Source organism: Curtobacterium sp. ME-Dv--P-122a (assembly GCF_030209645.1).
GTDB classification, from domain to species: Bacteria; Actinomycetota; Actinomycetes; order Actinomycetales; family Microbacteriaceae; genus Curtobacterium; species Curtobacterium flaccumfaciens.
This window is the reverse complement of sequence record NZ_JARVRO010000006.1, coordinates 1-110,083: the sequence shown is the minus strand read 5'-3', so window position 1 is coordinate 110,083 and position 110,083 is coordinate 1. Positions and strand designations below refer to the sequence as shown.

Annotated in this window: 118 protein-coding genes (1 of these 118 cut by a window edge); 80 read left to right on the top strand and 38 right to left on the bottom strand. The window is 71.7% G+C overall.

The window, feature by feature from the left end; translation table 11 throughout:
* A protein-coding gene (locus QRN49_RS05305; protein ID WP_284754236.1) for an LCP family protein crosses the window boundary here: on the bottom strand, positions 1-948 show its 5' portion. 93 nt of this gene lie to the left of the window's left edge; the window shows 948 of its 1,041 coding nt (coding positions 1-948); it begins with the start codon at positions 946-948; its stop codon lies beyond the left edge, outside the window.
* Between the two features lie 74 nt (positions 949-1,022).
* Positions 1,023-1,430, bottom strand: coding sequence for a MarR family winged helix-turn-helix transcriptional regulator (locus QRN49_RS05300; protein WP_111024581.1), 408 nt, complete (start codon positions 1,428-1,430; stop codon positions 1,023-1,025).
* A gap of 77 nt (positions 1,431-1,507) precedes the next feature.
* Between QRN49_RS05300 and QRN49_RS05295 the strand changes: the two genes are divergently transcribed.
* The 4 genes from QRN49_RS05295 (at position 1,508) to QRN49_RS05280 (ending at position 6,755) form a co-directional block, all read left to right on the top strand.
* Positions 1,508-3,622, top strand: coding sequence for an MMPL family transporter (locus QRN49_RS05295; RefSeq protein ID WP_284754234.1), 2,115 nt, complete (start codon positions 1,508-1,510; stop codon positions 3,620-3,622).
* Between the two features lie 12 nt (positions 3,623-3,634).
* Positions 3,635-4,285, top strand: coding sequence for a GntR family transcriptional regulator (locus QRN49_RS05290; protein WP_163343138.1), 651 nt, complete (start codon positions 3,635-3,637; stop codon positions 4,283-4,285).
* A 146-nt stretch (positions 4,286-4,431) separates the two neighbouring features.
* Positions 4,432-5,934 carry an LCP family protein gene (locus QRN49_RS05285; protein ID WP_284754226.1) on the top strand — a complete coding sequence of 501 codons (1,503 nt, stop codon included), beginning with the start codon at positions 4,432-4,434 and terminating at the stop codon, positions 5,932-5,934.
* A gap of 38 nt (positions 5,935-5,972) precedes the next feature.
* Positions 5,973-6,755, top strand: a complete 783-nt coding sequence (locus QRN49_RS05280) for an endonuclease/exonuclease/phosphatase family protein (RefSeq protein WP_262131523.1) — start codon at positions 5,973-5,975, stop codon at positions 6,753-6,755.
* 75 nt (positions 6,756-6,830) lie between these two features.
* On the opposite strand, the gene QRN49_RS05275 is transcribed toward QRN49_RS05280, so the two are convergent.
* Complete coding sequence (locus QRN49_RS05275; protein WP_284754223.1) at positions 6,831-7,577, bottom strand: hypothetical protein; 747 nt, start codon at positions 7,575-7,577, stop codon at positions 6,831-6,833.
* Positions 7,578-7,775: 198 nt separating this feature from the next.
* On the opposite strand from QRN49_RS05275, the gene QRN49_RS05270 reads away from it, so the two are divergent.
* The gene (locus QRN49_RS05270; protein WP_111032664.1) at positions 7,776-8,702 is read left to right on the top strand and encodes an SDR family oxidoreductase; all 927 of its coding nucleotides are present in this window, start codon (positions 7,776-7,778) and stop codon (positions 8,700-8,702) included.
* Positions 8,703-8,800: 98 nt separating this feature from the next.
* Here QRN49_RS05270 and QRN49_RS05265 read toward each other — a convergent pair whose 3' ends face one another.
* Positions 8,801-9,118: a hypothetical protein gene (locus tag QRN49_RS05265; RefSeq protein WP_284754219.1), complete on the bottom strand. Its 318-nt coding sequence runs from the start codon at positions 9,116-9,118 to the stop codon at positions 8,801-8,803.
* A gap of 169 nt (positions 9,119-9,287) precedes the next feature.
* Here QRN49_RS05265 and QRN49_RS05260 point away from each other — a divergent pair, with 169 nt between their 5' ends.
* Positions 9,288-9,971 carry a TetR/AcrR family transcriptional regulator gene (locus QRN49_RS05260; protein WP_284754217.1) on the top strand — a complete coding sequence of 228 codons (684 nt, stop codon included), beginning with the start codon at positions 9,288-9,290 and terminating at the stop codon, positions 9,969-9,971.
* A gap of 90 nt (positions 9,972-10,061) precedes the next feature.
* Complete coding sequence (locus QRN49_RS05255; protein ID WP_027467172.1) at positions 10,062-10,256, top strand: DUF2795 domain-containing protein; 195 nt, start codon at positions 10,062-10,064, stop codon at positions 10,254-10,256.
* A 65-nt stretch (positions 10,257-10,321) separates the two neighbouring features.
* On the opposite strand, the gene QRN49_RS05250 is transcribed toward QRN49_RS05255, so the two are convergent.
* From QRN49_RS05250 to QRN49_RS05240, 3 genes are all read right to left on the bottom strand, one after another.
* Positions 10,322-11,839: a threonine/serine exporter family protein gene (locus QRN49_RS05250; RefSeq protein ID WP_284754213.1), complete on the bottom strand. Its 1,518-nt coding sequence runs from the start codon at positions 11,837-11,839 to the stop codon at positions 10,322-10,324.
* Positions 11,840-11,897: 58 nt separating this feature from the next.
* Positions 11,898-12,152, bottom strand: coding sequence for a hypothetical protein (locus QRN49_RS05245; RefSeq protein WP_084740799.1), 255 nt, complete (start codon positions 12,150-12,152; stop codon positions 11,898-11,900).
* A gap of 112 nt (positions 12,153-12,264) precedes the next feature.
* Positions 12,265-12,705 carry an OsmC family peroxiredoxin gene (locus QRN49_RS05240; RefSeq protein ID WP_027467170.1) on the bottom strand — a complete coding sequence of 147 codons (441 nt, stop codon included), beginning with the start codon at positions 12,703-12,705 and terminating at the stop codon, positions 12,265-12,267.
* Between the two features lie 123 nt (positions 12,706-12,828).
* Between QRN49_RS05240 and QRN49_RS05235 the strand changes: the two genes are divergently transcribed.
* Positions 12,829-13,443: a DUF805 domain-containing protein gene (locus QRN49_RS05235; RefSeq protein ID WP_284754209.1), complete on the top strand. Its 615-nt coding sequence runs from the start codon at positions 12,829-12,831 to the stop codon at positions 13,441-13,443.
* A gap of 22 nt (positions 13,444-13,465) precedes the next feature.
* Positions 13,466-14,509 (top strand): NAD(P)-dependent alcohol dehydrogenase, encoded by a 1,044-nt coding sequence (locus tag QRN49_RS05230; RefSeq protein ID WP_284754207.1) that lies wholly within the window; start codon positions 13,466-13,468, stop codon positions 14,507-14,509.
* Here the strand turns inward: QRN49_RS05230 and QRN49_RS05225 are convergent.
* On the bottom strand, positions 14,506-16,386 hold the full coding sequence (locus QRN49_RS05225) for a gamma-glutamyltransferase family protein (protein WP_502868975.1): 1,881 nt from the start codon (positions 16,384-16,386) through the stop codon (positions 14,506-14,508). The genes QRN49_RS05230 and QRN49_RS05225 overlap by 4 nt on opposite strands.
* A gap of 160 nt (positions 16,387-16,546) precedes the next feature.
* On the opposite strand from QRN49_RS05225, the gene QRN49_RS05220 reads away from it, so the two are divergent.
* The 15 genes from QRN49_RS05220 to QRN49_RS05150 all read left to right on the top strand — a co-directional run bounded on the left by QRN49_RS05220 (position 16,547) and on the right by QRN49_RS05150 (position 28,123).
* Positions 16,547-17,743, top strand: a complete 1,197-nt coding sequence (locus QRN49_RS05220; protein WP_110865535.1) for a peptidoglycan DD-metalloendopeptidase family protein — start codon at positions 16,547-16,549, stop codon at positions 17,741-17,743.
* Positions 17,744-17,950: 207 nt separating this feature from the next.
* Positions 17,951-18,160, top strand: coding sequence for a ribonuclease PH (locus QRN49_RS05215; RefSeq protein ID WP_217499911.1), 210 nt, complete (start codon positions 17,951-17,953; stop codon positions 18,158-18,160).
* Positions 18,157-18,558 carry a hypothetical protein gene (locus tag QRN49_RS05210; RefSeq protein WP_284754201.1) on the top strand — a complete coding sequence of 134 codons (402 nt, stop codon included), beginning with the start codon at positions 18,157-18,159 and terminating at the stop codon, positions 18,556-18,558. Before QRN49_RS05215 ends, QRN49_RS05210 begins: the two co-directional genes overlap by 4 nt.
* 26 nt (positions 18,559-18,584) lie before the next feature.
* Positions 18,585-19,388, top strand: a complete 804-nt coding sequence (locus tag QRN49_RS05205) for a sulfite exporter TauE/SafE family protein (RefSeq protein WP_259572824.1) — start codon at positions 18,585-18,587, stop codon at positions 19,386-19,388.
* Positions 19,385-20,020 (top strand): DNA alkylation repair protein, encoded by a 636-nt coding sequence (locus tag QRN49_RS05200; protein WP_181438059.1) that lies wholly within the window; start codon positions 19,385-19,387, stop codon positions 20,018-20,020. The genes QRN49_RS05205 and QRN49_RS05200 overlap by 4 nt, the downstream gene beginning before the upstream one ends.
* Positions 20,021-20,097: 77 nt before the next feature.
* A complete protein-coding gene (locus tag QRN49_RS05195; RefSeq protein WP_111040079.1) occupies positions 20,098-21,618 on the top strand; it encodes an MFS transporter in 1,521 nt (506 codons plus the stop codon).
* Positions 21,608-22,195 (top strand): TetR/AcrR family transcriptional regulator, encoded by a 588-nt coding sequence (locus tag QRN49_RS05190; RefSeq protein WP_051597141.1) that lies wholly within the window; start codon positions 21,608-21,610, stop codon positions 22,193-22,195. The genes QRN49_RS05195 and QRN49_RS05190 overlap by 11 nt, the downstream gene beginning before the upstream one ends.
* Positions 22,196-22,293: 98 nt before the next feature.
* Positions 22,294-23,193, top strand: coding sequence for an aminoglycoside phosphotransferase family protein (locus QRN49_RS05185; protein ID WP_259572827.1), 900 nt, complete (start codon positions 22,294-22,296; stop codon positions 23,191-23,193).
* A 145-nt stretch (positions 23,194-23,338) separates the two neighbouring features.
* A complete protein-coding gene (locus QRN49_RS05180; RefSeq protein WP_284754188.1) occupies positions 23,339-24,532 on the top strand; it encodes a zinc-dependent alcohol dehydrogenase in 1,194 nt (397 codons plus the stop codon).
* A complete protein-coding gene (locus QRN49_RS05175; protein ID WP_284754186.1) occupies positions 24,532-25,632 on the top strand; it encodes an NAD-dependent epimerase/dehydratase family protein in 1,101 nt (366 codons plus the stop codon). The genes QRN49_RS05180 and QRN49_RS05175 overlap by 1 nt, the downstream gene beginning before the upstream one ends.
* 225 nt (positions 25,633-25,857) lie before the next feature.
* On the top strand, positions 25,858-26,214 hold the full coding sequence (locus QRN49_RS05170) for an SHOCT domain-containing protein (protein ID WP_284754184.1): 357 nt from the start codon (positions 25,858-25,860) through the stop codon (positions 26,212-26,214).
* The gene (locus tag QRN49_RS05165; RefSeq protein WP_284754182.1) at positions 26,214-26,465 is read left to right on the top strand and encodes a hypothetical protein; all 252 of its coding nucleotides are present in this window, start codon (positions 26,214-26,216) and stop codon (positions 26,463-26,465) included. The genes QRN49_RS05170 and QRN49_RS05165 overlap by 1 nt, the downstream gene beginning before the upstream one ends.
* Entirely contained in the window at positions 26,462-26,992 is a 531-nt protein-coding gene (locus QRN49_RS05160; protein ID WP_209082480.1) for a hypothetical protein, read from the top strand. The genes QRN49_RS05165 and QRN49_RS05160 overlap by 4 nt, the downstream gene beginning before the upstream one ends.
* A 20-nt stretch (positions 26,993-27,012) precedes the next feature.
* Entirely contained in the window at positions 27,013-27,423 is a 411-nt protein-coding gene (locus QRN49_RS05155) for a DUF6314 family protein (protein ID WP_282819200.1), read from the top strand.
* Between the two features lie 34 nt (positions 27,424-27,457).
* Positions 27,458-28,123 (top strand): pentapeptide repeat-containing protein, encoded by a 666-nt coding sequence (locus tag QRN49_RS05150; RefSeq protein WP_071404847.1) that lies wholly within the window; start codon positions 27,458-27,460, stop codon positions 28,121-28,123.
* Positions 28,124-28,183: 60 nt separating this feature from the next.
* Here QRN49_RS05150 and QRN49_RS05145 read toward each other — a convergent pair whose 3' ends face one another.
* Positions 28,184-29,167 carry an NAD(P)/FAD-dependent oxidoreductase gene (locus tag QRN49_RS05145; protein ID WP_284754175.1) on the bottom strand — a complete coding sequence of 328 codons (984 nt, stop codon included), beginning with the start codon at positions 29,165-29,167 and terminating at the stop codon, positions 28,184-28,186.
* A 58-nt stretch (positions 29,168-29,225) separates the two neighbouring features.
* On the opposite strand from QRN49_RS05145, the gene QRN49_RS05140 reads away from it, so the two are divergent.
* The gene (locus tag QRN49_RS05140; protein ID WP_284754173.1) at positions 29,226-29,843 is read left to right on the top strand and encodes a helix-turn-helix domain-containing protein; all 618 of its coding nucleotides are present in this window, start codon (positions 29,226-29,228) and stop codon (positions 29,841-29,843) included.
* 9 nt (positions 29,844-29,852) lie between these two features.
* Here the strand turns inward: QRN49_RS05140 and QRN49_RS05135 are convergent, their stop codons facing one another.
* Together QRN49_RS05135 and QRN49_RS05130 are read right to left on the bottom strand one after the other, a co-directional pair.
* Positions 29,853-30,497, bottom strand: a complete 645-nt coding sequence (locus QRN49_RS05135) for a hypothetical protein (RefSeq protein ID WP_284754171.1) — start codon at positions 30,495-30,497, stop codon at positions 29,853-29,855.
* Positions 30,498-30,608: 111 nt separating this feature from the next.
* Complete coding sequence (locus QRN49_RS05130; RefSeq protein ID WP_244993350.1) at positions 30,609-31,364, bottom strand: glycosyltransferase family 2 protein; 756 nt, start codon at positions 31,362-31,364, stop codon at positions 30,609-30,611.
* A gap of 146 nt (positions 31,365-31,510) precedes the next feature.
* On the opposite strand from QRN49_RS05130, the gene QRN49_RS05125 reads away from it, so the two are divergent.
* The 9 genes from QRN49_RS05125 (at position 31,511) to QRN49_RS05085 (ending at position 38,221) form a co-directional block, all read left to right on the top strand.
* Positions 31,511-32,341 carry a hypothetical protein gene (locus tag QRN49_RS05125; protein WP_284754168.1) on the top strand — a complete coding sequence of 277 codons (831 nt, stop codon included), beginning with the start codon at positions 31,511-31,513 and terminating at the stop codon, positions 32,339-32,341.
* The gene (locus QRN49_RS05120) at positions 32,338-32,781 is read left to right on the top strand and encodes a phage holin family protein (RefSeq protein WP_051597109.1); all 444 of its coding nucleotides are present in this window, start codon (positions 32,338-32,340) and stop codon (positions 32,779-32,781) included. Before QRN49_RS05125 ends, QRN49_RS05120 begins: the two co-directional genes overlap by 4 nt.
* On the top strand, positions 32,778-33,350 hold the full coding sequence (locus QRN49_RS05115) for a DUF3618 domain-containing protein (RefSeq protein WP_284754163.1): 573 nt from the start codon (positions 32,778-32,780) through the stop codon (positions 33,348-33,350). Before QRN49_RS05120 ends, QRN49_RS05115 begins: the two co-directional genes overlap by 4 nt.
* Positions 33,351-33,429: 79 nt before the next feature.
* The gene (locus QRN49_RS05110) at positions 33,430-33,855 is read left to right on the top strand and encodes a MarR family winged helix-turn-helix transcriptional regulator (protein WP_284754161.1); all 426 of its coding nucleotides are present in this window, start codon (positions 33,430-33,432) and stop codon (positions 33,853-33,855) included.
* 58 nt (positions 33,856-33,913) lie between these two features.
* Positions 33,914-34,555 carry an MBL fold metallo-hydrolase gene (locus QRN49_RS05105; protein WP_284754159.1) on the top strand — a complete coding sequence of 214 codons (642 nt, stop codon included), beginning with the start codon at positions 33,914-33,916 and terminating at the stop codon, positions 34,553-34,555.
* A 54-nt stretch (positions 34,556-34,609) separates the two neighbouring features.
* Positions 34,610-35,299 carry an HAD family hydrolase gene (locus tag QRN49_RS05100; protein ID WP_284754157.1) on the top strand — a complete coding sequence of 230 codons (690 nt, stop codon included), beginning with the start codon at positions 34,610-34,612 and terminating at the stop codon, positions 35,297-35,299.
* Between the two features lie 97 nt (positions 35,300-35,396).
* A complete protein-coding gene (locus QRN49_RS05095; RefSeq protein WP_246566111.1) occupies positions 35,397-35,879 on the top strand; it encodes a GNAT family N-acetyltransferase in 483 nt (160 codons plus the stop codon).
* Between the two features lie 51 nt (positions 35,880-35,930).
* A complete protein-coding gene (locus QRN49_RS05090; RefSeq protein ID WP_260688197.1) occupies positions 35,931-36,551 on the top strand; it encodes a TetR/AcrR family transcriptional regulator in 621 nt (206 codons plus the stop codon).
* Positions 36,548-38,221, top strand: a complete 1,674-nt coding sequence (locus QRN49_RS05085) for an MDR family MFS transporter (RefSeq protein ID WP_284754149.1) — start codon at positions 36,548-36,550, stop codon at positions 38,219-38,221. Before QRN49_RS05090 ends, QRN49_RS05085 begins: the two co-directional genes overlap by 4 nt.
* Before the next feature lie 324 nt (positions 38,222-38,545).
* On the opposite strand, the gene QRN49_RS05080 is transcribed toward QRN49_RS05085, so the two are convergent.
* On the bottom strand, positions 38,546-39,544 hold the full coding sequence (locus QRN49_RS05080; protein ID WP_284754148.1) for a LacI family DNA-binding transcriptional regulator: 999 nt from the start codon (positions 39,542-39,544) through the stop codon (positions 38,546-38,548).
* 162 nt (positions 39,545-39,706) lie between these two features.
* On the opposite strand from QRN49_RS05080, the gene uriH reads away from it, so the two are divergent.
* Genes uriH through QRN49_RS05050 form a run of 6 tightly spaced genes read left to right on the top strand, consistent with a single transcriptional unit; the run spans position 39,707 to position 45,346 of the window.
* A complete protein-coding gene (gene uriH, locus QRN49_RS05075; RefSeq protein WP_027467145.1) occupies positions 39,707-40,738 on the top strand; it encodes a uridine-preferring nucleoside hydrolase UriH in 1,032 nt (343 codons plus the stop codon).
* A gap of 6 nt (positions 40,739-40,744) precedes the next feature.
* Entirely contained in the window at positions 40,745-42,175 is a 1,431-nt protein-coding gene (uriT, locus tag QRN49_RS05070; RefSeq protein WP_284754147.1) for a uridine transporter UriT, read from the top strand.
* A complete protein-coding gene (locus tag QRN49_RS05065; protein ID WP_284754146.1) occupies positions 42,172-43,053 on the top strand; it encodes a ribokinase in 882 nt (293 codons plus the stop codon). Before uriT ends, QRN49_RS05065 begins: the two co-directional genes overlap by 4 nt.
* 10 nt (positions 43,054-43,063) lie before the next feature.
* A complete protein-coding gene (locus QRN49_RS05060) occupies positions 43,064-44,008 on the top strand; it encodes a Ppx/GppA family phosphatase (protein ID WP_071404863.1) in 945 nt (314 codons plus the stop codon).
* Between the two features lie 19 nt (positions 44,009-44,027).
* Positions 44,028-44,738 (top strand): DUF998 domain-containing protein, encoded by a 711-nt coding sequence (locus tag QRN49_RS05055; protein ID WP_284754145.1) that lies wholly within the window; start codon positions 44,028-44,030, stop codon positions 44,736-44,738.
* Positions 44,735-45,346 carry a TetR/AcrR family transcriptional regulator gene (locus QRN49_RS05050; RefSeq protein WP_284754144.1) on the top strand — a complete coding sequence of 204 codons (612 nt, stop codon included), beginning with the start codon at positions 44,735-44,737 and terminating at the stop codon, positions 45,344-45,346. The genes QRN49_RS05055 and QRN49_RS05050 overlap by 4 nt, the downstream gene beginning before the upstream one ends.
* Here QRN49_RS05050 and QRN49_RS05045 read toward each other — a convergent pair.
* A complete protein-coding gene (locus QRN49_RS05045; protein WP_035809639.1) occupies positions 45,343-45,954 on the bottom strand; it encodes an antibiotic biosynthesis monooxygenase in 612 nt (203 codons plus the stop codon). The two genes, QRN49_RS05050 and QRN49_RS05045, sit on opposite strands and share 4 nt — an antisense overlap.
* A 142-nt stretch (positions 45,955-46,096) precedes the next feature.
* Between QRN49_RS05045 and QRN49_RS05040 the strand changes: the two genes are divergently transcribed.
* Positions 46,097-46,909: a cupin domain-containing protein gene (locus QRN49_RS05040; RefSeq protein WP_284754143.1), complete on the top strand. Its 813-nt coding sequence runs from the start codon at positions 46,097-46,099 to the stop codon at positions 46,907-46,909.
* Positions 46,910-46,913: 4 nt separating this feature from the next.
* On the opposite strand, the gene ku is transcribed toward QRN49_RS05040, so the two are convergent.
* Complete coding sequence (gene ku / locus QRN49_RS05035) at positions 46,914-47,936, bottom strand: non-homologous end joining protein Ku (protein ID WP_284754140.1); 1,023 nt, start codon at positions 47,934-47,936, stop codon at positions 46,914-46,916.
* A 135-nt stretch (positions 47,937-48,071) separates the two neighbouring features.
* Here ku and QRN49_RS05030 point away from each other — a divergent pair, with 135 nt between their 5' ends.
* The 3 genes from QRN49_RS05030 to QRN49_RS05020 all read left to right on the top strand — a co-directional run bounded on the left by QRN49_RS05030 (position 48,072) and on the right by QRN49_RS05020 (position 51,807).
* On the top strand, positions 48,072-48,962 hold the full coding sequence (locus QRN49_RS05030; protein WP_194623195.1) for an SDR family oxidoreductase: 891 nt from the start codon (positions 48,072-48,074) through the stop codon (positions 48,960-48,962).
* Positions 48,959-51,493, top strand: a complete 2,535-nt coding sequence (locus QRN49_RS05025) for an ATP-dependent DNA ligase (protein ID WP_284754139.1) — start codon at positions 48,959-48,961, stop codon at positions 51,491-51,493. Before QRN49_RS05030 ends, QRN49_RS05025 begins: the two co-directional genes overlap by 4 nt.
* Positions 51,494-51,651: 158 nt before the next feature.
* Positions 51,652-51,807: a hypothetical protein gene (locus tag QRN49_RS05020; RefSeq protein ID WP_259587273.1), complete on the top strand. Its 156-nt coding sequence runs from the start codon at positions 51,652-51,654 to the stop codon at positions 51,805-51,807.
* A 288-nt stretch (positions 51,808-52,095) separates the two neighbouring features.
* Here the strand turns inward: QRN49_RS05020 and QRN49_RS05015 are convergent, their stop codons facing one another.
* The 6 genes from QRN49_RS05015 to QRN49_RS04990 form a co-directional block, all read right to left on the bottom strand.
* The gene (locus QRN49_RS05015) at positions 52,096-52,272 is read right to left on the bottom strand and encodes a hypothetical protein (RefSeq protein WP_155896953.1); all 177 of its coding nucleotides are present in this window, start codon (positions 52,270-52,272) and stop codon (positions 52,096-52,098) included.
* 10 nt (positions 52,273-52,282) lie between these two features.
* Positions 52,283-53,257 carry a sugar phosphate isomerase/epimerase family protein gene (locus QRN49_RS05010; protein ID WP_284754138.1) on the bottom strand — a complete coding sequence of 325 codons (975 nt, stop codon included), beginning with the start codon at positions 53,255-53,257 and terminating at the stop codon, positions 52,283-52,285.
* 153 nt (positions 53,258-53,410) lie between these two features.
* Positions 53,411-54,094, bottom strand: coding sequence for a fumarylacetoacetate hydrolase family protein (locus tag QRN49_RS05005; protein ID WP_111039764.1), 684 nt, complete (start codon positions 54,092-54,094; stop codon positions 53,411-53,413).
* Positions 54,095-54,127: 33 nt separating this feature from the next.
* Positions 54,128-54,343: a hypothetical protein gene (locus QRN49_RS05000; RefSeq protein ID WP_110893998.1), complete on the bottom strand. Its 216-nt coding sequence runs from the start codon at positions 54,341-54,343 to the stop codon at positions 54,128-54,130.
* Positions 54,324-54,653 (bottom strand): hypothetical protein, encoded by a 330-nt coding sequence (locus tag QRN49_RS04995; RefSeq protein ID WP_111024898.1) that lies wholly within the window; start codon positions 54,651-54,653, stop codon positions 54,324-54,326. The genes QRN49_RS05000 and QRN49_RS04995 overlap by 20 nt, the downstream gene beginning before the upstream one ends.
* A gap of 93 nt (positions 54,654-54,746) precedes the next feature.
* Positions 54,747-57,203 (bottom strand): phosphoketolase family protein, encoded by a 2,457-nt coding sequence (locus QRN49_RS04990; RefSeq protein ID WP_194623189.1) that lies wholly within the window; start codon positions 57,201-57,203, stop codon positions 54,747-54,749.
* Between the two features lie 195 nt (positions 57,204-57,398).
* Between QRN49_RS04990 and QRN49_RS04985 the strand changes: the two genes are divergently transcribed.
* Positions 57,399-58,082, top strand: coding sequence for a hypothetical protein (locus QRN49_RS04985; RefSeq protein WP_110865654.1), 684 nt, complete (start codon positions 57,399-57,401; stop codon positions 58,080-58,082).
* A gap of 371 nt (positions 58,083-58,453) precedes the next feature.
* Here the strand turns inward: QRN49_RS04985 and QRN49_RS04980 are convergent, their stop codons facing one another.
* Both QRN49_RS04980 and QRN49_RS04975 read right to left on the bottom strand, forming a co-directional pair.
* Positions 58,454-59,056 (bottom strand): DnaJ family domain-containing protein, encoded by a 603-nt coding sequence (locus QRN49_RS04980; protein ID WP_111030880.1) that lies wholly within the window; start codon positions 59,054-59,056, stop codon positions 58,454-58,456.
* A 46-nt stretch (positions 59,057-59,102) separates the two neighbouring features.
* The gene (locus QRN49_RS04975) at positions 59,103-60,923 is read right to left on the bottom strand and encodes a glycoside hydrolase family 15 protein (RefSeq protein ID WP_284754137.1); all 1,821 of its coding nucleotides are present in this window, start codon (positions 60,921-60,923) and stop codon (positions 59,103-59,105) included.
* 471 nt (positions 60,924-61,394) lie between these two features.
* Here QRN49_RS04975 and QRN49_RS04970 point away from each other — a divergent pair, with 471 nt between their 5' ends.
* From QRN49_RS04970 to QRN49_RS04955, 4 genes are all read left to right on the top strand, one after another.
* Positions 61,395-62,561, top strand: coding sequence for an RtcB family protein (locus QRN49_RS04970; protein WP_071404876.1), 1,167 nt, complete (start codon positions 61,395-61,397; stop codon positions 62,559-62,561).
* 116 nt (positions 62,562-62,677) lie between these two features.
* Positions 62,678-63,511, top strand: a complete 834-nt coding sequence (locus QRN49_RS04965; RefSeq protein WP_017886500.1) for a DUF1206 domain-containing protein — start codon at positions 62,678-62,680, stop codon at positions 63,509-63,511.
* Between the two features lie 161 nt (positions 63,512-63,672).
* Positions 63,673-64,548, top strand: a complete 876-nt coding sequence (locus QRN49_RS04960) for an SMP-30/gluconolactonase/LRE family protein (RefSeq protein ID WP_284754136.1) — start codon at positions 63,673-63,675, stop codon at positions 64,546-64,548.
* A 70-nt stretch (positions 64,549-64,618) separates the two neighbouring features.
* Positions 64,619-65,689 carry an alpha/beta fold hydrolase gene (locus QRN49_RS04955; RefSeq protein ID WP_284754135.1) on the top strand — a complete coding sequence of 357 codons (1,071 nt, stop codon included), beginning with the start codon at positions 64,619-64,621 and terminating at the stop codon, positions 65,687-65,689.
* A gap of 156 nt (positions 65,690-65,845) precedes the next feature.
* On the opposite strand, the gene QRN49_RS04950 is transcribed toward QRN49_RS04955, so the two are convergent.
* From QRN49_RS04950 to QRN49_RS04930, 5 genes are all read right to left on the bottom strand, one after another.
* Positions 65,846-67,039 (bottom strand): NAD(P)/FAD-dependent oxidoreductase, encoded by a 1,194-nt coding sequence (locus QRN49_RS04950; protein ID WP_284754134.1) that lies wholly within the window; start codon positions 67,037-67,039, stop codon positions 65,846-65,848.
* A 31-nt stretch (positions 67,040-67,070) separates the two neighbouring features.
* Positions 67,071-67,871: an SDR family NAD(P)-dependent oxidoreductase gene (locus QRN49_RS04945; protein ID WP_111039754.1), complete on the bottom strand. Its 801-nt coding sequence runs from the start codon at positions 67,869-67,871 to the stop codon at positions 67,071-67,073.
* Positions 67,872-67,879: 8 nt separating this feature from the next.
* On the bottom strand, positions 67,880-68,386 hold the full coding sequence (locus tag QRN49_RS04940) for a Dps family protein (protein WP_071404882.1): 507 nt from the start codon (positions 68,384-68,386) through the stop codon (positions 67,880-67,882).
* A 113-nt stretch (positions 68,387-68,499) separates the two neighbouring features.
* Positions 68,500-69,012, bottom strand: a complete 513-nt coding sequence (locus QRN49_RS04935; RefSeq protein WP_111024711.1) for a MarR family winged helix-turn-helix transcriptional regulator — start codon at positions 69,010-69,012, stop codon at positions 68,500-68,502.
* A gap of 174 nt (positions 69,013-69,186) precedes the next feature.
* Positions 69,187-69,753: an NADPH-dependent FMN reductase gene (locus QRN49_RS04930; protein WP_284754133.1), complete on the bottom strand. Its 567-nt coding sequence runs from the start codon at positions 69,751-69,753 to the stop codon at positions 69,187-69,189.
* A 106-nt stretch (positions 69,754-69,859) separates the two neighbouring features.
* Here QRN49_RS04930 and QRN49_RS04925 point away from each other — a divergent pair, with 106 nt between their 5' ends.
* The 6 genes from QRN49_RS04925 (at position 69,860) to QRN49_RS04900 (ending at position 76,107) form a co-directional block, all read left to right on the top strand.
* Complete coding sequence (locus QRN49_RS04925) at positions 69,860-71,506, top strand: glycoside hydrolase family 13 protein (RefSeq protein WP_284754132.1); 1,647 nt, start codon at positions 69,860-69,862, stop codon at positions 71,504-71,506.
* A gap of 109 nt (positions 71,507-71,615) precedes the next feature.
* A complete protein-coding gene (locus QRN49_RS04920; RefSeq protein ID WP_284754131.1) occupies positions 71,616-73,628 on the top strand; it encodes a lectin-like domain-containing protein in 2,013 nt (670 codons plus the stop codon).
* A 144-nt stretch (positions 73,629-73,772) separates the two neighbouring features.
* Entirely contained in the window at positions 73,773-74,432 is a 660-nt protein-coding gene (locus tag QRN49_RS04915) for a DUF308 domain-containing protein (RefSeq protein ID WP_284754130.1), read from the top strand.
* Complete coding sequence (locus QRN49_RS04910; RefSeq protein WP_071404886.1) at positions 74,429-74,692, top strand: hypothetical protein; 264 nt, start codon at positions 74,429-74,431, stop codon at positions 74,690-74,692. The genes QRN49_RS04915 and QRN49_RS04910 overlap by 4 nt, the downstream gene beginning before the upstream one ends.
* Before the next feature lie 121 nt (positions 74,693-74,813).
* Complete coding sequence (locus QRN49_RS04905) at positions 74,814-75,353, top strand: RNA polymerase sigma factor (protein ID WP_017886488.1); 540 nt, start codon at positions 74,814-74,816, stop codon at positions 75,351-75,353.
* Positions 75,343-76,107, top strand: a complete 765-nt coding sequence (locus tag QRN49_RS04900; protein ID WP_194653941.1) for a hypothetical protein — start codon at positions 75,343-75,345, stop codon at positions 76,105-76,107. Before QRN49_RS04905 ends, QRN49_RS04900 begins: the two co-directional genes overlap by 11 nt.
* Positions 76,108-76,240: 133 nt before the next feature.
* Here the strand turns inward: QRN49_RS04900 and QRN49_RS04895 are convergent, their stop codons facing one another.
* Complete coding sequence (locus QRN49_RS04895; RefSeq protein WP_284754129.1) at positions 76,241-77,152, bottom strand: LysR family transcriptional regulator; 912 nt, start codon at positions 77,150-77,152, stop codon at positions 76,241-76,243.
* A gap of 48 nt (positions 77,153-77,200) precedes the next feature.
* Between QRN49_RS04895 and QRN49_RS04890 the strand changes: the two genes are divergently transcribed.
* The gene (locus QRN49_RS04890; protein WP_284754128.1) at positions 77,201-78,490 is read left to right on the top strand and encodes an MFS transporter; all 1,290 of its coding nucleotides are present in this window, start codon (positions 77,201-77,203) and stop codon (positions 78,488-78,490) included.
* A gap of 120 nt (positions 78,491-78,610) precedes the next feature.
* Positions 78,611-79,216 (top strand): hypothetical protein, encoded by a 606-nt coding sequence (locus QRN49_RS04885; RefSeq protein ID WP_284754127.1) that lies wholly within the window; start codon positions 78,611-78,613, stop codon positions 79,214-79,216.
* Positions 79,217-79,432: 216 nt separating this feature from the next.
* On the opposite strand, the gene QRN49_RS04880 is transcribed toward QRN49_RS04885, so the two are convergent.
* The gene (locus QRN49_RS04880; protein WP_284754126.1) at positions 79,433-80,341 is read right to left on the bottom strand and encodes a cation diffusion facilitator family transporter; all 909 of its coding nucleotides are present in this window, start codon (positions 80,339-80,341) and stop codon (positions 79,433-79,435) included.
* Positions 80,342-80,388: 47 nt separating this feature from the next.
* Between QRN49_RS04880 and QRN49_RS04875 the strand changes: the two genes are divergently transcribed.
* Together QRN49_RS04875 and QRN49_RS04870 are read left to right on the top strand one after the other, a co-directional pair.
* Positions 80,389-81,057 (top strand): DUF4166 domain-containing protein, encoded by a 669-nt coding sequence (locus QRN49_RS04875; protein WP_284754125.1) that lies wholly within the window; start codon positions 80,389-80,391, stop codon positions 81,055-81,057.
* 1 nt (position 81,058) lies between these two features.
* Positions 81,059-82,036: an epimerase gene (locus tag QRN49_RS04870; RefSeq protein WP_284754124.1), complete on the top strand. Its 978-nt coding sequence runs from the start codon at positions 81,059-81,061 to the stop codon at positions 82,034-82,036.
* Here the strand turns inward: QRN49_RS04870 and QRN49_RS04865 are convergent.
* Positions 82,005-83,027 (bottom strand): EamA family transporter, encoded by a 1,023-nt coding sequence (locus QRN49_RS04865; protein WP_284754123.1) that lies wholly within the window; start codon positions 83,025-83,027, stop codon positions 82,005-82,007. The two genes, QRN49_RS04870 and QRN49_RS04865, sit on opposite strands and share 32 nt — an antisense overlap.
* A 72-nt stretch (positions 83,028-83,099) precedes the next feature.
* Between QRN49_RS04865 and QRN49_RS04860 the strand changes: the two genes are divergently transcribed.
* Positions 83,100-84,014, top strand: coding sequence for a LysR family transcriptional regulator (locus QRN49_RS04860; RefSeq protein WP_284754122.1), 915 nt, complete (start codon positions 83,100-83,102; stop codon positions 84,012-84,014).
* An 82-nt stretch (positions 84,015-84,096) separates the two neighbouring features.
* On the opposite strand, the gene QRN49_RS04855 is transcribed toward QRN49_RS04860, so the two are convergent.
* The 5 genes from QRN49_RS04855 to QRN49_RS04835 form a co-directional block, all read right to left on the bottom strand.
* A complete protein-coding gene (locus QRN49_RS04855; RefSeq protein WP_284754121.1) occupies positions 84,097-84,903 on the bottom strand; it encodes a L,D-transpeptidase family protein in 807 nt (268 codons plus the stop codon).
* Positions 84,904-84,905: 2 nt separating this feature from the next.
* Positions 84,906-86,111 (bottom strand): hypothetical protein, encoded by a 1,206-nt coding sequence (locus tag QRN49_RS04850; protein WP_284754120.1) that lies wholly within the window; start codon positions 86,109-86,111, stop codon positions 84,906-84,908.
* Between the two features lie 166 nt (positions 86,112-86,277).
* Positions 86,278-87,663 carry an adenylosuccinate lyase gene (gene purB / locus QRN49_RS04845; protein WP_284754119.1) on the bottom strand — a complete coding sequence of 462 codons (1,386 nt, stop codon included), beginning with the start codon at positions 87,661-87,663 and terminating at the stop codon, positions 86,278-86,280.
* On the bottom strand, positions 87,660-88,172 hold the full coding sequence (locus QRN49_RS04840; RefSeq protein WP_017886476.1) for a low molecular weight protein-tyrosine-phosphatase: 513 nt from the start codon (positions 88,170-88,172) through the stop codon (positions 87,660-87,662). The genes purB and QRN49_RS04840 overlap by 4 nt, the downstream gene beginning before the upstream one ends.
* A 47-nt stretch (positions 88,173-88,219) precedes the next feature.
* Positions 88,220-88,618, bottom strand: coding sequence for a phage holin family protein (locus QRN49_RS04835; protein ID WP_071404898.1), 399 nt, complete (start codon positions 88,616-88,618; stop codon positions 88,220-88,222).
* 60 nt (positions 88,619-88,678) lie between these two features.
* On the opposite strand from QRN49_RS04835, the gene QRN49_RS04830 reads away from it, so the two are divergent.
* From QRN49_RS04830 to QRN49_RS04805, 6 genes are all read left to right on the top strand, one after another.
* Positions 88,679-89,758 (top strand): histidinol-phosphate transaminase, encoded by a 1,080-nt coding sequence (locus tag QRN49_RS04830; RefSeq protein ID WP_284754114.1) that lies wholly within the window; start codon positions 88,679-88,681, stop codon positions 89,756-89,758.
* A 23-nt stretch (positions 89,759-89,781) separates the two neighbouring features.
* A complete protein-coding gene (locus QRN49_RS04825) occupies positions 89,782-90,918 on the top strand; it encodes a thiamine pyrophosphate-dependent dehydrogenase E1 component subunit alpha (RefSeq protein ID WP_071404900.1) in 1,137 nt (378 codons plus the stop codon).
* A gap of 86 nt (positions 90,919-91,004) precedes the next feature.
* Complete coding sequence (locus QRN49_RS04820; protein ID WP_110864996.1) at positions 91,005-91,964, top strand: alpha-ketoacid dehydrogenase subunit beta; 960 nt, start codon at positions 91,005-91,007, stop codon at positions 91,962-91,964.
* A gap of 41 nt (positions 91,965-92,005) precedes the next feature.
* Complete coding sequence (locus tag QRN49_RS04815) at positions 92,006-93,616, top strand: dihydrolipoamide acetyltransferase family protein (RefSeq protein ID WP_284754112.1); 1,611 nt, start codon at positions 92,006-92,008, stop codon at positions 93,614-93,616.
* A 147-nt stretch (positions 93,617-93,763) separates the two neighbouring features.
* Positions 93,764-94,345: a GNAT family N-acetyltransferase gene (locus QRN49_RS04810; RefSeq protein WP_284754110.1), complete on the top strand. Its 582-nt coding sequence runs from the start codon at positions 93,764-93,766 to the stop codon at positions 94,343-94,345.
* Positions 94,346-94,471: 126 nt separating this feature from the next.
* Positions 94,472-95,206: a GntR family transcriptional regulator gene (locus QRN49_RS04805; protein ID WP_017886466.1), complete on the top strand. Its 735-nt coding sequence runs from the start codon at positions 94,472-94,474 to the stop codon at positions 95,204-95,206.
* A gap of 78 nt (positions 95,207-95,284) precedes the next feature.
* Here the strand turns inward: QRN49_RS04805 and QRN49_RS04800 are convergent, their stop codons facing one another.
* Entirely contained in the window at positions 95,285-95,737 is a 453-nt protein-coding gene (locus QRN49_RS04800; protein ID WP_284754108.1) for a PTS sugar transporter subunit IIA, read from the bottom strand.
* On the bottom strand, positions 95,734-95,970 hold the full coding sequence (locus tag QRN49_RS04795) for a PTS sugar transporter subunit IIB (protein WP_017886464.1): 237 nt from the start codon (positions 95,968-95,970) through the stop codon (positions 95,734-95,736). The genes QRN49_RS04800 and QRN49_RS04795 overlap by 4 nt, the downstream gene beginning before the upstream one ends.
* A 178-nt stretch (positions 95,971-96,148) precedes the next feature.
* On the opposite strand from QRN49_RS04795, the gene QRN49_RS04790 reads away from it, so the two are divergent.
* From QRN49_RS04790 to QRN49_RS04735, 12 genes are all read left to right on the top strand, one after another.
* Positions 96,149-97,417, top strand: a complete 1,269-nt coding sequence (locus QRN49_RS04790; protein WP_152377274.1) for a PTS transporter subunit EIIC — start codon at positions 96,149-96,151, stop codon at positions 97,415-97,417.
* 127 nt (positions 97,418-97,544) lie between these two features.
* Positions 97,545-98,459 carry a metal ABC transporter solute-binding protein, Zn/Mn family gene (locus QRN49_RS04785; protein WP_111024690.1) on the top strand — a complete coding sequence of 305 codons (915 nt, stop codon included), beginning with the start codon at positions 97,545-97,547 and terminating at the stop codon, positions 98,457-98,459.
* A 47-nt stretch (positions 98,460-98,506) separates the two neighbouring features.
* Positions 98,507-99,352: a metal ABC transporter ATP-binding protein gene (locus QRN49_RS04780; protein WP_284755146.1), complete on the top strand. Its 846-nt coding sequence runs from the start codon at positions 98,507-98,509 to the stop codon at positions 99,350-99,352.
* Positions 99,352-100,290 carry a metal ABC transporter permease gene (locus QRN49_RS04775; RefSeq protein WP_071404908.1) on the top strand — a complete coding sequence of 313 codons (939 nt, stop codon included), beginning with the start codon at positions 99,352-99,354 and terminating at the stop codon, positions 100,288-100,290. The genes QRN49_RS04780 and QRN49_RS04775 overlap by 1 nt, the downstream gene beginning before the upstream one ends.
* The gene (locus QRN49_RS04770; RefSeq protein ID WP_284754103.1) at positions 100,287-100,712 is read left to right on the top strand and encodes a Fur family transcriptional regulator; all 426 of its coding nucleotides are present in this window, start codon (positions 100,287-100,289) and stop codon (positions 100,710-100,712) included. The genes QRN49_RS04775 and QRN49_RS04770 overlap by 4 nt, the downstream gene beginning before the upstream one ends.
* Before the next feature lie 10 nt (positions 100,713-100,722).
* A complete protein-coding gene (locus tag QRN49_RS04765) occupies positions 100,723-101,418 on the top strand; it encodes an alpha/beta fold hydrolase (protein WP_284754101.1) in 696 nt (231 codons plus the stop codon).
* A gap of 439 nt (positions 101,419-101,857) precedes the next feature.
* The gene (rpmB, locus tag QRN49_RS04760; RefSeq protein WP_027464952.1) at positions 101,858-102,094 is read left to right on the top strand and encodes a 50S ribosomal protein L28; all 237 of its coding nucleotides are present in this window, start codon (positions 101,858-101,860) and stop codon (positions 102,092-102,094) included.
* On the top strand, positions 102,094-102,264 hold the full coding sequence (gene rpmG / locus QRN49_RS04755) for a 50S ribosomal protein L33 (protein ID WP_017886456.1): 171 nt from the start codon (positions 102,094-102,096) through the stop codon (positions 102,262-102,264). The genes rpmB and rpmG overlap by 1 nt, the downstream gene beginning before the upstream one ends.
* 2 nt (positions 102,265-102,266) lie before the next feature.
* Positions 102,267-102,572 (top strand): 30S ribosomal protein S14, encoded by a 306-nt coding sequence (gene rpsN, locus QRN49_RS04750; protein WP_017886455.1) that lies wholly within the window; start codon positions 102,267-102,269, stop codon positions 102,570-102,572.
* Between the two features lie 290 nt (positions 102,573-102,862).
* Complete coding sequence (locus QRN49_RS04745; protein WP_017886454.1) at positions 102,863-103,150, top strand: HU family DNA-binding protein; 288 nt, start codon at positions 102,863-102,865, stop codon at positions 103,148-103,150.
* A gap of 181 nt (positions 103,151-103,331) precedes the next feature.
* On the top strand, positions 103,332-105,371 hold the full coding sequence (locus tag QRN49_RS04740; protein WP_284754069.1) for a bifunctional copper resistance protein CopD/cytochrome c oxidase assembly protein: 2,040 nt from the start codon (positions 103,332-103,334) through the stop codon (positions 105,369-105,371).
* Entirely contained in the window at positions 105,368-106,690 is a 1,323-nt protein-coding gene (locus QRN49_RS04735) for an ATP-dependent DNA helicase (protein ID WP_284754068.1), read from the top strand. The genes QRN49_RS04740 and QRN49_RS04735 overlap by 4 nt, the downstream gene beginning before the upstream one ends.
* 300 nt (positions 106,691-106,990) lie before the next feature.
* Here the strand turns inward: QRN49_RS04735 and QRN49_RS04730 are convergent, their stop codons facing one another.
* Positions 106,991-107,437: a DUF4383 domain-containing protein gene (locus tag QRN49_RS04730; RefSeq protein WP_284754066.1), complete on the bottom strand. Its 447-nt coding sequence runs from the start codon at positions 107,435-107,437 to the stop codon at positions 106,991-106,993.
* Between the two features lie 241 nt (positions 107,438-107,678).
* Here QRN49_RS04730 and QRN49_RS04725 point away from each other — a divergent pair, with 241 nt between their 5' ends.
* Both QRN49_RS04725 and QRN49_RS04720 read left to right on the top strand, forming a co-directional pair.
* Complete coding sequence (locus QRN49_RS04725) at positions 107,679-108,578, top strand: phosphatase PAP2 family protein (RefSeq protein ID WP_284754064.1); 900 nt, start codon at positions 107,679-107,681, stop codon at positions 108,576-108,578.
* Positions 108,579-108,738: 160 nt separating this feature from the next.
* The gene (locus tag QRN49_RS04720) at positions 108,739-109,878 is read left to right on the top strand and encodes a CE1758 family FMN-dependent luciferase-like monooxygenase (RefSeq protein WP_284754063.1); all 1,140 of its coding nucleotides are present in this window, start codon (positions 108,739-108,741) and stop codon (positions 109,876-109,878) included.
* Positions 109,879-110,083: the final 205 nt, after the last annotated feature.

Genomic DNA, 110,083 nt, shown 5'->3' with positions numbered 1-110,083 from the left:
CGACTGTCCGTCCGGTGACGTCCCGGAGCCCGCCGTCGGCACCGTGAAGGTCACGAGGTCGTCGGCCCGGACCGCGCGGAGCGACCACCCGAGTTCCGCCATCCGAGCGAACGTGAAGCCCGCGTCGACCGACAGGTGCTCACTGGTCGCGGCGACGAAGTCCTGGATGCGCCCGGGGTTGGTGACGGTGCCGCGGGACAGCAGCCCGTCCACGACGCCGCGCATGAACGCCTGCTGGTTGCGGACCCGGGTGTGGTCGGCGTCGGCGAACGCGTGACGCTCCCGCACGAAGGCGAGTGCGTCGGCGCCGTCGAGGCGGTTCGTCCCCGCCACGAAGTCGTGGTGGGTGGTCGAGAAGGCCTGCGGGGAGGACACGGTCACGCCGCCGAGGGCATCGGTCATGTCCTCGAACCCGGTGAAGTCGATCTCGGCGACGTGGTCGACCCGGACGTCCAGGAGCTGCTCGACGGTCTGCACGGTCAGGGGTACCCCGCCCCAGGCGTACGCGGCGTTCATCTTGGCGCGGCCGTGCCCGGGGACCTCGACCCAGGAGTCCCGCATGATCGACATCAGGTAGACGTGCTGTCGATCGGCAGGGACGTGCGCCAGCATCAGGGTGTCCGAACGCCCGCCGGACGTCGAAGGGCCACCATCGGGGTTGCCCTGCGCCCGGGAGTCGGAACCGATGAGCAGGACGTTCTCACCTGACGTCGGCGTCGGTCGGGTGCCGCTCGGGAACGGGTTCGTGATGGTCTCGCGCCCGGCGTCGAAGCTCCGAGCGAGTCCGCCGACGAACACACTCGCGACGACGGCGACGACCAGGGCGACGCCGACGAGCGAGCCGAGCGTCGTGATCAGCGCGACGAGGAACGGCCGACGCCGTCTGTTGCGGCTGGCGGTGCGGTGGGCGTGTGCAACGGCCGCGCGGGCGGCTCGGCGTTCGGACATGCGGGCTCCTGTGGTCAGGTCGGCACGGACCGACCACGGGATGTTATCGCATGTGGTATTTCAGGAACAGTGTTTCACTCGGACTGCGCCTTGCCGAGCAAATCGCCCAGCGCCGATCGGAGCGCCGGGTCCTCCGGCAGGACCTCGCGCTCGATGTGCCGCGCGGTCTCCCACGCTGACCGGCCGGCGGGCGTCACGCTCACGACGCGGCGCCGACGATCGGCAGGGTGCGGGGCGCGCTCGACCAGACCGTCCCGCTCCATCCGCTCGAGCGTGCGGGACATCGTCTGCGGCTGGACCCGGGCCGTCCGGGCGATGGTGTCCGCGCCGGTCGGACCGGTCCGGATGAGGATGTCGATCGCGACGACCGCGGCGTGCGAGAGCCCGATGGCGCGGAGTCGTTCGTCCCAGTCCCGCTCGACGGACCGTGCAGCCGCGGACAGCAGGCGCCCGAGGGGCCACTGCTCGCTCGTGTCCTGCATGCCGTGATTCTATGGTCGCCAGGAGCGCTCGACCGTCAAGTAATCAGCATGCTGACGATCGGTGTACGCTCACCGACGTGTCCCGCTTCCTCCGCATCGTCCTCCCCGCGCTCGTCATCGTGGTCTGGCTCGGCATCGCCTCGGTCGGCGGTCCCTTCTTCGGCAAGATCTCCGAGGTCTCCACCAACGACCAGACCTCGTTCCTGCCCGCCTCGGCCGACGCCACGAAGGTGCAGGAACGGTCCTCCGAGTTCCGCGACGAGTCGGGGGCGCCCGCGATCATCGTCCTCGAGCGCGACGGCGGCCTGACGTCGACCGACCTCGCCGACGCGAAGACACTCGCCACGACGCTGTCCGACCGCGACGACGTCGATGCCGTCAGCCCGGTGATCCCGAGCGAGGACGGCGACGCGGTCGAGATCGTCGCCACGCTCACGCAGGACGCCGAGACCGGAGATGCGGTCGAGGCCATCCGCGCCGACGTCGACGACGCACTGCCGTCCGGTGTCAGCGGCTACGTCACCGGCCCGGCCGGGTTCACCGCGGACCTGACCGAGGCCTTCGCCGGCATCGACGGGCTGCTGCTCGGGGTGGCGCTCGCCGCGGTGTTCGTGATCCTGATCATCGTCTACCGATCACCCCTGCTGCCCGTCCTCGTGCTCGGGACCGCCACGTTCGCCCTGTGCGCCTCGATCCTCGTGGTCTGGTGGCTCGCCAAGGCCGACATCGTGACGGTCAACGGGCAGGTGCAGGGCATCCTGTCGATCCTGGTGATCGGCGCGGCGACGGACTACGCGCTCCTGTACACCTCGCGCTTCCGTGAGGCCCTGCGCGACCACCGCACCGGCTGGGACGCGACGAAGGCCGCCCTGCGGGGGAGCCTCGAGCCGATCCTGGCCTCGGGCGGCACGGTGATCGTCGGGGTGCTCTGCCTGCTGCTCTCCGACCTCAACTCGAACAAGGCGCTCGGCCCCGTCGCGGCCATCGGCATCGCGTTCAGCCTGCTCGCCGCCCTGACACTCCTGCCCGCGCTGCTGCTCGCGTTCCGCCGCGCGGCGTTCTGGCCGCTGCGTCCCGTATTCGGCAGCGCCCACCCCGTGCTCACCGGTCCGGACGCCCGCGGCATCTGGGCGCGCGTCGGCCGGCTCGTCGCCCGTCGGTCCCGGGTGGTGTGGATCGTCTGCACGGTCGGCCTGCTCGCGATGGGTGCCGGCCTGTTCGGACTCAAGGCGGACGGGGTGCCGCAGAGCGACCTGATCATCGGGTCGTCGCAGGCGCGCGACGGACAGGACGTGCTGGCCGACCACTTCCCGGGTGGCTCCGGCAGCCCCGCGCAGGTCATCGGCGCGGAGCGTGACCTCGACCAGCTCGTCGACGCGATCACCGCGGTGGACGGGGTCGACGGTGTCGTCGCCGCAGCGAAGGACAGCCCCGCCGGGACCGTCCCCGTGACCGGGGACGCCGCCGGCAGCAGCACGCCGACCGTCTCCCGTGGTGACGTCCTGCTCGAGGCGACGCTGTCCGACGCCGCCGACTCGGACGCCGCCGAGCAGACCGTGCGCGACCTCCGCACCGCCGTCGAACGGGTCGACCCGGGAGCGATCGTCGGTGGCGTCACCGCGACGGCGGTCGACACGAACGACACCGGCATCCGTGACCGCACGCTGATCATCCCCGTGGTGCTCGTCGTGATCCTGCTGATCCTGATGCTCCTGCTCCGCAGCATCGTCGCACCGCTCGTGCTGATCGGCAGCGTGATCGTGTCCTTCGCGGCGGCCCTCGGTGTCGGAGCGCTCGTGTTCGACCACGTGTTCCACTTCCCGGGCGCGGACCCGAGCGTGCCGCTGTACTCGTTCGTGTTCCTGGTGGCACTCGGCGTCGACTACAACATCTTCCTCATGACACGAGTGCGCGAGGAGGCGCTGCGGCACGGTCCACGCGAGGGCGTCCTGCGCGGACTCGGCGTGACCGGTGGGGTGATCACGTCGGCGGGCGTCGTGCTCGCCGCCACGTTCGCCGCCCTCGGCGTGATCCCGATCCTGTTCCTCGTGCAGATCGCGTTCGTCGTCGCGTTCGGCGTCCTGCTCGACACGATCGTGGTCCGCTCGCTGCTCGTCCCGGCGCTGGCCTACGACCTCGGGCACCGCGCCTGGTGGCCGTCGCGCCTCTCGCGCACGAACCCTGACATGTGACACGCTGGGTCCATGCCAGTTCCCTCGACGCAGCCCGCTGCCGAGCGCAAGCTCCTCCGTGACACGGTGCAGGACAAGATCCGCGACGCCATCATGGACGGCACGCTCGAGCCCGGGGAACGGCTCAACGACGACGACCTGATCGCCTGGCTCGGTGTCTCCCGGACGCCGATCCGCGAAGCCCTCGCCGAGCTCGCCCGGGCTGGCCTCATCGAGATGGCGCCGAACCGCTACACCCGGGTCGCGGCGCCGACGAAGGGGGAACTCCTCGACGCGTACCGCACCCTCGGCGTGATCTACGGCGGCGTCGTGCGGCTCGCGGTGCCCCGGTTCACGGACGCGCAGCGCAAGAAGATCGTGAAGATGCTCGACGACGTGCACGCGCGGGTGAGCGCCGACGAGCAGGAGCAGGTGGCGCGCGACGGAGCCGGCATCTACGCCATGTGGGCGGACGCGTGCGGCAACCCCTCGCTCGTGCAGCTCTGCAACTCGACGACGGACGGGCTGTCATTCAAGCTCCGCGTGCCGGAGCTCGCCGAGCTCCTGCCGGCCGACGTGATCCTGCCCGAGCTGACGAAGCTCAAGGACGCCGTCGTCGCGAAGGACCCCATCGCTGCCGAACTCGCCATGGAGGCGATCCACCTGCTCCCGTCGCGCGACTAGCGCGCCGAGCGCGACCAAGGGGCGGACTGGAGGCCCGTGGCGACCCCGCCACGGGCCTCCAGTCCGTCACGGGGTGACGGCGGGTACGGGGTGACCTTCCAGGCGCATCCCATGTCCGTTCCCCGCGCGGCGGTTATGGTTTCCCGGTGAGCAACGAACCCGAGCAGACGACCGAGCCCGCAGACCGCGGTGCTGCGACGCCGCGCCACGGGCGCCAGAAGCGACGCGCAGGCGTCGTGTTCCCGGCCGTCGCGGGGGTGCTCACGATGGCCCTCCTGCTGGGCGTCGGGTACGCGGGGTACGCGTACAACCAGCTGTCCGACGGCGTCACGATCGTCAACGCGATCACCGGCAAGAAGGACACGAAGGACGACGTCGACGGCAAGGCGCAGAACATCCTGCTCGTCGGGGACGACCACCGGCCGGAGAACGCCACCCCCGAGCAGATGGCGGAACTCAGCACGACGTCGGACGGCGGTGCGACGAACACCGACACGATGATCGTCCTGCACATCAACGCCGACGGCAGCCAGGCGACGATGATCTCGTTCCCCCGCGACTCGTACGTCGACATCCCGGACGTCGGCAAGGGCAAGCTCAACAGCGCCTTCTACTACGGCACGCTCAACGGCGGTGGCGACACCGGCGGTGCGAAGATGCTCATCAAGACGATCGAGAACCTGAGCGGTCTGCAGATCGACCACTACGTCCGCGTCTCGCTGCTCGGCTTCTACCAGGTCGTCAAGGAACTCGGCCCGGTCGACGTCTGCCTCAACCAGGCCACCAGCGACCCGTACTCCGGCGTCGACCTGCCGGCAGGCAAGTCCTCGCTCAACGCGAAGGAGGCGCTGTCCTTCGTGCGACAGCGCCACGGCCTGCCCAACGGCGACCTCGACCGCAACGTCCGCCAGCAGTACTTCCTGTCGCAGGAGGCCCGGAAGGTCACGTCGGCGGGGACGCTGCTCAACCCGGTGAAGATGGGGAACATCCTCAAGGCCGTCGGCGGATCGATCCAGACCGACACCGACCTCATCGACCTGGCGTCACAGATGCGCAACCTGCGGCCCGGCAACATCCAGTCCGCCACGATCCCGACGCTCGGCACGCCGACGATCTACGTGAACGGCTCCGCCCTGTCGATCGTCGAGGTCGACACCGTCGGCCTGCCCGCGTTCGTGCAGGGCCTGGTCGGCGAACCCGAGGCGTACACGAAGGCCGGCCGCGCACAGCCGGCGAACACCTCGGTCACCGTGCTGAACGGCAGCGGGGTCGAGGGCGCCGCGACGGCTGCGGGGCAGGTGCTGACCGCCCGCGGCTTCCAGGTCGCCCCGGCCGGCTCGTCCGCGACGACGAAGACCACCCAGGTGCAGTACCCCGCCGGTCAGGAGTCGCAGGCGAAGGCCATCGCATCCGTAGTGCCCGGTGCCGTCGCCGTCCGCACCAGTGCGGTCACCGGTGTCACGCTCGTGCTCGGCACCGACGGCAAGACCGCGAAGCCGATCGCGACCGAGCCGAGCGCCGGGGCCTCGACGCCGTCGACCGGCGGTTCGAGCACCGGCACGAAGCCGACGAAGAAGCCCGCGAAGGAGCCGACGGCCAAGTCGACCGACGTGCACAACTACGGCACCGAGGGCACCTGCATCAACTGATGGGAACCCGCCGGGCAACCGATCGGTAGGTTCACGGTGTGACCAGCGCCGCACGCCCGATCGTCCTGATGACCTACAACATCAAGAACCCGGACCCCGCGCACGACTGGCCGGCCCGCCTGCCGGTCGTGCTCGACCTGATCCGCCGGCACGACCCCGACCTGCTGTGCGTGCAGGAGGCCTTCGCGCACCAGATGGACGACCTGCGTGCCGGCCTGCCGGACCACGCCGACGTCGGACAGGGGCGCGAGGGCGGTGACGCCGGCGAACACGCGTCCGTCTTCTACCGCCGCGACCGGTTCCGGCCATCCGACGAGGGGTCGTTCTGGCTGTCGGACACCCCGGACGAACCCGTCTCGAACACCTGGGGCAGCCTGTACCCGCGGATCGCGAACCACGCCCGGTTCCTCGACGCCGAGGGGCCCGCGTTCACCCTGCTCACCACGCACCTGGACCACGAGCCCGGTGCGCACGGCGACGAGGTCCGAGGCCGGAGTGCCGCGCTCATCGCCGAACGACTGGCGGGCACCACCGGCCCGGTCGTGTTCGCGGGGGACTGCAACGAACCCGCGGGCAGCGGGACGGCCTCGCGGGTGTTCGCCGAGGCCGGGTTCGCCGACGCCTGGCTCGCCGCGGGAGACCCCGCCGACCGCACCGCCACGTTCAACGACTGGCAGCCGCCGGTCGACTCGGGCGAGCGGATCGACTGGGTGCTCACCCGCGACGTCAGCGCCGTGGATCGCATCGTGATCGACCACGACGGCCCCGAGACCTGGTTCGCCAGCGACCACTTCCCGGTGATCGCGACACTGCGGGTCTGACGTCCCGGACAGGCCAGGAGCTGTCAGCAGCTGCGCGCTCTGCTCGCTGTCAGCAGCTCCGCGCTCTGCTTGCTGTCAGCAGCTCCGCTGCGCGTGGACGGGCATCGGTGAACCGAGCACCGTGACGGTCGTCTCGTTCGTCAGGGCGGAGACGCCGTTCGTGCCGGCGTCGTCGGAGTGCTCGCTCGACTCGTCGTCGTCGTCCTCGTCGTGCCGGTCCGCCCACCCCTCGCGGAGCAGGAGCTGCCAGGCGCGCGAGTCGTCCGACCCGTAGGACACCCGCTCCGAGCCGGGAGCGTCGGCGATCTCGTCCGCGATGTCGTCGCCCACCCGGACACCGCCCGGGCCGGTCAGCTCGATCTGCCGGCCGAGCACGCTGCGGACCGAGTCGCGCAGCACCCGGATCTCGACGGCGTTGCCGGCCGCCGCGTCGGTCGTCAGCGCTGCGACGCGGATGGCGCCGCCCCAGGTGTAGGTGGTGCCCGCGGGGAAGCACGCCCCGCCGTCGCCCTCGGCCGTCTGCGTGCGGGACGGTGTGCCGAGCAGACGGTTCAGGACGCTCACGGTCAGACCGGAGTCGCGCATCGAGGACTCGACCACGGTGTCGTCCCCGTCCCGGAGCACCAGGGCTTCGGCGTCGAGTTCGATCGAGTCCACCCGGCGGAGCTCCGCCTTCGTCACGTGCACCGGAGCGGCGTCGTGCGAGGTCTCGGCGGCCACGGCCACGTCTGCCCCGAGCCCGGTGGTGCCGTCGAACGCGAGCGCACCGGCCGAGAAGGCCAGCACGGCGGCGCCGAGCGCCAGCAGGGTCCGAGGAGTCACCGTTCGACGGTAGGGCCTCGATCGGAACAGAACGACAGGTGTTACCGAATCGGAGCCTGCCCGTCACCGGACCGTGACAAACGAGGATCACGCACCTGCGGCCCTGGAGCGGACCGGCCGACGGGCGCAGGCCGCTCCGCGCAACGGGGGACAGCCTCCTGGACGGCCCGCAGCGACCCCCTGCGTACCGTCGGCGACATGACGGACCAGCAGAACGACCAGACCGGGCCTGACCAGTACGTGATGCAGGACCCCACGAAGATGTACGCCGACAAGAAGCCCGACGAGCAGTACCTCGAGGGTGCCGGCACCGACGCGGAGATGGCGCAGAACGTCCCCGCCGACCACGGTGAGGACACCTACCGCGGTTCGGGTCGTCTGACCGGCCGCAAGGCACTCGTCACCGGTGGCGACTCCGGCATCGGCGCCGCCGTGGCCATCGCCTACGCCCGCGAGGGTGCGGACGTCGCGATCTCGTACCTGCCCGAGGAGCAGGAGGACGCCGACCGCATCGTCGCGCTCATCGAGGCAGCCGGCCGCAAGGCCGTCGCACTGCCGGGCGACATCACCTCGCTCCAGGTCTGCGAGCAGCTCGTCGCCGACGCGGTCGAGCAGCTCGGTGGCCTCGACATCCTGGTGAACAACGCCGGCAAGCAGCAGAACGTCGACGACATCACCAAGATCTCCGACGAGGAGTTCGACGAGACCTTCAAGACCAACGCGTACGCGACGTTCCGGATCACGAAGGCGGCCGTGCCGCACCTGCAGCCCGGCTCCACGATCATCAACACGACGTCGATCCAGGCGTACGCCCCGTCGCCGCACCTGGTGCACTACGCGGCCACGAAGGCGACCGTGAACAACATGGCGAAGGGCTTGGCCGCGCAGCTCGCGCCGAAGGGGATCCGCGTCAACGCGGTCGCCCCGGGCCCGATCTGGACGCCGCTGCAGCCGGCCGGCGGCCAGCCGCCGGAGGCGCTGCCGAGCGCGGGCGAGCAGACCTACCTGGGCCGCTGGGGCCAGCCGGCCGAGCTCGCGCCGGCCTACGTGTTCCTGGCGAGTGGTGAGTCGTCGTACGTCGTGGGCGAGACGCTGCACGTCGACGGTGGGATGCCGACGCCGTAGGGCGCCTGCTCCTGACGGGGCTCTGACGGGAGGCGCGGTGCCGGTGGGTACCGCGCCTCCCGTCGTCCGTGTGGTCGGGTCCAGGGCGCCTGGTCGCGTCAGCAGCTGACGGCGCGCGCCATCCGCTCGAGGAGCTCGCGCGCCGACATCGCGGCGGCCAGCTCGACCTCGACGGGGTTGATGCCGATCGCGTGCTCGAACGCGCGACGGCGGGCCTGGTCGGCGATCGGCACCTCGGGGCGCTGGGGCAGCACGGCGATGGCCCGGGCCGCCGCTTCGAACGCACCGGCGGGCCGTCCGAGCTGCTCCCACATGGCCCGGACGTCGTGCGCCACCTGTTCGGGGTCGCCGCCGAACTCGAAGCCGGTCGAGGCCATGGTCGCGAGTCCCTGGGCAGTGGGGTCGTTCGGGGTCATGCCCGCATGGTCGCACGGACGGCCGCGAACCGGCTCGACGTCGGGGTCTGTCCCCCCTTGTGCCGACACCCGTACCGGGGATTCTGGTGTCCCCCGTTCTGCGTTTGGATGGAGGTACCCCGGACCCGGGGTGACACGGACAGGACGTCCGGGGACGACGGAGGGCACGATGCTCGAACACACCAGCGCCGACACGCAGGCCGCTGCGGCCGCGGCGGCAACGCTGCACCTGCGGATCACGATCGTGGGTGCCACCGTCGACCTGCTCCGGGACATCCCCTTCCACGAGGCCCGGCCCCTGCAGGTCGCCGAGCGGATGGGCATCAGCGTCGCCGAGCTGGAGCAGCACTTCCCGTCGTGGGACGGCCTGGTCCTCGCCGCACTGGACCGCTGGAACGGTGCCCGGATGGACGAGGTCACGCACGAGGTCGGTGACGGCTCGACCGTGGACCTGCTCCGCGCCATCGTCGCCTCGAACGCCGAGGACCCGGCCCTGATGCGCCTGCTCGTCGCCCTGCTGTCCGTCGCGGGCAACCCGGCGCACCCGATGGCGACCTACCTACGGTCGCGGTACCAGCTCTTCTTCGCGCAGATCAAGCGCGGCCTGGAGCACGACGTCGCGATCGGCCGTGCCCCGCACACGATGGACCCCCGCCGCGGTGCCGAGCAGCTCATCGCCCTGTACGAGGGGCTGCAGCTGCAGGCCCTGCTGCGTGCCGAGCTCGACCTGGTGGCGGCGTTCGACCGCGCGGTCGCCCGGCTCGAGCGCGGCTGGATGGAGCGGTACGAGCCGCAGGCCGCCCGCCGTCTGGCGATGTGGGACGACGACGACTCGGGCAGCTGGGAGATCTGACCGGCGGTTCGTCCGCGGAGCGCGTTCCCCGCGCCGTCGTGCAGCGCCCCGCGGGTACTCCGGGAGTCGCAACCGACGGAAGGAACCGACATGGCAGCACCGAACCCCATCCAGGTCCAGAAGTACCTGAGCGGCATCGACTACCCGGCGTCCAAGGACGACGTGGTCTCGACGGCCGAACAGGAGGGCGCCCCGGACGACGTCCTCGAGGCGCTCCGCGCGATCCCGGACGGCGAGTACGACGCCCCGACCGCGGTGTCGAGCGCGGTGTCCGACGCCGGCTGAGCGCGGTACGCCCACTCGGTGAGCAGAAGAGGTCGGGTGCGTGCGTCGCACCCGACCTCTTCTGCTCACGAAGTGCCGCTCGAGCGCGACCCGCGGGGCACCGAACCGTCGCCGGGGTCGTACCCGCTGTCACGGATGACGCGCAGCGCCGTGGTGTCGTTGTGGACCGAGTGCACGACGACCCGACGCGTCCGGCGGAGCGCTCGACGGGCGCCGGGCGTCGCGAAGAGCCCGCCGAGCACCAGGCCCGCGCCGATCCCGAGCGCCACGGACACCGCCGCCACGAAGTCGAGCGCGGCGCTCGACGACCCGGACATGAAGTTCAGCAGGGCGTTCGACACGGCGACACCGGGCAGCAGCGCCCCGCAGAACGCCGGCACCGCGATCGCCGCCACGGCCGTGCGCATCCGGACGGCCGCGTAGGTCGAGAGCACCCCGAGCAGCACCGCCGCCAGGAACGTCGCCCCGAGGAGCGGCAGCCCGGCCTGCCGCAGCGCCCACAGCGCGGCACCGGCGGCGACCGAGAACACCACGGCGACCGGGATCACCCGGGCGCTCGCCTGCTGCACGAAGCAGTTCGCGCCCGCCGACACCACGGTCAGTGACAGCGACGCCCAGAGCGGCAGGGTCTGCGTCACGATGCCGGACGGGTCGACCTCGATCCGCAGCCAGTGCGTCATCGCGATCCCGGCCGGCACCCCGACGACGATCGCCGCGATGACCAGCCCGATGTAGAACGCCCGGGCCACGGCCATCGCCCGGAACCCCGAGATGGCGTCCTGGGCCCAGGTCACCAGGGACGGGTGTGGCAGCAGGAGCACCACGAGTGCCGCGACCATCGTCGCCGCACCGTTCGCGTTCAGCACGCCGGCCCAGATGGCCAGTGTGCCGATCGCCGACGCCACGGCGCCCTGCGCCCCGGACACGAAGAACTGCGGGTACCCCCGGTCGGTCAGCCAGCGTCCGGAGACGATGATCCCGAGCATCAGCACGAACGCCCCGAGTCCCGCGCGCCATCCGCCGCCGGCCTGCACGGCGATCGAGATGCCGAGGATCGACAGGCCGACGTCGGACAGCCACATCGGCCACCGCGGCGGGAGTCGCAGGACGGCGACCAGGGCGCTCACCGCCGAGGTCATGTCGCGGTCGTCGTGGATCAGGTCGTCGACGATCTGGTTCGCACGCGCGAGCTTGTCGAGGTCGGAGCCGTCCGACCGCACGGTGCGGACCTTGACGAGCGGCGGGACGTCGGCCGGGGCGTACTGGATGGTCACCGAGCTGCCGGAGAAGTCGAGGTCGAGCGGCGCGAGGTTCCACTTCGTCGAGACCGCGACGACGGCCGTCTCGACGCTGCGGGTGTCGGCACCGGAGGCGAGCATGACCTCGGCCAGGTCGAGGCAGAAGTCGACGATCTGGGTCGCCGTGTACTGGTCGCGCCCCTTGGCGTCGGGCTCGACGTGCTCGTAGATCGTCCCGCGCAGGCGGGCTCGTGCGTCGCGCAGGTCGTGCTGCGCGAGACTGCGGCGTCGTGGCCGGGGTGGGCGGCCCGGCTTGTGCGGGCCCGGGGGGTGCTGCTCGGCCATCACGCCATGGTGCCAGTCGACGGCGGCCGAGTCCGGACGTCCGCTGGACGCCTTCGGATCAGCCCCGGCGGCGCGTGCTCAGACGACCGAGGGCGAACGCCGCGACGACCGCGCCCACCAGCACGAGGACCGGTCCGGCGGTCAGCTGCCACGGTCGGCCATTGGCGACGAACGCGTAGTCGGACAGCGGGGCGAAGGCGACGAAGCCGAACGTGAACGTCGGAGCCGTCAGCACGAACACGATCCCGACGACGACGGCCAGCAGGCCGAGCCAGAGGGCGACGAGGGTCGGGGTGGCGAGGAAGCGGGGCACGGCACCCAGCGTAGGTGGACGACGGACGGGAGGTCCGTGGCGGGGTCGCCACGGACCTCCCGTCCGTCAGGTGGTGACGCTCCTGCGTCCCGCGCCTACTGCGCTGCGTTCGCTACTGCTCGAAGGTCGCGTGCAGCGTGATCTCGACGCCGGTCAGCGCCTTGCTGACGGGGCAGGTCGCCTTGGCGTCCTCGGCGGCCTTGAGGAAGGCGGCCTCGTCGATGCCGGAGACCTCGCCGCTGACGGTCAGGACGATGCCGGTGAGGCGGAAGCCGCCGGCCGGATCCGGGCCGAGCGAGACGTCGGCCTTGACGTCGAGGGCCTCGACCGTGCCGCCGGCCTCGCCGAGGACCGCGGAGAACTGCATGGCGTAGCAGGCCGAGTGTGCGGCGGCGATGAGCTCCTCGGGGCTCGTGGTGCCCCCGGCGTCCTCGGCGGTGCGCTTCGGGAACGAGACGTCGTACGTGCCGACCTTCGAGCTCGAGAGTTCGACCTGGCCGGAACCGTCCTCGAGGCCGCCGTTCCAGGCGGTGCGTGCGGTGCGAGTGGGCATGCCCGCTCCTTTCGTGTGGGGGAGCGGCCCCGAGCGGGACCGCCGCTCCTGAGTCAATCGGAGAACGACCGTTCTCGCAACGGGCTCACGGCGAAGACGCAGGTCTGCCCTACGATCTGGCACATGGGGGACAGCGACATGAGAGGCTTCCGCGAGTCCGTACTCGAGCAGGGGCCGGCCGTCGTGACGAACCCGGTGGTCGCCTGGCTCCGGTTCTGGACGCAGGGGTGGCGGTTCCACGGGCGGGCGAGTCGCTCGGAGTTCTGGTGGGTGATCGCGCTCGAGCTCGCGCTGGTCGGGGTCGCGCTCTGGGTCGTCGGCGTGCACGGGACCGCAGGGCGGTGGGAGATGTACGTCGACCCGTTCGGAGTCGTCCCCTCGCCGCGGGTCTCGTTCCACCTGATCGACCGCGGGCAGGACGGGTGGTTCGGTTGGGGGGCCGGCGACCGCGATCTCCGGCCGGACGCGTGGGACCTGGTGCTGCTCGTCCCGACGATCCTGACCATCGTGCCCCGGTGGTCGCTGCTCGTGCGGCGACTGCACGACCGGGACCACGCTGGGCTGTGGATCCTGCTCCTCGTCTTCACCGGACCGCTCGGCGCGGTCGTGCTGGGTGTCATGGTGGCGCGGTCGTCGCGCCCCGGTGGGGCACGGTTCGACCGCGGACTGTTCGCGGGAGGGCGTGGTCCCGAGGCAACTGGACGACACATGTCGTCCTCGACGACAGGTGTAGCGTGAAGGGCGATCAAAGGAGAACCCCATGCGCGCCGTCGTGTTCGAGCAGTACCAGACCTTCCCGTCCCTGACCGAGGTCCCGAAGCCCGCACCCGGGCCGGGTGAGGTCCTGCTCAAGGTCGCCGGCGCCGGTGCCTGCCACTCGGACGTCGCCGTGTACCGCGAGTTCCAGGAGGGGCAGCCGGGAGCCCAGGCGCCCGCGTTCGTGCTCGGCCACGAGAACTCCGGTTGGGTCGAGGCCGTCGGCGACGGGGTCACCGGCTTCGCCGAGGGCGACGCCTACCTGGTCTACGGGCCGGTCGGCTGCGGGCACTGCTCGTACTGCTCGAAGGGGCAGGACACCTACTGCGAGAACGCCGCGACGAACCCGTACATGGGGATCGGCCTCGGGCGCGACGGCGGCATGGCGGAGTACGTGAGCGTCCCGGCGCGGAACCTCGTGCCGCTCGGCGACGCCGACCCGGTCGCCGCCGCACCGCTCAGCGACGCCGCGCTCACGCCGTACCACGCGATCAAGAACTCCCTGCCGAACCTGGCTGGTGGCGGTCGCTTCGCGCTCGTCGTCGGGCTGGGCGGCCTCGGGCAGATCGCCGTGCAGATCCTCACGGCGCTCACCGGTGCCACGGTCATCGCGACCGACATGAAGCAGGACGCGATGGACCGCGCCGCCGCCCGGGGCGCGATCACCGTCCCCGGCGGCCCGGACCAGGCCGAGCGCATCCGCGAGATCACCGGCGGACGTGGCGTCGACGCGGCCTTCGACTTCGTCGGTGCCACCCCCACGATCAAGGTCGCGCAGGCCTCGATGGCGGTCGGCGGTCGGTTCACCGTCGTCGGGATCGCCGGCGGCACCACCGAGTGGAACTTCTTCGCGACGCCGTACGAGTCGACGATCACGAACACCTACTGGGGCACCATCGAGGACCTGCACGAGGTCGTCGCGATGTACCGCGCCGGGCAGATCGTCCCCGACGTCGAGCGCTACGCGCTGTCCGACGCGCTCGAGGCGTACCGGAAGCTCGAGGCCGGCGAGCTCTCGGGTCGCGCGGTGGTCGTCCCGACGCTCTAGCGTCCCGCGGCGTAGCCCTGCGCGCCGCGGGGGTTCGCGGCAGCGCCGAGGATCCCCGTGTCCGGGTCGCGGGTGACGCACGACAGCCGGCCCAAGCTCCAGTCACCGCCGCGGGTCACGACGTGTCCGCGGGCCTCGAGCGCAGCGATGACCTCGTCGCCCAGGCGGTCCTCGACGACCAGACCCGCGGGCTCCCACGTGCGCGGCCAGAACGAACCCGGGAACGACGTGGTGTGCAGCGCCGGTGCGTCGATGGCCTGCTGCGGGGAGTAGCCGCCGACGATCCAGCGCAGCAGGAACAGCAGCTGCCACTGGTCCTGCTGGTCACCGCCGGGGGAACCGAGTGCGGCGACCGGCTGCCCGTCCCGGAGCACCAGGGTCGGGGTCAGCGTGGTGCGGGGGCGCTCGCCGGGTCGCAGTGTCGAGGCCGTGCCCGGTTCGAGCCAGGTCATCTGCAGGCGGGTGCCGAGGCAGAACCCGAGCTCGGGGATCGTCGGCGACGACTGCAGCCACCCGCCGGACGGCGTCGCGCTGACGATGTTGCCCCAGCGGTCCACGACGTCGATGTGGCACGTGTCGCCGCGGGTCTCGCCGTCGGGGGTGACGAACGGCTCGCCGCGGTCCTCGAGCGGAGCGGCGGGCGGGACCTCGGCGTCGGCTTCGGCGTCGCGGGCGACCTGCACGGTCGGCTCGCCCACCCCCACCGAACCGGCGGAATCGTACGAGGTCCGGACCGGCGGCAGCGCGTGCTCGACCCCGGCGATCGTGCCGGGTCGGAAGTCCGCCGAGGCCCGCTCGCCGATCAGTGCGCGGCGCTCGTCGGCGTAGGCGTCGGAGAGCAGGACGTCCATCGGGACCTCGCCGTCGCCGTAGAACGCCTCGCGGTCGGCGAGGGCGAGCTTCTGCGCCTCGACGATCGTGTGCGCGCCGAGCTCGGTCGACGGGTCGAGCAGGGCGTCGTCGAGCGGTTCGAGCAGCCGCAGGGTCTGGAGCAGCGCCGGACCCTGGCCCCACGGTCCGGTCTTGGCGATCGTGCAGCCGCGGAACTCGGCAGTCGTCGCGGGTTCGTACGACGCCCGGAACGCCGCCAGGTCGGAGGCCCGGATGACCCCGGCGTGGTCGGTGCCCGACGCGTGCCGGTGCGGTTCGCGGACGAACCGGTCGATCGCCTCGGCGACGGACCCCTCCGCCCACTCGGACCGGGCCGCATCGATGCGGCCGGTCCGGCTGCCGGCGCCGGCACCCGCCTCGACCAGCCGGTCGAGCACTGCGGCGAGTGCCTCGTTGCGCACCAGGTCCCCGGGGACCGGCACCGCGCCTCCCGGCAGCCACTGCGAGGCGGAGGTGGGCCAGTGCTGCTCGAACAGGCCGCGCACGGCGGTGATCGTCCGGACCGCCGCAGGTGCGACCGGGTGGCCGTCGCGGGCGTACCCGATCGCGGGGGCGAGTACGTCGGCCAGATCCCAGGTGCCGTGGTCGCGGAGCAGGAGCAGCCAGGCGTCGACGGCGCCGGGGACGGTCGCGGCCAGCGCGCCGGAGCCGGGGACCAGGTCGAGCCCCTCGGCGCGGTAGTGCTCCGGGGTCGCGCCCTCGGGGGCGGGACCCTGACCGACCAGCACCGTCGGCACGGGGTTGACTGCCGTCGCGAAGACCGCCGTCAGGTCGCCCCCGGGGCCGTTCAGGTGGGGCTCCACGACCTGCAGGACGAAGGCACCGGCGACGGCCGCGTCGAACGCGTTGCCGCCGCGCTCGAGCACCGACTGGGCGGTCGCCGTCGCGATCCAGTGCGTCGAGGCCGCCATCCCGAACGTGCCCCGCAGGTCCGGACGGGTGGTCTGCGCAGCGGGCGGGACGAAGGCGGGGTTCGGCGTCGACATGGTCCCATCCTGTCCCGCGGCGAATACTCCCGTGCTGTACACCCCCCCGTCCAAGGGGTTGTGCACCCCGCGCAGAAAAGCGAACATCGTTCGGCGACTCGTGCAGGGCGAGCGCCGAACGACCGCGCGCTCGCACGGTCGGTTCCAGGGCAGGGGATCCATGACCACCACTCCGTCGACCGTCGCACGTGCGCGCCGACTCCCACGCATCGCCGGCGCCGTGACGGCACTGGCCCTGGCGGCGGGGGCGCTCGTGGCGACAGCCGAACCGGCAGCGGCCTCTGCGGTCTGGGTCGGCTCGGCCCCGGCCGGCACCAAGATCCTGCCCGGCGACCAGGTCACGTCGCCGAACGGCCAGTTCAAGCTCATCATGCAGGGCGACGGCAACCTGGTCGAGTACGGCATCGGCAACCGCGTGCTGTGGGCGTCGAACACCGCCGGCAACTCCGGCGCGATCGCCGTGGTCGGCAAGAACCGCGCCCTCGACATCACCAAGAACGGCAAGCGTGTGGCCCGCTGGGCCTCGGCCGGCACCGTGAACTCGACCGCACTGAAGGTGCGCGCCGACGGCACGATGGCGCTGCTCGCCGGCAAGACCGTCGTCGTGAGCTGGAACGGCTACCAGGACCGCGTCCCGTCGGGGAACACCATCCTGGGCGGCACCGTGCTGCGATCCGACACCTCGAACACGCGCATCCTCAACATGCGCACCGACGGCAACCTGGTGCAGAAGGTCAGCGGTCGCGTCGTCTGGCAGTCGCGCACCGGCGGGCACCCGGGCGCCTGGGCCGAGCTGCAGGCCAAGGGCAACTTCGTCATCTGGACCCGTGACGCCTCACGCAAGAAGGTCGCGCTCTGGAGCTCGCGCACCAGCACCGCCGGGTCGGGCAACCTGCTCGTCCAGGTCGACGGCAACGTCGTGCTCTACGGCGCGAAGGACACCCGCGTCTGGTCGAGCCGACCGGTCACCGGCCTGGCCTGGCCCGTCAACGGCACGAAGATCACCGGCCGGTACGGCGACGACCGCGGCGCCGGGCACGTCCCGCGCTACCACCAGGGCACCGACGCCCCGGTGCCGGTCGGGACGGCCGTGTACGGCTCCGGGACGGGGACGGTCACCAAGACCATCGCGAACGACGCGGCCTACGGCAACTACATCGTCGTCACGTACGGCATGACGGCGGTGCTGACGGCGCACCTCAGCAAGATCGAGGTGAAGCAGGGGCAGATCGTGAAGCTCGGCACCGAGATCGCGAAGTCCGGCAACACCGGGCAGTCCACGGGGCCGCACGTGCACGTCGAGACGCGGCGGAACGGCACCCTCGTCGACCCGCTGAAGAACATGCACTTCCGCTGAGGCGGGGGCGCGGGGTTCGGACGGGGTCGCGCGGGGCGGGCGCGGGGTTCGGCGTTCGCTTCGTGAGCAGAAATGGTCGGGTCGCCTTCGGGCACCCGACCATCTCTGCACTCCAAGTGCGGGCCCCCTCGCACGGTGCGAGGGGGACGGTATCCAGGCTTGTCTATGTCGCTTGCCTTGATGGATCAAGGGCAGTAGACATAGGCTGTGAAACGTCAAGCCGTGCTCAAGCGCATCAGGATCGCGGCACGAGCGGCCGGCCTCGAGTACCGGGAAGTGGAACTCACGAACCACACCGGCATCGTCGTCGGGTCGACTCGGAGCACCGTCGGACGGCACTCCGAGATCGCCGACGGCACCGCTCGGGCGTTCTTCAAGCAGTTCGAGCAAGAGCTCGGGAAGGGGTGGTGGCGATGACCTACACGTCACGTGCGCATCGCGAGGGCAACTGGTGGATCGTGCAGAACGACCAGTTCCCCGGCGCGATCTCGCAGGTCCGTCGGCTCGACCTCGCTGCCGATGCCCAGCGTGAAGCGATCGCCTTCGTCGCCGAGGTCGATCAGGACGACGTCACCGTGGTCATCCGTGCCGTGCTCGAACCAGCCCTGGCGCGCTCGCTCGAAGAGGCCACCGCGCTGCGCGCCGAGGCCGAGGTGAAGGAGGCCCGCGCGCTCTCGCTCCGCAGGGCCATCGCAGTCTCGCTGAAGGACGACGGCCTGACCCTGCGGGACATCGCGGTCGTCCTCGGCGTCTCGTACCAGCGGGTGCACCAGCTCGTGCACGAAGGCGAGCCGGCGGCGCTCGCTGTGTCGTAACCCGCGGCGCGGATAGCCTGGGCGGGATGAGGAAGCGCGGCGGAACGGTGCTCGTGTTGGTGGCGATCGGGGTCCTGGCGGGCGTCCTGTCCGGGCTGTTCGGCGTCGGCGGTGGGGTCATCGTGGTGCCGGCGCTCATGGCCTTCGCGCAGATGGACCAGCGTCGGGCCTCGGCCACCTCGCTCGTGGCGATCGCCCCCGCGGCCGTCGTCGGCGCGGTCACCTACGCCGTGCAGGGCGAGGTGCACTGGCTCGCGGCCCTGACCCTGGCGGTCGGCAGCGTCATCGGCGCCCCGATCGGTGCCCGGCTCCTCCGTGCCCTGCCCCTCCGCGCGCTGCCGTGGATCTTCGTCGGGTTCATCGCCGTCGTGCTGGTGTCGCTGTTCACCACGGTGCCGACCCGCGGCGGCGAGGTGCACTTCGGGGCCGTCGAGGCGGTCGTCCTGCTGCTGCTCGGGCTGCTGTCGGGGGTGCTGTCCGGGCTCGTCGGGGTCGGCGGCGGGGTCGTCATCGTGCCGGGGCTCGAGGTCGTGCTCGGCGCCGGCGACCTGCTGGCGAAGGGCACGTCACTCCTCACGATGGTGCCGACGTCGCTGTCCGGGACGGTCGCGAACCTGCGGCGTCGCGCGGTCGACCTGCGGGTCGGGCTGACGGTCGGCATCACCGCCGCCGTCTGCTCGCCGGGTGGCGCCGTGCTGGCGCGCCTGGTCGACCCGCAGGTCGGCACCTGGCTGTTCGCGGCGTTCCTGGTGGTCGTCGCGGTCATCGTGCTCAGCCGCGGGCGTCGGACGGCACCACAGAACGACGCGAGCGACGGGGAGGTCGCGTGACGGGCCTCCAGGCAGGGCGCGACGCGGAAGCCGTGCTGGCGGCGTTCGCCCGCACCACCGGTGACGTCGCTGCGGCGCGGAGGGTCGCGCGGCAGTTCCACGACCTCGACGAGGGCGAACGTTCGGCGCTGCTCTGGAGCGAGGACGACGGAGCGAAGCTCGTCGCCGTCCTGCTGCTCGTGCAGGCGATGCGGGCGCACCCCGACCCGGAGCTCACCGACGAGTACCTGTCCGCTGCGAAGGCCGAGCGGTTCGAGGACCCGGTGCTCGTCGACCTTGCGGCCGAGGAACTCGTCGGCGCACCGTTGCTGGGCGCTTCGACCGGCCCGCTGTTCGCGCTAGCGAAGTCCGACGTCGCGATGGTCCGCCGGATCGCGGTCGTGGCGACCTTGGCGTTCGTGAAGCAGGGCGACGCCGAGGTGCCGCTCGGGATCGCCGGTCGCCTGGTGCGGGAGCGCAGCGAGACGGTGCAGTCGGCGCTCGGGTTGGTCCTGCGCGAGACGGGGAAGCGGGCGTCCGAGGCGGCGCTCGTCGCGTTCCTCGAGCAGAGCGGCCGGTTCCTCAGCCCGGCCGCTCGCCGGACGGCGACCGAGCACCTGCCGCCAGGGGAGCGTGACCGGCTGCGGGGCTGACCGAGCGGCGCTGTGCTGTGCTGTGAACCGACTGTGCAGTCTGCCCAACCGACCAAATGGTCGGTTACGGTCGACCGATGACCACGACCAGCACCACCCCGACCCACCGCGCCTCCGTCCGTGAGTGGGCGTCCCTCGGCGTCCTCACCCTGGCCGTGGTGCTCCTGGCGATCGACGGCACCGTGCTGGCCCTGGCGGTGCCGTCCCTGACCGCCGACCTCGACCCGACCGCGACCCAGGTGCTCTGGATCGGCGACGTCTACTCGTTCGCACTCGCCGGGTTGCTCGTCACGATGGGCAACGTCGCCGATCGGATCGGTCGGAAGCGCCTGCTGCTCCTCGGCTCCGTCGCGTTCGGACTGGCATCGGCCGCTGCGGCCTTCGCCTCGAGCCCGGAGCTGCTCATCGCCGCACGGGCACTCCTCGGCGTCGCCGGCGCCACCCTGATGCCCTCGACGCTGTCGCTGGTGCGCACGATCTTCCGCGACCCGCGGCAGCGCACCACCGCCATCGCGGTGTGGTCCGCGGGCGCGACCGGTGGTGCCGCGGCCGGACCACTCGTCGGCGGGGCGCTGCTGGAACACTTCTGGTGGGGATCGGTGTTCCTCATCAACATCCCCGTCATCGCGGTGATCGTCGTCGCCGGGGCGTTCCTGCTGCCGGAGTCCCGCGGCGGCGCCCGGACCCCGATCGACCTGCTCTCCGCGGTGCTCTCGGTGCTCGCGATCGTGCCGCTGGTCTACGCCGTGAAGCACGTCGCCGGGCACGGGTTCGACTGGACGGTGCCGGCGACCGCGTTGCTCGGGCTCGCGTCGGGCTGGTGGTTCGTCCGGCGGCAGAAACGCCTGACCACGCCGCTCATCGACCTGCAGCTGTTCCGGATCCCGGCGTTCTCCGGTGCGGTGGTCGCGAACTCGCTGTCCGTCTTCGCGCTGAGCGGTCTGCTGTTCTTCTTCTCGCAGTACCTGCAGCTGGTGCGCGGGTTCACCCCGCTGCTCGCCGGAGCCGCGGAGCTGCCGGCCACCCTGGCGTCCATCGCGGTCATCGCCGTGATCGGCCTGCTCTCCCGTCGCGTCGGCCCCGGTCGCTCCATCGGCCTCGGGCTGGCGGTCGCCGCGGTCGGCATGGCCGGACTCGCCTTCGCCGAGGGGCTGCCGACGTACTGGGGGATCGCCATCGCGCTCGCCGTGGTCGGCCTCGGCGTCGGGGTGTCGATGACGCTGGCGACGGACGCGGTCGTCGCCGCGGCTCCGCGGGAGCGTGCGGGCGCCGCCTCGGCGATCTCGGAGACCGGGTACGAGCTCGGCGTCGCGCTCGGCATCGCGGTGCTCGGGTCGCTGCAGACCGCGTTCTACCGGTCGAACCTCGACCTCACGGGCGACAGCCTGGGTTCGGGGGTCGCGGACCGGGTACGGGAGTCGTTGGCGTCGGCGAGCCAGGTACTGCAACCGGGGTCGCCGGTGCTCGAGCACGCCCGTGAAGCGTTCACCGGTGGCATGCAACTCGCCTCCGTCTGCGCCGCGGTGCTGCTCGCGGTCGCCGCCGTGGTCGCGCTCCGGGTCATCCCGAACCGGCAGGATGGACCGCATGACCACTGACCGCAGCACGGGCCCCGGCACCGGCACCGACGGCTCCCGCGACCGCGAGCGCACGCGGCAGGCCGTGCTCGAGTCCGCACGCCGATTGCTCGCCGAGCGCGGTACGCGGGTGAGCGTCGCCGAGATCGCGACCGAAGCCGGCGTCTCGAAGAGCGGGCTGCTGCACCACTTCCCGTCGAAGGACGAACTCCTGCTCGCGGTCGTCGAGCACGGGTTGGCCGCGTTCACGGACGAGGTCATGCAGCACGTGGACCTCGCCGAGAACCGACCGGGCAAGGTCCTGCGCGCCTACGTCCGGACGCTCTGCGGCGGCAGCGAGCAGGCGATGGACCTGTTCGCACCGTCGTCGCACTGGCCCGGTCTGATGGCCGTCCCGGGGATCGCCGCGGCCGTCGCCGCCGACGCCGAGCACTGGCGGACGCTGTTCGCACGCGACGGCCTGCCCGAGGACCGCGCACTGGTGGTCCGGCACGCGGCCGAGGGCCTCGCGGCCGCGGTCGGCATGCCGCCCTACCTGGACGAGCGGGAGCTCGCGGTCGCGCGCGACGCCTTGCTCGCCCTGGCAGAACCCGCCTGAGGCGACGGCCGGGAGGCCCGGTGCGGGTCCGCCCCGCTGCTGGCCCCCGGCGTGCACCGGCCCCACCGCCGTGCCGGTCCGACGCCTAGGCTGCGGGCATGCACACCGAGGTGCCCCGGATCGACGCCGGACTCGTCGAACGACTCGTCGCGGAGCAGTTCCCCGACTGGGCCGACCTGCCCGTGCGCGAGGTCGACCACCAGGGCTGGGACAACCGCACCTACCGGCTCGGGGACGCCCTGTCGGTGCGACTGCCGAGCGCGGCCGGCTACGTGGCCGCGGTCGAGAAGGAGCAGGACGTCCTGCCGTACCTCGCCCGGCGGCTGGACGTCGCGGTCCCGGAGCCCGTGGCGCTCGGGGAACCGGGCCAGGGGTACCCGTTCCCGTGGTCGGTGCGGCGGTGGCTCGACGGGGTGCCCGCCGTGCAGGTCGACGACCTCGACCACGAGCGCTTCGCTGCCGAGGTCGGTGCCGTGCTCCGGCAGCTCCGGAGCGTCCCGGCGACGGGCGGCCCCACCGCCGGCGCGCACTCGTTCCACCGCGGGGAGCACCCGTCCGTGTACGACGCCGAGGTGCGGACGGCGCTCGACACGCTCGGCGGCGGCAGCGGCAGGACCGGCGGCACCGTCGTCGACCGCGGCGCGTGCGAAGCGGTCTGGGCCGAGGCCCTCGCCAGCCGGTGGGAGGCGCCGGCCGTCTGGTTCCACGGCGACGTCGCCCCGGGCAACCTGCTCGTCGACGACACCGGGCGGCTGTGCGCGGTGATCGACTTCGGCACGTGCGGCGTGGGCGACCCGGCGTGCGACCTCGTGCTCGCGTGGACGATGCTGGACGGCCCGGCGCGACGGGTGTTCCGGCAGGCGGTCGACCTGGACGACGACACATGGGCGCGCGCCCGGGGCTGGGCGCTGTGGAAGGCGCTCATCATGCTCGCCGGCAGCGGCGGACCGGGGCGCCGTGACGAGCACGAGCGGGTCCTCGCGGCCGTCCTCACCTGAGGTCGCGGCCACGGCTGCCCACCCGCGCCGACGTGCGCGAGGGGGACGCGGGGCTGGGAGCGTCCACGGGGCGGGCGCGTACCGAGGAGGGGAACGCGAGTCGTGCCTCCAGGCAGGCTCGAAGCGACCACGAGAGGAACGCAACGTGCGCGCACTGACCTACCAGGGCACCGAGAAGGTGTCCGTCGAGACCGTCCCCGACCCGACCATCCAGGAGCCGACCGACGCGATCGTGCGGATCACCTCCACGGCGATCTGCGGCTCCGACCTGCACCTGTACCGCGTGCTCGGCCCGTACATCGACCGCGGCGACGTCCTCGGCCACGAGCCGATGGGCATCGTGGAAGAGGTCGGATCCGGCGTCACGAACTTGAAGGTCGGCGACCGGGTCGTCATCCCCTTCAACATCTCCTGCGGCCACTGCTGGATGTGCCAGCACGGCCTGCAGTCGCAGTGCGAGACCACCCAGGTGACCGAGTACGGCACCGGTGCCTCGCTGTTCGGCTACACGAAGATGTACGGCCAGGTCCCCGGTGGCCAGGCGGAGTACCTGCGCGTGCCGCACGCCGACTACGGCCCCATCGTCGTGCCGGACGACGGCACCCCCGACGACCGCTGGCTGTTCCTGAGCGACATCCTGCCGACTGCGTGGCAGGCCGTGCAGTACGCCCAGGTGCCCGAGGGCGGCACGCTCGCCGTGCTCGGTCTCGGCCCGGTCGGCCAGTTCGCCGCCCGCATCGGCAAGCACCTCGGCTACCGCGTGCTCGCCGTCGACCCCGAGCAGGTCCGCCGCGACCTGGGGGCGAAGCACGGTGCCGAGGTGTTCGACCTGACGAAGGACCTGGTGCCCGAGCTCGTCGACCTGACCGACGGCCGCGGCCCCGACGGGGTCGTCGACGCCGTCGGCATGGAGGCCCACGGCAACCCGCTGGCGGGCTTCGCCCAGCGCGCCGCCGGCCTGCTGCCCGACAAGCTCGCGCAGAAGGCGATCGAGACCGCCGGTGTCGACCGACTGGCGGCCGTGCACGCTGCCATCGACCTGGTCCGCCGCGGCGGCACCGTCTCGCTGAGCGGTGTCTACGGCGGCATGGCCGACCCGATGCCGATGATGACGCTGTTCGACAAGCAGATCACCATCCGCGAGGGCCAGTGCAACGTGAAGCGCTGGATCGACGACATCATGCCGCTCGTCTCGGACCCGTCGGACCCGCTCGGCACGCTCGACCTGACCACCCACCGCGTCTCGCTCGAGGATGCCCCGCACATGTACGAGGTCTTCCAGAAGAAGCAGGACGACTGCGTCAAGGTCGTGCTCGACCCCGCGATGGCCGCGGCCTGATGCGCGTCGTCGTCGTCGGTGCGACCGGCAACGTCGGGACGGCGGTGCTCCGTCGGCTCGCGGCCGTGCGCGCTGACGGCGACGGGGCCACCGGCCGTGATGGCGCCAGCGGTGACACCGGCCGTCACGCCGCCGGTGACGCCGCCGACGTCCAGATCGTCGGTGTCGCCCGGCGGCTGCCGGACCTGCGCGCCGAGCCGTACGACGCCGCCGTCTGGCACGCCGTCGACGTCGGCGCCGCGGACGCCGTGGACCAGCTCGCCTCCGTGTTCCAGGGTGCCGACGCCGTCGTCCACCTGGCGTGGGCCCTGCAACCGACGCACGACATCCCCGCGCAGCACCGCACGAACGTGACCGGCACGGCGAACGTCCTGGCGGCCGTGGCGCGGGCCGAGGTGCCCCAGGTCGTCCTCGCGTCCTCGGTCGGTGCTTACCGCGGGGTGGACGTCGACGGCAAGCGCATCCCCGTGGACGAGAGCTGGCCGACGGACGGGATCCCGACGGCGACGTACTCGATCCACAAGGCCGCCAACGAGGCCGCGATGGACGCGTTCGAGGCCGAACACCCCTCGGTGACCGTCACCCGGCTGCGCCCGGGACTGATCTTCCAGCGGGACGCCGCCGCCGAGATCCGGGGGCTGTTCCTCGGACACCTCGTGCCGATGTCGATCGTGCGGTGGATCCGCTGGCTCGTGCTGCCGCTGCCGTACCCGTTCGTGTTCCAGGCCGTGCACGCCGACGACGTTGCCGACGCCTACTGGCGAGCGGTCGACCGACGGGCAGCGGGGGCGTTCAACATCGCGGCCTCGCCCGTGCTCAACCCGCCGCGACTGGCCCGGGCCTTCGGCATGCTCGGCGCCGTCCGGATCCCGCTGCGGTTGCTCCGCGGGATCGTGACGGTGACGTGGCGGCTGCGGTTGCAGCCGACGGACGCCGGGTGGATCGACATCGCCGCCGGCGTGCCGATCATGCGGACCGACCGTGCCCGGTCGGTGCTCGGATGGGAGGCCCGACACACCTCCGAAGAAGCGTTGCGTGCACTCGTGGCCGGCTTCGCGGACGGTGCGAAAGTTCCGGGATCGGGGCCGCTGCGCGGCTGAGCGGGCCGGGGGAGGCCGGGGTGGTGCGTGGCGCGCTGGCTGAGTGGGGCTCGCGCTGCCGAGTCGAATCGGGCGTACCGGGTGATTTCGGGCGTACCGGGTCGAAAGTCCCGACCAGGTACGCCCGGTTCCACGTTCCATCGCGGGCGTTCTGGGAAGGAACGTCCGCTCGTGTTCGCCGTCTCGCGCTACGCTTCGCTCGTCGTTGTGAGAAGGGGGAGCGCGATGGTGCTCAGTTGGTCCGCGTTCAGTGAGCTCGAGGGTCCGGGGGAGTCGGGGATGCCCGATCTGTTCGACGGCTGGTTCGGCATCGCGTTCGGGGTCGTCGCCGCGTTGGCGATCCTCACGACCCTGACGATCGTCATCCTGTCGCTCTACCGCGGCAAGCGGATGGCCGACCGTGGTCAGAACCCGCTCACGATGCAGGAGGACATCGCGTACCAGGCGATGCAGAGCCGCACGTTCGCACCGGACAAGCCGCTCGAACAGCGGCTCGCCGAACTCGACGACCTGCACGCCCGCGGCGTGATCTCCGACGAGGAGCACCGCAGCGCCCGAGCCGAAGCGCTGCGCGCACGATGATGGCCTCCGAAGAAGTGCACAACCCCCTGATCCCGCCGGTCTACGACCTCGTCTGGACCCTGCTGATGGCGCTCATCGTCGTCGCGGTCATCGTCGCCGTGTGCATCGCGGTCGTCCGCAGTCGGCGCCCGCACGGTGCCCGTCGGAGCTCGCCGGAACAGCGGCTCCTCGAACTCGACGAGCTGCACGCCCGCGGGGTCATCACCGACGACGAGCGTCGAGCCGCGCGGGCCGAGGCCCTGCGCGGTTGAGCATCCCCGACTTCGACGTCGAGCCCGCTGTCGGACCGCGCTTCTGGTCGCGGGTCCTGGGCGTCGTCTCCGCGGTGACCGGGGTGCTCGCGGTCATCGGGTGGCCGCTGCCCATCGTCTCCGGGCGCACGGAGCGGGCGCACGCGTGGGAGCGAACCGTGCAGGGTGTCCAGGACTGGCTCGCCTTCGACGGTTGGCGCCTGTCCGGCTCGTCCTGGGTCTACGGGGCGGCGTCGATCGCGGCCTTGGTGGGAGCGATCACCCTGCTGCGACCCGAGTGGAGCAGTGCGCGGAAGTTCATCGTCGTGGTGGCGCCGACGGGCGCCCTGCTGGTGGTCGGACCTGCGGTGCAGTGGGCAGTCGGTCTGCCGTGGTCCAACTACGGCCAGGGTTCCACCGGCGGCATCGCGCTCGGCATCCTCGCGGCGTCGGTCGGCGGTGCCGTCGTCGTGGGGCTCCGGGCCCTGATCCCCAGGAGTGTCCAGCCCGAGGACGACGTGAACCCGCCACCCCGCGGGGTTCGCTGACCCGGACGTAGAGTGGTCGGGTGCTGCTGCCGACGGACCTGCTCGGGGTGTGGGACCTGCACCGCTCCGTGCGCGACCACCGCGCCGGTGCCACGGGGATCGTCACCGGGACCACCACCCTGACCCGTGTCGGTGACGGCGAGGTGCGCTGGGACGAGTCGGGCGTGATGACCTTCGACGGCCGGACGACCCCGGTGTCACGGACCCTGGCCCTGCGGCGGACGAGTACCGGCGGCTGGACCGTGCACTTCTCCGACGGTCGGGTGTTCCACGACTGGGTCTGGGGCACGAGCGTCGCCCACGCCTGCGCTCCGGACGACTACACGGGTGCCTTCGACGGCGACGAAGACCGCTGGACGGTGCGGTGGGAAGCGCGCGGACCGGCGAAGGACTACCGGCTGGACAGCGTCCTCACCCGACCCGGGTCGTGACCCGCGGGTCGGCGGTCACCGCCAGACTGGGGTCATGGCACGCTCCTCCGGCACCGACGCCCCGCGCATCACCCTGACCGAACCGACGAACCTCGAGGACTGGGTGCCAGCACCCGGTGACGTCCTGACGGGTGACCGCATCGAGGGCAAGCGCATCGACGTCCTCGACCTGGCCGGCGAGCGACTGCCCGACCTGGAGATCGAGGAGTGCGTCATCGACACGTTCCGGGGCGACGACGCGGACTTCCGTGGGCTCCGGGTCCGTGACTCGATCATCGACTCGCTCGACGCCCCGATCCTGCGGGCGTCGAGCAGCACGTGGCGCGAGGTCCGGGTCTCCGGCGGGCGCGTCGGCTCGGCGGAGCTGTACGACTCCGGGCTGAACGGCGTCGAGTTCGTCGGCATGAAGTTCGGGTTCGTGAACCTCCGCGGCTCGACGATCACCGACGTGGTGTTCCGCGACTGCGTCATCGACGAGCTCGACATCGCCGACGCGAAGCTGCTGCGGGTGTCGTTCGACGGCAGCAGCATCCGCGCCGCCGAGGGGTCGAACACCCGCATCGACCACGTGGACCTGCGTGGAGCGGACCTCGATCGGGTCGAGCGGCTCGAGGGGTTCCGCGGGGCCACGATCGGCGCCGACCAGCTGTACACGCTCGCGCCGCTGCTGGCCGCACAGGCTGGCTACCGCGTCGACTGACCGAGCCCGGGTTTCGCGCTCACCGACACTCCACGCCCGCCCGGCCCCGCGAACTGTCGCTCAGCGCGAAACATCGGCCGCACTGACCCCGGCCAGCGCCGCCGCCAGGTCGGCCTGCACCAGGTCGCCGTGCACCGCCGCGCCCGTCTGGGTGCCGGCCGCCGCCGACGCGATGACCGTCGCCATCGGGGCCGTCACGTTGCCGGCTGCGTAGACCCCGCGCACGGCGGTCTGCCCGGCGGCGTCCACGGTCAGCGCCGTCGCGAACCGGTGGTCGCCCATGAACTGGTCGGTGGCGGCGAGGCCGAGCCCGGACAGGAAGTCCACCCGCGCCTCGGGCCGGCTCGCCGTGGCCAGGGCATCGAGCTCGACGTACGACCCGTCGCCGAGCCGGACCCCGGTCAGCCGGTCACCCTCGGAGACCACGGCGGCGACGGGACCCTCGACGACCGAGACGCCGCGGGCGGCCAAACCGGCCAGGGCGGTGTCGTCCATCAGGGCCGGATCGGTCAGGAACGCGGTCACCCGATCGCTCAGCGCCCGGAACATGAGCGCGTGGTGTGCGCCGTTCGGCGTCGTGACGAGGACCCCGATCCGCTGGTCACGGATCTCCCACCCGTGGCAGAACGGGCAGTGCACGACCCCGCGCCCCCACTGCTCGGCCAGGCCCGGGACCTCCGGCAGGACGTCCACGGCGCCGGAGGCGACGACCAGCCTTCGCGCCGTGACGATCGCGCCGGAGTCCAGCGTGACCGAGAAGCCGACCGGGTCGTGACCGTCACCGGTCGCGGCGGACGTGGCCACGATCCTCCCGGCCGTGACCTGGACGCCGTAGGCGGCGACCTCGTCGCGACCGATGCGGACCAGCTCGGCGGGCGCGACGCCCTCGTGGCCGAGGTAGTTGTGCGCGCCGGCCGCCGGGGCGTTGCGGGGCTCGCCGGAGTCGACGACGAGCACCGAGCGCCGCGAACGGCCGAGGATGAGGGCGGCGGAGAGGCCGGCGGCCGAGCCGCCGATGACGATGACGTCGAAGTGTTCAGGCATGCGCTGATCATGCGGCGGATCGAGCGTGAACAGCAACGAAGTTTGCCGGTGTGGCAACATGGCCGTCATGGGACACGGCAAGCAGGACACGACCGCCCCGCGCACGACGGCCGAGGTCGTCGACGGGGTCGGCCCCCGCCTGCGCGCGCTGCGTGCCCACCGCGACGTCACGCTCGCCGCGCTGTCCGAGCAGACGGGGGTCTCGGTGAGCACCCTGTCGCGGCTCGAGTCCGGCCAGCGGAAGCCCACGCTGGAACTGCTGCTGCCCCTCGCCCGGGCGTACCAGGTGCCCCTCGACGACCTGGTCGGCGCACCGCAGACCGGCGACCCGCGCGTGCACATGAAGCCCGAGGTGCACGGCGGCCGCGTGGTCGTGCCGCTGACGAAGCGGACCGGCGGGGTGCGCTCCTTCAAGCAGCTGTTCCCGCCGAACACCCCGGGTGGGGAGCCGTCGCTCAAGACGCACGAGGGCTACGAGTGGCTCTACGTGCTGTCCGGACGGCTCCGCCTCGTGCTGGGGGAGCACGACCTCGACCTCGGACCCGGTGAGGTCGCCGAGTTCGACACCCACACCCCGCACTGGATGGGCAACGTGACCGACTCCGTCACCGAGGTGCTGTGCCTGTACGGGCCGCAGGGTGAGCGGGCGCACGTGCGGTCTCGACCCGCCCGGTGACCCGCTGCGTCAGTCCGTGAAGACGTTCGCCACGACGTCGTCGAGCAGATCCGTCGTCTCGATGTTCGACTGCTGGATGTGGATGCCGAGGTCACCCCGCGTGAAGTACGTGTCGCCGTCCGTGACCGGGTACTGCGAGTTCTTCGAGACCTTCTGGCACAGGTACCCGTCGGACTCGTCGCCGCAGTCGTAGCCCTTCGCCGAGAGCTGCTCGAGCGCGTCGCGGGCCGCGGCCGGGTCGACGGCGTCGACCGCGATGGACAGGTACGAGATGTCGGCCTGCGGCTCCCGCCACACGCAGTACAGGCGCTTGCCGTCGCTCTGCAGCGCCGGGGTGAACGAGCTCTTCGGGATCGCGATCGGGTCGCCGACGACCGACGGGTCGTTGAGCGGTGCCGATGCGAACGCCTTGTCCCACTTGCCAGGGGTGATCAGGTCGGTGCAGCTGGCCGGGACGGTGACGGTCTCGTCGCTCGGGGCCCCGGTGTCGGTGGGGCTCGGAGCGGTCGTGGTGTCGGTCGGGCTCGGTGCCGTCGTCGGGTCGGCAGCGGTGGTCGCGGTGTCGCTCGCGGGTCCGGCCGGTCCGGCCTGGGCGCAGCCGGTCAGGGCGAGGCCCGCAGCCACCAGGGCAGCGAGCGTGATCGTGTGGCGCATGGTTCCCCTTCGTCCGGTCGCGTCAGGTCGTGACCTTCGCTCACGAACGTACCGACCGAGGTCCGAGGTGGCTGAGACCGTCACCGATTCGTTGTCCCCTGACCCCGTCGGTCAGCGGCTGCGCCACCACCGCCGCGATCGTGACCCGGAGCGCAACCGTCGCGCCCACCGGCGCACCGGGTTGGCCCGCCGGCCGTTCACGCGGAACGTGTGGAAGGCGCGTCGGGTCCGCACCCAGACGGACGGGAGGCCCGCCAACGGTCGCGCGGACACCTGCACGGTGAGCACGGGGTCGGCCACCACCCGCCAGGCCGGGTCGAGCTGCATGCTCAGGTCGACGTCGTCGTGCACCTCGGCGTCGTCGCGGTGCGCTCGCCCACCGACCGCGGCCCAGGTCGACCGGCGCATCGCCATGGCAGACCCGAACAGCGGCGGACGCCCGAGCGCGCTCCACATCAGGACGAAGTACGGGCCCATGTACACGGCGTTCCACAGTCGGCGCACCACGGCGCCACCGTTGCGGGGCCGTCCCGGACCGGTGACCGCGACGACCTCGGGGTCGGTGAGCAGCCGGACCGCGTCGGCGATCCAGGACGGCGGCGGGACGGAGTCGGCGTCGAGCCGCACGACGACGTCGCCGGACGCACGGTCGTAGCCGCGCGCCGAGGCCCGGGCGATCCCGCGCACCGGCTCCGTGAGCACGACCGCACCGGCGTCCCGGGCGATCGCCGCGCTGTCGTCGGTGCTGCCGTTGTCGACCACGACGACCTCGTCGGCCGGCCGGGTCTGGGCCGCGAGGGCGGCGAGGCACCGCCGCAGGTGCACGGCGTCGTCCCGCACGGGGATCACGACCGAGACACGGAGCACCCGTCGATCCAACCGGCTGTCGCCTGTGCGGATTGCCGGACCGCGTTTCCCGGTGATCCTGGGACCGGCCCAAGAGGGCACGGCGCACGTTCGTTGCGAAACGCCCCCGGTGCACGCCGGGGACGACGACAACCGGAAGGCCGACCATGACCACGAACCCACCCGGGAACGACTCCGGGACGCCCATCCACGACCGCACCGCAGCCTCCGAGGGGCACGAGGTCGCCCCCGGCGTGACGGTGCCGTCGTACGCCAGTGGTACCCCCGCCGCGCGACCCACCGACCCCGGTGCGCCCCAGACGTACGACCCGTACGGCGACAGCGCCGCCGAGGTGCCGTTCGACGCACCCCTCGACGCCGTCCCGGCCGACGAGCAGCTCCCCGCCGTCCCGTCCGCCGCATCCGCCGGCAGCTCCGGCAGCGCCGGCAGCGCCAGCGGCTCCGGTAGTGACTCGGGCAGCGGCTCCGGCAAGGCCGACGCGGCCAAGGGTGCCGCGCAGGACGTCGCCGGCGACGCCAAGGACAAGGCCGCGAACGTCGCGGGCACCGCCAAGGAGCAGGCGTCGAAGGTCGCCTCCGAGGCGACCGACCACGCCAAGCAGCTCTACGGCCAGGCGTCCGAGAACCTCAAGCAGCAGGCCGGCGAGCAGCAGCAGCGCGCTGCCGGCGGACTCCGCTCCCTCGGCGAGCAGCTCGGTCGCATGGCCGAGAACGACGACGAGCAGGGCGTCGCCTCGAAGGTCGTCCGGGACCTGTCGGGCCGCGCGACCTCGGCCGCCGGGTTCCTCGAGAACCGCGACCCGGGCTCGCTGCTCGACGAGGTGAAGACCTTCGCCGCGAAGCGCCCCGGCACCTTCATCGCGATCGCCGCCGGTGCTGGCCTGCTCGCCGGACGCCTGACCAAGGCGCTCGCGACCGAGGTCAAGCACGAGAAGGAGGCCGGCGACGGCACCACCGGATCGGGGAGTGGCGTATGAGCCAGTCCGTCCCCGGCGCGACACCCCTGGGTGAACCGACGCCCGAGGAGCGCGCCGCGACCACACCGCTCGGTGAGCTGCTGTCCGACGTGTCGCGTGACCTCTCCAGCCTGTTCCGGCAGGAGGTCGCCCTCGCGAAGGCCGAGCTGACCGACTCCGCGAAGAAGGCCGGCAAGGCGGGCGGGATGTTCGGCGGCGCCGGACTCACCGCCGTGTTCGCCCTGCTGTTCCTGTCGATCGCCGCGTGGTGGGGCCTCGGTTACCTGATCGGCAACGCCTGGTCCGCCCTGATCATCGCGGTCGTCTACGCGATCGTCGCCGCGATCCTGGCCGTCCGCGGGCGCAAGGAGATCAAGGAGATCAAGGGCGCCCCGCAGACGGTCGAGACCGCCAAGGAAGTCCCCGAGACACTCAAGCCCAACACCGGGAGGAAGCCATGAGCACCCCAGACGAGATCCGCGCCGACATCGAGCGCACCCGCGGCGAACTCGGCTCCGACGTCGACGCCCTCGCCGACAAGGTCAGCCCGTCGTCCATCGCCCACCGCCAGAGCGAGAAGGTGAAGGGCCGGTTCCATGACGTCCGTGAGTCCGTGATGGGCGCGGCCCAGTCGGCCCGCTCGAGCGCCTCCGGTTCCGCCTCGGGCGCGACCGGCCAGGCGAAGGACGTCGCGCAGAAGGGCGTCGAGAAGGCGAAGGGCAACCCCCTGGCCGTCGGCCTCATCGCGTTCGGTGCCGGTTGGCTCGTGTCGTCGCTCCTGCCGACCACCGAGAAGGAAGAAGAGCTCGCCGGTGAGCTGAAGGACAAGGCGGCACCGCTCGTCGACGAGGTCAAGGAGCAGGCGAAGGACGTCGGCTCGCAGCTCGGCGACGTTGCGAAGGAGCACGCGCAGGACCTCAACAGGACCGCGCAGGACGCCGCGCAGGCGGTCAAGGGCGAGGCGCAGGGGGCCGCGTCCGACGTCAAGGACAACGCGCAGGGTGCGGCGGACGACGTCCGCAGCAGCTGAGCGGAACCCCGTGACGGACAGGAGGCGCGGTGCCAGCTGGCACCGCGCCTCCGGTCCGTCACGCGGTAGCGTTCCGGGCATGGACCCGATCGACGAGCTCGCTGCGGAGCTCCGACAGTCCATCGGCCGGGTCGTGCGTGCCGCACGACGCGAGGCGGACGCGCTGCCGGCGACGCACACCACCACCCTCGGGTTCCTGCACCGCGAGGGCCCGATGACGATCGCGGAACTCGCGCGCCGCCGCGGCGTGAAGCACCAGGGGCAGTCCCGCACGGTGGGCGAGCTGGCCGACCTCGGCTACGTCGACCGGACGGCGTCGGACACCGACCGTCGAGCGTCGGTGATCCGGATCACGGACGCCGGCCGAGCCGCCCTGCACCGCGACATGGACGCCCGCACCGACTGGCTGGCCGACGCGATCCGCGAGGAGACCGACGCCGAGGAGCGTGCCCTGCTCCGCCGTCTGCCCGAGCTGTTCGAACGGGTCGCGCGCCGAGCCGACTGAACGACCGCTCACATTCTGGGCAGCCGCAGAAGTACAACACGGCTGTACAGTTGTTCGCATGGAGTTGACGAAGTACAACCACGCCACCGTCGTCCTCGAGCAGGACGGCGTCACCCTCGTCATCGACCCCGGGGTGTTCACGCCCGAGGCCGTCGACCTCGTCCGCGGCGCCGCGGGCGTCCTCGTCACGCACGACCACCCCGACCACTTCGACATCGACGCCCTGCGCGCGGGGCTCGCGGCGAACCCGGACCTCGTCGTCCGCGGTCCGGAGACCGTCGTCGAGCAGCTCGGCGAACACCACGGGCGGGTCGCAGCGGTGCGCGCCGGCGACACGATCACCGTCGGACCGTTCTCCGTCCGGGTCTTCGGCGAGCAGCACGCCGTCATCCACCCCGACATCCCCTCCACCGCGAACGTCGGCTACCTGGTGGACGGCGCGGTGTTCCACCCGGGCGACGCGTACCTCGAGCCCGGTGTCCCGGTGCCGACCCTGCTGCTGCCGACGAGCGGGCCGTGGACGAACACCGCCCAGGCCGTCGACTACGTGCGCGCCGTGGCGCCCGAGCGAGCGGTGCAGATCCACGAGGCGATGCTGAGCGAACTCGGCCAGCAGTCCGCCGCGCGCTTCCTCGGTCCGGACGGTCTCGGGCCGGTGCCCGTCCTGATCCTGCCGGCGGGGGAGACGATCACCGTCTGACGGACGCGGGCGGCCGCTGGGAGGCGATCCGGGCCTCCCGAGCAGCATGGTGGGATGGCCGACGCACCCACGACAGCAGTCCTCTTCGACATCGACGGCACCCTCGCCGACTCGAACTACGCGCACATCGACGCGTGGTGGCGGGCGTTCCTGGCGGCGGGGGAGTCCGTCGACGCCTGGCGCATCCACCGCGCGATCGGGATGGACTCGGCGAAGCTGCTCGAGACGCTGCTGCCGGACGCGTCCCAGGAGACCCGCGACACCGCGAAGCAGTTCCACACCGCCTACTACGCCGAGCAGATGCCGCGGCTCCGGCTGCTGCCGGGTGCACGCGAGCTCCTGCAGGCCGTCGCCGAGGCCGGGCACGCCGTGGTCCTGGCGACCAGTGCGCCCGAGTCCGAACTCGCCCGCCTGCGCGACCTGCTCGACGCGGGCGAGTGGGTCACCGCCGAGACCAGCTCCGAGGACGTCGAGCAGGCGAAGCCGGACCCCGGCATCATCCGGGTCGCGCTCGACAAGGCCGGGGTCTCCGCTGACGACGCCGTGATGGTCGGGGATGCCATGTGGGACGTCGAGTCCGCCGGCAAGGTGGGGGTGCAGTGCGTCGGCGTGATGACCGGCGGCATCGGCGGTGACGAGCTCCGCGGTGCCGGGGCGGCCGAGGTGTACGACGACGCGGCAGCCGTGCTCGCAGCGTTCCGCGCCGGCGAGGGCCCGATCGCGGCACTCGGCCAGCTCGGCTGACGGGCGGCGCCGGTCGCGCCTGACGGGCGGCGCCGGTCGCGCCCGACAGGCGCCTCGGTTTCCGCGTCGTCGCTCGCCCGTGCCAGGATCGACGTTCGTGATCACGATCGAACGCGTGTCCTGGGACGACCCCCGCAGCGTGGTGCTCCGCGCCCGCATGGACGACGAGATGCACGAGCGCTACGGGTCGGCGAACGCCGGCGAGGACCCGGCGGTCACCGCCGAGCGGGGTCGTGCGCTGAGCGTCGACCCGTCGACCGTCGTCACGTCGATCCTGGCTCTCGACGAGTCCGGCGAACCGGTCGGGCACATCGCCGTCCGGCGTCTGGGTGACGAGGTCGAACTGAAGCGCCTCATCGTGCTGGCCTCCGCGCGCGGCAAGGGTGCGGCCACCGCACTGCTCGACGAGTGCGAGCGCGTCGGCCGTGAACTCGGCGCCCCGCGGCTCATCCTGCAGACGGGCGACAAGCAGCCCGACGCCGTGGCGCTCTACCGGAAGACCGGCTGGGACCAGATCGACGTCTACGAGCCCTACGCCGCGACGATGCCGTGGTCGTTCTGCTTCGAGAAGACGCTCTGACTCGACCCGATCCAGATTGCACTTTCGAAGCGAGAGTGCAATTCTTGCTCGGTGAGCACCACCGAACGCACCCGCGCGCTGCGCCGACGCATGATCGTCGAGGCACGTCGGACGACGGTCGAACACGGGCTGCACGGCTTCACGATCGAGCAGCTCTGCGAGACCGTCGGGGTGTCGCGCCGCACGTTCTTCAACCACTTCGGGTCGAAGGACGACGCCGTGCTCGGCATCGAGCTCAACGCCGACGTCGAGGCGATCGACGCCTACGCCGCGGGCGGGATCGTCCCCGGCGAGCTCGACCCCCTCGGGTCGATCGTCGCGCTGGCGATCGACCAGTTCGGCCGGGTCGGGTTCGTCCGTGCCGACGAGGCCATGATGCGTCGGGTCTTCGAGCGGGAGCCGGCGCTCGTCGCGCGGTTCCTGTCGGCGACCGACGTGCAGCTCGCCCGGGTCACCGTGGCCGTGCGCCGTCGGTTCGGGTGGGACGACCCCGGCGACCGTCGGGCGCGCCTGGTGACCGAGGCCGCGGCCGCGCTGCTGAAGGTGACCGCGGAGACGTACTTCGACGACGCCTTCGACGAGGCCACCGGACCGACGTTCGACGAGCTGCTCACCGAGAACCTCCGCCTGCTCAGGGCGGTCACCACGACCGAACGGGAACACACCACATGAGCGCCACCGCGCCGGGCACCACCAAGCGTGCCCGCCCAGGCTCCGACGGCCCGCTGCTCCTGACGCAGCGTCGCATCTGGATCATCTTCTCCGCCCTGATCGCGGGGATGCTGCTCTCCAGCCTCGACCAGACCATCGTCTCCACCGCGATGCCGACCATCGTCGGCGAACTCGGTGGCGTCGCGCACCAGGCCTGGCTGACGACCGGGTACCTGCTCGCCTCCACCATCGTGATGCCCGTCTACGGCAAGTTCGGCGACGTCCTCGGTCGCCGCAACCTGTTCCTCATCGCCATCGCGCTGTTCACCATCGCGTCGGCCGGGTGCGCGTTCGCCACGGACTTCACGCAGCTCGTGGCGTTCCGCGCCATGCAGGGGCTCGGCGGCGGTGGCCTGATGATCCTGTCGCAGGCGATCATCGCGGACATCGTCCCGGCCTCGCAGCGCGGCAAGTACCTCGGCCCGCTCGGTGCGATCTTCGGCCTGTCCGCCATCGGTGGCCCGCTGCTCGGTGGCTTCTTCGTGGACCACCTCACCTGGAACTGGGCGTTCTACATCAACATCCCGGTCGGCATCGCGGCGTTCTTCGTGGCGTGGTTCGCGCTGACCCTGCCGAACAAGAAGGCGACGAAGCGCATCGACGTCCTCGGCGTGCTGTTCATGTCCGCCGCGACCACGTGCCTGGTGTTCTTCTCGGAGTTCGGCGGCAGCAAGGACCACGGCTGGGACGCCCCCGAGACCTGGGCCTGGTTCGCCGGTCTCGTCGTCTCGGCAGCGCTCCTGGTGTTCGTCGAGTCCCGTGCGCAGGACCCCGTGCTCCCGCTGTCGTTCTTCCGCAACCGCACCTTCCTGCTGGCCACCGGCATCGGCCTCGTGCTCGGTATCGGCATGTTCGCCGCGATCGGCTTCGTCCCGACGTTCCTGCAGATGGCCTCGGGTACCTCGGCTGCGGTCTCCGGCCTGCTGATGCTGCCGATGATGGCCGGCCTGATCGGCACCTCGATCGCCTCGGGTGTCCTGATCACCAAGACCGGGCGCTACCGGATGTTCCCGATCGTCGGCACGGTCCTGGTGGCCATCGCGATGCTCGCGATGACCCAGCTGGCGGCGGACACCCCGATCTGGCTGATCTGCGCGTACCTGTTCGTCTTCGGTGCCGGGCTCGGCCTGATCATGCAGGTGGTCGTCCTCGTCGCGCAGAACGCCGTGCCCGCCGAGCAGGTCGGGACCGCGACCTCGACGAACAACTACTTCCGCGAGGTCGGCGCCTCCCTCGGCACCGCCGTCTTCGGTGCGCTCTTCACGGCGCGGCTCACCACGTCGCTGACCGACGTGTTCCGCGGTGCCGGTGGGTCGGCGACCGATGCGGCGTCGTCGGCGGGGAGCATCGACCCGTCGACCGTCGCGGGCCTGCCGCCGGCGGTGCAGGACGGTGTGGTGAACGCCTACGCCGACTCGCTCGCACCGGTGTTCTGGTACCTGCTGCCTTTCATCGCGGTGGCGTTCCTGCTCGCGCTGTTCCTGCCGCAGATCACGCTCTCCGACACGGCCGGCATGGTCGCCCGTGGCGAGGCCGTCGGCGGCGACGAGGCCGACGAGCTCGAGCGCGCGCAGCGCGCGGCCCGTGCGGAGCACGCGGCGGCGCATCCGACGGACCGCACGCAGCAGTAGCCCGCCTCGCGAAAGCGACAGATCTGCGCGGAATGTCCGCGGACATCTGTCGCTTTCGCGGTCCTGCCGGGCGGTGGGCGGCAGGATCTGTCGCCCTGGCGGGGTGGTCGCGCCCGTCGCTCCCTGGAGGCGCGGTGCGGGCTGGCACCGGGCCTCCAGACCGGCGCGTCCGCGCCCACGGCGCGTGGCCAGCCCGCCTCCTTCGCGAAAGCGACAGTTCTCCGCGGAACATCCGCGTCGAACTGTCGCTTTCGTGGACCTGCCGCCTCGGACGTGCGAGATGTGTCGCTTTCGCGGGCCCGGCTCGGGCGCCGGCGCGGCGCGCTACGCGCCGGTGCTCGCGCGCGGCACGAGCCGCGTCGGCAGGGCCGCGGGCTCGGCGGCCGTGCCGTCGAGTGTCGCGAGGAGGCGCAGTGCCGCAGCCCGACCGAGGTCGGCGCCGGGCAGCGCCACGCTCGTCAACGCCGGCGCGGTGACCGACGACGACGGCAGGTCGTCGAAGCCCGCGACCGCGAGTGCGCCGGGGACGGCGATGCCGAGCGCGCCGGCGACCCGCAGGACTCCGTAGGCCAGGGTGTCCGCGGCCGCGACGACGGCGGTGACGTCGTCGTCCCGCCAGGCCTCGATGACGTGCTCGGTGGCCGAGGCCGCGGCCTCCACGGTCAGGTCGGCGCGGGCGGTGACCTCGGAGACCGTGATGCCGGCCTCCGCACAGGCCTGCTCGAACAGTTCGCGGCGCACGCCGAACGTCGCCGCCCTCGAGGTGCCGTCGAGGTAGCCCACGTGCCGGTGCCCCTGGTCGTGCAGGTGGGCGACGAGGTCGTGCACGCCGGTGGAGAGGTCGTAGTTGACGGCCTCGGGGCCGCCGGGGGCGTCGAGCAGCACCACGGGGACGCTCGCCGACATCGGCTCGTCGGCGGCCGGTGCGTCGACCAGGATGCCGGCCGGCCGGAGCCGTTCGAAGCGCCGGACGTCGGCCGCGACGGGCTGCGCACCCCGCTCGGTGACGGAGAGCACGAGCTGGAACCGGTCGCCCAGGGTGTCGCGGACGCCACGGATGACCTCGGCGAAGAACGGGTTCGACAGGTCGGGGGCGATGAACACGACGAGGTCGCCGCTGCCGCGCGCCAGCGAACTCGCGGCGTGGTCGACGACGTAGCCGAGGTCGTCCACGGCATCGCGGACCCGTGCGGCGATGGGAGCGGAGACCCGCCCGCGGTCCTTGCCGTTCACGACGAGGGAGACCGTGGCGATGCTCGTGCCCGCACGCTCGGCCACCATTGCAGCGGTCACACGACGGCTCGGAACGGCGGGGGAGGGCACCCGTCGATGCTAGCGAGCGTGGTGGTCGAACTTGACGTCAAGCGTTTGACGTGTTTCGATGTCAAACGCTTGACGCGCCACGTCGCCAGCGCTCTGCCGGCTCGTGGATCCCCACCACGTCGAGCACTCACCTCGATTCCCCGAAGAAGTGGAGCGCCCAGCGTGCCCGATGCGACCCAGCCCGCCGCGAAGATCATCCTCGACTGCGATCCCGGCCACGACGACGCCGTGGCGCTCCTGCTCGCCCACGGCAGCCCGGCCATCGACCTGCTCGCGGTGACCACCGTCGTCGGCAACCAGACCCTGCCGAAGGTCACCCGCAACGCCCTGGCCGTCGCCCGCATCGCCGGCATCACCGGGGTGCCGTTCGCCGCCGGCGCCGCCCGTCCGCTGCTGCGTCAGATCGAGGTCGCCCCGGACATCCACGGCGAGAGCGGCCTGGACGGCCCGATGCTCCCCGAGCCGTCGTTCGACCTCGACGAGCGCCACGCCGTCGACCTGATCATCGACACCGTGATGGCCCACGAGCCCGGCACGGTCACCCTCGTGCCGACCGGGGGCCTGACGAACATCGCCCTCGCGGCCCGCAAGGAGCCCCGTATCGTCGAGCGCGTCAAGCAGGTCGTGCTCATGGGCGGCGGCGTGCACGTCGGCAACTGGAGCCCGGTCGCCGAGTTCAACATCGTCATCGACCCCGAGGCCGCGGCCATCGTGTTCGAGGCCGGCTGGGACGTCGTGATGGTCGGCCTCGACCTGACGCACCAGGCCCTGGCCACCCCCGAGGTCGCCGCGCGCATCGCCGGCGTCGGGACCGCCCCCGCCGCGTTCGTCGGCGAGCTGCTCGACTTCTTCGGCCAGACCTACAAGGACGCCCAGGGCTTCGACGCCCCGCCGGTCCACGACCCCTGTGCCGTCGCGTACGTCATCGACCCCACGATCGTCCGCGCCGTGAAGGTCCCGATCCACGTCGAGACCCAGGGCGCGCTGACCCTCGGCATGACCGTCGCCGACTTCCGCGCCCCCGCACCCGAGGACTGCCGCACGAGCGCCGCGATGGAGCTCGACCACGGCCGCTTCTGGGACCTCGTCGTCGACGCCCTCGAGCGCATCGGCGAGACGGCCGACACCGGCTGGACCCCACGTGCCGCCGCCGACGCCGTCGAAGCCGGCATCACCACGACCCCGGAGCGCTGAACCCCCATGACCACCACCTCGACGAAGAAGTCGATCGGCGCCCTCACGGCCGCGCTCCTCGCCGCGTGCATCGCGTTCCAGCTGAACGCGAGCATGCTCAGCCCCGCCCTCGTCACGATGGCGCGCGAGCTCAACACCGACGACGCCACCATCGGGCTGTCGCAGACCCTGTACTTCACGCTCGCGGCGCTGTTCTCGCTGTTCCTGCCGCGGCTGTCCGACATCGTCGGCCGCAAGCGCGTGCTGATCGGCATGCTCGCCGTGATGCTCGTCGGCAGCATCGTCGCCGCGCTCGCGGTGAACGTGCCGATGCTGTTCGCCGGGCGCATCATCCAGGGCGTCACCGGTCCGGTCGTCCCCATCTGCCTGCTCGTCCTGCGCAACGAGATCAGCGACCCGAAGCGCTACGGTGCCGCCCTCGGCCTGCTCACCGCGGTGAACGGTGGCATCGCGGGTGTCGACGCCCTGGCCGGCGGCTGGATCGCGACGAACTTCGGGTTCCGCGGGATCTTCTGGGTCATCGCCGTCGTCACCGTCCTCGCCCTGTTCCTGGTCGCCGTCTGGGGCGTCGAGTCGAAGCCCTCGGCCGGCACCCGGATGGACTGGATCGGCGTCGTCCCCCTCGTGGTGAGCGTCGGTGCGCTGCTCACGGCGTTCAACGAGGCCGGCAAGCTCGGCGCGGCGAACCCCGTGCTCGTGGTCGGTGGCGTCGTCGTCGCGCTCGTCGCCTTCGCGGTGTTCTGGGCCGTCGAGTCGCGGGTGCGGGAACCCCTGGTCGAGACCCGGTTCCTGCAGCGCCGGGCGACCTGGGCGCTCCTGGCGACGACGTTCCTGACGATGACGGGCGTCTTCGCGGTCGTCAACGGCCTGGTCACCTCGCTCGCGCAGAACGGGGACGCCGGCTTCGGCATGGAGGCTGACCTGGCCTCGCTCGTGTTCCTGACCCCGTACGCGCTGGTCGGCTGGATCGTCGGACCCTTCGCCGGGCGCCTCGCCCCGACCATCGGGTACCGCGCCGTCCTGCGCTTCGGCCTGATCGGCAGCATCGTCTCGACCGTCCTGATGGCGCTCGTCGGGGTGCACTCCCTGCCGGTCCTGGTCACCGCGACCTTGCTGATCGGCATCACCTACGCCGGCATCGCGAACATCATCCTGAACGGCCTGGGCATCGTGCTGTCGCCGGAGTCGAACCCCGGGTTCCTGCCCGGCCTGAACGCCGGTGCGTTCAACCTCGGCGCCGGGGTCAGCTTCGCCGTCCTGCCCGCGCTGCAGATCGCGCTCGGCGTCGGCGGTTCCGCGGGCACCGCCGGGTACTCCGGTGGCATGCTGCTCGGGGCCGCGATCACGACCGTCGCACTCGCGATCTCGTTCCTCATCCCCCGTCCGGAGAGCGCCGAGACCACGTCCGTCGCCCCGCAGAAGGAGACCGTCCGTTGACCGAGAGCATCGTCGTCGTCGGGTCGCTCAACGCGGACCTGGTGGTCCGCACCGAGCGCTTCCCCCAGCCCGGTGAGACCCTGCAGGGCTCCGACCTCGCGATCCTGCCCGGGGGCAAGTCCGCCAACCAGGCGGTGGCTGCCGGGAGGCTCGGGGGCACGGTGCGCATGATCGGTGCGGTCGGCGACGACGGGAACGGTGCGCTGCTCCGCGACTCCGTCGCGGCTGCGGGTGTCGACACGACGCACGTCGCCGTCCGTGAGGGCGTCGCGACCGGCACCGCCGTCATCACGGTCGACGCCGCAGGCGAGAACACCATCGTGATCTCCGCCGGGGCGAACGGCACACTGACGCCGGAAGACGTGCCGACCGACGCCTTCGCCGGCGCCGCGGTGCTGGGCCTCTGCCTCGAGGTGTCGATCGACGTCGTCCTCGCCGCCGCCCGGGCCGCGCACGCCGCCGGGGTCACGGTGCTCACGAACCTGTCGCCGTTCGGCACCGTGCCGGCCGAGCTCCTCGAGCTGACCGACGTCCTGCTGGTGAACGAGCACGAGGCCGCGGCGCTCGGTGACCACGGCGTCGGGCGGTCGATCGTCACCCGCGGTGGTGCCGGCTGCGTCGTGCACGACGGGGGTGTCGAGCCGGTGTCGATCAACGCCGTGCGGGTCGAGCCGGTGGACACCACGGGCTGCGGCGACGCCTTCATGGGGGCGGTGGCGCTGCGTCTGGCGGCGGGGGACGCCCTCGTCGACGCCGCTCGGTTCGCGGTGGGGGTCGGGGCGTACGCCGCGACCAAGCCGGGCGCACAGGCCTCGTACCCGACCACCGCCGAGCTGGAGGCGTTCCTGCGGGCGGAGGGCGGGCCTCCAGACCGTTAGCGTTGTCCCCATGCGCGTGGGAGTCCTCGACATCGGGTCCAACACCGGCCACCTGCTCGTGGTGGACGCCCACGGCGGCGCTGCGCCGCTGCCGGCGTCCTCGTTCAAACAGCCCCTGCGGCTGGCCGAGCACCTGGACGACTCGGGCGCGGTGACCCAGCAGGGGATCGACGCCCTGACCACCTTCGTCGCCGACGCCGTCCGCGTCGCCGAGGAGCGCGGGTGCGAGGACATGCTCGCGTTCGCGACCTCGGCGGTGCGCGACGCCGGCAACTCCGAGGCCGTGCTCGCCCACGTCGAGGCCTCCACCGGGGTCGAGCTGGCCGTCCTGTCCGGCTCCGACGAGGCCCGGTTGACGTTCCTGGCCGTTCGCCGGTGGTTCGGCTGGTCCGCCGGTCGCCTGGCGGTCTTCGACATCGGCGGTGGCTCGCTCGAGATCGCCGGCGGCGCCGACGAGGCACCGGACGTCGCGTGGTCGATGCCGATCGGCGCCGCACGTCTGGCGCGCTCCTACTTCGCCGCCGGCACCCCGACCGAGGACGACGTCCGCCGCATCCGGCACGAGATCCGTGTGGAGATCGCCCGGGACGCCGGACGGTTGCTCCGCTCGGGCCGCCCGGACCGGGCCGTGGCGACGTCGAAGACGTTCCGGTCGATCGCCCGGATCTGCGGGGCCGCGCCGTCCGCTGCCGGGCCCCTGGTGCCGCGCGCGCTCGACGGCGCGGTGCTGCGGCAGCGGCTGCCGGAGCTGCTGACGATGTCGGTCGACGAGCTCGCGGCGTTGCCCGGTGTCTCACCGAGCCGGGCGCACCAGGTGGTGCCGGGCGCACTCGTCGCCGAGGCGTGCCTGGACATCTTCGACCTGCCGGCGCTGGAGATCTGCCCGTGGGCGCTCCGCGAGGGCGTGATCCTCGAGCGGCTCGACCAGTTGTCGGTGCTCGGCAACTCCCAGTAGTGACCGTTATGGTCAGTACATGACCAAATCGGACACTCCCCGTGCGCTCGTCGCCGGCGCACTCTGGACGGTCGCGGGAGTCGGCTGGCTCGTCGGCGAAGCCGTCTCGGCGTCGGCGTTCCCCGGCTACCGCTACGCGACGAACTACATCTCCGACCTCGGGGTCCCCGACGTCGGCACGTTCCAGGGGCGGTCGATCGACTCACCGCTGCACGTGCTCATGAACGCGACGTTCATCGGGCAGGGCGTCCTGTTCGGGATCGCAGCGGTGCTCGCCGCCGTGGTGTTCCGCGCCGCGTCCCGCCGTGCGCGGATGGCGACCGCGGTCCTCGCCGTGGTCCACCTGGTCGGGATGGTCCTGGTCGGCTCGTTCCACGGTAGCCAGACGAGCACCGACGGCGGCACCATCGTGTTCCACGTGCTCGGCGCCGCGGCAGCGATCACGACCGGCAACCTCGTGGCGATCACCGCCGGCATCGGGTCCGGGGCGCTGCGGGCACCGGCGGCCTACCGGATCGCGAGCGTCGTGCTCGGGATCGTCGGCCTCGTCTCCCTCGTGATGCTCGTCGTGGACTCGTCGTCGACGGTGATCGAGGTGCTCCCCGACGGCGTGTGGGAGCGTGCGTCCGTGTACACGATCGTCGCGTGGGAGCTCCTGACCGGGATCACTCTGCTGGTCGCGGGGACACGGCGACTGCGGACGGCGCGGGCTTCGGCGGTCGGCGCGTGACCCGCCCTGCGCGCCGGGCTCGGCCCCCTGCCGAGGAGATCAACGGGGGTGTCCTGGACATCACCGCCGGACTCATCGCCCGACGCGGCATCAAGGACACCGCCGTGCAGGCCGTCGCCGACCAGGCCGGCTACTCGAAGGCGGGCATCCTCGCCCGGTTCACGAGCAAGGAGCTGCTCGTCGAGGCCGCGCTCGCGCAGTGCACCGCGCAGACCGAGGCGATCCGGGCAGCTGCCACCGCCGCCCCCGCGGGGGAGCCCCGCGACGCCGCGGCGCTCGCGGGCATCGCCGACCTCGCCCTCGTCCGGCCGGGGTGGGCTGAGCTCGCGCTCGCGGCCTTCACCCTGCGACGCGGGGACGACGTCGGCGTCCGGCTCGAACCGGTCGCAGCGACGCTCCTCGACGTGTTCGGCATCGACATGGCCGACGCCACGGCCACCCCGCTCGACCGGCGTGCACGGGTCTCCGGGGCGTTCGGAGCGATCGTGATGCTCGCGCTGACGTACGAGACCGAGGCTTCCGCGGCGGAGGCCCGGCCGCACATGCTGCAGATCGGATGGGACGCCCTCGGCCACGACGGGCCCGTGCCGCTCGGGGTCGTCGGCTAGGCCCGCTCGGACCTCGGCGGAGCGAGCAGCCACGGACGGATCAGCTTCGTCACGAACGGCAGCACCCAGAACGTCATGATCGGCGTGAGCACGACGGTCGTGATGAGCACCCGGGGCAGGATCGCGACGTGCGCGAACGCGGGGACGAGCCAGGCCGTCAGGTACGTGAACGCGAGGTTCACCGGGAAGAAGCCGAGCCAGATGCTCACGGACTGCTTCCACCGCGGGGGAGCGCTCGAGGCCGGGGCATCCTGCGGGACGTCGAACCACCCCTCGATGCCGGTGCGCTTCTCGACGCGGGACTCCACCACCAGGTCACGGCCCAGGTCGAGCCACCGCAGCCGGTCGTCGGAGTTCTCCCACGTCGCCAGGGAGTCGTGGTCGGCGAACCGGTAGAGCATGTGCCACTCGCGGGACTGCGCGGTGGAACGCACCCACCCCGAGCCGAGGAAGCCGGGGTAGCGGTTCGCCAGGTTCACCCCGGACTGCACCCAGCGGGTGACCTCGGGGATGCGGTCGGGTTCGACCAGGCGGGTGACGGAGACGGTGACGGGCGGGCCTGCGGTCTCGGATGACGACTGCAGGCTCCCAGGCTCTTGTGGAGTCATCCGACCAGTGTCGCGGACCCGTGTTTCCGGCTCGTGACACGTGCCTCGCGCGTCGGCTGAACGGATCCGCGTCGTCCTTCGACCACCGTCCCAGGCGGGTGCAAGACGATCATCTGGCGAACGCACCACCGAGAGGACCCCGATGCCCCACCCCGAGCCCACCACCACCCTCATCGCCACCGTCGACGGGCCCGACGGCGGCACGTACGAGGTGCGGCGGCTGACGCTCCCGACCGGTGCGTCGACCGGCTGGCACCAGCACGACGCACGCCAGACGGGTCTCGTGGTGCGCGGTGCGCTGACGCACGTCACCGAAGAGGCCACTCGGGTCGTCGGGCCGGGGCAGGCCCTGGTCGAGGAGCCGCGCATCGTGCACGACGGCCGCAGCACCGGCACGGAGGACGCCGAGCTGCTCTACGTCGCCCACCTGCCGGCAGGTGCAGCGGCGTCGACCCCGGGCGAGGCGCCACCGAGCGAGGGGCCGGTCCGCAGCGCGTTCGTGACGGTCCCGCTGGGGCGGCCGCAGTTCGTGCACGCGCTGCGCTACACCGCGATGTACGCGCCGAAGCCCTTCGCCGAGGCCCTGCTCGTCTACCGGGACAACGGCACGTACACGATCCTGTCCCCGGGTGAGGACCACCACGGCTGCTACGTCTCGGCGACCGATCCCGCCGAGGGGATGCGGCACGTCGCGTTCATGTCGTGGCCGTCCGCGGACTGGGGCCGGAACATCGCTTCGCACACCCTGACCTTCGAGGCCGCGAGCGGGGCGTTCACCCAGGAGCTCCGGTTGCCGGGTGACCCGGTCCCGCGGGCGCAGTACGGGTACGCGGTGCCCGTCGAGGACCCGGAGTCGATCGACACCGGCGCCGGGTGGGCGACGCTCCGCCAGCAGTACGCCGGGGTGTTCACCACGCTCGAGCGCCTGGCGGGCGGCGGGTCGACCGCGGCCTGAGCGGTCAGCTCGCCTGCTTCTTGGCGGCGGGCTTCTTGGCCGGGGCCTTCTTGACCGGGGCCTTCTTCGGCGCCGACTTCGCGGTGGCCTTCTCCGTCGTGCTCTCCGCGGCCTTCTTGGCGGGCGCCTTCTTCGCCGGCGCCTTCCTGCCGGAGCTGGACGTGCCGGAGCCGGACGTGCCCGAGCCGGAACCGGACGACGACCGTGCGGTCGATGACGAACGCGACCCCGAGCCTCCTGTCCGCTTCTTGTCGACGGACGCACGCAGGGCGGCCATCAGGTCGAGCACGTCACCGCCCTCGTCGTCGTCCTCGTCGTCCTGCGCGCCGAAGGTCTTCTCGGTGTCGATGTCGTCGCCTGCCTCGAGCTTGGCGTCGATCAGCTGCTGCAGTTCCTCCTGGTAGGAGTCGGTGTAGCGGTCGGGGTCGAAGTCGGTGGACATGCTCTCGACGAGCGAGGACGACATCTTCAACTCGTTGGCGCTGACCTTCACCGTCGTGTCGAGCGTCTTGAAGTCGGCGGCGCGGACCTCGTCGCCCCAGAGCAGCCCCTGCAGCAGGATGACCTCGTCGTGCACCCGGAGCACCCCGAGCCGGGTCTTCTGCCGCAGGGTGAACTGCACGATCGCCAGACGGTCGGTCTTCGCCAGGGTCTCGCGCAGCAGCACGTACGCCTTCGGCGAGCGCGAGTCGGGCTCCAGGTAGTAGGTCTTCTCGAACATCATCGGGTCGACCTGCTCGACGGGGACGAACTCGAGCACCTCGACCTCGTGCGACTGCTCCTCGGGGAGCTGCTTGAAGTCGTCCGCGGTGAGCACCACGGTCTTGTCGCCGTCGTCGTAGGCGCGCTGGATGTCCGCGTACTCGACCTCGTGGCCGAACTCGCACACCCGCTTGTACCGGATGCGGCCCTTGTCCTCGTCGTGGACCTGGTGCAGGGACACGTCGTGCGTCTCGGTGGCCGCGTAGACCTTGATGGGCACGTTGACGAGCCCGAACGCGATGGAGCCCTTCCAGATCGACCTCATGCGCACATGATGCCCGCCCGCACGCGTGCGTGCCCGGAGCCGTCGGTTCCTCCACAGGTCGGCCGTCCGGGGGATCGTTCCACGGATGTCCGGTTCGCTGGACCGCCGCGAGGCCGGCGCGAGCACGATGGGCCCATGAGCCAGCTCGACAAGCAGGACCCGCGCGACCAGTTCCCCCGTCCGCCGTTCCCCGCGCAGACCCAGCAGGGGTCCGGGCTGGCGAGTGCGATGGACCCCGCCCCCGACCACGGCGAGACGAGCTACCTGGGCACCGGGCGGATGCGCGGGTACCGGGTGCTCGTCACGGGCGCGGACTCCGGCATCGGGCGCGCCGCGGCGATCGCGATGGCGAAGGAAGGGGCCGACGTGGCCCTGAACGCCCTGCCCGAAGAGCGCGAGGACCTCGAACAGGTCCGCGACGTCATCGGTGACCTCGGGCGCAAGGCCGTGCTGCTGCCCGGCGACCTGACGGACGAGGCCTTCTGCGACGTCCTGGTGCAGGACGCCGTCAGCGAGCTCGGCGGCCTCGACGCGCTCGTGCTGGTCGCGGGCCACCAGCAGGTGCACGAAGACGTCACCGAGCAGAGCACCGAGGACTTCGACCGCACGATGAAGGTCAACCTGTACTCGCTGTTCTGGCTCGTTCGTGCCGCGGTCCCGCACATGGCACCGGGCAGCTCGATCGTCACGACCAGCTCCGTGTCCGCGTACCAGCCGCAGGACCGCATGATCGACTACGCCGCGACGAAGGCCGCGATCATCACCTACACGAACGGGCTCGCGCGGCAGCTCGCCAGCAAGGGCATCCGGGCCAACACGGTGGTGCCCGGGCCGGTGTGGACGCCCCTGCAGCCGATCAGCTACCCGGGCGACGAGATCGCGGCGTACGGCCAGGACACCCCGTTCGGTCGTCCCGCCCAGCCCGTCGAGCTCGGCAGCGCCTACGTCTACCTGGCCGGGCCCGAGTCGTCGTACACGTCCGGCACGACCCTGACGGTGGCGGGAGCGACCGGGGTGGCGCTGTGAGTCCCGCCTCGCGCAAGACCGTCGTCCTGGTCGGGGACCGGCGGCTCGCGCTCACGAACACCGACAAGGTGCTCTACCCCGAGACCGGCACCACCAAGGGTCGGGTGATCGAGTACTACGAGCGGGTCGCGCCGTGGATGATCCCGCACGTCAAGGACCGCCCGGTGACCCGGAAGCGCTGGGCCAACGGTGTCGAGGGCAAGGTCTTCTTCGAGAAGAACCTGCCCGACTCGGCCCCCGACTGGGTGCGGCACCACACCATCCACCACTCGGAGCACGACAACGAGTACCCGATCGTCGACGACCTGCCGACCCTGGTGTGGATGGCGCAGCAGGCCGCGCTCGAACTGCACGTCCCGCAGTGGCGGTTCGGCCCACGCGGCGCGCAGCAGAACCCGGACCGGCTCGTCCTCGACCTCGACCCGGGTGACGGCGTCGGGCTGCCCGAGTGCGTCGAGGTCGCCGTGGCCGCGCGCGAGATCCTGCACGGCATGGGACTCGACCCGTACCCGGTGACGTCCGGCTCCAAGGGCATCCACCTGTACGCCGCCCTCGACGGCAAGGCGACGACGGCGCAGGTCTCCGACGTCGCCCACGAGCTGACCAAGGCCCTCGAGACGGACCTGCCGGACCTGGTGCTGTCGTCGATGAGCCGTGCCGAGCGGAAGGGCAAGGTCTTCGTCGACTGGTCGCAGAACAACGGCAACAAGACGACCATCGCCCCGTACTCGCTGCGCGGCCGCGAGCGGCCGACGGTCGCGGCGCCCCGCACCTGGAAGGAGTTCGAGGAACGCGGGCTTGCGCAGCTCACGTTGGACGAGGTCCTCGAACGCCTGGAGGCCCGTGGGGACTTCCTGCACCCGGTCGCCTCCGCCTCGCTGGCCGTCGGGCGCGACGACCACGGTCACTGGGACAGCGACCGGACCGAGCGCGCGAACGACGCCGAGCAGCCCGCACGTGACCGGCTCGCCGCCTACCGGGCGAAGCGGGACGCCTCGAAGACGCCGGAGCCCGTGCCCGAGGGAGCGCCCACCGTGCGGAAGGACGGCACACCGACCTTCGTCATCCAGGAGCACCACGCCACCCGCGATCACTACGACTTCCGGCTCGAGCACGACGGGGTGCTGGTGAGCTGGGCCCTGCCGAAGGGCGAGCCGACCGACCCGGGCAAGAACCACCTGGCCGTGCAGACCGAGGACCACCCGCTCGAGTACGGGTCGTTCGAGGGCACGATCCCGAAGGACGAGTACGGCGGCGGCACGGTCACCATCTGGGACGACGGTACCTACGAGCTCGAGAAGTGGCGCGAGGGGCAGGAGGTCATCGTCACCCTGCACGGTCGGGCCGGCGGCGCTCGCCGTCTCGCGCTGTTGCACACCCGCGGCCGTGGCGGCGGGGACGAGAAGAACTGGCTCATCCACCGCACGAAGGAACAGCCCGAACGGCTGGCGGACGGCGGCGGCTCTGCCGGGCCGGCGGTGGCGCGACGGTCGGAGCGGCCGTCGGACGGGCACGGCGATGCGCACCGCGCCGGGCAGCGACGGATCAGCGGGACCGCGGACGCCGAGACCCCACCGTCGGAGCGCCGGACGATGCAGGCGACCCTGGTCAAGGGGGAGCCCCGGCTGGACCCGGCCGACTGGGCCTTCGAGATGAAGTGGGACGGCGTGCGCGCGCTGGCGACGGTCCGCGACGGATCCGTGACCCTGCGCAGCCGCAACGACAACGACCTGACGGCCCAGTACCCCGAGCTGCAGGAACTGGGCGAGCGGGCCGGCGTGGACGGCGTGTTCGACGGTGAGATCGTGGCCGTCGACGATCGTGGCCGACCCTCGTTCCAGCTGCTCCAGAACCGCATGGGCCTGACGAAGACGCGCGAGGTCCGGAGCGCGCAGGAGACCACGCCCGTGCGGTTCCTGCTGTTCGACGTGCTCGAGGCGGACGGGCACGAGCTCACGCGGCTCGGCTACGACGCCCGGCGGCAGGCACTCGAGACGGTCGTGGAACCGGGCGGCGCGATCGACGTGCCGCCGGCGGTGCAGGGCGACCTCGACGCGGTGCTTGCTGCATCGCGCGAGCAGGGCCTCGAGGGCGTCGTCGCGAAGAAGCGGTCGTCGAAGTACGCCGAGGGCCGGCGATCCGAGGCCTGGCTGAAGCGCAAGCACCACGCCACGCAGGAAGTCGTCGTCGGCGGGTGGAAACCGGGCAGCGGTCGGCGAGCCGGCGGGATCGGATCGCTGTTGCTCGGAGTGCCCGGCCCCGACGGGCTGGAGTACGTCGGCAAGGTCGGCACCGGGTTCCGTGACCGCGACCTCGACGAGATCGCCGGTGTCCTCGCACCGCTGGAACGGAAGACCCCGCCGTTCGTCGACGTCCCACGACCCGACGCGCGAGATGCGCACTGGGTCACGCCGAAGCGCGTCGGCGAGGTCGAGTTCGCCGAGTGGACCGGCGACGGACGGCTCCGGCAGCCGTCGTGGCGCGGGTGGCGGGTGGACAAGGACCCGGAGGACGTCGTGCGGGAGACCTGACCCGCTCTTCGGCCTCGGCTCCGCATGCGTGCGCATGGGGTCCGCCGCTGGCGAACATCCGTCCCCCGTACCGTGCCTGTGCGGGGGACAGTATCGGCACCGCTGGCCACAATCGGTCATGGGCTGTTACGTTCGCCGGGACGAAGGGGGCTCTGAGCATGAACTCGAGCAAGTACCTGCCGCCCTACACGGCTGCAGAACGCGTCGCGATCACGGGGGACGACCTGTCGCAGCGGACCGTCGAACCGGGCAGTGGCGCCACGGAGAACGAGGTCCGGTACGCGGACTTCCTCGCCGACGAGGACGACGACTGACCGGGGCGGTCTGAGGTCCCGACCGCCCGGCGGGCGGGACAGACCCGACGGCCCGCACGCTGGATCAGGGAGCGCACGGACCGTCGCCGAGGCACGTGACCAGCCGGTTCAGGGAGACCGACCACGAGGCCCCGCACCGGGCTCGCCGAAGCGCGACCGGTGGGTCCACTGGTGAGACGTGCCGAGCGACCGGATCGTCACACGAGCGGCAAGAAGAATCGCCGGGCGACCTCGATGGTCGCCCGGCGATCTCGTCGGTGCGGGGGATCCCGTCGGATCAGGACGGGGTCAGGCCGCCGGTGCGGGGCCGTCGGTGGGCACCGCGTGGTCGGCCACGGGCGCGTCTTCCTCGATGAGCTCGTCCTCTTCCGGCTCGACCACCTCGGCCGCGGCGGCCTTGGCCTCGTCGATGGACTCCTGGGAACGGCGGAGCAGGTCGTCGTCGTGTGCTGCCTGATCGGTCATGCCCAGCAACCTACGCGGGCGTCCCTGTGTCGGCGTCCCGACGGCGGGCTCCGTGCGGCGGGTCGTGCCGGCCGGTGTGCGGTGGCTCGAAGTCCACCGCAGACGTCGGTGCGGGCGTCGAGGGCATCGCCGGGGCGGCCGGGGAGCCGAACGCGTCGGCGGCGTCGAGCACCGCACGGGTGGCGGCCACGGCTGTCCGGAGTGCATCGCGGACGGGCATCGCCCGGTGCGCGGGGGTCCGGACCTCGACGCCCCACGGCTCGTCGAACCCGAGTTCGCGCACGGTCCGCACGAAGCCGGGCAGGTCCCACGCTCCGGCGCCGGGCAGGTACCGTGCCGTCCGGGACTCCTCGGCGAGGGTCATCCCGCTCGGGGTGTGCAGCAGCCCGTCGCTCAGCTCGACGGCTGCGAGGGCCCCCGGTGCGACGCCCTGCCGGATCGACGCGAGCGTGGAACCGCCGCGGAGCGCATGCATGGCGTCGATGAGCAGGCCGCCGTTGGGGTGGCCGGCAGCGGTGACGAAGCGGGAGGCCCGTTCGATCGTGGGCAGGTTCGACCACGGTTCCGGTTCGAGCACGAGCTGCGCTCCGACGGCCTCGGCCTGGTCGGCGAGCACGACCCAGTCGTCGGCCATCGTCGCGGGGGAGGCTCCGGGCAACGAGGTGTCGGCGCGCGCCACCACCTGCCAGGCGCTCAGCGTCGCCGCGGCCTCGAGCACGACCCCGCGGTCGGCGTCCTCGTCCTGGGTGCGGCTCGTGCACGTCCACCACCGGTCGAGCGGTCCGAGCTGGACCCAGACGATGCCGGCGGCGTCGAGCATGCGGCGCAGGTCGGCGAAGCCCGTCGTCGCGCGGACCTCGTGCAGGTCGTCGAGGGACAGCGACAGGCCGGCGAACCCGGCGGCGCCGACGGCGTGCACGCGGTCGCGGATGCTCTCGTCGCCCGCCCACGTCCAGGACGTGGCGAGCAGGTCGTGTTCCAGCACGGTCGTACCTCCGGCAGTCCCGAGGTGTCCGCGTCGCCCCGTCGCGATGCGCCGCCCCGTGTCTGCCACGGGCCCCACCCGCGACGATGCCCAAGACTTACCCGTGCTGCCTGCGAATGCTCCCAGCCCGTCGACACATCGCCGACACGTGCTTCAGACGATCCGGGTCCGGACCTCGCCGACGCCGGCGATCGTGCCGACGAGCACGGCGCCGCGTTCCAGCACGCCGACGCCGTCCGGGGTGCCGGTCATCACGAGGTCGCCGGGCGCGAGCGCCACGGACCGTGACAGGGCCGCGATCGTCTCGGCGACCGACCAGATCTGGTCGGCCAGGTCGCCCGACTGCCGGAGTTCCCCGTCCACCGTCAGCTCGATCGCGCCGCTGGTCGGGTCGACCTCGGCCGCCGGGGTGATCGCCCCGATCGGTGCCGAAGCGTCGAAGCCCTTGGCCGTGTCCCACGGCCGCCCGAGTCGCTTCGCCTCAGCCTGCAGGTCGCGGCGGGTGAGGTCGATCCCGACGGCGTACCCCCAGACGTGTGCGAGGGCGTCGGCGACGGCGATGTCCGTGCCGCCGGTGCCGATCGCGACGACGAGCTCGACCTCGTGCTCCAGTTGCTGCGTCAGCGGCGGGTACGGGGTGTCGGCGCCGTCGACCACGACCGCGTCTGCCGGCTTGGTGAAGAAGAACGGCGGCTCGCGGTCCGGGTCGTGGCCCATCTCGCGGGCGTGCGCGGCGTAGTTCCGGCCGACGCAGAACACACGGCGGACGGGGAAACGCGCGCCCGTCGTCGTGGGCACGGTCGGGAGGCTCGGGGCCGGGATGACGAGTTCGGTCACGGTCCCAGCGTGGCAGGCTCGCAGGGCATCGGTTCAGCTCTCACCGAAGGACGCCTCGTCCTTGAGCTTCCGCGCTCGTGCGCGCTCCTGGCGTTCGCGCCATTCGATGCGCGCCTGACGGAGCTCTTCCTCGGCGCCCTTCGCCCGCATCATGGGCCCGTAGTGCGGGTCCGCCAGCAGTGCGGGCGTCGTCAGTTCACGTCCGTCGAGCCAGCGCTTGAAGTCCTTGTCACTCAGCTTCGAGATCATCGTTCGCTCCTTCGATCGTCGCTGCGGTCAGGTCGTCGAGTGCCTGGCCGACCCAGCGGTCGTCCGCGGTCGTCCAACTGCGGGTCACCAGCGCAGCGGACATCACACCGGCGGCCGCGCGCTGTCCTTCGTCGTCCGAGGTCGCCCTGTCGGCGACCCACGACCAACGCTGCCACCACAGGTCGCGGTGCACCGAGAACTCTGCATTTCGCCGTCCTGCGCGCCCGTCGAGCACCGAGGCGACGAGCGCACCCAGCGCGACGGACGCGCTCGTGACCGACACGAGCGCGCTGATCCAGCCGATGTCCATGCCGGAACCCTGGCAGCACGGAACCGGCCACGCGGCGGGCGTGACCGGTCCTGTGGAGGGCGATCCGGGCCTCCAGGCCTGTGGAGGAGTGCGTCAGTTGCCGGGCGCGGCCGCCTCGGTCTCGCCCGCACCCGGGTCGCCGCCGGTCCCGCCGCTGGCGGGCTCGTCCTGCGGCCAGCCCGCGAACTCCCACCCCGCGAGGGACGGGTGGTCCTCGCCCTTCGTGTACGCGAACGTCCGCGCGGCGTCACGCGCCTCGGACAGCTTCGTGAGCAGGTCGGCGTGCGCCTCGGCGTCCACCCGCGTCAGGGCGTCGTGGGCCAGGGCGAAGCGGTCCATCTCGTTGCGCATGAGCATGTCGAACGGTGAGGTCGTCGTGCCTTGCTCGAGGAACCCGTGCACGTGCAGGTCGTCGTGCCCGTTCCGGCGGTACGTCAGCTGGTGCACGAGGGTCGGGTACCCGTGGAACGCGAAGACCGTGGGCGTGCCGGGCAGGAAGAGCGCGTCGTACTGCTCGTCCGGGATCGGGTGCTCGTGCTTGCGCGGGTCACCGAGCGCCAGCAGGTCGACGACGTTGAGCACGCGGACCCCGACGCCGGGAGCGTGCTTCCGGATGATGTCGGTGGCGGCGATCGCCTCGACCGTGGGGACGTCACCGGCGCAGGCGAGCACGACGTCGACCTTCCCGACGGCCTGCTCCGTTCCGGCGAAGTCCCACACGCCGAGTCCGGCCTGCGCGTGCGCGACTGCGTCGTCGAGGGACAGGAAGACCGGCTCCGGGTGCTTGCCCGCGACGATCACCTCGATGCGGTCCGTGGTCTCCATCGCGTGCGCGGCGACGGCGAGCAACGTGTTGGCGTCGGCCGGCAGCTTGATCCGGACGAGGTCCTGCTGCTTCGACGCGACGACGTCGAGGAACCCGGGGTCCTGGTGGGAGAACCCGTTGTGGTCCTGTCGCCAGACGTGCGACGAGAGCAGGAGCGACAGGTTGGACACCGGCACCCGCCAGTCGATGTCGGTCGAGGACTCCAGCCACTTGGCGTACTGCCCGACCATCGAGTCGATGATGTGGGCGAACGCCTCGTAGGTGTTGAGCATCCCGTGCCGACCGGACAGCACGTAGCCCTCGAGCATGCCCTCGAGCAGGTGCTCGGACAGGACCTCGGTGACCCGCCCGCGTGCGGCGAGGTGCTCGTCGCCTGCGGCGCGTTGGGCCCGCCAGACGCGCGAGGTCACGTCGAAGACGGCGTCGAGCTTGTTCGAGATCGTCTCGTCCGGCCCGAACAGCCGGAAGGTCGAGGCGTTCTTCTCGATGAGTGCGGCGAGCCAGGGGCCGAGCGTGCCCGTGGCGGACGCCGTGGAACCGGCCTCGACCGCGTACGGCTCGAGCGGCGGCCGGTCGAGCGCGGTCCGCAGCCGACCGCCGTTGCCGTGCGGGGTGGCGCTCATCCGCACGTCACCGGTCGGGCGGATCGTGGTCATGATGCCGACCGGGTGGCCGTCCTCGTCGAAGAGCTCCTCGGGGCGGTACGAGCGCATCCACTCCTCGAGCTGGGCGCGGTGACCGTCGTCCTCGCGGACCGCGGGCAGCGGCACCTGGTGCGCCCGGAAGGTCCCCTCGACCTGCTCGCCGTCGACCTCCTTCGGGCCGGTCCAGCCCTTCGGGGTGCGCAGCACGATCATCGGCCAGCGCGGACGCAGGTCCGCGGCACCGGCGGGCTGCCCCGCGGCGGCGCGGGCGGCCTGGGCGCGGGCAGCGGCCTGGATGTCGTCGATGCCGGCGAGGGCGCGTCGCAGGGCACCGTCGAACAGGGCGTGCACCGCGTACGGGTCGTCGTCGACGCGGCGGGAGTCGACCACGATCGGGTCGTAGCCGAGCCCGCGGAAGTACGCGGTGAGGTCCTCGTCGGGGATGCGGGCCAGGACGGTCGGGTTGGCGATCTTCCAGCCGTTGAGGTTGAGGATCGGCAGCACGGCGCCGTCGGACACCGGGTCGAGGAACGTGTGCGCCTGCCACGAACCGGCGAGCGGACCGGTCTCGGCCTCACCGTCACCGACCACGCACGCGACGACGAGGTCCGGGTTGTCGAGCGCCGCACCGTAGGCGTGCGACAGCGAGTAGCCGAGCTCACCCCCCTCGTTGATGGAGCCGGGGGTCTCCGGGGCGGCGTGTGAGGGGATTCCGCCGGGGAACGAGAACTGGCGGAAGAACCGCTGCAGGTCGACGTCCTGGTACAGCTCGTTCCACGTGCCGTCCAGCCAGGCGTTCGCGTTCATCGCCGGACCGCCGTGCCCCGGGCCGCAGATGTACAGGAACTCGCGACCGGTCTCCGTGATCAGCGCGTTGCAGTGCGCGTACACGAGGTTCAGTGCGGGGGAGGTGCCCCAGTGGCCGAGCAGCCGCGGCTTGACGTCGTCGGGCTCGATCGGCCGGCTGAGCAGCGGGTTGTCCAGCAGGTAGATCTGCCCGACCGTCAGGTAGTTGGCGGCGCGCCACCAGGCGTCGACCGCCCGGAGCCGGTCGGTCGTGGAGATGTGTGCTGGAGCCATGGGTACACGGTACGAAACACCGGGTTGCGGCACCTCAGGAAACTCGTCCCAAACCGTTCGGGCGGGGGTGCCGAATCACTTGCACAGGGCAAAAGCCCAGGGCGCTCTCCGGTCACAGTTGGCCGGTACTCAGTATGTGCACAGTGCACATTCGGCCACCGGCCGGAGCGCCTCCAGAGCAAAGGACTGATCACGATGCGTAAGAGCCTCAAGACCTCCATCACCCTCGCCACGACCGGCGCCCTCGTCCTCGGCGGTGCCGCGTTCGGGATCTCCTCCGCCCAGGCCGCGACCCCGAACGTGCACACGGTGTCCTCGTCGTCCGAGTCGAAGATCCCCGCACCCGTCGCCTCGGTCCCCGAGGTCCTCGGTGGCTCCACCGCCGTGAAGCTCGACTCCGGCTTCACCGACGCCCTCACCGCCCTCAAGCTCACCCCCGGCGTCTCCGGCGACGCGACCCTCGCTGACGGGTCGGTGTCGTTCCCGATCACCGCCGGGTCGGTCACCTACTGGTCGCCGGATGGCAACTACCGCCCGTACGTGCAGGGCCTGCTGAACCACGACGACTCGGGTCTGACCCTGAAGGCCGGCGACACCACCGTCACGCTGGAGAACTTCGTCGTGAACCCCGGCTCGTCCAAGCTCTACGGCGACGTCCTCGTCAACGGCAAGGTCGCCGCGGCCAACGCGTTCCTGTTCGAGCTGCACGGCGGCTCCCTCAAGCCCCTCCAGCTCGAGGGCGACAACGCCATCCTCACCGGCACCACCGTCCACATCAGCGAAGACGCCGCCGGCCTGCTGAACAAGACCTTCGGCACCGACGCCGTCAAGCGCGGCCTCCTCGTCGGCACCGCCACCATCACCGCACAGATCAAGTAACACCCCGCACCACCCCAGTCGGCCCGGACCACGCAGCAGCGCGGTCCGGGCCGACTTGCGTCGCGCGGGCCGGCGCCGGGCAGAACCGGGTGTACCTGGCGGAAACGGGCGTACCTGGTCAGTTCTTTCGACCAGGTACGCCCGTTCTTGCGAACCACCGCGCGCGCGATGGGAAAGAACGTACGCACACGAGGGACGGGAGGCCCAGTGCCAGCTGGCACCGGGCCTCCCGTCCGTCATGTGGGTACGCCGGGCCGGCGGCCGCCGTCGTCACGGGCTGGGCGACACCTCACCTGCTCACGTTCGCGTGGTCTGTCGCTCAGCGCGAAATCGCGCCCGGACCCCGCCGCACCGCGGCACCGCGGCACCGCTCAGCGGCGCCGCCACCACCGCCGCGGCTTCGCCTCGAGCCGTGCCTGCTCCGCAGCCTGCGCAGCGGAGGCCATGCGCACCTCGCGACGCTCCCGCCAGGCCAGAACCTCGGCCTCGACGTCGCGCATCGGCGTCACCACCGGCGGCCCGCCGAGCAGCTGCCGCCGGGCCTCCTTCACCCGCGCGTTGAAGTCCACCAGCACGTCCCGCACGTCGGACTCCAGCGACAGCGCGTCGAGTGCGTCGTCGAGTTCGGCGTCCTCGGTCCGCAGCGCCAGGGCCGGCGGCGCGATGCCCCGGATGTCCTCACGCTCGATCTTCGACTTGATCCACCAGTCCGGGTCGTGCTGCCCGTCGAGTCCCGGCAGTGGCTTGCCGTGGTACGGGTTGCCCTCGAAGACCCCGCGGCGCTCGGCCTCCGCGATCTGGGCCCGGGCGTGCGCGGCGACGTCGGCGGCCTTGAGCAGCCGACGTTCCTCACGTTCCGACCGCACCTCGTCGGGGTCGAGCGACCCCCGCTCGATCTCCTGGTCGACGAGCTGCTGGTAGCGGTAGCGCGCCGCCCTGCGGAGCCGGTCCATCCGTGCATCGACGTCGTTCATCGTCAGACCATGATGCCCCGCGCCCCCGACGGTTCGTCCAGCCCCGTCAGGACTTCTCTGAGACTTCTTCGATGGTCAGCGCGGCCTGGATGAGGGCCAGGTGCGACAGCCCCTGGGGGATGTTGCCCATGAAGTCCCCGTCGACGGCGCTGAGCATCTCGCTGAACAGGCCGACGTCGTTCGCCTGAGCCACCATGTCGTCCATCAAGTGCTTCGCGTCGTCGACGCGTCCGACGCAGGCCATCGCCGCAGCGAGCCAGAACGAGCACGCCACGAAGGGCGATTCCTCGTCCTGGATGCCCGAGTACCGGTACACGAGCGGGCCGTGCTGCAGCTGCTCCTCGATCGCCCGGATCGTGGACTCCATGCGCGGTCCGCGGTCGAACGCCGACATCGCGTGCAGCAGGATCGAGCAGTCGAGCGCGTCGGTGCCGGGGTACATGACGTAGTGGCCGAGCTTCTCGTTCCACCCGTTCTCGGCGACCCAGTCCTCGATGAGCTCGCGGTTCTCGATCCACTTCTCGCGCGGGCCGTCGATCATCCCGGCGTCGTGCAGCTCGACCGCGGCGTCGAGCGCCTGCCAGCAGCCGATCTTGCTCGTCGTGTAGTGCTGCGCCTCCTGCAGCTCCCACATGCCCGAGTCTGCTTCCGGCCAACGGTGGCACGCGTCGTCGGCCAGCTCCTGCAGCACCGCCGCCGTCTTGCGGTCGAGCACGTTGCCGGCCCGGACGTACTGGCGCATGATCTCGAACACGTCGCCCCAGACGCCGAGCTGCAGCTGGTCACCGGCGCGGTTGCCGATCGTGACCGGCCCGATGCCGTTCCAGCCCGGGACGTCGCGCTCCTCGACGGAGTCGCTCTTCGACCCGTCGAGTCCGTAGAAGATCGGCATCGTCTCGTCGTGCTCGGCGATCGTGCGCATCACCCACGACACGGCGGCGTGCGTCTCCTCGCGCAGGCCGAAGCGGGTGAGCGCGTGCACCGTGTACGCCAGGTCGCGCACCCAGGCGAACCGGTAGTCCCAGTTCTTCCCGCCGGTGCGGTCCTCGGGCAGGCTCGTCGTCGGGGCTGCGGCGATGGCGCCGGTGGGGGCGAAGATCAGGAGCTTCAGGGCGAGGGCGCTGCGCTGGACGGCGTCCGACCAGGGGCCGTCGTAGCTGAACTCCTTCGACCAGGTCGACCAGTTCTCGATCGTGCGGTCGACCCCTTCGAGGGTGCGCTCCGGCTCGGGCAGGAAGATCGGCTCGTCGTAGGTGCCGACGATGGTCAGGATCGACTTCGAGCCCTCGGTCGTCGTGAACCGCCCCGAGAACCGGGGGCCGTCGTCGTGCACCGGTTCGAAGCCCTGCTCGACGATCGCGATGGTCACGCCGTCAATGCCGATCACCGTGCCGTTCGCGGTGTCGAGTCGGCGCGGTTCCGCCGTGTTCAGGATCGTGCCGGGCACGACCGCCCACTCCATCTCGACCGACCCTTCGACCCCCTGCACGCAGCGACCGATCTCGGCCCACGGCAGGCGTCCGGCCACACCGGTGACCATGGCGTCGGTCACGGTGGCGGTGCCGGACGGGGTCGTCCACGTCGTCACGAGCACGTTCGTCCCCGGCAGGTAGGCGCGGGACACCTGCGCCTGGTCGTCCACGGGCCGCAGGGCGACGTGTCCGCCGTGCTCGGCGTCGACGATGCTCGCGAACACCGGCGGCGAGTCCATCGACGGGATCGGCAGCCAGTCGATCCGGCCGTCGAGCGCGATGAGGGCGACCGTCCGCCCGTCGCCGATCGCGCCGTACGAACGGAGCGGGACGTACCCGTTCGTCCGTTCCTCGTTCTCGGTCGCGTCGGGGGTGTCTCGCGTGCGCTCGGTCATGCGTCCAGCCTGCCCCGGCGCCGGTGGCGACCATCAGGCGGACGTACCCCTCGTGGAGAACGCACGCCGGGCCTCCCGCCTGTGGAGAACCGCCGGCGAACCCCCGGACCCCAGCCGACACGCCCACGCGACTTGCGCATCCCGGGCGTGTCGCACTAGCGTCGTCCTCCTGCCGATCAGGCAGACCGCCCGCCCCGGGCACACCGGAAGGACCGCGCATGCGCAGCGTGCAGCACAACGAGGAACGCGTCGAGCTCCAGCTCGCCGCGGCCGCCGTGCTGCCCGAGCAGCAGTGGTCCCTCCGCTATCCCGCGTAGGCACGCGACGTCCCACGACGCCCCGTGCCCACCCGGCCCGGGGCGTTCGTCAGCACCGCTTCCTTCCGTCCGCCACGTCCGGCGACGACCAGGAGGCTCGGCGTACGACCGTCTCGGACCGTCACCTCGACCGTCACGAAAGCGAGACGACTCCATGAAGAAGATCAACGACCGATTGCTCAGCTGGGCCTCGATGCTCGAGGACAACACCGAGCAGCAGGCCCGCACGACCGCGCGCATGCCGTTCGTGTTCCCGCACCTGGCCCTCATGCCCGACGCACACCTGGGCCTCGGGGCCACCGTCGGGTCGGTCATCCCGACCCTCGGCGCGATCATGCCGGCGGCCGTCGGCGTGGACATCGGCTGCGGCATGATCGCGGTCCGCACGCAGTTCACCGCCACCGACCTGCCCGCCGACCTGCAGGGGCTGCGCGAGCAGATCGAGCGCGCGATCCCGCTGTCGGCCGGTGCGTCGAACCGGAAGATCGTGGCGACCGCCGCACCCCGGATCGCCGAGCTCGAGGCGATGGCCGAGACCGCCGGGTTCGACCCGGACGGCGTGCACGGCGGCTGGCGGAACCAGCTCGGCACGCTCGGGTCCGGCAACCACTTCATCGAGGTCTCCCTCGACGAGCAGGACCGGGTCTGGCTCTTCCTGCACTCCGGGTCGCGGGGCGTCGGCAACAAGATCGCGCAGCGCCACATCAAGGTCGCCAAGAAGGCCATGGAGCGCTGGTGGATCCAGCTGGCGGACCCCGACCTGGCGTACCTGGTCGAGGGCACGCCGGAGTTCGACCGGTACATCGCTGAGCTGCGGTGGGCCCAGCACTTCGCGCTGCTCAACCGCGAGGAGATGATGGACCGCGTCGTCCGGCAGCTGTCCGAGGCCGTCGGTACGCCCGTCGACGAGCGCGAGCGGATCAACTGCCACCACAACTTCACGCAGCGTGAGACGCACTGGGGCAAGTCCGTGTGGGTTTCGCGCAAGGGTGCGATCCAGGCGAAGGCCGGTCAGCCCGGCCTGATCCCGGGGTCGATGGGCACCGCCTCGTACGTGGTCGAGGGGCTCGGCAACAAGCCCTCGCTCGAGTCGTCCCCGCACGGTGCGGGTCGGCTGTTCTCGCGGAGCGCTGCCCGGCGGACCTTCACCCACGAGCAGCTGCGCGAGGCGATGGCCGGCATCGAGTACCGCGACACCGACGCGTTCCTCGACGAGATCCCGGCGGCCTACAAGCCGATCGACCAGGTCATGGCGGACGCCGAGGACCTCGTGTCGATCCGGCACACCCTGCGGCAGGTCGTCAACGTGAAGGGCGACTGAGACGCGCCCACCGACGGACGGGAGGCCCGTGGCGGCACCGCCACGGGCCTCCCGTCCGCCACGTGGCGGACGGGAGGCCCGGACAGGACGGCATGCGTCGGGCACGCTGGTGCGTGATGAGCGACACGGCGGAGCACGCAGCGAAGGAAACCGGACGACAGGTCCGGCGGGCGGCCGACAGCCGCTGGTTCGAGGTCACGGCACGCGCCGGGTTCGTCGGCAGCGGCATCGTCCACCTGCTGATCGGGTACCTGGCGATCCTGCTCGGCATCGGCAACGCGTCCTCCGGTGGCGAGACGGACCAGTCCGGTGCGCTGCAGCAGATCGCCGCGGTCCCCGGCGGGGTGTTCCTGCTCTGGCTGATCGCCGTCGGCACGGCCGCACTCACCGTGCGCCTGGTCGTCGAGGCGATCGTCGGTGGCCGTTCCGACACCACACGGGGCTGGCTCGCCCGGCTGAAGGACGTCGCGAAGGCCGTGGTCTACGGCGTGATCGCGTACTCGTCGGCCTCGTACGCGCTCGGCGCCGGGTCGAGCTCGAGCAGTTCGTCGCAGAGCGCCGCCGCGAAGACCCTCGCGACACCGGGCGGGGTGTTCGTGCTGGTCCTGGCCGGGGCGATCGCCGTCGCGGTCGGCATCGGCCTCGTGGTGATCGGCTGCCGCCGGTCGTTCCGCAAGCAGATCACGCGACCGTCGGGCCAGCTCGACCGCGTGGTCACCGTGCTCGGCGTCGTCGGGTACGTCGGCAAGGGGATCGCCGTGGTCATCGTGGGCGTGCTCATCGCCGTCGCGGGGCTGCAGAGCGACCCCGACCAGGCCACCGGCCTCGACGCCGCGTTCGACGCGGTGCGGAGCATGCCCGGTGGGGTGTTCGTCCTCGTCGCGATCGGCATCGGGTTCCTGGCCTTCGGCGTCTACAGCTTCTTCCGCGCGCGGTTCGCCCGCCTCTGACCCGTCGGCGCCGCCGCGGACTTTCGCGCTGGGCGACACCTCACGGGCCGAAAGGGGCGCGAGGTGTCGCTGAGCACGTGAACTCGCGGCCGTGCCACGCGCGACCTCGCCGCCGTGCACGCCTGAGCGAGCACGGACCGCCCCCGCGGTAGACGGGGCCGATGAGCACCAACGTCACCACCGGCCCCGCGACCGTCTTCGCCGACGCCCGAGCGGTCCTCGCCGAGAGCATCGTCTGGGACCCGTCCGCGCAGCTGCTCCGGTGGGCCGACATCACCCTCGGCACCCTGAACACCGCCGAGGCCGACGGCACCGTGCGCTCGAGCGTGCCGCTGCCGCCCCCGCTGGCCAGCTTCCAGCCCCGGGCCTCCGGCGGGTTCGTCGCGGCCCTCGGCGACACCGTCGTGGTGGCCGACGAGCAGGGTGCCGTGGAGCGCGAGATCGCCCGCGTCACCCACAGCACCTCGGGCAACCGGTTCAACGAGGGCAAGTGCGACCCGTTCGGCCGGTTCCTGGTCGGCAGCATGAACGTGACGACCGGCGAGCCCGACGCAGCGCTCTACTCGATCGAGGCCGACGGCACGAACCGGGTGCTCCGCGGCGGCTTCGGCGTGACGAACGGCATGGAGTGGTCGGAGGACGGCAGCACGATGTACGTCACCGACACCAGCGCCTCGACGGTCTTCCGGGGGTCGTACGGCCCGGACGGCGAGCTCGGCGAACTCGAGCCGTTCATCGTCGGTCAGGCGCACGACGGCCTGGTCCGCGACGACGAGGGCTGCTTCTGGAGCGCGATCTACGGCGGGTCCCGCGTCGAGCGCTACGGGCCGGACGGCTCGCACCTGGAGACGGTGGAGCTCCCCGTCGCCAACCCGACGTCGGTGGCGTTCGGCGGCCCGGACATGTCGACGCTCTTCGTCGGGACGGCCCGCGAGAACCTCACCGAGCAGGACCTGGAGCAGGCGCCCCGGTCCGGGGCGGTCTTCGCGGTGCCGACGACGGTGCACGGGTTCCCCGCGAACACCTTCAGCGGCTGAGCACGTCGTCGCCGCCCGCGCGGACGGCGGCCGGGTATCCTGGGCGACCGCCCGACCGGAGGAGACCCACGTGGACGACGAACGCCAGGCACCGCGGCCGGACCCGGCCGGCGAGCTCGCCCAGGCCGAGGACGCCGACGTCACGGTGCAGGTGGACCGGGTCGCGCTCGACGGCACCTACGTCCGGGTGAGCTCGATCGGTGAGCCGGGCGCGCGGGCCTTCGTGCTCGTCGCGGGGCTCGGCATCGCGTCGACCTACTACGAGCGGCTCGCCCCGCACCTCAACGAGAACGGCCCCGTGCACGCGCTCGACCTGCCGGGCTTCGCCGGCGTCCCGCGGTTCCGCGGGAAGGTCTCGATCGAGCGCTACGCCGACGCGGTCGAGCGGGTCATCGACGACCTCGGGCTCCAGGACCCGGTCCTGGTCGGGCACTCGATGGGCACCCAGGTCGTCACCGAGGTCGCCGCCCGCCGTCCGGGGATCTCCGACCTCGTGCTCATCAGCCCGGTGGTCGACTCGTCGGCACGTACGGTGCGGCAGTCGGCGTTCCGGTTCCTCCGGTCGACACTGCACGAGCCCGCCGCGGTCCGCTGGCACGGCATCACGGCGTACGCACTGTGCGGCTGGCACTGGTTCCGGAAGGTCCTGCCGCGGATGATCGCGTTCCCGATCGAGGAGCGCGCCGCCCTCGTGCAGGCCCGCACCCTGATCGTCCGCGGTGAGCACGACGCGATGGTGCCGCGGGACTGGGTCCGTCGGCTGGCGCGGGTGTTCCCGTACGCGGTCCTCCGCGAGGTCGTCGACGGCGCACACTCGGTCATGCACGCGCAGGCCGACGCGGTCGCGCGGCTCGCCGTGGCGCACGTCGACCACCGGATCCCCGACCGGGGCGTGTCGTCACTGCAGCGGGTGCGCGACGACTCGACGTCGTCGGACCTGGCGCGGCTCAGCCCGGGGGACGCCTGGTTGCTGGTCAAGTCGCGGTTCATCGAGCTGTTCGGGATGGCCCGGAACGACGACGAGACGCTCGAGGCGGCCAAGTCCGCACACGCCGTCGCGATGGCGGACGGCGACGACCTGCCGGTCGACCCGGCGGACCGCCGGGCGGTCGTCGACGAAGTCGCGCCGGAGTCGAAGTAGCGAGCACGGTCGAAGTGGCCAGCGCCGTCGAAGTAGCGACCACGGTCGGACCAGCGTCCGCCGCGATCTGCGGGTGACCGCCTGGAGGCCCGGTGCCGGTCCGACGGACCGGCACCGGGCCTCCAGGCATTCGCGACCACCGCGACGGGCGAGCGGTCAGGGTGTGATGCGGCCCGGCAGCATGTCGGGCGTCAGCGCGTTCGCCTCGGCGAGCACCTTGCGGGCCTCGTCGGTCTTGTCCCACACGTTCCAGAGCAGCACGCCCCGGACCGTGTCGTCGTCGTCCAGGTAGTAGACGACGCCGGTCACGGTGGGGTCCTGCCAGTCCTCGACCGTGCGGAGCTTCGAGCTGACCTGCCCAACGGCCTCGTACCCCATGTCGAACACGTCGGAGTAGAACATCGGCGTGTGGTCGTAGGTCTCGTCGGCGTCGGCCAGGTTGCGGCCGGCCTGCCGACCCTGCTGCTGGGCGTTGTCGACGTGCTCCACCCGGCGGGTGCCGAGGATCCGGTCCGGGTACTCGGCGACGTCACCGGCGGCGAACACGGAGTCGTCGTCGGTGAGCAGCGTCGAGGTCACCACGATGCCGTCGCGGACGGTCAGTCCGGCGTCGGCGGCGAGCTGCGTCGCGGGTTCGATGCCGAGTCCGGCGACGACCGCGTCGGCCTCGACCACGGAGCCGTCGTCGAGCGTCAGCCGCACGCCGTCGGCCGTCTCGGTGCCCTCGGACACCCGGCGGCCGGTGCGGAGCTCGACGCCGTGGTCGACGAAGCGCTGCTGGAACGCCCGGGCCAGGTCGTCCGGGAACATCCGTCCGCCGACGACCTCGTCCGGGTCGACCAGCGTGACGCGTGCACCGTTCTGCACGATCCCCGCCGTGATCTCCTGGCCGATGTACCCGCCGCCCACGACGGCGACGTGCGCTCCGGCGTCCGCGAGTTCACGCAGCCGGCGGTAGTCCGACGCGCTGCGGTAGTCGAGCACGCGTGCCGACGGGGACAGCCCCGGCAGCCCGCGGGGCTTCCCGCCGGTCGCGAGCAGGAGTCGCTCGTAGCCGTGGGTCGCGCCGTCGGCCGTCGTGACGGTCTTCGCGGCACGGTCGATCGCGGTGACCGCGGTTCCCAGGACGAACTGCGCTCCGGTCTCCTCGGTGTGCAGGTCGACCTTGTCGTCCCAGCTGAAGTCCGGGTCGGTCCAGAGCTTCTTCGACAGCGCGGGCCGGGCGTAGGGCGGGTCGACGTCCTCGCTGAGGATGCCGATCGACCCGTCGGTGTCGAGCTCGCGGATGCCGCGGGCAGCGGCGTCGGCGACCATCCCGCCGCCGACGATGAGGTAGCGGAAGTCGGTCATGACGCCTCCTGGCGGTGCTGTGGTGCCACGATCAGATCGTGGCGACCGAGCCGGAGTCGACCCGGTAGTTGGCGCCGTTCACGAAGCTGGCGAGGTCCGAGCACAGGAAGGCCACGACGTTCGCGACCTCTTCCGGCTCGCCGCGGCGCTTGAGCTCCATGTACGGCCGCTCCTCTTCGAGGAAGCTGCCGATGGCCTCGTCGAACGAGGTCCCGCGCTGCTTGGCCCGCTTGTCCATCATCGCGTCGGTCATCGGCGTGTGGATGAACGCGGGGGAGACCGTGTTCACCAGCAGGCCCTCGGAGGCGTAGGAGCGCGACAGGCCCTTCGCGAACGAGAGCACCCCGGCCTTGGCGGCGCAGTAGGGCAGCTCGTCGTCGTACGGCTGCGAGGCGTCCTCGGACACCAGGTAGACGATGCGTCCCCAGCCGCCCTGTCGCAGGTCGCCGATGAACTCGCGCGTGATCCGCACCGGCCCCATCAGGTCGATGTCGAGCGTCTCCGCCCAGCCGGCCTCGTCGATCTCGTGGAACATGCCCTGGGCGCCGGTGACGCCCGACGACTGCACCAGGATGTCGATCTCGCCGACCGCTTCACGCACCTTGTCGTGCAGGGCGGCGAGGCTCTCGGCGCTCCGCACGTCGGCGGCGAAGGCGTGCAGCTTGCCGAGCGGCGCCTCGAGCTGGTCCGCACTGGTGTCCAGACGGCTCTGGTCGATGTCGGTGACGACCACGGTCGCACCCTCTGCCAGGAGGATGCGCGCCGTGTTCCAGCCGATGCCGGAGTCGCCGCCGAAGACGAGTGCGGTCTTGCCCTGGATACCGAGGTCCACCCGGGCCCCTACGCGTGTGCCGACGCGTCGGCGACGGCGGGCGTGGTCGCGGAGGCCAGCGGGGTGCTGGGCGCGCGGTTCTCGGCGGAGACCATCCACGCGAGCTGCTCGAGGCGCTCGATGAAGCCGTGGAGCAGGTCCGCGGTCGTCGGGTCCTCGTCGTCGACCTCGTCGTGGACGTCGCGCATGGTGCCCGTCGCCTGGTACAGCCGGAGCGTGACCTGGTCGATGGCGTCGTGCGTGGTGATCTCGCCCGAGGGGAACGCGTCGAGGTGGCTGCCCGCGGAGACGGTCGCCGAGCGGCCGTCCGGCACGAGGTACAGCGCACGCATGCGCTCGGCGGTGTCGTCGGCGAACTCTCGAGCTGCGTCGACGATCTCGTCGAGCTGCAGGTGGAGGTCGCGGAAGTTGGTGCCCAGGATGTTCCAGTGGGCCTGCTTGCCCTGCAGGTGCAGGTCGATGAGGTCCACGAGGACCGCCTGGAGGTTCTTGGCCATCTTGTCCGAAGCGTGCATGGTTGTGGCTCCTTTCGCGTCGGTGTGACCGTTCCGGTCTACGCGGTGCCGCAGTGCGCGCTCTCAGTGCGCTCGGAGGCAGCGTCCCCCGAGGTCGTCCGGTGCAGCGTCGCTCAGTGCGACGGCGCGGGGTCGACCTGGTCGACGGCGTCGCGCATCTGCTCCAGGAAGCCGGCGACGATCCGCGCCTCGGACGCGGGGAGCCCCTCGGCGATCGACATCATCCGGCGGTGCATCACGCCGAGCGTGGCGCGGACCTCGTCGTCGGTCTCGGTCGTCGGCGTGATGACGAGGGCCCGGCGGTCGGTGGGGTGCGGATCGCGGCGGACGTGGTTCGACTTGACCAGGCGGTCGATGAGGATGGTCGTCGAGGCCGACGAGATCTTGAGGTACGCGGCGAGGTCCTTCGGGCTCACGGCGGTGCCGGAGCGCTGCGCCTGCAGCAGGAAGCGCACGGCGAGCAGGTCGGTCTCGCCCATGCCCATCGAGTCACGGGTGCGACGGCGCATGGCCGTCTCGGCGGATCGGTACCGGCGCAGGGCGTTCAGCACCGCGACCCCGCGTTGGGTCGCGTCGTCGTCCGGGAACCAGTACCCGGACGCCTCGGTGATCTCCTGCGTCGACATGGCGTTCAGGGTAACCCGTCTCGTATCTCGGCCGTCTAGTGAACTCCCGGGTTCTGCCACGACCGGTGCGTCCGCGCCGTCCGATGCGTTCGCAACGACCGTTGCGTCCGCACCGGACGGACAGGAGGCCCGTGGCGGGGTCGCCACGGGCCTCCTGTCCGGTGGTTCGTCGCGTTACGCGGCTGCCTGCTCGTCCGTGCCGGCTGCGGCCTCGGCGAGCGCGGTGAGCGCGCCCTGCACGAGCGTCGTGACCTCGGCGTCCTCACGCGGGTGCGTCTCCGCGAAGCGGACGACCGACTGCGGGATGGCGACCTTGACGTCCTCCAGGACCTTCGCGCCGGCGATGCCGGCGGCCTTGCGGGCGTCGTCGTGGGCCCAGACGCCGCCGTACTGGCCGAACGCCGAGCCGATCACGGCGAGGGGCTTGCCGGACAGCGGCGAGGCGCCGAACGGACGCGAACCCCAGTCGAGCGCGTTCTTCAGGACGGCGGGGATGGTGCCGTTGTACTCGGGGGTGATCAGCAGGACGGCGTCCGAGGTAGCGATCGCGTCCCGGAAGGCGACGGCAGCGGCGGGCGGGGTGTCGCCGTCGATGTCCTCGTTGTAGAACGGCAGGTCGACGATGCCGTCGAAGGTGTGCAGCTCGATGCCCTCCGGCGCGTGGTGCGCGGCGGCCTCGGCGAGCTTGCGGTTGATGGAGTCGGCGCGCAGGCTGCCGACGAGGACGAGGACGTTCGTCATGGAGCTCCTTCTGTTGCGGGATGTTGTTGCTGGACGGAAAGGTGTCAGCGACAACCAATGCGATCGTAGGGGGCGCTATTCCCGGTCCGCTGAGTACGGTGGCGTCGTGACCACGCTTCGCACCCCGGCCAGCACGCCACGAACCACCGACCCGACCTGGTGGCGCGATGCCGTCGTCTACCAGGTCTACCCACGCAGCTTCGCCGACACGGACGGCGACGGGCTCGGTGACGTCGCGGGCATCACGAGCCGGGTGCCGTACCTGGCGTCGCTCGGCGTCGATGCCCTGTGGCTCTCCCCGTTCTTCCCGTCGCCCCTGGCCGACGGAGGCTACGACGTCGCCGACTACCGCGCCGTCGACCCGAAGCTCGGGTCCCTCGACGACCTGGACGCCCTGGTCCGCGCCGCACACGAGCACGACCTCAAGGTCATCGTCGACATCGTGCCGAACCACACCTCGGACCAGCACGAGTGGTTCCGGGCTGCGCTGGCGTCCTCTCCGGGGTCGGCCGAGCGGGCGCGGTACGTGTTCCGTGAGGGCTCTGGCGCCTCCGGGGAACTGCCGCCGAGCGACTGGGTGTCGAACTTCGGCGGCAGCGCGTGGACCCGGGTTCCGGACGGGCAGTGGTACCTGCACCTGTTCGCCCCCGAGCAGCCCGACCTGGACTGGTCGAACCCCGAGGTCCGCGCCGACTTCGAGGACACCCTGCGCTTCTGGTCGGACCGGGGCGTGGACGGCTTCCGTGTGGACGTCGCGCACGGGCTGGCGAAGGACCTGTCGACCCCGTACCGGCCGTCGAACGAGCAGGAGCTGCCGCTCGACGGCTCCGACCCGCTGTACGACCGCGACGAGGTGCACGAGATCTTCGCCACCTGGCGCCGGGTGCTCGACGAGTACGACCCGCCCCGTGCCGCGGTCGCCGAGGCATGGGCTCCGGCACCCCGCCGTGTCCTGTACGCCCGGCCGACGGAGCTCGGGCAGGCCTTCAACTTCGACCTGCTTGAGGCCCCGTTCGAGCCCGATGTGTTCCGTCGGATCATCGAGCGGAACCTGGCCGCCTCGGAGCAGTCCGGTGCCTCGAGCACCTGGGTGCTGTCGAACCACGACGTCGTGCGGCACCCCACCCGCTACGGCCTGCCGGACGGCACCGACACCGACGCCTGGCTCATGACGGACGGCACGACGCCGGAGCTCGACCGCGCACGGGGGCTCCGTCGGGCCCGAGCGGCGACGCTGCTGATGCTGGCGCTGCCCGGGTCGTCGTACGTCTACCAGGGCGAGGAGCTCGGGTTGCACGAGGCCGCCGCGATCCCGCGCGACCTGCTGCAGGACCCGAAGTGGCTCCGCACCGGGCACACCGTGAAGGGCCGGGACGGCTGCCGCGTGCCGATCCCGTGGACGCGCTCCGGGCCGTCGTTCGGCTTCGGGGACGTCGCACCGCACCTGCCGCAGCCGCAGGACTTCGGGGAGTCCTCGGTCGAGGCCGAGGACGGCGATCCCGAGTCGACCCTGTCGCTGTACCGCCGGGCGCTGGCCGCCCGCCGTCGCCTGCAGCAGGGGGAGGCGCTGACGTGGCTGGAGTCCGGCTCGGAGGTCGTGGCGTTCGCGCGGCACGACGGCTGGCGGTCGGTCACGAACTTCGGCACCGCACCGGTGCCCCTGCCGGCCGGGACCGTCGTCGTCGCGTCCGGGCCGCTCGATGGGGTCGCACCGGGGCTGCTGCCGGGTGAGACGACGGTGTGGCTGGCCTGAGCGGTCCGCTTGCGCCGTTCGTCCTCCACAGCCGGGAGGCCCGTGGGGGCGTTCCACAGATCGTCCCGCCGCCGTCCGGGGGTGACGTCCCGGTCGCGAGCATCGGGGCATGACAGATCCCACTGCTCCAGCTCCAGCTCCTGCCCCGGCACCTTCCCTCGACCGGCGGTCGTTCCGCTCGCGGGTCGTCCGCCGTCTCGCCGCGGCGTGCGCCACCCTGACCGCGATCGGCGTGCTCGCGGCACCCTCGGTCCTGCCGTCCGGGTCGAGTGCGGCCGCCCTCGACTTCCCGTACGTCAACCAGTTCTCCAGTGCGTCCGGCGGTGCCCTGCACGGTGACGCCGCGGTGTCCGGCGGCCGACTGCGGCTCACCGACGACATCCGGAACCAGGCGGGGGCGTGGTCGACGAACGACACGTTCCCGTCGGACACCGGGCTCGAGATCGAGTTCACGTACGCGATGCACACCGAGAAGGACGACCCCGGTGCCGACGGCCTGCTGCTGTACCTGGCCGACGGCGCCGCAGCGCAGGGCGTCGGGTCCTTCGGCGCCGGTCTCGGGTACGCCTGCCGCAAGGAAGCGACCGAGGGAGGGGGCCGGGAGTGCGACCTGCCGGGCGTCCCCGGGGGCTTCGCGGCCGTCGCGATCGACCACTACGGCAACTTCTCGTCACGCATCAACGGGTCCGGTCCCGGAGCACAGCCCGACCACGTGGTGGTCCGGGGCTCCGGCAACGGGACCGAGGGCTACCGCTACGTCGCCGGTGCCGCGGCACCCGGTGGCACCGTGACGGCCGGTTCCACGCCCCGGACGGTCCGGATCACCCTGCTGCCCGACGACGACGGCGGGCTCGCGGTCTCCGTCCGGCTGCAGGTCGGCTCGACCATGCGCACCGTGCTCGACTCTGTTCCGCTGCACGGCGAGGGGCAGGCCGCGCTGCCGAGCACGCTGCGCCTCGGGTTCGCCGGGGCCACCGGCAGCCACGTCGACAAGCACGAGGTCGACGCACTCCGGGTCTGGAAGCCGGCGGACCTGTCCGTCGAGCACGACCTGCCCGCGACCGCGACGGCGGGCGAACCGCTCCGCTACACCGTGACGGCGCGGAACCCCGGCCCGAACGCCGCCGACCCGAGCCCGCTGCAGGTCGACGTGCCCGACGGCGTCGAGGACGTCACCTGGACCTGCACGGCCGCGGACGGCTCCGCCTGCGCGACCGGGTCGGGCACCGGTGACGTCGCGACCGACCTGTCGTTGCCCCGAGGGGGTTCCGCCGTCGTCTCGATCGAGGGCCGGGTGGCCGAGGGCACGTCCGGAGCGCTGGAGAGCGTGGCGACCATCGCCCCGCCGACCTCGTTGTCCGACACGAACGAGGCCGACAACGCCTCGCTGGCGACCACCACCGTCACGGCACCGGTGATCGCCGCCGACGTCGAGACGGACAAGTCGGTGTCGCCGTCGACCGTGCGGCCCGGTGACGAGGTCGAGTACCTCGTGACGGCCCGGAACCGGGGGCCGTCCGTGGCGCAGCAGGTCGGGGCGGTCGACGACCTGCCCCAGGCCATGCGGTTCGTGGGCTCCGACGACGGGTGCACGGCCGAGGGGCAGCGGGTGACCTGCAGCTCCGACGTGTCGCTCGAGGTGGGCGAGACCCTGGACTTCCGGATCCGCGCCGAGCTCGACCCCGCGTACGAGGGGGACGGCTCCGACGTGGTGAACGTGGCGACGGCGACCTCGCCGACCGACGCGGACGGCGGCGACCCGTCCACCGGCGTCGCGATCGTCGTGGGTCCGGACGACGAGGGGCCCGCGCCGAGCCCCGTGCCGACGAGCGGCCCCGTGCCGACGACCGGGCCGGCTCCGGACGACGGTGACGGCTCCGGTGGCGACGGCTCCGGAGGCGACGACGGTACCGGCGTCGACGACGGCGGCGGAGCCGGTGGCCCCGCGGCCGACCGTCGGGCGGCTGCCCCCGTCGGAGCCCTCGCCTACACCGGCACCGAAGGTCTCGGGCTCGCGGCTGCGCTCGCTGCCCTGGCCGCCGCCGCCGGGTCCGTGTGCTGGTGGCTCGCCCGACGTCGTGCTCGTCGGAACGCGCCGACCGACGACCCGCAGCAGCCCTGACACCGCCGGGACGGCACCGGACGGCGGTGTCGTCCCGGTGCACGGGTTGTGGACGTCCACAGGGGGTCGAGTCCGCTCCGGTCGGGCGTCCACCCCACCGGCGGTAGGATCGGATCCACGATCCGCATGCCCGAAAGAGGTCTCGTGTCCGACACCGTGGACGACGCCACCACCGTGGAAGACGCGACCCAACGCGCGCGGTACTGGCCGATCCCGATCCTCCGGGCGGTCCCCGCAGCGGTCGTCGCGATGGTGATCACCTTCTCGACCAACCACGCCGCGGGCTACGGTCTCCTGCTGTTCGGCGGCTTCGCCCTGGTCGAGGGGCTCGTGCTCCTGTTCGGCGGGATCTCCCGACTGCCCCTCGACGGTCGATCGCGTCGCACGACCGTGCTGCAGGCCGTCATCACCCTGCTCGCCGCCGTCGCCGCGTTCACGTGCAACGGGTTCGGGCTGCCGGCCTTCATCACGGTCATCGTCGCGTTCGCGGTGCTGACCGGGGCCCTCGAGCTGTCGCAGGGGCTCCGTGCCCGGCGACGCTCGCCCTTCGCTCGCGACTGGACCACGATCGGCGGCCTCACGCTGCTGCTCGCGGTCGCCTTCCTCATCACGCCGCCGGACTACTCCCAGCAGCTCGGTGGCGTGGAGCAGGTCACCGGCACCCTCGACGCCTCGATCGTGCTCGTCGGCCTGCTCGGCGCGTACCTCGCCATCACGGCCGTCTTCCACGTGATCGCCGGCCTCTCGCACAAGTGGGGCACGGCCACGCCGGCCGTCGCCCCGGACGGAGCACCACACGCATGACCACCCCCAGCCGTCGTGACCGTCTGCGCCCGGTCGAGCTCCTCGGGATCTCCGCGATCATCGCGGTGTTCACCGGGCTCGTCGTGCTGTTCTCGACGCGGGAACTGCAGCTGGCCGTGATCTTCCTCGGCGTCGCGTTCATCGTGGTCGTCGTCGTGCTCGCGATGCTGCAGCTCGCCTCGTCGAGCGAGCAGGACGACAACGACATGCTCGGCGGGCACAAGACGCCGGGCGAGGGCGACGGCGACGACTTCCACTGACGGCTGACGTCTGACGGCTGACCTCTCCGGGCGGACACGCCCGAGATCACGAATCCGCCACGGTCCTGTCAGGATCGCGGGTCCCGCCGACACCTCTGAGTGAAGGAGGTGGGATGTGGACGTGACGACCGGCACCGACACGGACGAAGGACTCGTCCGTGCGATGGCACAGGGGGACACCGGCGCGCTCGCCCGGGCGTTCGACCGGTACGCCGCCACCCTCACCCGCTACGCGTGGGCGCTGGTCGACGACCGGTCCGACGTCGAGGAGATCGTGCAGGACGCGTTCCTGACGCTCTGGCAGCGTGCCGCGACCCTCGAGCTGCCGGCGGACACGGTGCTGCCGTGGCTGCTCGTCGTGTGCCGCAACCACGCCTTCAACACCGGGCGCAAGCAGGCCCGGCGCCGCACGGACGAGCTGCCGGAGCACCTCGCTTCGCCCGCCGACCACGACGAGGCCCGCGAGACCCTGCGCTGGGTCCGCGCCGAGATCGCCGCGCTCCCGGACCTCGACCGCCGCATCTGCGAGCTCTGCCTGCTCGAGGGGCACTCGTACGCCGAGGCCGCCGAACTCCTCGGACTCACGGTCGGCGCGGTCACCCAGCGGGTGTCCCGCAACCGTCGACGACTCAAGAAGGTGGTGATGCACGATGAACACTGAGCCTCCGCAGGGAGACGACCTGCAGCGCATGCTCGTCTCGATGAAGCAGAACGTCCTCGAACGTGCCACCCCGCTCCCGAAGCGTCGTCGGGGGCGGTCCGGGATCGTCATCGGTGTCGTCGCGCTGCTCGCCGTCGGCACCGCGACCGGTGCGGTCGCCCTGACCCTGTCGCAGCAGAACGCCGACCCGGTCGCCGCTCCCACCCAGACCCAGCAGCCCGAGCCCGCGCCGTCCTCCACGACGCCGAGCTCCGCCCCGATCACGGGTGCCCCGGTGCCGAAGCCCACCCCGACGTCGACACCGACCCCCGCCGCGGCGACGATCCCGGCGACGTGCCGCGACATGGTCCCGGCAGAGGACTACGCCCGGCTCTTCGGGGAGACTCCGCTGACCGAGATCTCGAAGGCGAAGGACGGGACGGCCGGCGGCGATGGTGAGGACGTCACCTGGGCGAACGGCGAGTCGAAGATCATCTGCACGTGGGCCGATCCCAGAGCCGACGTCAGTGGGCTCACCATGACCGTCGGGACGGCCGGGCCCGGGGCCGCGGACGTGCTCGCCACCAGTCCGCTGGAGTGCGAGGACCGCGACGGCGGGCGGGTGTGCCAGTCGTCCGTCCCGGCCGAGGCTGCCCCGGTGGACCAGGTCTCCACCTTCTTCCTGCGCGACGACACGTTCATCGTGATCCGGCAGGCGAACTTCCCGACCGACGGGCTGCTGGACGCCGTCGTCGGGGAGATCTGGGGGGACTGACGGCCTGGAGGCACGTGGCGGACCCGACCCGTGCCTCCAGTCCGTCGGTGGTCAGATCGTGAGCAGGAACGGTCGCCTCGCGCACCGTGACGCGACCGTTCCTGCTCACGAAGCACAGTGAACGCGACCCGCGTCACCCGACCCGCGCCGCCACGATGTCGCGCGCCAGCGTCCGGACCGCGCGGCTCGGCTCCGGGGACGTCCGGACCGCCAGGCCGATGCGGAGCGGGTCGACCTCGTCCTCCAGGTCGAGCACCGCCCCGTCGTACCGCACCCCTGAGTCCGGCACGACCCCGACGCCGAGCCCGGCCGAGGCGAACCGGATCACGGCGGGCATGTCGTTCATCTCCGCGACGATGCGCCGACGGATGCCGAGCCGCTCGAGTGCTCCGTCGAGGATGATCCGGTTGCCGAACCCGTGCGCCGTGTCGACGAAGGGCTCGTCGGCGAGTTCGGCGAGCGACGCCGACGACCGGCCGGCGAGCGGGTGGTCCGACGCGGTGAAGACCCGGAACGGCATCTCCCGCAGCGGCTCCACGACGACGCCGGCGGGCACGGTGGGCAGGCCCGTGTAGGCGATGTCGAGCCGCCCGGCGACCAGGTCCTGCACGAGGCCGGTCGTCCCCGACGGTGAGGTCATCAGCTCCACGGCGACGAGCGGGTGCTGCCGCCGGAACCGCTGCAGCACGCCCGTCAGGTCGACGATGTCCATGCTCGTGAAGATGCCGAGCCGCACCCGGCCCCGCAGGTCGGCGTCGTCGGCGGTGGCCAGGTCGCGCATCCGGTCGAGGGACTCGAGGACCGCGCGGGCGTGGGGGAGCAGGTCCTCGCCGGCGGGGGTCAGCACGAGCTGTCGGCCGGTGCGGTCGAAGAGCCGCACGCCGAAGCTGCGCTCGAGCGAGGCGATGCCCGCGGACACCGTGGACTGCGCGGCCCAGAGCCGTTCCGCGGCCCGGGTGACGCTGCCCTCGGCGGCGACGGTGACGAACTGTTCGAGCAGTCGGGTCTCCATCGTCCGAGTATCGAGCAGATCGATCGTGCACATCAAGCGCATCCGTTGGACTCGATGCACCGCGAGCGCGATCATCGGAGCATGTCAACCGTCACCGACACCCCGACGGGCACCGTCCCCGCCACCACCGCCGCTCCCGCATCCGCGAGCGACCGTGTCGTCGCGCCGCGCGGACGCCGTGTCCACACCCGTCGGCGCCACGGTTTCGGCTTCTGGGTCGTCGCCTTCGCCTTCCTCGCGGTGATGGCCTTCGCGACCGTCCCCGCACCTCTCTACGTCATCTACCAGGCCCGCGACGGCTTCCCGACCTTCACCACGACGGTGATCTTCGCGGCGTACGGGGTCGGGGTCGTCGGGTCGCTGTACCTGGCGGGACACCTCAGCGACGTGCACGGACGCCGTCCGCTCATCCTGGTGTCGATCGCCCTCGAACTCGTCGCCGCCGTGCTGTTCCTGCTCTGGAACGACGTCACCGGCCTCATCGTCGCCCGGCTCGTGACCGGCCTCGGCGTCGGGACGCTGACGGCGACCGCGACGGCACACCTCGGTGAGCTCCGGGTCCGTGCCACCGGGTCGAGCGACTCCGCGAAGGGCGCGAGCGTCGCTGCCGGGGCGGTGAACCTCGGTGGCCTGTCGCTCGGCGCCCTGGTCGGCGGAGCACTCGCCGAGTTCGTCGGGCAGCCGCTCATGGTCCCGTACGTGGTGTTCGTGATCGCGCTGGCCGTCGCGTTCGTGCTCGTGCTGGCCGCACCGGAGACGGTCGACCGTCCCGAGCAGCCCGTGGCCTACCGCCCGCAGCGCATGCAGGCGCCGGAGGGGCAGGGTGCCGCGTTCTGGGCCGCCGGGGCAGCGGCGTTCGCCGCGCTCGCCGTGCAGGGCCTCTTCACCTCGGTCGCGCCGAGCTTCCTCGGCACCACCTTCCACGTCACCGACCGCCTGGCCGCCGGAGCCACGACCTTCGGGGTCTTCGCCGCGAGCGCGCTGTCGCAGATCGTCTTCGCCCGACTGTCGCAGCGTGCGCAGATCCGGCTCGGCATGGTGCTCCTGGTCATCGGGCTGGTCGTCCTCGCCGTCGCCGCGGTCCTGTTGCAGGTCGCCGGGTTCATCGGCGGCGGGGTCGTCGCTGGAGCCGGCGTCGGCCTGCTGTTCCGCGCCGCGATCGGCAGCGCCGCAGCACTCGTCGGCCCGGAGCGTCGAGGCGGCGTGCTCGCCGCCACGTTCCTCATCGCCTACGCCGGGCTCACCGTGCCGGTCGTGGCCGTCGGGGCAGCGCTGCTGGTGATCCCGACGCTCCCCGTCCTGATCGGGTACGTGGTGCTCGTCGCCGTCCTGGCCGTCATCGCCGGCACCCGACTGGCCGCGCGCGCCTGACGCCTGGTGGGCCTCCCGTCCGCCCGGAACCAGGTTCCGGACACCGAACCACGCGATCGCGCGGTGCCGTGTCCGGTACCTGGTTCCGTCGTGCGGTCGAACTCCCGGCATACTGGGCGCGTGCCCCGGAACCGCAACCGTCCCGTGATCACCGGCGTCGCGGCCGTGGTCGCCGCCGGTCTCCTCGCCGGCGGGTTGTTCCTGACGGCACGGCAGGGCGCGGACGACCCGACCATCGGTGCCGGCTCGGCCTCACGGACGCCGAGCGACGTGCCGACGGCCGCCGGTGACGGCACCGTCACCATCACCCGCACCGGGCCGGACATGCCCGGCAGCACCGCGCTCGGCCGGTGCGACACCACGAGCCAGGCGGCCGTCGCGCAGTACGAGACCGAGGCCCTGGGCCGCGTCACCCTGCAGTGCGGCACCGCTGCCCAGGGCTACGAGCACATCCGGGTGCGGCACACCGCCGACTGGCAGGACGTCGTCACCGGGCACGGCTCGCGCGACTGGGACGACGCCATGCTCACGGCGGTGCAGACGGCGCTCGAGGACCCGCGCCCCGGGTTCCCGCTCGACGCCGGCGACGGCAAGGTCTGCTACGCCGCACCCGTCCGGTTCGACGACGGCGCACGCCCCGACGACGAGCCCTGGGTCAAGGTGATCGTCTCGGCCACCACCGACCGGGTGATCACGGCGTACCCCACGCGCACCGACGACTGCTGACGCGGGCGGGCGGGGCGCTGCCCACTGACGCCGTACGACACCACCGTTGTCGTACGACATCGGCCCTGTCGCAACCGGTGCCACGCAACAGTCCGCGTGTGCACGAAGCGTCAATGTCGTCGTCGTACGACGTCGACTCTGTCGTTCGGCGTCGCCACCCCCGCCGCAGCGCCCCCGATCGCGACGCCCGCACGCCCGCACGCCCGCGCGCGGACCCTACGCGTGCACCTCGTACTCGTGCCGCCGGTGCGACACCGGCTCCAACTGGAACGTCGAGTGCTCCACCGGCACGTCGAAGTGCTCCGCCACGCACCGCTGCAGCTCGTCGAGGATCGCCGGGGCGTGCGCCGTCGAGAAGCAGTGGTCGTCGACGACCACGTGCGCGGTCAGGTTCGGCACCCCGGTCGCCACGAGAGTCGCGTGCAGGTCGTGCACCGCGATGACGTGGTCGAGCTCGAGGATGTGACCACGCACGTCGTCGAGGTCGAGCCCCGGCGGCGTCGACTCGAGCAGCACGTTCGCGGTCTCGCGCAGCAGCCGGATCGCCCGCGGCAGGATGAGCAGGCCGATCAGGATCGCGGCGACGGAGTCCGCCCGCTCCCACCCGGTCAGCATGAGCACGATCGCGGCGATGATGACGGCGACCGAGCCGAGGGTGTCGTTGAGGACCTCGAGCCGGGCGGCGCGCGAGGTGAACCCCTCGCCCGAGGCCCGCAGCAGCACCGCGTAGGCCACCAGGTTGCCGACGAGGCCGACGATGCCGAAGACGAGCAGCGGCCCGGAGTGGATCTCCTCCGGCACGAACAGCCGCTGCACCGCCGAGATGATCACGTAGACCCCGACGGCGAGCAGGATCGCGGCCTGTGCCGTGGCCCCGAGGACCTCGGCCCGCTGGAAGCCCCAGGTGCGCTGCGCGGTCGGGGACCGGCGGGCGAGCCGCGTCGCGACCAGCCCGATGCCGAGTCCGCCGGTGTCGACGACCATGTGCCCGGCATCGACGAGCAGCGCGAGTGAACCCGTGACCACGGCGCCGACGACCTCGGCGAGCAGGATGCCCGCCGAGATGCAGAACGCGATGAGCAGTGCGCGCTCGGACGCGTGCCCTGCTCCGTGGTCGTGACCCATGTGCCACATCGTAGGGATCGGCACCGACGACATGCCAGGATCGGGACGTGACCCGGTCGCCCTACGAGCTGTCCACACCGCCGGACGTGCTGGCCCGGCTGCACCAGCGGCTCCGCACGTACTTCGGCCCCGTCCCGCCCGGGCACGTCGGCCGCGGCGAGGGCGTCTTCGACGTCGTCGGCACTCCACGTCGGTGGCTCTGGCCGGTGCTCGCGGTGTTCGCCCGCGACTCCGTCATGTTCCCGGTCTGGGAGCGGGACGTCCCGTTCACGGTCGAGAACCGGCCGACTCGCGTCCGCCGCGGGTCAGGGGTCAGCCTGGAGGCCCGGGTCGCCGTCCGCGCGCACCGCACCTTCCGGTTCCGCTCCGGGAGCCGCACGATGGTGGACGCCATCACCGCCGAACCGGACGGCCTGGTCGACCACCTCGGTCGCCACGGGCGCGTCAGCGCCCGGCTCCGGGCGCAGGTCGACGCGGACGGTCCCGACGCGGGCGCCCTGCGCCTGGTCTCCACGCGCGTGACGTTCCGTGCGCTGGGACGCGATCTGCGCCTCCCGGCCGCCCTGAGCCCGCGTGTGACGCTCACAGAACGATTCGATGACGAAGCCGACCTGCAGCGCGTGTCCCTGGTGCTCGCGGCGCCGGTGCTCGGCACGCTGTACCGGTACGAGGGGGCGTTCCGGTACGAGATCGCGCCGGACACAGAACGGGGATGAGATGAGCGACCAGAAGGGCCGCGTCGTGGTCGCGGGAGCGAGCGGCTTCGTGGGGCGGTACCTGCGGGACGCCTTCACCGAAGAGGGGTACCGGGTCGTCACCGTCGGCCGGACCGGCGACGCCGTGTGGGGCAACACCATGCGCATCCGGGAACTCGTCGACGGCGCCGCGATGGTCGTGAACATGGCGGGCAAGAGCGTCAACTGCCGGTACGGCCGACGCAACCGTGCGGAGATCATGCGCTCGCGGGTGGACACCACGCTCGAGCTCGCCGAGGCCATCCGGACGTCCGAGCACCCGACGCCGCTGTGGATGAACGCCTCGACCGCGACGATCTACCGGCACGCCGACGACCGCCCACAGGACGAAGCGACGGGGGAGATCGGCGAGGGGTTCTCGGTCTCCGTCGCCCGCGCGTGGGAGGACGCCTTCTTCGGCGCCGACCTGCCCGGCACCCGTCGCGTGGCGCTGCGGATGGCGATCGTGTTCGGCGACGGCAGCGCCCTGCTGCCGCTCCTCCGGCTCGCGCAGGCGGGCCTCGGCGGGCCGCAGTACGACGGGCCGTGGGTACCGACGCGCTCCCGGCTCCGCAGCGGCACGTACCACCACCACCGGCCCACGCACGGTCGGCAGCGCTTCAGCTGGGTGCACATCGCCGACGTCCTGGGGTCGATCCGGTTCCTCCGCGACCACCCGGAGATCGAGGGGCCGGTGAACATCTCGAGCCCGAACCCGTCCGACAACCGCACCGTGATGGCGACCCTCCGCGACGCCGTCGGGCGCCGGTTCGGGGTGCCGACCTGGCGGTGGATGCTCGAGCTCGGGTCGTTCGCGATCCGCACCGAGACCGAACTCGTGCTGAAGAGCCGGTGGGTGGTGCCGACCCGGTTGACCCAGGCCGGCTACGAGTTCCGGTACCCGCACCTGCGCGGGGCGCTCGCCGGGATCATCGCGGAGCGTCGCCAGCACCGGGGCTGAGCGCCGGGTCGAGATCGCGCGGACTGCCGCTCGCGAGCGGACCGGGCGGCACGTCGTGCGACCTCGGCGACACGGCAGCGGCACTTCGTGCGACCTCGTCGGCGAGGGCCGGCCGCGGTCCGCGGTCCCCCGCCGGTCGCGACGACCACAGCACGGCGGCCACGACGACCGCGCCGGCGAGCACCTCGACCAGGTCGGGCACCTCGCCGAAGGCCGCCCACGACGCGAGCACCCCGACCACGGGCACGAGCATCGAGAACGGCGCGACCGTGCTCGAGGGGTAGGCCGCCAGCAGCCGCGACCAGATGCCGTACCCCACCAGGGTCGCGACGACCACGATGTAGAGCAGGCCGAGGTCGGCGGGCAGCGCCGCCGCCGTGAACGCGGTGCCCAGAGCGGTACCGATGCGCTCCGGTCCCTCGACCACGAGTGACAGCACGACCATCGGGACCGGCGGCACGACGGACCACCACAGGGTCAGGTGCAGCGGGTTCGCGGCCCCCGCGCGCCGGGTCGCGACGTTGCCGATCGCCCACCCGAGCGCACCGCACAGCGCGAGCACGACGGGCAGCAGCGCGGCGGTCTGGGAGCGGTGCAGGGCGATCGCGGCGAGGGCGGCCACGGCGACGGTGACCCCGACGACCTGCCGGCCGGTCAGCCGCTCGCGCAGGAACACCCCGGCCAGCACCACCGTGAACGGCGCGGATGCCTGCAGCACGAGCGAGGCCAGCCCCGACGGCATGCCGGACGCCATGCTGAGGTACAGGAACGAGAACTGCAGCACCCCGAGCCCGAGGCCGACGAGCAGCAGTCGCCCGAACGGGATCCGCGGCCGCGGCACGAACAGCAGCGTCGGGACCGCCAGGATCGTGAACCGCAGCGCTGCGAGCAGGAACGGTGGGAAGTGCTCGAGCGCGAGCGCCGTCGCGGGGAAGTTCAGTCCCCAGACCACGGCGACGACGACGGCAAGCAGGCGGTCTCGGGTGGTCATGCTCCTCATCGTCCCCGGCACGACGTTGTAGGTCCATCGAATCCTGCGAGAACGACGATGTAGGCTCCCTGCATGGTCGACTTCGACGTGCAGCTGCTGGCAGTCCTGCGGGAGCTCGCCGAGCGCGGCAGCGTCACGGCGGTCGCCGAGGCCACCCACCGCACACCGAGCGCCGTCTCCCAGCAGTTGCAGACGCTGCAGCGGCAGGTCGGGGTCCCGCTGGTCGAGCGCGTCGGGCGCGGCGTCCGGCTGACCCCGCACGGCGAAGTGCTCGCGGGCCTGGCGTCCGGGGTCGCGACCGCCATCGCGCGGGTGGACGCCGCCTGGCAGGAGCACCTCGGCGGCACGACCGGACCGGTGTCGCTGGCGATCTTCCCGTCGGCGGCGGAACTGCTGCTGCCCGGCGTGCTCACCCGGATGCAGGCACACCCGGGCATCGCGCTGACCCTGGTCGACGTGGACGTCAGCGAGGGGGAGTTCGCACCGCTCGCGGCCGACCACGACGTGGTCGTCGGGCACCGGTCCGACGGCGTCCGCCCGGCCGACCAGGGATCGGTCGACACCGTGCCGCTGCTCCGCGAACCCCTCGACGTCGCCCTGCCGCCCGGGCACGCCCTGGCCGGCCGCGCACGCGTGGGCATCGACGAGGTCGTCGGGGAACGCTGGATCGGCGTGCCGGAGGGCTACCCGATCGACCGCGTGCTGCACGCGATGGCCGCGGCGACGGACACCCCGCCGAGCGTCGCGTTCCGCACGATCCACCTGCCGGTCATCGAGAACCTGGTGGCGTCCGGTCACGGCATCGCACTCGTCCCGCGGTACACGTCGGGCACGCGGGCCGCCGGGCGCTTCCACCTGGCGGAACTCGCCGACGTCCGTGCCGGACGCCGCATCGAGGCACTGGTCCGCCCCGACCGTGCCGTCCGTCCCGTGGTGCGCACCGTCCTGGAGGCGCTGGTCGCCGTCGCCCTGGACGTCACCACCTGAGACGGTGGCGCCCACTGCCGGGCGCACGCCGTGCCTCCAGGCCGCCTGTCAGCGCACCTGGAACGTCAGCGCACCTGGAACGTCAGCGCACCTGGAACGGCGTGCCGAGCGGCAGGCGCTCCGCCAGCGCGGTGATGTCGGCGTTGTGCATGCGGATGCAGCCGTGCGAGGCGGCGGTGCCGATGCTCGACGTGTCCTCCGTGCCGTGCAGCCCGATCTGGCCGGGGCCGCCGCCGAACGAGTTGAGCACGTCCGAGAACGCCGTCGTGCCGTACGCGTACGGGCCGTAGCCCTCGTTCGTCGGCGCGAGCAGCTCGGTCAGCGCGAACCGGCCAGTCGGCGACGGGGTGCCGCCGGTGCCGGTGGCGACGGGGTAGCTGTCGACGACCTTGCCGTCCTTGTACAGGTCGAGCGTCTTCGTCGAGCGGGTGACGACGATCGCGTACGGGTCCTCGGTCAGGGTGACGGCGCTGGTCGGCACCCATCCGGTGCTGCCGTTCGGGCGCTGTGCGAGCTGCACCTCCGCCCAGCCGTCCTGCTGGTCGACGACCCGGAAGACGAGCGGGGCACCGGACGCCTGCGGGTTCTCGAGGGTCTGTGTCGCCGTGCCGCCCGCGCTCGCGCTGACCGGGACGGACGCGCCGGTCACGGCGGCGACGGTGGTGCTGGCCGGGGCGTCGACCGCGTCGACGGGTGCTGCCGACCGGGTCGGCTCCGGTGTCGTCGTGGGGGTCGGCGTCGGTGCCGCGACGGACCGGGTCGGTGTCGGGGCGGGCGCTGCTGACAGGGGACCGAGCGCGACGAACGCGACGGCCCCCGCACAGACGACGGCCACGGCGGCGGCGATCACAGTCGCACGCCGCCGTGGCTCGGTCGGGAGGATCGGCAAGATCAGCCCGTGAAGTTCGCCGTTCCGGGCACCGGGACGGCGACCGGTGCCGTGCCCGGGTCACCGGCAGCGGCCGGGTCGGCGACGAAGGTGCCATCGGCCGAAGCGGTCTGGCTCGAGGACCGGCCTTCGAGCGTGGCGGTGTACGCGCCGGCGCTCACGGCGCCCTCGGGCAGGACCACCACGACGACGATGTCGCCCTCGTCGTCCGCCACCGAAGCGTTGGTGCGGATCGAGTAGGTCTCGCCGCCCTGCGTGACGGTCGCCGCGACGGACTCGTTCGGGGCGAAGCCTGCACCCGTCACCTGGAATCCGGTGAGGGTCTGCGACACGCGCACGGACGTCGGGGCGTCGATGGTCGCGGTGGGCTGCGGCGTGAAGTACGTCGTGGTGTCGTCGATGCGCAGCGCGGAGATCGAACCGCTGGCGTCGGCGGCGAGGGACTGACCGTTCGCCTCGAGCGGGGCGGCCAGGCTCTTCAGCTCGCTGCTGGGCAGCGCGCTCGGTGCCGGGGTGCCGTCGACGGTCGGGGCCGGGGTGGGCTCGTCGGTCGGAGCGGGCGTCTCGGTCGGCTCGGGCGTCGGCGGCGCCGTGGTGTCGGCGGCGACGTCGATGCCGACGTAGACGACGTACCCGACGACCTGCGCGTCGGCGGCCTCGAGGTCGGCGGTGAGCTCCGTCGTCGACTCGACCTCGCCGGTCGCGGGGTCGATCCAGTTGCTGGTGCCGTCGGAGATGCCGACGCCGTCACCGGTCTCGGGCGCGTCCGTGGCGAAGACCACGGTCTGCGCGCTGGCGTCGCCGCCCTCCTTGACCGCGAGACCGAAGCTCGTCGCCCCGGTGGTCGTCATGCTGATGCCGGCGGCGAGGGCGGGGACGCTGCTCGCGGGCACGGGCTTGTTCAGGCCGCGGACCAGGCCGACGGCCTCGCCCTCGGAGACGGACAGGCCGTCCTCGTCCAGCGTGGCGTGATCGGTGATCGAACCGCCACCGTCCAGGTCGGTCACGGACGCCCAGTACCACTGGTCGGTCAGCGGGAAGGTGCCGGTCGGCGCGGCGGTGAAGTCGTCGGCCGAGTCGGTCCAGGTGACGATGGCCGAAGCAGCGGTGCTCGTCACGACTGCGGTCGAGACCGTCGGGACGAGGGCGGCGGAGACGCCGAGCACGGTGGCGCCGACGGCGGCCGCGGTGATGCGAGAACGAAGCACGGTGTGGAGATCCATCCGGTCAGTGGACAGGGTGCATCCACTGCGACGCCCCCCGTGCTGAGATGTACTCAGCGATACGAACCTATCGAACCGCTCAGGATTCCGCACCCCCCGGACGCGGATCCGATGACGGACCGACGACCGTCCGGCCGCCGGTCCGTCGTGCTCAGACGTCGAGGTGGTCGACCAGCTCGTCCGCCAGGCCCGTGTAGGTCGCCGGCGTCAGGTTGGTCAGCCGGGCCTTCGCGCCGTCGGAGATGTCCAGACGGTTCACGAACACGATGAGGTCCTGCTGGCTCACCCGCTTGCCGCGCGTGAGCTCCTTGAGCATCGCGTAGGGGTCCTCGATGTTCGACTGCCCGGCGGTGACCTCGGCGCGGATGACCGTCTGGATCGCCTCGGCGAGGACCTCCCAGTTGTGGTCGAGGTCGTCGGCGAGCTTGGCCTCGTTCACGGCGATCTCGCCCAGTCCGCGGCGCAGGTTGTCGAGCGCGAGCAGCGAGTGCCCGAACGCGACGCCGATGTTCCGCTGCGTGGTGGAGTCGGTCAGGTCGCGCTGCAACCGGCTGGTCACGAGGGTCTCGGACAGTGTCGAGAAGAGCGCCGACGAGATCTCGAGGTTCGCCTCGGCGTTCTCGAACTTGATCGGGTTGATCTTGTGCGGCATCGTCGACGACCCGGTGGCCCCCGCGACCGGGATCTGCGTGAAGTACCCCATCGAGATGTAGGTCCACACGTCGGTGGCCAGGTTGTGCAGGATCCGGTTGGCGTGACGAACCCGGTCGTAGAGCTCGGCCTGCCAGTCGTGCGACTCGATCTGCGTGGTGAGCGGGTTCCACGTCAGGCCGAGGCCCTCGACGAACTCGCGGGACAACGCGGGCCAGTCGGCCTCGGGGTCGGCGGCGAGGTGTGCCGAGAAGGTGCCGGTCGCGCCGGAGAACTTGCCGAGGTACTCGCCGCCCTCGATCTGGGCGAGCACGCGCTCGAGTCGGTAGACGACGACCGCCAGCTCCTTGCCGAGCGTCGTCGGGGTGGCCGGCTGACCGTGGGTGTGCGAGAGCATCGGCACGCTCTTCAGCTCGACGGCGAGCGTCCGGAGCTTCTCGAGCACGGCACGGAAGCCGGGCAGCCAGACCTGGTCGACGGTGTCCCGCACGGTGAGTGCGTAGGACAGGTTGTTGACGTCCTCGCTCGTGGCAGCGAAGTGGGTGAGTTCGGCGATCGCGTCGAGCCCGAGCTCGGACAGCCGGCGGCGCACGAAGTACTCGACGGCCTTGACGTCGTGACGGGTCGTCGCCTCGATCTCGGCGAGCTCCGCGATCTGGTCCTGGCCGAAGGTCTCGACGATCGCGCGCAGTGCTGTCTTGTCGTCGACGCTGAGCGGCGAGGTGGTGAACATCGCGTGGTCGGTCAGGAAGATGAGCCACTCGACCTCGACCACGATGCGCGCGCGGTTGAGGCCGGCCTCGGAGAGGTGCTCGCCCACCGTGTGCACGATCGGGTAGTAGCGCCCGTCGAGCGGGCTGATCGGCTGCGGGGGAAGGGGGGTCATGGGGCTCCCTGACGGACTGCCGGCTCGAGCTGGTGGAAGAGCGCCCGGCAGGCCCGTTCGACGGTCGAGAGCACTCGGTCGAACTCGTGCCGGTCCGCGTAGTACGGGTCCGGCACGTCGGCCTGCTGGGGCCAGGCGGCGTCGTACCGCAACAGGAGCGTCACCTTGGCGGAGTCGTCCATGGTCGGGGCCCACGAACGCAGGATGCGCTCGTGGGAGCGGTCGAGTGCGACCACCAGGTCGAGGTCCGGGAACCGGTCCGGGTCGAACTGACGGGCGCGATGCCTGCTGCCATCGTATCCGCGCGCCGCCAGCGCTGCGATCGTGCGCTCGTCGGCGGGTTCGCCGACGTGCCAGTCACCGGTACCGGCCGACTCCACCTGGAATCGGTCGGCGAGACCGGCGTCCGCGGCGATCTGCGCGAACACGACACCGGCCATGGGGGAGCGGCAGATGTTGCCGCTGCAGACGAACGAGACGCGGAACGGGGCGTCGACGTCCTGGGTCATGAGCACATCATGACGCAGGGCGGGGTCCTCCGCGAGGTCCGCCGGGGTCACGCCCGCTGGCGGTTGAGCACCGGGCGGGCGAAGAGCCCGATCAGCCAGGCGAAGACCGCGAGCACGAAGGCGCCGACGATGCCCCAGCCGAAGGAGTCGACCTCGAGCCCGAAGCCGAACGCCTCCGAGATGCCCGCGACGATGAGCAGCAGGATCGCGTTCACGACGAACGAGATGAGCCCGAGCGTGAGGATGTAGAGCGGGAACGCCACGATCCGGATGAGCGTGCCGATCACCGCGTTCACGAGACCGAACACGAACGCCACGAGCAGGAAGGTGAGGACGGTCGCAGTGGTCCCGCCGTCACCGAACGGCGTCACGGAGACGCCGCTGACGATGAGCGTGGTGAGCCAGAGCGCGAGGGCGTTGACGACGAGGCGGACGAGGAATCGCATGCGCCCATGATGCCCTCGTTCCCCTCGTGGGTGCCGTGGGCCTGCCGGTAGCCTGGACCCGTGAGCGAGCAGCGTGTGCACATCCGGCCCGAGGTGGCCGTCCTCCCCGCGTACAAGCAGGGGCGACAGGCGTCCGACTCCGCCTTCAAGCTGTCGAGCAACGAGAACCCGTTCCCGCCGCTCCCCGGGGTCGTCGAGGCCGTGCAGGCCCAGACCTCGTACAACCGCTACCCCGACGCCACCGCCCTCGCCCTGCGCGCCGTGCTGGCCAACCGCTTCGGGCTGACCGCCGAGCAGGTGCACGTCGCCCCGGGCAGCGTCGCGATCCTGCACGAGCTCGCCCGCGCGACCTCCGGCCCTGGTGACGAGATCGTCTACGCCTGGCGCTCGTTCGAGGCGTACCCCGGGGTCGTCACGGTCGCCGGCGCCACGAGCGTGCAGGTGCCGAACCGTGCGGACGGCGGGCACGACCTCGACGCGATGGCCGCGGCCGTCACCGAGCGCACCCGCATGGTGCTCGTCTGCTCGCCGAACAACCCGACGGGGCCGATCGTGACCGCCGCGGAGTTCGACGCGTTCATGGCCGCGGTGCCGCAGTCGGTGCTGGTCGTGCTCGACGAGGCATACGCCGAGTTCGTGACCGACGAAGCCGCCGTGCACGGCCACCCGCTGCTCGCCGTGCACCCCAACCTCGTGGTCCTCCGCACCTTCTCGAAGGCGTACGGGCTCGCCGGCCTCCGGGTGGGCTACGCGCTCGGTCCGGACTACGTGCTCGACGCCGTCCGCGCCTGCGCCATCCCGCTCTCCGTGACCGCCCAGGGCCAGGCGGCGGCGCTCGCCAGCCTGGAACGCGAGGCCGAGCTGCTCGAGCGCGTGACCGAGATCGCCACCCTGCGCGACCGGATCGTCGTCGAGCTCCGGGCACAGGGCTGGGACGTCCCCGACGCCCAGGGCAACTTCCTCTGGCTGCCGACGGGCGAGCGGACGGCGACCGCGGCGGCCGCGTTCGAGGACGCCGGCATCATCGTCCGGGCCTTCCCGCCAGAGGGCATCCGCATCTCGATCGGCGAGCACGAAGCTGTGGAAACGCTCCTCCAAACAGCCCGCTCACTTGTGGGGGACCTCCAGGTGGCCGACTAGTGCCTGGCGCTACGCTGGCCCGCATGTCATTCCGCGCCGCGGCTCCCGCGACGACCACCGTCCGGCTCCTCGACCCCGAGGGTCGGTTCGTGGAGACCGACGAGAACGCCGAGTTCGCCGCCGCCGCGCGGGCGATCCCCGACGAGACCCTGCTGGCGATGCACCGCCGCATGGTGCTCACCCGTCGGTTCGACCACGCCGGCCACAACCTCCAGCGCACCGGCCAGCTCGGCCTGTGGGTGCCCAGCCACGGGCAAGAGGCGGCACAGACCGGCTCGGCCTTCGCCCTGCGCGCCCAGGACCACGTGTTCCCGTCCTACCGCGAGCACGCCGTCACGATGCACCGCGGCGTCGAGCCGATGGAGATCATCGCGATGTACCGCGGGCAGACCCACGGCGGGTGGGACCCGGACCAGCGCGGCAACACGCACATCTCCACCCTGGTGATCGGCTCGCAGACCCTGCACGCCACCGGGTACGCGCTCGGCCAGAAGCTCGACGGCGACGTCGGCACGGGCGACCCGGACCGCGATGCCTGCTCGATCGTCTACTTCGGCGACGGCGCCACCAGCCAGGGCGACGTGAACGAGGCCTTCGTGTTCTCCGCGTCGACCAAGGCGCCGGTCGTGTTCTTCCTGCAGAACAACCACTGGGCCATCTCGGTGCCGGTGTCGGTGCAGTCCCCGACGCCGCTCGTCGACCGCCCGCGCGGCTTCGGGATCCCGAGTGTCCTGATCGACGGCAACGACATCCTCGCGTCCTACACGGCGTCGGTCGTCGCGACCGAGCACGCCCGCAGCGGCCAGGGCCCGGCCTTCATCGAGGCCGACACCTACCGCATCGGTGCGCACACCAGCTCCGACGACCCGAGCCGGTACCGCGCCGACGGCGAGCTCGAGGAGTGGGTCCTGCGCGACCCGATCGTCCGGTCCGAGGCGTACCTGCGCTCGAAGGGTGCGACGGACGAGCAGTTCGCCGCGTTCGACGAAGAGGGCGAGGACATCGCCGCCGACGTCCGACGCCGCACCGTCGCCCTGACCGCACCGTCCGTCGACGTCATGTTCGACAACGTGTACCGCGAACCGCACCCGCGGATCACCGAGCAGAAGGCCTGGCTCGCCCAGTACGAGGCCGGCTTCGAAGGGGGCGCCCACGCATGAGCACCACCGAGCAGCTCTTCGACTACACCCTGCGCTCCCACCCGGGCGCCGGCGAGGTCCCGAGCGACCCCACCCCGACCCTGCCGATGGCCAAGGCCCTGAACGCCGGGCTCGCCGCGGCCATGGAAGCGGACGACAAGGTCCTGCTGATGGGCGAGGACATCGGCCAGTTGGGCGGCGTCTTCCGCATCACCGAGGGCCTGCAGGACCGCTTCGGCGCCGAGCGCGTGCGGGACACCCCGCTCGCCGAGGCCGGCATCATCGGAACCGCGATCGGCCTCGCCCTGCGCGGCTACCGCCCGGTCGTCGAGATCCAGTTCGACGGCTTCGTGTGGCCCGGCTTCGACCAGATCACCTCGCAGCTCGCGAAGATGGCGAACCGCCTGCCGGCACACATGTCGCTGCCCGTCGTCATCCGCATCCCCTACGGCGGCCACATCGGCGCCGTGGAGCACCACCAGGAGTCCCCCGAGGCGTACTTCGCGCACACCCCGGGCCTGCGGGTCGTCAGCCCGAGCACGCCGAACGACGCCTACTGGATGATCCAGGAGGCCATCGCGTCGAAGGACCCGGTGGTCTTCCTCGAGCCGAAGTCCCGCTACTGGCCCAAGGGCCAGGTGGACCTCGTCGACGGCCACGTCCCGATGCACACCACCCGCGTCGCCCGCACCGGCACCGAGGTCACCCTGGTCGGGCACGGCGCCATGGTCGCCACCCTGATGCAGGCGGCGGACATCGCCGAGGCCGAGGGCACCAGCTGCGAGGTCATCGACCTCCGCTCGATCTCGCCGATCGACTGGGAGCCGCTGCTCGCCTCCGTCCGCAAGACCGGTCGCCTGGTCATCGCACAAGAGGCCTCCGGCTTCGTCAGCGTCGGCAGCGAGATCGCCGCGACCGTCGCCGAGCGGGCGTTCTACACGATGCAGGCACCGCCGCTCCGGGTCTCCGGCTTCGACGTGCCGTTCCCGGTCTCGAAGCTCGAGCACCTGCACCTGCCGGATGCCGACCGCATCCTCGAGGCCGTCGACCGCGCCCTCGCCTACTGACCCGTCCGACCGAGCACGACCAGATCCGCGAAGGAGCCGTAGTGGCCGCCGCCGAATTCCCCCTGCCCGACGTGGGTGAAGGTCTCACCGAGGCCGAGATCGTGCAGTGGCGCGTCGCGATCGGGGACGAGATCGCCGTCGACCAGGTGCTCGTCGAGATCGAGACCGCGAAGTCGCTCGTCGAGCTGCCGTCGCCGTTCGCCGGCACCGTCACGGGTCTGCTCGTGTCCGAGGGGGACACGGTCGAGGTCGGCAAGCCGATCATCCGTGTCGACTCGGACGCCTCGGTCGCCTCCGGTGCGGCCCTCACGCCGCCTGCGGAACAGCCTGTCGAGCAGCCTGGAGGCGCGGCGCCCGTCGCCCAGACCGCCCCGGTCTCGCCCATGATCGCGTCCACCCCTCCGACCGCTGCCGCCCCGTCGGCTCCGGTCGCGCAGACCCCTCCCGCTCCGGCGGCGGTGCCGGCACGCGCCGCTGCCCCCGCACCGGCAGCACCTGCCCCTGCCGCCGCGCCGGCGGCGCCGGTCCAGCCGGTCGCGGTCGACGCGACCGTCCAGGGCACGGACGAGTCCTCCGGTGCCGTCCTCGTCGGCTACGGCTCGGCGACCTCGTCGCCCTCCCGTCGCAAGCCGGGCGCCCGCCGGGCCGCAGCGCTCGCGGCCGAGGCGAGCCGCGCCTCCAGTGTGGACACCGCCGCGGCGGCCGAAGCCTCCGTCGACCCGGGCGAGGAGAGCACCGCCGAGGCGATCAGCGCCCTCGGGACGGGCTCCGCGCACAAGCAGAGCACCGCGACCAACGTGCTGGCGAAGCCGCCGATCCGGAAGCTCGCGAAGGACCTCGGCGTCGAACTGACCGAGATCGTCGCGACCGGTCTGGCCGGCGAGGTCACCCGCGACGACGTCATCCGGCACGCGAAGCAGGCCAGCGTCTTCCGGAACATCGAGACGCCCGAATGGGGCGAGGTCCGCAGCGAGACGATCCCGGTCAAGGGCGTCCGCAAGGCCATCGCGACCGCGATGACCACGTCCGCGTTCACGGCACCGCACGTGTCGCTGTTCGTCGACGTCGACGCGACCCACACGATGGAGTTCGTCAAGCGGCTCAAGGCCTCGCCGACGTTCGCCGGCGTCAAGGTCTCGCCGCTGCTCATCGTCGCGAAGGCCGTCATCTGGGCCGTCCGCCGGAACCGTTCGGTGAACTCGACCTGGACCGACCGCGAGATCATCGTCCACCACTTCGTGAACCTCGGCATCGCCGCGGCGACCCCGCGCGGGCTCATCGTGCCGAACATCAAGGACGCGCAGGACATGTCGCTGCTCGAGCTGGCGCAGGCACTCGAGGAACTCACCCTGACCGCCCGCGACGGCAAGACCACGCCGAAGCAGATGGCGAACGGCACGGTGTCGATCACGAACATCGGCGTGTTCGGCATGGACACCGGGACCCCGATCCTCAACCCGGGCGAGGTCGCGATCGTCGCCATGGGCACGATCAAGCCGAAGCCGTGGGTCGTCGACGGCGAGGTCCGCTCGCGCATGGTGACCACCATCGGTGCGTCGTTCGACCACCGGGTCGTCGACGGTGACGTGGCGTCCCGCTTCGTGCACGACGTCGCCTCGGTGCTCGAGGAGCCCGCGCTCCTGCTCGACTAGCGTCGGTCGTTCGGTCGTTCCGCTTCGTGAGCAGAAATGGTCGGGTGGCTTCGAGCCACTCGACCATTGCTGCTCACCATCTGCGGGCTTCCGCAAACGTCGCGTGGTGTTCACACGGATGTCGGGGGTCGGCGGCATGATCGGTGCATGGTCCACCAGCTCCTGACCCCCTCGCAGGAGATCCGAACGGATCGCCTCCTGCTCACCCCGCTGACCCCGGCTGACATCGACGACGTGCACGCGCTCTTCTCGGACGCCCGCACGTGGCAGCACCTGCCCACGGGTCGGCACGTGGCGCGGAGTTCGAGCGTGGACATGGTGCAGCGCAAGATCGGCGGGCGTGCACGCCACGGCCTCGGATCCTGGGCGATCCGCAGCGCCTCCGACCACGCCTTCGTCGGTGTGGGCGGGGTCGACATGACCGCCGGCGGGGTCTGGAACCTCGGCTACCGCCTGGCGCCCGCGGCATGGGGGCAGGGCTTCGCGTCCGAGATCGCCCTCGCTGCCGTCCGTGCCGCCGCCGACACCGCTCCGGACGTCCCGGTGACCGGCCGGGTCCTCACGAACAACCCTGCTTCTGCAGCCGTGCTGCGTCGTGCGGGGCTGTCGCTGGTGTGGCAGGGGGCTCCCGCCCCGCAGAACCGCGCCGCCGCCGGCGTCGAGGGGCAGGTCTGGACGGATCGGCTGCTCTCCGACGAGCAGTTCGCCTGGCTCGTCGCCAACGCCTGAACACCCGCTCCGTTCGTTCGTCGCCGCGCACGTTGGTCTTCCCGGCCTGACTCGCTACTGTGATGGGAACTGGTCATGTCCGCGCATGACCACCGCCCAGGACCAGCAACGGAGCACGAGGGACGCATGACGAGCCGCATCACCGAGGGTGCCGAACCGAAGCACCAGCAGCTGCGGCGCATCCTGCTCGACCTCGTCACCACGCGACTGGCTCCCGGTGCCGCGATCCCGTCCGAACGCCAGCTCATCGCCGAGTACGGCGTCTCGCGGATCACCGTGCGTGAAGCCCTCGGGCAGCTGGTCAACGAGGGCTACCTGGAGCGCGTCCGCGGCAAGGGCACCTTCGTGGCACACCGGCCCGTGCAGTCGACGCTGCACCTCGCCTCGTTCACCGAGGAGATGCGGGCGATGGGGCACGAGCCGACGACGGTCGTGCTCGTGCGCGAGGAGCGGGTACCGCCGGCCGACACCGCCGCTGCCCTGCGGATCGACCCGGACGTGCCGGCCTTCCACGTGAAGCGCCTGCGGATGGCCGATGGTGCCCCGGTGTCGATCGACGACGCCTGGCTCGTGGCCGACGCGTTCCCGGGCCTGCTCGACCACGACCTGTCCGGGTCGGTGTACTCGATCATCGCCACGGAGTACGGCACCCCGATCGACCGCGCACAGCAGACCGTCGCGGCGAACCCGGCGGCCGACGACGTCGCGACGCTGCTCGGGACGAAGACCGGAGCGCCGGTGCTCGAGTTCGACCGGGTGTCGTACGCGGGGGAACGCCCCGTGGAGCACACCCGCAGCTGGTACCGCTCGGACCGCTACCGGGTGCAGATGGAGGTCACGGCGACCCCCGCGGTCGCGTAGTCCGCCCGACAACGCGAAAGCGACTGTGTGCCGCGGGTGTTCCGCAGTACACAGTCGCTCTCGAAGGGGGAAGTGGCCCTAGACCTCGAAGAGGGTGTCGCCGTCGAGCACCGTGGTGCCGACCGTCCCCTGGTCGACGCTGTCCGGCGTCGAACCGAGCACCACGACCGGGCAGATCGGCGAGTACCCGGCGGCCGAGATGACCGACGGGGTGAACCGGACGACGGGGTCACCGGCGGTGACGGTGTCGCCCTCGGTCGCGAGGAGCTCGAAGCCCTCGCCGGAGAGCTTCACGGTGTCGATGCCGACGTGCACCAGGACGTCGGTGCCCGCGGCACCCTGCAGGGCGAACGCGTGCGGGTGCAGCTTGACGATGGTGCCGTCGACCGGGGCCACCGCGGTGATCGCACCCTCGACGCCCGTCGGGTCGACCGCGACGCCCGCGCCGACCAGCTGCCCGGCGAACACCGGGTCGGGCACGTCGGCGAGGGTGACGACCGGGCCGCCGAACGGGGTGCGGACGACGGTCACAGTTCGTCCTGGATGTCCTGGGCGAGGTTGTCGGCGACCGTGCCGACGATGACCTGCCAGCCGGTGCCGCCTCCGACGACGGCCTGGGCTCCGGCTGCCTGCAGGGCGGCCTTGTCGACCAGGTCCCCGTCCTCGACCTCGACGCGGAGGCGCGTGATGCAGCCCTCGACCTCTTCGATGTTCTCGGCACCGCCGAGTGCGGCGATGATGTCGGCTGCCTTGATGTCGGCCATCGTTTCCTCCTCGTTAAGGGTTTGCGTCGCAGGTTGACACCGGACCGCTCTCGGATCAGACTACGGAACTGGTCATGACCGGACAGGACCGGACCTGGCGACACCGCCGAGGTTACCTGCGCTGGCTGCACGACTCAACTCACCCCGACAGCTCCACCCAATGACGAGAGGACCTCCGATGAGCGCCACCACTGCCACGGATGTGCCGGAGAAGAAGAAGCCGAAGAAGCAGTCACGGCTGTTCGCGCAGGCCCAGCGCCTCGGACGGAGCCTGCTCCTGCCGATCGCGGTCATGCCTGCAGCGGGCATCCTGCTCCGACTCGGCCAGTCCGACATGCTCGGTGCGATCCCGGGCTTCGAACAGGGCGCGACGATCGTCGCAGCCGCGGGCAACGGTGTCTTCACCTGGCTCCCGCTGCTGTTCGCGGTCGGCATCGCGATCGGGTGGGCCAAGAAGTCGGACGGCACCACCGCGCTCGCGGCCGTCGTCGGGTACATGGTCATGTACCAGGTGTTCGCCGCCATGTCCCCGATCGTCCTCGCCGGGGTGAAGGACGCGAACGGTGACCAGGCGACGATCAACTTCGGCGTGCTCGGTGGCATCGTGATGGGGCTCGTCTCCGCGGTCATGTGGGAGAAGTTCCACCGCACGAAGATGCCCGACTTCCTCGGGTTCTTCTCGGGCCGTCGCCTCGTCCCCATCCTCACCGCGGTCGCGGGTCTCGTCATCGCCGTCGCGATGTCGTTCGTGTACCGCTACTTCGACATCGCGCTGACGGCAGCCGGCACCGCCGTCGCCGACAACGCCGTGATCGGCGGCGGCATCTTCGGCTTCGTGAACCGCATGCTCATCCCGATCGGACTGCACCAGCTGCTCAACTTCTTCCCGTGGTTCCAGCTGGGCAGCTTCACCGGTGCCGACGGCGTGACCTACCACGGTGACATCGCCCGGTTCCTCGCTGGCGACCCGACCGCCGGCATCTTCCAGACCGGCTTCTTCCCGATCATGATGTTCGCGCTGCCCGCCGGTGCCCTGGCGATCTGGCGCAACGCCAAGCCGCAGAACCGCAAGCTCGTCGGCGGCATCATGATCTCCGCCGCACTGACCTCGTTCGTCACGGGCATCACCGAGCCGCTCGAGTACTCGTTCATGTTCGTCGCGTTCCCGCTCTACGTGATCCACGCGGTGCTCACGGGCACCTCGCTGGCGCTGGTGAACGCCCTCGGGATCCACGACGGCTTCTCGTTCTCGGCCGGTGCGATCGACTACGTGCTGAACTTCGGCAAGGCGGACGGAGCGATCTGGCTCATCCCGATCGGCCTCGGCTACGCGGTCGTGTACTACTTCCTGTTCAGTTTCGTGATCAAGAAGTGGAACCTCCGCACGCCCGGGCGTGAAGAGGACACGATCGCCGAGAACACGATCGACGCGGCCACCAAGCCGTAGACGCGCGTTCCGACGGACGGGAGGCCCGGTGCCAGCTGGCACCGGGCCTCCCGTCCGTCTCCCGGTCGCGCTGAGAGCCCTCATAGCGGTTTTGACAATCGTTATCAGTAGGCGTTAGCGTCGTGCCATGCACAACCGCCTCCTCGCCCTCCCGCTCGTCGCCGGCGCCGCCGCGCTCGCCCTGACCGGGTGCGCCACCTCGTCCGCCTCGGGGGAGGCCAGCAGCAGTGACGGCACGATCAACGTCGTCGCCTCCACCAACGTCTACGGCTCGATCGTCAAGACCATCGGTGGCGACGCCGTCACCGTGACGAGCATCCTGAGCGACCCGTCGCAGGACCCGCACTCGTTCGAGTCGAGCGCCCGCACACAGCTCTCCGTGTCCAAGGCCGACCTGCTCATCGAGAACGGTGGCGGCTACGACGACTTCATGACGACGCTCGCGAACGCCTCGGACACCAAGGCGGACACCATCAACGTCGTGAAGCTCTCCGGCCTCGACAAGGGCGGCAGCGCCGAGTTCAACGAGCACGTCTTCTACAGCTACCCGACGATGGTGAAGCTGGTCGAGGCGGTCACGAAGGACCTCAGCGCGCTCGACGAGAGCGGCAAGGACGCCTTCGAGAAGAACGCCGCAACGCTCACCACCAAGCTCGAGGACCTCGAGTCCCAGACCGACGCCGTCAAGAAGCAGGACTCCGGCGACAAGGTGGCGTACACCGAGCCGGTGCCGGGGTACCTGTTCGACGCGATGGGGCTCGAGAACGAGACCCCGCCGGCCTTCTCAGAGGCCATCGAGGAAGGCGACGACGTCCCGCCGGCGGCCCTCCGCGACACCCTCGCGCTGTTCACCGGCAAGCGCGTGCAGCTGCTCGCCTACAACAACCAGGCGTCGAGCCCCGAGACCGAGCAGGTCCAGAAGGCGGCCGAGCAGAACGACATCCCCGTCGTCGGTGTCACGGAGACGCTCCCCAAGGGGCAGGATTACGTCTCGTGGCAGCAGGCGAACATCGACGCGGTGAAGGCAGCGCTCCAGAAGTGACGACCTCGACCGCAGCAGCGGCGACCCACGGCCCGGCGACCACCACGGTGGACGACCGGGCTGCGGCTCGTCCGGTCCTCGCGCTCCGCGACGCCGGCTTGTCCTACGGCGCCCGGAAGCTCTGGGCAGGCCTCGACCTCGACCTCGCGCCGGGGGAGTTCGTCGCGGTCCTCGGCCCGAACGGCGCCGGCAAGACCTCACTGCTCCGAACCGTCCTCGGGCAGCAGCGACTGACGAGCGGCACGATGTCGTTCCTCGGGCAGCCGGTGCACCGCGGCCACCGGAAGATCGGCTACATCCCGCAGCAGCGCCTGATGGAGGCGGGGACGCCCCTGCGCGCGCGGGACATGATCGCCCAGGGCGTGACCGGGCACCGGTGGGGGATCCGACGGGCCTCGAAGGCCGACCGGATGCGCATCGACCGGGTCCTCGACGAGGTCGGCGCCACCGCCTTCGCGGACGCCCCCGTCGCCGAGCTCTCCGGCGGTGAGCAGCAGCGCACCCGCGTCGGGCAGGCCATCGCCGCCGACCCCGCCCTGCTGCTGTGCGACGAACCCCTCATCTCGCTCGACCTGCGGCACCAGCGCGGGATCACCGAGCTCATCGACCGCGAGCGCCGGCAGCGCGAGGCCGCCGTGCTGTTCGTGACGCACGACGTGAACCCGATCCTCGACGTGGTCGACCGGGTCCTCTACATCGCCGGCGGTCGGTTCCGGATCGGTTCACCGGACGAGGTCCTGTGTGCCGACGTGCTCAGCGACCTGTACGGCACGCCCGTCGACGTCGTCCGCACCATGGGACGCATCGTCATCGTCGGGGCCAACGAGGCCCACGAGCACCACCCGGGCGAGGTCGACCCGCACGCCGACCAGCCCGACGAAGGGCGGATCTGATGGACCTGCTGTCGACCGTCTTCTCGTTCCAGGACTACGGCGAGCTCCTCGTGCTCGTGCAGAACTCGATCTGGGCCGGCGCGGTGCTCGGCATCGTCGGCGGGCTCATCGGCCCGTTCGTCGTCGCCCGGAACATGCCGTTCGCCGTGCACGGCATCTCGGAGCTCTCGTTCGCCGGGGCCAGTGCCTCGCTGCTGCTCGGGGTGAACGTGGTGTCCGGATCGCTCGTCGGGTCGGTCATCGCCGCCCTGCTCATCGGTCTCCTCGGGTCGCGTGCCCGGGAACGCAACTCGATCATCGCCGTCCTGATGCCGTTCGGGCTCGGGCTCGGCATCCTCTGCCTGGCGCTCTACAAGGGCCGGGCCGCCAACAAGTTCGGGTTGCTCACCGGGCAGATCGTCTCGGTCGACAACCCGCAGCTGACGTTCCTGATCGTGGTCGCCGCGATCGTCGTGGCGACGCTGCTCGTCATCTGGCGCCCGCTGATGTTCGCCTCGGTCGACCCCGACGTGGCTGCGGCCGCGGGGATCCCGGTGCGGACCCTCGCGATCGTGTTCATGCTCGTGCTCGGACTGGCCACCGCCGTGTCGGTGCAGATCGTCGGAGCGTTGCTCGTGCTCTCCCTGCTGGTCACCCCGGCGGCCGCGGCCCTGCGGCTCAGCTCCCATCCGGTCGTCGTGCCGGTGCTGTCGACGGTGTTCGCGGTGACGTCGGTCGTCGGCGGCATCCTGCTCGCACTGGGCGGCGGCCTGCCGATCAGCCCGTACGTGACGACCATCTCGTTCGCGATCTGGGTGGTCTGCCGGATCATCGGGTCGCGACGCGACAAGCGGGGACGCAACCGCGTCGCCGGCCGGAGCCAGCGTGGCGGGGGCGAGCCGGGCCTCCAGGCAGGGACGACGTCGACAGCCGGTCGGAAGGAAGAGGTGTCAGCATGAACGCCGTGCAGAAGACCAAGCGGAACACGTGGCAGCGCGAAGCGGTGCGCGGAGCCCTCGACTCGACCGACGGGTTCGTCAGTGCGCAGGCGCTGCACCAGCACCTGCGGGACGAGGGCTCGACCATCGGCCTGGCCACCGTCTACCGGGCGCTCGCCGACCTGGCCACCGAGGGTGACGCCGACTCGCTGCAGCAGGACGGCGAATCGCTGTACCGGGCGTGCACGACGGACGCGCACCACCACCACCTGATCTGCCGGAACTGCGGCAGGACCGTCGAGATCGAGGCGGACCCGGTGGAGCAGTGGGCGCAGGACGTCGCCGCCGCCAACGGGTTCACCAACGCCAGTCACGTCGTCGACATCTTCGGCGAGTGCGCCGTCTGCACGGCAGCCCGCACGACGGACTCCACCGGCGAGTAACCTGCCCCGCATGCACGTCATCCTGGTCCCCGGGTTCTGGCTCGACGCGAGCGCGTGGGACGACGCCGCCCCGGTGCTCCGGGAAGCCGGGCACTCGGTGCAGGCCGTCACGCGCGACGGCGACACGCTCGACGAGCAGGTCGCCGCGCTGGTCGCGATCCTGGACGACGTCGCGTCCGCCGACGAACCCGTCGTGCTCGCCGGACACTCGGGTGCCGGGCCGATCGCGTACATGGCCGCCGACCAGCGCCCGTCGCTCGTCGCGCACCTGCTCTACGTCGACACGTTCCCGGGGCCGGAAGGCGGGTGCGTCAACGACGAACTGCCCGTGGTCGACGGGGTCGTACCGCTGCCGTCGTGGGACATCTGGGAACCCGCCACCGTCCGGGGCATGACGCCCGAGGTCCGGCAGGACGTCGAGCACCGGGCGATCCCCGAGCCGGCCTCGGTGCCGTCGGACCGGTTCCACTACGCCGACGCGGCACGGCACACGATCCCCGCGACGATCATCACCTGCGAGATCCCCGCCGCCGAGCTGCTGGCGATGGTGGCGGACCACCAGGCCTGGGCGGCCGAGCTCGTCGCGACCGAGGAACTCTCCATCGTCGGGCTCGAGACCGGCCACTGGCCGATGTTCACGGCGCCGCAGCAGCTCGGGGAGCTGATGGTGCAGGCGCTTGCGCCCAAGCCGACGCAGGCGCCGTAGGCGCGCAGCGCCGGGCGCGCGGCCTCGAGCACGCGTCGCCGTCGCCGTCGAGTGCGCAGAAGACGTCGGGTCCGCCTCCGGTACCCGGTGTTTTCTGCACGCTCGAACGCCGTGGGGGGCGACCAACGAGGCCACGTGAGCGGCCCCGTCCGGCCGCCACGGGCCTCCAGGCCTGGAGGCGCGGCTTGCGACACGCCCGGTCCTCGCGTAACGTGGACCCCTGGTTCTCCGCGTCCGCGCGGCGGACCCGTTGTTCCAAGCCCTCCGACCGTCGCGAACGCCGCGGTCGCGCGGTGTCCGGCTCTCCTTCGACAGGCGATGCGGACCTGGGCGGTGCGCACAACCCCCTCGCACGGCCACCCCGGTGGCACTGCGCGTGTGCACCAGGCAAGTGAACTTGGGTGCGGCCGTCCGGTCGCACGGTACTCAGGAGGAAACCATGGCAGCAGTGTGCCAGGTGACCGGCGCCGTTCCCGGCTTCGGTCACAACATCTCGCACTCGCACCGCCGGACGAAGCGTCGCTTCGACCCGAACGTGCAGAAGAAGACGTACTACGTGCCCTCGCTTCGTCGTAACGTCACGCTCACGCTCAGCGCGAAGGGCATCAAGGTGATCGACGCACGTGGCATCGAGTCCGTCGTCAAGGATCTCCTCGCCCGTGGGGAGAAGATCTGATGGCGAAAAAGGGTCAGGACATCCGTCCGATCATCAAGCTCCGCTCGACGGCGGGCACCGGGTTCACCTACGTGACCAAGAAGAACCGTCGGAACAACCCCGACCGACTCGTGCTCAAGAAGTACGACCCGGTGATCCGCAAGCACGTCGACTTCCGTGAGGAGCGCTAAGCATGGCGAAGAAGAGCAAGATCGCGAAGAACAACCAGCGTGCCGTCATCATCGCGCGCTACGCCGAGCGTCGTCTCGAGCTGAAGAAGGCCCTCGTGGACCCGAACGGCACCGACGAGTCGCGTGAGGCCGCCCGCGTGGGCCTGCAGAAGCTGCCCCGCGACGCATCGCCCATCCGCTACCGCAACCGCGACGCCATCGACGGCCGCCCCCGTGGCCACCTCGGTGAGTTCGGCATCAGCCGTGTCCGTTTCCGTGACATGGCCCACCGCGGCGAGCTCCCCGGCATCACGAAGAGCTCCTGGTAAGCACTCGCAGTACACGACGCCCCGTCACCTCCTGGTGGCGGGGCGTTCGCTGTGTACGGGGTACACGCGAGCCGTCATTCGTCACATCTGCCCCTCCAGCACCCCCTCGGAGCCCCGACAACCCCGGAAATCCGGGCGAGTCGGCGGTTTTCACCCCCGGCGGCTGGTAGGTTCAACTCCGGTTCCGCCGGGCCCTCGGCCCACTGGCACCGTGGCACGGGGCACCCGCTCCGGGCGCCGGACGACACGTGCGTCCGACCGATACTGCAAGAAGTCCGAGGAGGACATCCATGGCTGACAAGTCACTGAACCGCACCGAGCTCGTCGCTGCCGTCGCCGCTGAGTCCGGCCAGAGCCAGGCCACCGTCAACGGCGTCGTCGACGCGCTCTTCAGCGTCGTCTCGTCGTCCGTCGCCGACGGCACGAAGGTCACGATCCCCGGTTGGATCGCCTTCGAGAAGACGCACCGCGCCGCCCGCACCGGCCGCAACCCGCAGACGGGTGACGCCATCGAGATCGCCGCGAGCGACTCGGTCAAGGTCAGCGCCGGCTCGAAGCTCAAGGCTGCGGTCAAGTAAGACTGTTCCGCGCATCGGGAGGGACGGCTTCGGCCGTCCCTTTCGTCGTTCCCGGGGCGCGTGCGTGCGCGTGCACGCGTGCGTGCGCCCGGTGCGCATGTCCTGCCTGGAGGCCCGTGCCGGTTTGCACAGATCGGCCGCCCCGTCCGTCGGCCGGGTGGGCACCGCCTAGGCTTGACGGGTGAATCGGATCGCGCGCATCGCCGGTCCCGCCGTGCTCCTGCTCGTCGGGTTCGTGGCGCTGCTCACGGCGCTCGTCATCGGTGGGGGCGCGAACCCCGCACTGATCGCCGACCCGGGGCCCGTCGTCCGCTTCGGGCTGCCGATCGCCCGGCTCGTCGTCGACCTGTCCGCGGCCACCACGATCGGTGGGCTCGCGCTGGCGACCGTCGGCCTCTCGCGCTCCGGCCCCGAGTGGAACCGCGCGATCGACGTCGCCGCCGGGGCCAGTGGTGTCTGGACGGTCGCGTCGGCCGTCGCCACGTTCTGCACGTTCCTCAGCGTCGCCGGTTCGCGCATCAGCATCGACGAGCAGTTCGGGCAGTCGATGGGGGTCTTCCTCACCGGCACCGAGCTCGGGCTCGCCTGGCTCGTGACCGTCCTCGTCGCCGCGGCCGTCACGGTGCTGTGTTTCGCCGTCCGTTCGCGGGGCATGGTCGCCCTGACCGCCGGCGTCTCGATGATCGGTCTCATCCCGCTCGCGCAACAGGGCCACGCCGCCGGCACCGCCAGCCACGACGCCGCCGTGACCGCACTGGGGCTGCACCTGGTCGGTGCGGCGCTGTGGGTCGGTGGGCTCGTCATGCTCGTGCTGCTGCGCGGGGTGCTGCCCGGCGACCGGCTGGCCGTGGTCGTGGCCCGGTACTCGAGCATCGCCCTCGGCTGCTTCGTGCTCGTCGCCGTCTCGGGCACCGCGTCTGCGCAGATCCGAGTCGGGGCGCTGTCGAACCTGTTCACCCCGTACGGCACGCTCGTCCTGGTGAAGATCGGCGCGATCGTGGCCATCGGGGTCCTCGGCGCGGTGCAGCGCCGTCGGGCAATCCGTGCGCTGACCACCTCGCCCGGTCGGCAGCGGCCCTTCTGGACCCTCATCGTCGTCGAGCTCGCGGTGATGGGTGTGGCGTCGGGGTTCGCCGCGGCGCTCGGACGGACCGCCACCCCGGTCGACCAGATCGCCCTGAGCAAGACCACCGACCCGAGCCCGGCGGAGCTCCTGACCGACGACCTGCTGCCGCACGCGCCCGGTGCGTGGGGCTGGCTGACCCAGTGGAACATCGACCTGTTCTGGCTGATGGCCGCCGTGCTGCTCGCCGCGACGTACGTGGCCGGCGTCGTGCGACTGCGTCGGAACGGCGTGCGGTGGCCGGCGCGACGCTCGATCGCCGCGGCCCTGGCGATCGTGTCCCTGGTGGTCGCGACCTCGGGCTCGCTCCACCAGTACGACCGGTTCCTCGTCTCGGCGAACGTCGGTGCCCACGTGCTGCTCGGCCTGGTGGTCCCCGCCCTGGTGTGGGCGGCGGCACCGGTCGCCCTGATCCGCGCCGCCGTGCACCCTCGGAACGACGACAGCACGGGTGTGCGTGAGTGGACGGACGTCATCGTCGAGCACCCCTCCGTGCGGTACCTGGCCCAGCCGTTCCCCGCGTTCCTGCTCGCGGCGGCCCTGTGGTGGGCCTTCTTCGCCACCGACGCCGTGCGGTGGTCGGTGAGCGACCCCACCGGTCGTACCGTCAGCGACGCCGTGTTCCTGCTGGTCGGGCTGCTGGCCGTCCCGACGCTCTGCACCCCGATCCCCGCCGGGCACCGTCGTCCGACCACTGCGGCCGCCGTCGTCCGGATCGTCGGGGCGGTGGTGATCGCGGCGGGCACGGTCTCGCTCGGCATCGCGATGCGCGGCCCGCTCGGGCTGCTGCAGGCCTCGTGGTTCGGTGCGATGGGCCGGACGTGGGGACCGGATCCGCTCGTCGACCAGGCCCGAGCCGGGCTCGTGCTGATCGTCGCCGGGGTGCTGCTCCTGGTGACGGTGGTCGTGGTGGTGCTCGTACGGCTGCGGCGTGACGGGGGAGACCCGGTCGACGCCGTTGACGCAGTTGCTGCCGGCGACGCAGCTGCCGGTCCCTCCGCTGCCGCTGAGCCCGCTGCCCGGGTTGACCAGGACGACCTGGACTTCGACGACGGCAGCGACGACCTCGAACCCTCGCCCGGGGCGGACGCCCGATGAGCATCGAGCTGAGCGACGAACAGAGCGCCGTCTTCGAGTACATCGAGCACACCCGTGACCACGTGTTCATCACCGGCCGGGCCGGCACGGGCAAGTCCACGCTGCTCAACCACCTGTCGTGGAACACCGAGAAGCAGGTCGTCATCTGCGCCCCGACGGGGGTCGCCGCGCTCAACGTCGGCGGCCAGACGATCCACTCCCTGTTCCGGCTGCCGATCGGACTCATCGCCGACGCCGAGCTGCGGCAGGGCCCGGACACCCGCAAGCTCCTCAACACGATCGACACCCTGGTCATCGACGAGGTCTCGATGGTCAACGCCGACCTGCTCGACGGCATGGACCGGTCGCTCCGCAAGGCCCGCGGTCGGCAGTTCGAGCCGTTCGGGGGTGTGCAGGTCGTGATGTTCGGCGACCCGTACCAGCTGCCCCCGGTGCCTGGCGACGCCGACGAGCGCGCCTACTTCACCGACCACTACCGGTCGATGTGGTTCTTCGACGCCAAGGTGTGGCTCGAGGCCGAGCTCAACATCATCGAGCTCGCCACGGTGCACCGACAGCGCGACGACGCCTTCGCAGCGATGCTCACCGCCGTCCGGCACGGCCGGGTCACCGCGGACATCGCCGAGCAGCTGAACACCGCGGGGGCCCGCCCGGCCCCGGACGACGCCATCACCCTGGCGACCCGCAACGACACGGTCGCCCGGATCAACAAGGCTGCCCTCGAGCGGCTGCCCGGCAAGGTGAAGACCGCCAAGGCCGACGTGAACGGCGACTTCGGTGGACGGAACTTCCCGGCCGACGAAGCCCTCGAGCTGAAGCCCGGTGCGCACGTGATGTTCCTGCGCAACGACGCCGACCAGCGCTGGGTGAACGGCACCCTGGGCATCGTGACGGCCATCCGCGACACGGTGTGGGTCGACGTCGACGGTGAGTCGTTCGAGGTCCAGCCATCGGTGTGGGAGAAGTTCAAGTACTCGTACGACGCGGACAAGAAGGAACTCAAGAAGGACACCGTCGGGGAGTTCCAGCAGTTCCCGCTCCGGCTCGCCTGGGCCGTGACCATCCACAAGTCGCAGGGCAGCACCTACGACCGGGCCGTGGTCGACCTCGGCAACCGGGTGTTCAGCGCGGGTCAGACGTACGTGGCGCTGTCGCGGCTGACCTCGCTCGAGGGGCTGTTCCTCACCCGGCCGCTCCGGCCGCAGGACATCATCGTCGACCTGGACGTCCGACGCTTCATGTCCGAGGCGCCCCGCATCGTCGCCACCGAGCTCGAGGCCCCGAAGCAGCAGCCCGACGCCGACTCCGACGCCGACTGACGCGCCCGACTGGCCGTCCGGTCCGCTTCGGCCTCACGCCGCCGAGCACGCGCGCCTGCCTGCCCGGTCGCACACCGCCGAGCGGTCACGACTCCCCGTCGGTCCTGCGCCGAGTGGTCACTCGTCGTCGCTTGGACACTCCGCATCCGACAGTTCGTGACCGGCCGGCGGACCTGAGTGGGGAGTCGTGACCGGACGACACCCCCGCCGGACCACCCCGCCGCCCCGCCCCCGCACACACGACGACGCCCGCCTGCCGGAGCGGCAGACGGGCGTCGGGAGTGCGGCCGAGCGGGTGCGTCAGGCGCGCGCTGCACGCAGTGCGCGGAGGTTCTCCTTGTCGGCACCGAGCGCGGTGAGCAGCAGGAGCACACCGACGATCGCGTGGAACACGTTGTCCGTGGTGTTCAGCGCGAAGACGTTGGCCGAGCTGTCGACGAAGACGAAGCCGTACACCGCGAAGAGGACGAGCAGGGCGCCGACGAGCAGGTTCCCGTTGCGCGAACCGACGGTGTTGCCGAGGCCGGTGATGAGCAGGACCGCGGCGAGCAGCACCCACACCAGGCAGAGCGCCGGGTTGACGCCGAACGCGTTCCACAGCATGCCGCCCTGGCGGTTGAAGAAGCCCGGGTCGCCGTCGGCGGCGAAGAAGAAGCCCAGGACGCCCCAGAGTGCGAGGACGCCGCCGGCCGTGAGTGCGAGACCCCGGTTCGGCGAGGCGATGATGCCCGGTTCCTTGATGGCCACTTCGGTTTCCTCCTCGTACACTGCCGACGCGACGTGCGTCGGTCCCGCGTGGTGCGACGGCCCGGCGGGGATCACCGATCCCCTCGTGTCAGCGCGCAGTGCACGGCCGACGGGGGTGCGGTTCCCAGCCTCCGGCCGGTGCTCCAACGGTATCGTGTCGGACCCCGACCGACCCAATCGCAGCGCCGCCGCCAGTCGTGCGACGAGCCCGACGACGACCACTCCGAGGAGGACCAGCCCGGTGACCTTGACACCCGAGCGCAGTGCATCCGAGTCGCGCGGACCGTGGGTCTCGCGGCGGGTGCGGTGGGCTGCGCTGGCGGCTCTGGGGTTCGTGATCGTGCCTCTCGTCTACGGGGTCGCGGTGCTGACCCCGGTCGGTCAGAAAGCGGAGGACGCCGCGCTCGGCGGGGTCCGGGAGTCCGACCTGTTCAGCTCGGACACTGCGCTCAACGTCATCTCGGTGCCGGTGATCCTGTTGCTCGTCGTCGTGATCGTCGCCGTGGCGTTCGCCAGACGGCGGCTCTCGGTGGGACTCGGCGCGGGGGTCGTGGTGCTCGCGTCGGCGGCCACCTCGACGCTCGTCAAGCGTATCGCCGTGCGCCCTGAGATCGCTCAGTCGACGACGCCGAACTCGTTCCCGTCCGGGCACGCGACGATCGCACTGGCGGCGCTGTTCGCGGTCCTGATGGTCACGCCTCGTCGGTTCCGCCCGCTGGTGACCATCGTCGGCGTCGGGTACGCGGTCTTCGTGGCGAACCAGACCGTGGTCTACGGCTGGCACCGGGTCAGCGACATCATCGGCGCCTGCGCGATCGCGGTGTTCTGGCTCGGGATCGTCCGCGCGGTCGGACCCCGGGTCGACCGCGGGCTCCGGGGCGACCGTGACGGTCGGCGCGGGCCGCGGCGGGTGGTGAGTGTCGTGCTCCTCGTCGCGACCGGGCTCACGCTGGTGATCGGTGTCGCGGCGCTCGTGGTCGGCCTGACCGGTGACGGCGCGTACGACCACGCCGCGATCCTGGTGGCGGGGCGGTTGGCGTCCAGCGCGAGCGTCCTGGCGGTCGTGACGACGGTGTGGTTCCTCGACGGGATGCACCACGCCGCGCGCACCGACCCGGCCACGCTGCCGACCACCCGCTGACCCGGCCACGTTGCCAGCCGCCCGCTGACCCGGGGAGCCGAACCGGGCCTCCAGGCCGCCCGACTGACGGGCGCGAGCCTGGCGGGAATGCCACGCCGTGCGCTACGTTGTACCGAGCAAGTCGATGCAAACGCATCGATATCGCGAAAGGCGGCGCATCATGCAGTTCGGCATCTTCACGGTCAGTGACGTCACGACCGACCCCACGACCGGCACCACGCCGGACGACACCCAGCGCGTCCGCGACATCCTGACGATCGCCGAGCACGCCGACCAGGCCGGGCTCGATGTCTTCGCGACCGGCGAGCACCACAACCCGCCGTTCGTGGCCTCGTCGCCGACCACGCTGCTCGCCTACCTGGCGGCGAGGACGAAGGACATCACCCTGTCCACGTCGACGACCCTGATCACCACGAACGACCCGGTGCGCATCGCCGAGGAGTACGCGATGCTCCAGGTCGTGTCCGACGGCCGCATGGACCTCATGATGGGCCGCGGCAACACCGGCCCCGTCTACCCGTGGTTCGGGCAGGACATCCGCCAGGGCGTCAACCTGGCGATCGAGAACTACGCGCTCGTCCGCCAGCTGTGGGAGAACGACGTCGTCAACTGGCAGGGCAAGTTCCGCACGCCGCTGCAGGGCTTCACCTCGACCCCGCGTCCGCTCGACGGTGTCCCGCCGTTCGTCTGGCACGGCTCGATCCGCACGCCGGAGATCGCCGAGCAGGCCGCCTACTACGGTGACGGCTTCTTCCACAACAACATCTTCTGGCCGATCCAGCACACCGAGCAGATGGTCGGCCTGTACCGCCAGCGCTTCGAGCACTACGGCCACGGCCGCGCCGACCAGGCGATCGTCGGGCTCGGCGGGCAGTTCTTCGCGCGGAAGAACTCGCAGGACGCGATCAACGAGTTCCGGCCCTACTTCGACAACGCTCCGGTCTACGGTCACGGCCCCTCGATGGAGGACTTCACCGCCCAGACCCCGCTCACCGTCGGTTCGCCGCAGCAGGTCATCGACCGGTACGCCGCGATGAAGGACCACGTCGGCCACTACCAGCGCCAGCTGTTCCTCATCGACCACGCCGGCCTGCCGCTCATGACGGTGCTCGAGCAGATCGACATCCTGGCCACGGACATCGTGCCGGAGCTGCGCAAGCTCAACGACGAGGGGCGCCCGGCCGACGTGCCGTCGGACCCGCCGTCGCACGCGGCACGCGCCGCTGCTGCGATGGCGGCCGGCACGGTCGGCAGCGACCACGTCGCCGCCGAGGACGAGTGGACGGGCGCGTCCGTCTGACGCTCGCAGCGCTCGCTTCGTGAGCAGGAGCGGTCGGGTCCCGCGAGGTGACCCGACCATTGCTGCTCACCATGCGCGGTGGGCGCGACCCCAAATCGGACGGGAGGTGGGCCCCATCCGCCGGTTCCGGCGTGACGCGCCAGCGGCACGACGGCCGTGCCGGGAGGGACGGTGCCAGCTGGCACCGGGCCTCCCGTCCGTCTCG

What these genes read in the sequence shown, in the direction of transcription:
- QRN49_RS05300 (WP_111024581.1), bottom strand. Translation starts at nt 1,430, where the DNA reads ATGCAGGACACGAGCGAGCAGTGGCCCCTCGGGCGCCTGCTGTCCGCG.
- QRN49_RS05290 (WP_163343138.1), top strand. Translation starts at nt 3,635, where the DNA reads ATGCCAGTTCCCTCGACGCAGCCCGCTGCCGAGCGCAAGCTCCTCCGT.
- QRN49_RS05270 (WP_111032664.1), top strand. Translation starts at nt 7,776, where the DNA reads ATGACGGACCAGCAGAACGACCAGACCGGGCCTGACCAGTACGTGATG.
- QRN49_RS05265 (WP_284754219.1), bottom strand. Translation starts at nt 9,118, where the DNA reads ATGACCCCGAACGACCCCACTGCCCAGGGACTCGCGACCATGGCCTCG.
- QRN49_RS05260 (WP_284754217.1), top strand. Translation starts at nt 9,288, where the DNA reads ATGCTCGAACACACCAGCGCCGACACGCAGGCCGCTGCGGCCGCGGCG.
- QRN49_RS05255 (WP_027467172.1), top strand. Translation starts at nt 10,062, where the DNA reads ATGGCAGCACCGAACCCCATCCAGGTCCAGAAGTACCTGAGCGGCATC.
- QRN49_RS05250 (WP_284754213.1), bottom strand. Translation starts at nt 11,839, where the DNA reads ATGGCCGAGCAGCACCCCCCGGGCCCGCACAAGCCGGGCCGCCCACCC.
- QRN49_RS05240 (WP_027467170.1), bottom strand. Translation starts at nt 12,705, where the DNA reads ATGCCCACTCGCACCGCACGCACCGCCTGGAACGGCGGCCTCGAGGAC.
- QRN49_RS05235 (WP_284754209.1), top strand. Translation starts at nt 12,829, where the DNA reads ATGGGGGACAGCGACATGAGAGGCTTCCGCGAGTCCGTACTCGAGCAG.
- QRN49_RS05230 (WP_284754207.1), top strand. Translation starts at nt 13,466, where the DNA reads ATGCGCGCCGTCGTGTTCGAGCAGTACCAGACCTTCCCGTCCCTGACC.
- QRN49_RS05225 (WP_502868975.1), bottom strand. Translation starts at nt 16,386, where the DNA reads ATGTCGACGCCGAACCCCGCCTTCGTCCCGCCCGCTGCGCAGACCACC.
- QRN49_RS05220 (WP_110865535.1), top strand. Translation starts at nt 16,547, where the DNA reads ATGACCACCACTCCGTCGACCGTCGCACGTGCGCGCCGACTCCCACGC.
- QRN49_RS05210 (WP_284754201.1), top strand. Translation starts at nt 18,157, where the DNA reads ATGACCTACACGTCACGTGCGCATCGCGAGGGCAACTGGTGGATCGTG.
- QRN49_RS05205 (WP_259572824.1), top strand. Translation starts at nt 18,585, where the DNA reads ATGAGGAAGCGCGGCGGAACGGTGCTCGTGTTGGTGGCGATCGGGGTC.
- QRN49_RS05195 (WP_111040079.1), top strand. Translation starts at nt 20,098, where the DNA reads ATGACCACGACCAGCACCACCCCGACCCACCGCGCCTCCGTCCGTGAG.
- QRN49_RS05190 (WP_051597141.1), top strand. Translation starts at nt 21,608, where the DNA reads ATGACCACTGACCGCAGCACGGGCCCCGGCACCGGCACCGACGGCTCC.
- QRN49_RS05185 (WP_259572827.1), top strand. Translation starts at nt 22,294, where the DNA reads ATGCACACCGAGGTGCCCCGGATCGACGCCGGACTCGTCGAACGACTC.
- QRN49_RS05175 (WP_284754186.1), top strand. Translation starts at nt 24,532, where the DNA reads ATGCGCGTCGTCGTCGTCGGTGCGACCGGCAACGTCGGGACGGCGGTG.
- QRN49_RS05170 (WP_284754184.1), top strand. Translation starts at nt 25,858, where the DNA reads ATGGTGCTCAGTTGGTCCGCGTTCAGTGAGCTCGAGGGTCCGGGGGAG.
- QRN49_RS05165 (WP_284754182.1), top strand. Translation starts at nt 26,214, where the DNA reads ATGGCCTCCGAAGAAGTGCACAACCCCCTGATCCCGCCGGTCTACGAC.
- QRN49_RS05150 (WP_071404847.1), top strand. Translation starts at nt 27,458, where the DNA reads ATGGCACGCTCCTCCGGCACCGACGCCCCGCGCATCACCCTGACCGAA.
- QRN49_RS05145 (WP_284754175.1), bottom strand. Translation starts at nt 29,167, where the DNA reads ATGCCTGAACACTTCGACGTCATCGTCATCGGCGGCTCGGCCGCCGGC.
- QRN49_RS05140 (WP_284754173.1), top strand. Translation starts at nt 29,226, where the DNA reads ATGGCCGTCATGGGACACGGCAAGCAGGACACGACCGCCCCGCGCACG.
- QRN49_RS05135 (WP_284754171.1), bottom strand. Translation starts at nt 30,497, where the DNA reads ATGCGCCACACGATCACGCTCGCTGCCCTGGTGGCTGCGGGCCTCGCC.
- QRN49_RS05125 (WP_284754168.1), top strand. Translation starts at nt 31,511, where the DNA reads ATGACCACGAACCCACCCGGGAACGACTCCGGGACGCCCATCCACGAC.
- QRN49_RS05120 (WP_051597109.1), top strand. Translation starts at nt 32,338, where the DNA reads ATGAGCCAGTCCGTCCCCGGCGCGACACCCCTGGGTGAACCGACGCCC.
- QRN49_RS05115 (WP_284754163.1), top strand. Translation starts at nt 32,778, where the DNA reads ATGAGCACCCCAGACGAGATCCGCGCCGACATCGAGCGCACCCGCGGC.
- QRN49_RS05110 (WP_284754161.1), top strand. Translation starts at nt 33,430, where the DNA reads ATGGACCCGATCGACGAGCTCGCTGCGGAGCTCCGACAGTCCATCGGC.
- QRN49_RS05105 (WP_284754159.1), top strand. Translation starts at nt 33,914, where the DNA reads ATGGAGTTGACGAAGTACAACCACGCCACCGTCGTCCTCGAGCAGGAC.
- QRN49_RS05100 (WP_284754157.1), top strand. Translation starts at nt 34,610, where the DNA reads ATGGCCGACGCACCCACGACAGCAGTCCTCTTCGACATCGACGGCACC.
- QRN49_RS05085 (WP_284754149.1), top strand. Translation starts at nt 36,548, where the DNA reads ATGAGCGCCACCGCGCCGGGCACCACCAAGCGTGCCCGCCCAGGCTCC.
- uriT (WP_284754147.1), top strand. Translation starts at nt 40,745, where the DNA reads ATGACCACCACCTCGACGAAGAAGTCGATCGGCGCCCTCACGGCCGCG.
- QRN49_RS05060 (WP_071404863.1), top strand. Translation starts at nt 43,064, where the DNA reads ATGCGCGTGGGAGTCCTCGACATCGGGTCCAACACCGGCCACCTGCTC.
- QRN49_RS05055 (WP_284754145.1), top strand. Translation starts at nt 44,028, where the DNA reads ATGACCAAATCGGACACTCCCCGTGCGCTCGTCGCCGGCGCACTCTGG.
- QRN49_RS05045 (WP_035809639.1), bottom strand. Translation starts at nt 45,954, where the DNA reads ATGACTCCACAAGAGCCTGGGAGCCTGCAGTCGTCATCCGAGACCGCA.
- QRN49_RS05040 (WP_284754143.1), top strand. Translation starts at nt 46,097, where the DNA reads ATGCCCCACCCCGAGCCCACCACCACCCTCATCGCCACCGTCGACGGG.
- ku (WP_284754140.1), bottom strand. Translation starts at nt 47,936, where the DNA reads ATGAGGTCGATCTGGAAGGGCTCCATCGCGTTCGGGCTCGTCAACGTG.
- QRN49_RS05030 (WP_194623195.1), top strand. Translation starts at nt 48,072, where the DNA reads ATGAGCCAGCTCGACAAGCAGGACCCGCGCGACCAGTTCCCCCGTCCG.
- QRN49_RS05020 (WP_259587273.1), top strand. Translation starts at nt 51,652, where the DNA reads ATGAACTCGAGCAAGTACCTGCCGCCCTACACGGCTGCAGAACGCGTC.
- QRN49_RS05015 (WP_155896953.1), bottom strand. Translation starts at nt 52,272, where the DNA reads ATGACCGATCAGGCAGCACACGACGACGACCTGCTCCGCCGTTCCCAG.
- QRN49_RS05000 (WP_110893998.1), bottom strand. Translation starts at nt 54,343, where the DNA reads ATGATCTCGAAGCTGAGTGACAAGGACTTCAAGCGCTGGCTCGACGGA.
- QRN49_RS04995 (WP_111024898.1), bottom strand. Translation starts at nt 54,653, where the DNA reads ATGGACATCGGCTGGATCAGCGCGCTCGTGTCGGTCACGAGCGCGTCC.
- QRN49_RS04990 (WP_194623189.1), bottom strand. Translation starts at nt 57,203, where the DNA reads ATGGCTCCAGCACACATCTCCACGACCGACCGGCTCCGGGCGGTCGAC.
- QRN49_RS04985 (WP_110865654.1), top strand. Translation starts at nt 57,399, where the DNA reads ATGCGTAAGAGCCTCAAGACCTCCATCACCCTCGCCACGACCGGCGCC.
- QRN49_RS04980 (WP_111030880.1), bottom strand. Translation starts at nt 59,056, where the DNA reads ATGAACGACGTCGATGCACGGATGGACCGGCTCCGCAGGGCGGCGCGC.
- QRN49_RS04975 (WP_284754137.1), bottom strand. Translation starts at nt 60,923, where the DNA reads ATGACCGAGCGCACGCGAGACACCCCCGACGCGACCGAGAACGAGGAA.
- QRN49_RS04970 (WP_071404876.1), top strand. Translation starts at nt 61,395, where the DNA reads ATGAAGAAGATCAACGACCGATTGCTCAGCTGGGCCTCGATGCTCGAG.
- QRN49_RS04965 (WP_017886500.1), top strand. Translation starts at nt 62,678, where the DNA reads ATGAGCGACACGGCGGAGCACGCAGCGAAGGAAACCGGACGACAGGTC.
- QRN49_RS04960 (WP_284754136.1), top strand. Translation starts at nt 63,673, where the DNA reads ATGAGCACCAACGTCACCACCGGCCCCGCGACCGTCTTCGCCGACGCC.
- QRN49_RS04950 (WP_284754134.1), bottom strand. Translation starts at nt 67,039, where the DNA reads ATGACCGACTTCCGCTACCTCATCGTCGGCGGCGGGATGGTCGCCGAC.
- QRN49_RS04940 (WP_071404882.1), bottom strand. Translation starts at nt 68,386, where the DNA reads ATGCACGCTTCGGACAAGATGGCCAAGAACCTCCAGGCGGTCCTCGTG.
- QRN49_RS04935 (WP_111024711.1), bottom strand. Translation starts at nt 69,012, where the DNA reads ATGTCGACGCAGGAGATCACCGAGGCGTCCGGGTACTGGTTCCCGGAC.
- QRN49_RS04930 (WP_284754133.1), bottom strand. Translation starts at nt 69,753, where the DNA reads ATGACGAACGTCCTCGTCCTCGTCGGCAGCCTGCGCGCCGACTCCATC.
- QRN49_RS04920 (WP_284754131.1), top strand. Translation starts at nt 71,616, where the DNA reads ATGACAGATCCCACTGCTCCAGCTCCAGCTCCTGCCCCGGCACCTTCC.
- QRN49_RS04910 (WP_071404886.1), top strand. Translation starts at nt 74,429, where the DNA reads ATGACCACCCCCAGCCGTCGTGACCGTCTGCGCCCGGTCGAGCTCCTC.
- QRN49_RS04900 (WP_194653941.1), top strand. Translation starts at nt 75,343, where the DNA reads ATGAACACTGAGCCTCCGCAGGGAGACGACCTGCAGCGCATGCTCGTC.
- QRN49_RS04895 (WP_284754129.1), bottom strand. Translation starts at nt 77,152, where the DNA reads ATGTGCACGATCGATCTGCTCGATACTCGGACGATGGAGACCCGACTG.
- QRN49_RS04890 (WP_284754128.1), top strand. Translation starts at nt 77,201, where the DNA reads ATGTCAACCGTCACCGACACCCCGACGGGCACCGTCCCCGCCACCACC.
- QRN49_RS04880 (WP_284754126.1), bottom strand. Translation starts at nt 80,341, where the DNA reads ATGGGTCACGACCACGGAGCAGGGCACGCGTCCGAGCGCGCACTGCTC.
- QRN49_RS04870 (WP_284754124.1), top strand. Translation starts at nt 81,059, where the DNA reads ATGAGCGACCAGAAGGGCCGCGTCGTGGTCGCGGGAGCGAGCGGCTTC.
- QRN49_RS04865 (WP_284754123.1), bottom strand. Translation starts at nt 83,027, where the DNA reads ATGACCACCCGAGACCGCCTGCTTGCCGTCGTCGTCGCCGTGGTCTGG.
- QRN49_RS04860 (WP_284754122.1), top strand. Translation starts at nt 83,100, where the DNA reads ATGGTCGACTTCGACGTGCAGCTGCTGGCAGTCCTGCGGGAGCTCGCC.
- purB (WP_284754119.1), bottom strand. Translation starts at nt 87,663, where the DNA reads ATGACCCCCCTTCCCCCGCAGCCGATCAGCCCGCTCGACGGGCGCTAC.
- QRN49_RS04840 (WP_017886476.1), bottom strand. Translation starts at nt 88,172, where the DNA reads ATGACCCAGGACGTCGACGCCCCGTTCCGCGTCTCGTTCGTCTGCAGC.
- QRN49_RS04835 (WP_071404898.1), bottom strand. Translation starts at nt 88,618, where the DNA reads ATGCGATTCCTCGTCCGCCTCGTCGTCAACGCCCTCGCGCTCTGGCTC.
- QRN49_RS04825 (WP_071404900.1), top strand. Translation starts at nt 89,782, where the DNA reads ATGTCATTCCGCGCCGCGGCTCCCGCGACGACCACCGTCCGGCTCCTC.
- QRN49_RS04820 (WP_110864996.1), top strand. Translation starts at nt 91,005, where the DNA reads ATGGCCAAGGCCCTGAACGCCGGGCTCGCCGCGGCCATGGAAGCGGAC.
- QRN49_RS04810 (WP_284754110.1), top strand. Translation starts at nt 93,764, where the DNA reads ATGGTCCACCAGCTCCTGACCCCCTCGCAGGAGATCCGAACGGATCGC.
- QRN49_RS04805 (WP_017886466.1), top strand. Translation starts at nt 94,472, where the DNA reads ATGACGAGCCGCATCACCGAGGGTGCCGAACCGAAGCACCAGCAGCTG.
- QRN49_RS04795 (WP_017886464.1), bottom strand. Translation starts at nt 95,970, where the DNA reads ATGGCCGACATCAAGGCAGCCGACATCATCGCCGCACTCGGCGGTGCC.
- QRN49_RS04790 (WP_152377274.1), top strand. Translation starts at nt 96,149, where the DNA reads ATGAGCGCCACCACTGCCACGGATGTGCCGGAGAAGAAGAAGCCGAAG.
- QRN49_RS04785 (WP_111024690.1), top strand. Translation starts at nt 97,545, where the DNA reads ATGCACAACCGCCTCCTCGCCCTCCCGCTCGTCGCCGGCGCCGCCGCG.
- QRN49_RS04775 (WP_071404908.1), top strand. Translation starts at nt 99,352, where the DNA reads ATGGACCTGCTGTCGACCGTCTTCTCGTTCCAGGACTACGGCGAGCTC.
- QRN49_RS04770 (WP_284754103.1), top strand. Translation starts at nt 100,287, where the DNA reads ATGAACGCCGTGCAGAAGACCAAGCGGAACACGTGGCAGCGCGAAGCG.
- QRN49_RS04765 (WP_284754101.1), top strand. Translation starts at nt 100,723, where the DNA reads ATGCACGTCATCCTGGTCCCCGGGTTCTGGCTCGACGCGAGCGCGTGG.
- rpmB (WP_027464952.1), top strand. Translation starts at nt 101,858, where the DNA reads ATGGCAGCAGTGTGCCAGGTGACCGGCGCCGTTCCCGGCTTCGGTCAC.
- rpmG (WP_017886456.1), top strand. Translation starts at nt 102,094, where the DNA reads ATGGCGAAAAAGGGTCAGGACATCCGTCCGATCATCAAGCTCCGCTCG.
- rpsN (WP_017886455.1), top strand. Translation starts at nt 102,267, where the DNA reads ATGGCGAAGAAGAGCAAGATCGCGAAGAACAACCAGCGTGCCGTCATC.
- QRN49_RS04745 (WP_017886454.1), top strand. Translation starts at nt 102,863, where the DNA reads ATGGCTGACAAGTCACTGAACCGCACCGAGCTCGTCGCTGCCGTCGCC.
- QRN49_RS04735 (WP_284754068.1), top strand. Translation starts at nt 105,368, where the DNA reads ATGAGCATCGAGCTGAGCGACGAACAGAGCGCCGTCTTCGAGTACATC.
- QRN49_RS04720 (WP_284754063.1), top strand. Translation starts at nt 108,739, where the DNA reads ATGCAGTTCGGCATCTTCACGGTCAGTGACGTCACGACCGACCCCACG.